This is a genomic window from Allopseudospirillum japonicum (assembly GCF_900108915.1).
GTDB classification, from domain to species: Bacteria; Pseudomonadota; Gammaproteobacteria; order Pseudomonadales; family Halomonadaceae; genus Pseudospirillum; species Pseudospirillum japonicum.
In genome coordinates this window covers 1-115,343 of sequence record NZ_FNYH01000005.1, presented here as the reverse complement: position 1 = coordinate 115,343, position 115,343 = coordinate 1, and the positions used below count along the sequence as shown (strand labels likewise).

Sequence of the window (115,343 nt, the reverse complement as noted above, 5' to 3'; positions counted from 1 at the left end):
TTCGCTTTTAACTCAGTCTGCAAAGCTAAAAGTGCCGGGCGTGATTTGGCCAACAGCAAACAGCCTGAAGTCCCTTTATCTAATCGGTGAACTAATTCTAAAAATTCCAGTTCAGGCCGTGTTTGTCTCAGTGCCTCAATTACACCTTGATGCACCCCAGTGCCCCCATGCACTGCCAGACCTGCCGGTTTATTTAACACTAAACAAGCTGCAGATTCATACAAGACACTGGCTTGCAAACGTTGTTTCAGATTTTTACTGACAGGAACCTGTGCAGCACTTGCTGCTAAACGTACTGGTGGGATACGAATTTCGTCCCCCACTTGTAGTCGATAATCCGCCTTGATACGCTTTTTATTTACCCTGACTTCCCCTTTACGAATAATCCGGTAAATCAAGGTTTTAGGTACACCTTTTAACTGGGTGCGCAAAAAATTATCTAAACGCTGACCTTGTGCATGCGCATTGACTGTGAGCCACTGCACTTGTGACTGTACTTGTGTAGACACACTTCAACCTCATATAGACCTGATCAAGGCCACCAATCAAAAATAAAGCGCTAGCATAACAAAGCTTGTGCTGTAGAGATATTTTGTTAACACAGGCAAAATTTGCATCCCTGCCTTAGATTGATGCCCGCTAGCTTTACTGTTATATTCACGCTGACTATCCCAGTAAAAGTTATCTTGGTAAGCGCCCATCCTAAAAAGACTTATCAGCCAATATCTTGTCAATATTACGTTTGATGCATTTATGGGTATCTTTTGGACATTTTATCTTGATATTACAGGAAAAGGGTGGGCACGTATTACCAACAGAATTTTTCGTGACCTGTGAACTCACAGGTGACAAGTTTGTAAGCAGATGGCCTCTGCTTATAGGAAGTAAACCTGAAAGTAAAGTACTCAATATGTACTTCAGATGGCCTCTTATCACTTGTTTGAGTGTTAGGATGTAAAATAACTTGGCGTACCTGACTTTAACAGCACCCAGACCAACTTATGCCCTGTGTCAGGTGAAATGTGCAGCGCGTCGCCATGGTGCTCAATCCGACCTACCTTGCAGACGCAGTTAATTTGATATATGGCGCTGCACCTAAATAGTGATACTGATGCACCCTGCGACCCCTGCTTTCTTCACCACTATGTTGCCCTGCGCTAATGAGAAGGTGCTTCAGGGCAAAGTCTCTTAGTATGCATCTTGGCATTACAGCATACGGCGACATAATGCACGCATAAACATCTTGGTGGGCACTGTGTCTTTGTCGATGTACGCCCATACAATATCAATTGGAATCACATGAAAAGAATGCTAATTAATGCGACTCAGCCTGAAGAGCTTAGAGTTGCGCTGGTCGATGGGCAACGCTTGTACGATTTAGATATCGAATCTGGCACACGCGAACAACGCAAAGCCAATATTTACCGAGGGCGTATTACCCGGATTGAGCCTAGCCTAGAGGCGGCTTTTGTTGATTTTGGTGCTGATCGCCACGGCTTTTTACCCTTAAAAGAAATCGCACGCGAATATTTTATTCGTGAGCCTCAAGGCCGCGTCAATATCAAGGAAGTCCTTAAGGAAGGTATCGAGGTTATCGTTCAAGTTGATAAAGAAGAGCGAGGCAATAAAGGGGCTGCCTTAACTACTTTTGTCAGCTTAGCTGGGCGCTATTTAGTTTTGATGCCTAACAACCCACGCGCTGGTGGTATTTCACGCCGCATTGAAGGCGATGAACGTGCTGCACTACGCGAGGCCATGAACCAACTGCAACTCCCTGAAAATATGGGTGTGATTGTGCGTACTGCAGGCGTGGGCCGTACAGCGGAAGAATTACAGTGGGATCTTGACTATCTAGTGAAGGTTTGGGAAACCATTACCCAAGAAGCACAGCAACATCCTGCACCTTTTCTAATTTACCGTGAATCTAACGTGATTATTCGCGCTATGCGTGATTATTTGCGCCAAGATATTGGTGAAGTCCTCGTTGATAATCAAGGTGTTTATGAAGAAGCCCTTGGTTTTATCCGTCAAGTGATGCCCTCTTACCATCATAAAATTAAACTTTATCAAGATGATGTTCCTTTATTCTCACGTTTTCAAATCGAGTCACAAATTGAAACTGCGTTTCAGCGTGAAGTTAAATTGCCATCTGGCGGTTCCATCGTCATAGACCATACAGAAGCTTTAGTTTCCGTTGATATCAACTCTGCACGCGCTACCCGCGGTGGTGATATCGAAGAAACCGCCTTACAAACCAATCTAGAAGCAGCAGATGAGATCGCCCGTCAACTCCGTTTGCGCGATATTGGTGGTTTAATCGTTATCGACTTTATTGATATGTCACCGGTAAAAAACCAGCGTGAAGTCGAAAGCCGTATGCGTGATGCACTCAAATTAGATCGTGCACGCGTACAAATCGGCCGTATTTCTCGCTTTGGTTTGATGGAGATGTCACGCCAGCGTTTGCGTCCTTCTTTAGGTGAAACAAGTGGTGTGGTATGCCCGCGTTGCGATGGTCAAGGCACCATCCGCGATGTCAAATCCTTAGCTTTATCCGTCTTGCGTTTAATTGAAGAAGAAGCCTTAAAAGACAGATCTGCACAAGTTCGTGCCATCTTGCCAGTTGATGTAGCCACCTATCTCCTCAATGAAAAACGCGCTGCGATTAGTGAAGTCGAGAAGCGCCAAGAAGTGCATGTACTCATTCTGCCAAACCCAGAAATGCACACCCCTCATTACCAAGTCACTCGGTTGCGTGATGACCATTTAGAAGGTGACGAACGCTTACCAAGTTATGAGATTGAGCTGGCGGTGCCCACCAAAGAAGCACCCACACCTCATTTAAGCAATTATGCTACTGCAACCACAACGGAAACACGCACAGAAGCAGCGGTCAAAGCCTTAGTGCCACAAAATCCTGCCCCTGTAGAGCCGCCCAGCTTGGAGGCTTTAACCCAATCACATGCAGCTTTATCACATCAGCAAACACCCAATATTCTGCATCGTTTAATGCGCAGCTTGGGCAGCCTATTTAATCAGTTTAATCAACGTCCTGCAGAAGGTGCTCCCGCTTCACGTCCTCAGCAGCCACATCCTATGATGAAAGCTGCAGCAAGCACAACAGCGCCTAATGATCAAGCCGCTACGCCAACACAGGCAACAGAAAGTACACGCAAGGAACAACGTCCAAGCCAAGAAAAACCACGGGACGACAAACGTAACGAGCGTCAAGAAAGGCCTCAACGTACACGCCGTCGCGAGGAACTGGTAGCGCCCCCTGAACAGGAAGAAAAAAAGGAATCACACACACCAGCGGAATCAACGACAGAGATACCTGAACCAACCCAAAGCAAGCCGGATACACGTAAGCGCACACGTAATAATCCGCGTCGTCGTAAGCGCAATGAGCGCTTAACAGGACAGGCAGATGTTCCACCTGCGTTTGCGGATGAGAATGAAGAAGCGGCATCCACAAGTGTGCAAGCAAATGCAGACACAAGTACGCAAATTGCAGCGGATTCACAACCTCTTGTCATCCCAGAACCACAGGTCGTCGAAACTTCTGTAGTGCTTGTATCGGATGAACAAAACCCTGTTTCTACATCGTCTGCAACCCCTTCCCAAAAAGGGCCTACAGAAGTTGTTTTAGAGACGGTGCCTACCGAACAGCAAGCAGCTACTACCAGTGGTGAGCCTCCTAATCAAAAGATGCCCACACTAAACACGGCAGACACTGCACAAGAAATAGCACCAACAGCAAAACCGCAACAAGAAGAAGCACTAGCTTCTCAAGCCCCTTCGATCTTAGCGAATGGCCGTGCTTATAATGATCCACGTGAGGTACGTCGCCGCCAGCGTGAAGAAGCTGCCGCTGCCCTTGTTGCTGTCAGTCCAGTTCAAGCTGAACAAGCTGAACAAGCTGAACAAGCTGAACAAGCTGAACAAGCTGAACAAGCTGAACAAGCTGAACAAGCTGAACAAGCTGAACAAGCTGAACAAGCTGAACAAGCTGAACAAGCTGAACAAGCTGAACAGTCAGCCTATTTGCAGAGTTCGGAAAAGCAAGTAGATTCAGTGCAAATACAAGTCACTAAGCCCTAAGCAGGCTACACCCTAGACGCATCAGGGAAGATGCTCTTTGATGTAAATCAATAACCCAATATGCAAACTTGCATACCTAAATATATCGGCTATTTTAACCAAGGTCTTTTAAGACTCGTACTTTAGCAAAACTGCTGTAAACCCTCGCCCATTCGGGCGAGGAATGTCATACACAAGAAACAACATAATAATGATGCAACAAACTTAAAAGGAATTTAAGGAGGCTTTAAGTATGCCAGTTCGTGTACTTATTTTTGCTTGCTGTCTTTTGCTTGGCGTGAATTATCAAGCCCATGCAAACCCCGTCACTCCCTCAGCATCTCAGGTGTCTACCACCAGTGCTTTATCAACACAGTCTCAGGCTGAATCTAGCTTAAAATTGGATCTTAACCAAGTTACGCTTGCAGAGTTAGAACAACTCAAAGGGATCGGCCCTAAGAAGGCACAAGCTATCTTAGAATACCGCCAACAAATTGGCGGCTTTCAGCGCGTGGAAGATCTCATTCAAGTGAAAGGAATAGGTCCAGCTTTGTTGGAGACACACAAAGCAAGCTTTTATGTCAAACCGATGAAAGCAAATCCCTCTACTTCTCAAACCACTCCAACCAGTCAGCAAAAATAAAATATAAAAAAAGCCCTGAGGCAAAGCTTCAGGGCCTTCTGTCTGCTGGTGCAAACGCTTAGATACGTAGACCGCCATCACATTCGATAACACGACCTGTGAAGTAGTCGTTTTCGAGGATGTAACGTACAGAGTGTGCAATCTCAGCAGGGACGCCTAGACGGCGCATAGGAATGCCTGCACATACCTTTTCAAGTGCTTCAGGCTTCATACCAGCAGTCATTGCAGTTTCAATAAAGCCAGGCGCAACAGCAGCAACGCGAATGCCATAACGAGACAATTCTTTTGCCCAAGTGACAGCCATTGCCGCTACACCGGATTTTGCCGCTGTGTAGTTGGTTTGACCCATGTTGCCTGAGCGTGAGATTGAAGAAATATTAATAATCACGCCTTTGCTACCTAACTCAATCATTTGTGCAGCCGCTTCACGCGCACACAAAAAGACACCTGTTAAGTTAACATCAATCACTTGTTGCCATTGTTGCAAGGTCATCTTCGCAAGGACTTGACCATCTTTCGCTTTAATGAACAGGCCGTCACGAGTAATCCCTGCGTTATTCACTAAACCGTCGAGTGCATTAAAGTCACTTACGATCTGCTTAAAAACGCCTTCTACAGCTTCTTCTACGGCAACATTCGCCATGTAGTAGCGAGCTTGGCTGCCAGCTTCTTCAATCAGCTTGACCGTCTCTTGCAGTTGCTCTTCATTAAGATCAATCAAAGCGAGTTTAGCGCCTTTAGCTGCCAAATCTAGGGCCATAGCACGTCCTAAACCTTGACCACCGCCTGTGATTGCAATGACTTTACCTTGTAAATCCATAATAAAATACCTCATGGTTAGGTGTTGGAGGGGGAACATTCACTTATTCGCGTGCACGAACCTAGTAAAAATTCGGTATATTGTGCAGTGCAATATAGCGCATTTTTGCGCAGATGCGAACAAAGATTTACTCTTATAACCTTAATTTTTGCATTGCATCAATAGGCTGAAAGTCGTATACACAGATTTACACCCCGTGACTTATGCGTCACATTATTGCTGAATTAATCCTAGCACTTTGACATGACACCTAGATAACTTTTAGGCTAAAACACTATGAATCCTTTAGATAAAGTACATATTGTTCTAGTAGAAACTTTTCACTCTGGCAATATCGGCTCTGTTGCTAGAGTAATGAAAACCATGGAGTTACGACATTTAGCCCTCGTCAATCCCAAAAATTATTCAGACCTACAAGCCATATCTATGGCTGCAAGTGGCGTAGATATTTTGGAAAATGCATGTATTTATCCCCATCTTGCAAGTGCAATTGCAGAGACTCCATCTGTGCTAGGTGCTAGTGTACGTTTACGCACTTTCCCCTTACCAGAGGTGACACTAGAGTAAGGGGCAAAGCTTGCAATCACACGGGCACAACAGGGCCACCACATTGCTTGGGTGTTTGGACGTGAACGTTCTGGGCTGACTCAAGAAGAAATTGCTTTATGTACACATCAGACACGCATTTTTGCTCATCCTGAATTTGATCTACTTAACTTGGCGCAGGCAGTGCAGATTTTTTGTTACTTTCTCTATCAAGAAGCGAGTTTGTATCAAGAAACAAGTCAATCAACAAAGGGGCTTCCTGCCAAAGTGGTGAAATACCCAACAAATGCACCATTTATATGCACGCATTCATGCTTCGTTAGATCAAAGCGGTTTTTTAGCGCACAAACCTGAGGCCCAAACTTTAGCCAAATTAGTGTCAATCGTGCAACGCGCTGAGTTACAAAAAAAGGAAGTAAACTTGTTACATGCCATTTTGTCTACACTTGAGCAACATAAAACACCTACTCCGTAACCTAGGGTATCGCGAAAGCACTAGAGACTAGGAGACAACACCTTATAATGCATACAAATTACCTTGATACATATCAAGCTTTCTTCTAGCCAACTGAGCACTACTCAGAAAAACATTCTCAATAGATGCTACTTTAAGCAACACTTGCCAAAGTGCTAACAAATAAAAGTGACTTAGGTGCTTCTATTTAAAGATGTTTTAAAAATATGGCATAAGCTTTGCGATAGTTTACCTGTGCTCAGTCAAAAAGGCGTCACCTCGATGACCCTAGGCTGTCACAGATACGCTTCTTAATACTGGGTGTTTTTCTAATTTTTGTGCAGCGACGGAGTATGACATCATGATCAATTCAAACACGGATAAAGACAAACAACATTTGGTTAGCTATTTGGATGACCTAGAAAATAACTTGAGCCGTCAATTACACCAGCTCAATAATGTCACACAGAAAATGCAAGGGGTCTTAAGTGCCCTTGAAAAGGTGAGTGAACGTCGTCAACAACAGCAAAAAAATCTTTAACTGGGTGTATGCGCGCACAATAAGAATAATAATTCCGTACTGATACTCCTAATACCCCAGTGAATCTCCTTATAAAAAAACCACCTTACAGGTGGTTTTTTAGTATTTGTAGTCGAAGCACACATAAAAAAACCCGAGTCATAAAGACTCGGGTTTTTTAAGCTTTTGGTCGGAGCGACTGGATTCGAACCAGCGACCCCTACAACCCCATTGTAGTGCGCTACCAGGCTGCGCCACGCTCCGAAAACTTGCGGCAAATTATACAGATAAAAGACATAAAGTCAAGTGAGTTTATTGCGTATCTCCTTTAAACTTCTCAACTTTCTGCTTTAACTTTTGCCCTGGTTTGAAAGTCACTACACGCCGCGCCGAAATCGGAATTTCTTCGCCGGTTTTCGGATTACGCCCAGGGCGCTCTCCTTTATCACGTAAATCAAAATTACCAAAGCCAGATAATTTAACTTGTTCATTGCAGCGTAAACACTCGCGAATTTCTGCAAAGAAAGTCTCTACCAATAGCTTGGCATCACGTTTAGGCAAATACAGATCTTGATGCAAACGCTCTGCGAGCTCAGCTTTTGTGAGTGACCCCATACCTTAGCTCCTTAAATACGCCCCAAATTTAGCTTTTAACCCTGCTAAGACTTCAGCAAGTTGCTGATTCACTTCCTCTTCGTTAAGAGTGCGTGAGCTATCTTGTAAGGTCAAGCCTAAAGCGAGACTCTTCACCTCTTTTTCAATGCCAGGACCTTGATATACATCAAAAAGTACGACTTCTTGTAGATAGGTACCGCCTAAACGCCTCACTTCATCCAATACCTCACCAGTTGCTATCTCGGTAGGTACCAAAACAGCAAGATCACGGCGCACTTCAGGAAAACGTGAAACACCTTGAAAACGTGCCACTTGACCTTGTCTTAGGCAGTTTAAATCCAGCTCAAAGACAAAAATAGGCCCTTTTACATCCAGTGTTTGCATTAACTGCGGATGTAAAGCCCCTAACCAACCTAGGGCTTGTTGACCTGCTGCTGTGCGTTTATAAATACGCGCACTTTGTCCTGGGTGCAACGCAGGATGTACTTCAGCTTTAAAGCTAAAATCTTGCAAAGGCCCACTAAGTTGCAGCAAGGCCTCTACATCACCTTTTACATCATAGAAATCAATAGGCTGTGTTGGATGTGTCCAATTTTCGGGCGCTTTACTTCCCGCCACGGCACCAGCTAACTGAGGCGTTTGTAATAAATCTTGTACCTGACCTGTAGCAGTGACAAAACTCAGCCCAGTTTCAAACAGACGCACCCGAGTTTGTTGACGTTTTTGGTTGTAAGCCAAGGCTTTTACCAAACCCGCCATCAAGGTAGGACGCATCACGCTTAAATCCGCAGAGATAGGATTAGCTAAGGTTAATTTAGCTTGCTCAGGTGCGAAAGCCTGCGCCCATTTGGGGTCAATAAAACTAAAACTAATGGCTTCTTGATACCCTAAAGTCACCAAGACATCACGTAAACGCGCCAGCTTCACTTGGCTTTCCGGCAGTGCCTGAATACCTAAACGTGCTTGCGGTGTTTTTACCGGTAAACGATCATACCCATACACACGGGCGATCTCTTCGATAAGATCTGCTTCGATACTAAGATCAAAACGGTAACTAGGTACTTTTGCCAGCCAACCTTCTGCAGTTGAAGTTAGCTCTAACCCTAAACGAGTTAAAATATCTTCCACTTCTGTATCTGCTAGCTCAGTTGCCAAAACTTGCGCTAAACGCTGACGACGCAAACGAATAGGCGCAACTTGCGGCAAGTATTCAGGATACACAGCCTCTGTAACAGGACCTGCTTCACCACCTGCAATAGCAAGCACTAACTCAGTTGCACGCTCTAAAGCTTGTGCTTGTAATGCAAAATCCACACCACGTTCAAAGCGATGAGAGGAATCTGTATGCAAACCATATTGACGCGCGCGTCCAGCAATCGCCAATGGATCAAAGTATGCACATTCAAGGAAGATATCCTGCGTTTGTGCATCAACACTGGAACTTAAACCACCCATAATACCTGCAACGGCTAAAGCTTGCTGGGCATCTGCAATCACTAAAGTATTGGCTTGTAGACTATGTTCACTTTGATCTAATAAGGTGATTTTTTCACCTTCGTTTGCCATCCGTACTTGGATTTCCCCATGCACTTTAGCCAAATCAAAGGCATGCATAGGTTGTCCTAACTCTAAAAGCACATAATTGGTAATATCTACCACAGGGTGCAGGCAGCGCAAACCGCTACGGCGTAGACGCTCACTCATCCATAAAGGTGTACGTGCTTGTGGATTAATTTTACGAATCACTCGGCCCAAGTATTTGGGGCAGGCTTCCGGTGCTTGAAGTTTTACCTGTACTTGCTGTTGGTGCTTGATCTCTTGTATTTGTACAGTTACAGGCGTTACAGGGACTCGATTGAGTACGCCCACTTCACGCGCCATACCAGCAATACTTAAGCAATCACTACGATTTGGGGTTAGATCCACATCTAAAATCGTATCTTCTAATCCTAAATAATCACGTAGCGGCATGCCTAAAGGGGCTTCTGCGGGCAATTCCATAATGCCATCGTGACTATCAGAGATACCCAGCTCATCTTCCGCACATAGCATGCCCTGAGACTCGACTTGGCGCAGCTTAGCTTTTTTAATTTTAAAATTATTTGGTAAAACAGCACCAATACGCGCTAATGCAGTGGTTAGACCTGCACGTGCATTGGCAGCACCACATACCACTTGCCATTCTTGAATACCATCATTCACACGACACACTTGCAATTTATCAGCATTAGGATGTGGCTCAGCCGCTTCAATGCGCGCCACAACAACATCCGTAAAATCGCCAGCAGCAGGCGTGAGGTCATCTACTTCAAGGCCGGATAAAGATAATTGATCTGCCAAAGCTTGACTATCAAGCTGCGGCTGCACCCATTCACGCAGCCAATGTTCACTAAATTTCATAATGTTATCATCAAGGTTAATTACATAAATGCCAAAGGCAAATCAGCCTAACTGGCGTAAGAATTTACTGTCATTATCAAAGAATAAGCGCAAATCTTGTACGCCATATCTCAGCATCGCCAAACGCTCAACCCCCATCCCAAACGCAAATCCTGTATAGACTTCAGGATCAATATTGGAGTAAGCAAAAACCTTAGGATGCACCATGCCACACCCTAAGACTTCCAACCATTGACCATCGCCTCGGTCAATGTCGACTTCAATGGAAGGCTCAGTGAAGGGAAAGTAAGAAGGACGAAAACGCACTTTGACATCCTGTTCGAAGAAATGACGTAAAAAATCCTGCAAAATGCCCTTAAGATCAGCAAAACTCACATCTTGATCGACCAGCAAACCTTCAACTTGGTGAAACATAGGCGAATGTGTCATATCAGAGTCGCAACGATAGACACGCCCAGGGCAAATAATGCGGATGGGTGGCTGCTGATTTTCCATCGTGCGCACCTGTACAGGAGAGGTGTGTGTACGCAACAACGTATTAGCATCAAAATAAAAAGTGTCATGCATCGCACGTGCGGGATGATGCGCGGGAATATTCAAGGCTTCAAAGTTGTGATAGTCATCTTCCACTTCTGGGCCTTCTGCAACGACAAAGCCAATAGATGCGAAGAAGTCTTGAATGCGGTTAATTGTTTGAGTGACAGGATGCAAGCTACCTAATTTGTGCGTACGCCCTGGCAAACTGACATCTAACGACTCGGCAGCCAATTTTTCTGCCAGCTGCGCCGTTTGCAAGGCTTGGCGCTTATTATTAAGCGCTATTTGCACACTTTGCTTCGCTTGATTAATGGCTTCCCCTGCACGTGGGCGTTCTTCTGCACTGAGTTTGCCAAGATTTTTTAGTTCCTGCGTCAGCAAACCCTTCTTACCGAGATAGTCGACGCGCACCTGATCCAGTTCGGCTAAACTTGGTGCTTGATCAATCGCAGTCTGCGCTTGCTGCACAAAAGAAGTAAGATGTTCCATAGTCATTGACAACCAAATGTAAAAATTAGCCAAAAAAATAGGGGAAGGCGCTGCGCCTTCCCCTAAGGTTTTTCAAGAGCTTAAGCCGCAAAGCTTGCTGTATTCGCAAACTTTATGACCCAAAATGGCTTATACCAGCGCTGCTTTTGCTTTCTCCGCGACAGCAGCAAAGGCGGCTTGTTCATGTACAGCCAAATCTGCTAGCACCTTACGATCGATTTCAATGTTCGCTTTTTTCAAGCCAGCAATGAAACGGCTATAAGAAATACCATTAATACGCGCAGCTGCATTGATACGCGCAATCCACAGAGCGCGGAATTGACGCTTACGCTGACGGCGGTCACGGTATGCATATTGACCTGCTTTAATAACCGCTTGCTTAGCAACGCGGAATACACGGCTACGGGCACCATAGTAACCTTTAGCCAACTTTAAAATTTTCTTGTGACGACGACGTGCCACTACACCACGTTTTACGCGAGGCATATGATTAACTCCTAACTAACTAGAATAAATTTGATCAGAACAGAACCTATAAACCCTAGGCCTACAGATTCGGTAACATACGTTCGATCAAAGGCACATCACAGGCAGCAACTTGATGCATGCAACGCAATTGGCGCTTACGCTTGCTGCTCTTTTTAGTCAGGATGTGGCTACGGAAAGACTGTTTATGCTTAAAGCCATTACCAGTCTTACGGAAACGTTTTGCCGCTCCGCTATTCGATTTGATTTTGGGCATCTGAGATACTCCGCATTCTTTATTGAAGGAGCCTGAATACCGACAAGAAGGCACCCCAATTAAAAACTAGGATGCCTTTTTGCAAGTGACTTTAGGCAGTTACTTTCTTTTTTTCGGGGCTAGAACCATCACCATTTGACGACCTTCCAAACGTGGACGGGCTTCAACAAGGGCATGTTCTTCTAGATCTTTTTCAAGGCGTTCAAACAAACGCATACCGACATCTTGGTGAGCCATTTCACGGCCACGGAAGCGCATGCTAATTTTTGCCTTGTCCCCATCTTCTAGGAAACGTATCAGGTTGCGTAGTTTGACCTGATAATCCCCATCTTCCGTTCCAGGACGGAATTTGATTTCCTTAACCTGCACCTGCTTTTGCTTCTTTTTCTGCGAAGCTTTCGCTTTTTTCTGCTCAAACAGGTACTTACCATAGTCCATCACTTTACATACGATGGGATCAGCATCTGCAATTTGCACTAAGTCAAGCCCAGCTGCAACAGCTGATGCAAGAGCTTCTTGCAAGGTGACTACACCTACCTGCTGACCTTCGCTGTCAATCAGACGGACTTCTTTTGCTCGGATATTATCATTAATGGGCGCGCGCGGCTTTGTGTCGCGGGTGCCTCTTGTTGTTGTGCGCTTGATCGTTCAATCTCCAGTGTAAGTGAGTTTTTTTGGCCATCCGTAGGCATTTTACTTAGTGCTTAACTTGCTGACTAAAACGTCATAAGTCAAGCTACCTAAATCATCCCCTGCACGTGTACGGACAGCGACACTTTCGGATTCAACTTCCTTATCTCCAACCACAAGAAGATAAGGGACTTTAGCTAAAGTATGTTCACGGATTTTAAAGCCGATTTTCTCGTTTCTCAAGTCCGTATGCACACGAAATCCTTGTGCCGTTAATTTTTTTGCTACTTGCTGACAATAATCACTTTGGCGATCTGTGATATTCATGATGACAGCTTGTACAGGTGCTAACCAAGTGGGTAAATCCCCTGCATAATGCTCAATGAGAATACCAATAAAGCGCTCAAATGAGCCTAAAATGGCTCTGTGCAGCATTACAGGCGCTTTACGGCTACCATCTTCAGCAACATAATGCGCCCCTAAACGCTCAGGTAGCATAAAATCAAGTTGTAGTGTACCGCATTGCCAGATACGTCCCAAGCAATCTTTTAATGAAAATTCAATTTTAGGTCCATAAAAGGCACCTTCACCTGGCTGTAAGTCCCAAGGCAGGCCAATATCATTTAGCGCTTGTTCTAGAGCGTGCTCAGCTTTATCCCACAGCGCATCTTCTCCCATACGGTCTTCTGGTCGCGTGGAGAGCTTAAGTTCAATATCATTGAAACCAAAGTCTTTATAAACTTGCAAGGTCAGTTTGATAAAGTCTTCCGCTTCTTGACGCATTTGGCCTTCAGTACAAAAAATATGCGCATCATCTTGTGTAAAGCCACGCACACGCATTAAGCCGTGCAAAGAACCAGAAGGCTCATTACGGTGGCAGGCCCCAAATTCCGCCATACGTAACGGTAGATCACGGTAGCTTTTTAGGCCTTGATTAAAAATTTGAATGTGGCATGGGCAGTTCATCGGTTTCACTGCATAATCACGATGTTCTGAGACTGTGGTAAACATGTTTGCCGCATAGTGATCCCAGTGACCCGAGCGCTCCCACAAGACGCGATCAACAACCTGAGGGGTTTTCACCTCTTGATAACCATGCTGACGCAAAACATCACGCATATATTGTTCTAGTGTTTGGTACAACATCCAGCCGTTTGCATGCCAAAATACCATGCCTGGGGCTTCTTCTTGAATGTGAAACAGATCCAAACGTTTAGCCAATTTACGATGGTCACGTTTTTCAGCTTCTTCCAAACGGTGTAAGTAGGCTTTTAGATCTTTTTTATCTGCCCAACAGGTGCCATAGACCCGTTGCAGCATTTTATTTTTAGAATCGCCACGCCAGTAAGCTCCTGAGACTTTCATGAGCTTAAAGGCTTTAATTTTGCCCGTCGATGGTACGTGCGGCCCACGACATAGATCAGTGAACTCACCTTGTTGGTAAAACGACAACATCTCGTGCTGAGGAATATCACGGATAATTTCCGCTTTATACACTTCCCCTTGACGCTCGAAAAACTCGATGGCGTCTTCACGTGACATCAAAAAGCGACGCACTTGCAAATCTGCCTTTGCCAACTCGTGCATGCGTTTTTCTATGGCCTGCAAATCTTCCGGTGTAAAACCACGTTCGAAATCAAAGTCATAGTAAAAGCCATCTTCGATGACAGGACCTATGGTCACCTGAGCTTCTGGGAATAACTCCTTTACCGCCATAGCCAGTAGATGCGCACAAGAATGGCGTAAAATATCAACGCCTTCGGCATCGCGCGCAGTAATAATTGCAAGGCTCACATCTTCTTCAATAAGGTGAGAGGCATCGACTAACGTTTGATTTACACGTCCGGCAAGCGTGGCTTTGGCTAATCCGCTACCAATAGATTCAGCAACTTGCATCACAGTCACAGGATGCTCAAATTCACGCTGGCTTGCATCGGGTAAAGTAATAACCGGCATTGGGTGGTTTCCTTAAAAAGTCGTTTCAGTGGTGGCCACTACGAAAGGCCACTTGTGGGTTTGGGTCAACTGCCTTAATTTTGCCCTGAAAATGAAAGGCTTAGGTTCTAATTTTTTACTTTAGAACACTAAGATGACAATCTTATGAGGATTGGTTTGAATTTAGAGTGAACAAAATTAGGGGCATAATTATACAGAAGTTTATTTCTAGATACAAAGCTAATAAAATATACTTTCCACAGACCTCGTCAGTGCTTTTAGTCAAAAGGATGCAAAGTAAAACCTTGCTTATATCAAAAAAGATACCGAAAATTTACTTATTAATGCTAAACTTAATCAATTTTTGTACGCTAACAAGCTAAGCATTGCCGCTATTTTTCTTGCCTTATATTTTTGTATCTGGCCACCTTTATATGCATAGGATGCACACACGCAATACAGGTAATCACATGACGTCTCAGCTTTTTTTACGATTAAATATCCCTTGGATACTTATTTGGAGTGTGCTGGGTGCTTTAGCTTGGTTAGACCTTCTTTCTTGGCCATTGGCGTTTTTATTATGTGCGCTTTTACTCCCTTTGGGCTATGGGATACTCACACAAAAATTACAGTCTCCTGCTGAAAAACCAGCGACTTATCCGGATCATCATCCTCAACTATCTAATCAATGGCCGCAAGAAGTTGCGCAAGTTTCACAGACCTTACACCAGCAATTCCAAGATTCACGTGCGGATTTACAACAAACGCGCCATTTGACAGAAGACGCGATCAATCAGTTAATTAACAATTTTACTGAGATGGTCACCGCACTCGGTGAGCAACAAACGCTTGCCAATGAAGTGACAGACTCTTTTATGAAAGGTGATCACTATCAGAATTTTGGCGCTTTTATTCAAGATACCAACAACACTTTCGATATTTTCATGGATAATGCCGTCCAGTCTAGCAAGTTCGCCATGGGGCTGGTCGATATTATGGATGATGTTTCCAAGAAAATAGAAAATATTCTTGGCTTACTTGAACAGATTTATGGCATTTCTAGCCAAACTAATTTGCTTGCTCTCAATGCTTCTATTGAAGCTGCTCGAGCTGGTGAAGCTGGGCGTGGTTTTGCAGTGGTTGCTGATGAGGTGCGTACACTTTCACAAAAAACCTCTAGCTTTAGCGATGATATTCGCACTTTGGTGACAGATTTAAGATCTTCTTTTGATCGCGCAGACGCCTCGATCCAAAAAATTTCTTCTGTGGATATGAGCTTTGCAACTGATGCAATGCAACGTGTCACTGATTTCATGCAGTTACTCCAGCAACACCAAGAAAATACGGATGAAGTTGTTCGTAGACAAAGTGAACTTTCAAACCAAGTACAAACTCGTGTCAACCAAGCGATGACTTTGTTACAGTTCCAAGATATGAACTCACAGCTCATTAGCCATGTTGATCAGCGTTTACAAGCACTTAATCAAATATTTGAGCGCCTTGCGCACGCCAAACAACCGCTGGATCATCAAGATTTATATCAGGTACTACAAGATTGTCACCAAGCAACACAAGATGCAGAACAGCACATTCAAAGTATGCGTCACAAGCCAGTCAATCAAACCAATATGGACGAAGGCGAAATAGAGCTATTTTAAGGCAAGAAGGTTTTTTATCTTCGAAAGCTCTGGTATACATGGCTAGCTTCTAAGTGCTCAGCTACTTCTGGTCCTTGAGTGTTGTGGATGCGGTTAAATTCAGTCTTTTTGGTAATAAGTTTTTTAAGGAGCCATTACATCTTATGAGCAAGAAAATTTTAGCCGTTGATGATTCAGCTTCTATCCGGCAACTAGTTGCTTTTACGTTGAGGGGTGCAGGCTACCAAGTCACTGAAGCTGTTGATGGACAAGATGGTCTACAAAAAGCAAAAAGCGAACGTTTTGATTTAATTTTTACTGATCAAAATATGCCGCGTATGGATGGCCTAACCTTAATACGTTCTTTACGTACCCTGCCCCAGTACGCTAGTACTCCGATTCTTATGCTCACAACAGAATCTAGTGCAGAGATGAAAGCACAAGGTAAAGCAGTAAGAGCCACCGGCTGGTTAGTCAAACCTTTCGACCCTCCCAAGTTGATTGAAGTCGTGCGCAAGGTTATTGGCTAATGGCGGTTTTTCCCTGTCTCTGTTAGTCTATTTCAGGTTTTACAGTGTGCAGGGAGGTCAAGCTTATCCTTGTTGTGATCACTTGCATCCACCACTATCTATCGAGTTTAAGCCTGCCCTGCTTAGACAAAATACCTTTATTGCGTAAGATAGCATCATGAGTATAGATCTTAGCCAGTTTCATCAACTGTTTTTTGAAGAGTCTGCAGAACACCTGGCTAGCATGGAAGATCTGCTGCTTTCCCTTGATTTAGATGCCCCTGATATTGACCAGCTCAATGCGATTTTTCGCGCGGCTCACTCGATCAAAGGCAGTAGTGGTACTTTTGGTTTTCATGACATGATCCAAGTCACGCATGAGCTAGAAACCCTGCTTGATCTTTTACGTAAAGGTAGCGTACAACCGACAGCCGATATGGTGGATTTGATGCTGGAAGCACGCGATGTGATCCAGCAACAACTTGCCAGCCATCAACATGGGCATACTTTTGATGAAGCTCAAGCCGAAAGCATTATTCAAAAATTGCAAGCAATGCTTGTCAGCAGCCGTCAACAAGCACAAGGTGAAGCGCCTGCAACGCCCGCACTTTCTGCAGCAAACAAACTTAATCCTTTATTGCCTACAACTTGGTTACTTGAATTTCCGACACCTGCAGGTGTCGATGATTTAATTGAAGGCCTGAGCAATGAAGGTGAAGTTAAAGTCCTTTATAAAGGCAGCATGTTAGGGGAACCCTGCCAACTGTTATTTACTGGAATCTACAAGGAACAGGACCTGCGCAATTTGCTTGGCTTCGTCGTTGATCCAGATGCACTTATTATTTGTGCCTATCAAGATGAGGACCCAGCACAAGCCGATTTTGGTCTCTTTGACGATCTAGAAAAAACAGAAGATGATAGCTTTGGCTTTTTTGAATTCGAAGCCATTGACCCACCACAGGAACTGGAAGATTCTACACTCACACCATTAACGCAAGCTAATCCAATCGCTGAAGAAGATGAAGGTTTTGGTTTATTTTATTTCGATGATGATGAGCCAGCCATCGAACAACCAACCTCTGACCTGAGTACACAAGATGTAACCCCAGATCAAACCAGCGAACAGCAAGATCACTTAGAACGTCAACGCGGCTATGGTTTTTTTCAAAAACTGCCCCCTATCGATGCACCGCCACCGACTGAGCAAACGCTTAACAAAGCCACACCTGCAACCACCACAAAAACGCCAACATCAAATAAAGCCGTCACTACAGGTACTGCGGAGACCTCGATTCGTGTCAGCGTCGATAAAGTCGATCAGCTCATTAACCAAGTGGGTGAACTTGTCATCACTCAATCTATGATTTTACAGGCGGCGATTGAACTAGAAGCCATTACAGGTAAAGAAAAATTATTAGACGCTTTGGCGCAACTAGAACGTAATACGCGTGATATGCAAGAATCTGTGATGGCTGTGCGCATGTTACCTATTAGTGTCGTTTTCAGCCGCTTTCCACGTGTGGTCCGCGATTTAGCACGTAAGCTCAATAAAAAAATAGATCTAAAAATGGTCGGTGAAAATACTGAGCTAGATCGAAGCTTAATTGAAAAAATCTCTGATCCTCTCACGCACTTAATCAGAAATAGCCTTGATCATGGCATCGAATTACCAGAAGAACGCTTAGCTAAAGGTAAACAAGCCACAGGCACCATCGTATTACGCGCAGCACATAAAGGCGGTAATATTTTAATTGAGATTCAAGACGATGGTGCAGGTTTAAACCGAGAACGTATTTTAGCCAAAGCACGCGAGCGCAATATTCCCGTAAGTGATCATGCCAGTGACCAAGAGGTTTGGCAGCTGATTTTTGCACCCGGATTTTCTACAGCGGCAGAAGTCACAGATGTCTCAGGCCGTGGGGTTGGCATGGATGTTGTGCGCAGAAACATCACCAACTTAGGTGGTGGCATAGAAATTGATTCTATCGCCAATGCAGGCACCAGAATTAGTATCCGTCTACCTTTAACGCTAGCAATTTTGGATGGTCTTTCTGTCGCCGTTGGGGAAGAAGTCTACATCTTACCCTTGACAAGTATTATTGCCTCTATTCAGCCAACAGGCACCGAGTTAAAACAAGTCAGTGGACGTGGTGTGATGATTTATGCCTATGATCAATATATTCCATTGGTTCGAGTTTACGAACTCTTTAATTTACAGCCTCTTGCCCGTGAAATTTATGAAGGCATTGTCGTGATTGTCGAAGCTGGCGAACAAAAAGCTGCTTTATTGGTAGATGACTTATTAGGACAACATCAGGTCGTGATTAAAAGCTTAGAAACGAATTATCGTAAAGTAGAAGGGGTTTCTGGGGCGACTATTTTAGGAGATGGACGCGTTGCTTTAATTTTAGATGCAGCAGAAATTATTCAGATGCGTAAGCCGCGTATGCACTGAAGCTATTAGGGGAGGCAAGGTCACACATGTTTGAACAAGATCATGAAGAACATCCCAGTCAAGAACCCGGTCGCCGCGGACAAGAGTTTCTTACTTTTTGTCTAGGTGGTGAAGAATATGGCATTGATATTTTAAAAGTTCAAGAAATCCGCGGTTATGGTGCAGTCACTCGTATTGTAAATGCCCCTAAATTTATTAAGGGTGTGATTAACTTACGTGGCGTGATTGTCCCTATTGTTGATTTGCGCATTAAATTTGGGGTTGGTGACATTAAATATGACGAATTCACTGTCGTTATTATTTTACATTTACTCGATCGCACTGTCGGCATTGTGATTGATAGTGTTTCAGATGTCGTGACTTTGCATGAAGACCAAATTAAGGCTGCACCTGATTTTCATGCCAATTTTGATTCAGCTTATATTCGCGGATTAGCTACCTTAGAAGAACAAATGCTCATCCTAGTTGATATCGAAAAACTTATGAATAGTGATGAAATCAAGTTGGTTGATCAAGCTGTGACCGATTATCCGCAAAGCACACATTGAGTTTCTCTATAATTTTTGAATATTGAAAAGGGCAAGACCATGAGTACGACTTCCCGCATCAAGGCAGCGATGCTCTTTCAGCTGCTATTAATTGCCTTGTTAGCTCTAGTCATTACTGGCGAGACAGGTGTAAGTGAAGGAGATTTCTGGCTCCTTGCAGCGGCAGGCCTGCTTGCGTTAGCCACCTTGCCCATCTTGTTATATGCACAAAATGAAGTGCTTGCACACAACGAAGAGGATATCAATCTTGATATTCCTATTCATACACCACCTAGCATCAACCCAGAAGCAGAAAAAGAAGCGATTATTCAGCAAATTACCAAAGATTTAGGCTATAGCTTCCAAAATATTGTTGATGCCTTAGTCAAAGGCGAAACAGAGCAAGCCAAACGCTTAGCACAGCCTCAGGTTTTCGCTGCAGGTGTTGACCAGTTGGCTGCTTTAGTACAACAGCTACAAGATAGGCGCCGTCAGGATCAAAAGCATTTAGGTCTTATGCATTTTATGACACGTGCGTTAGATAAAATTGATGCTAAGGTTATGATTGCTGATCATGATTTAAATATTCTCTATACCAACCAAGCAGTACGCCAATTATTACAAGATAGAGAAGCTAATATTCGCCAACAACTACCTAATTTTAATGCACGTAAGCTCGTGGGCACTAATATTGATGTCTTTCATGCTAATCCACAACATCAGCGCCAATTATTGGCACAATTACAAGATAGACATCAAGCAAAAATCAATGTTGGCGGCTGTACTTTCTCATTTTGCGTCAATGCACTTTATAATAAGCAAGATGAACGCATGGGGTTTGTAGTAGAATGGCATGACTTAACAGATCAGCTAGCCAGCCAAGAACGTGAACAAGCCCAACAAAAAGCATTAGAAAAAGTCACTCAAGAAAATACAAGAATCCGTTTTGCATTGGATAAAGTCAGCACTAATATTATGATTGCTGATGAGCAATACGATATTATTTATATCAATCAAGCAGTGCAAAATATGTTTGCTAAATGCGCTGACCAATTACGTCAAGTCATACCGCATTTTGATGCCCATCATTTACTTGGTGTCAATATTGATAGTTTCCATAAGCATCCACAGCATCAAAGACAGATGCTTGCGGCCCTGAGAGATACTTATAAAACACAAATTCAGTTAGCTGGGCGCAGCTTCCGTTTAATTGCTAACCCAATTATTAATAGCGAACAACAAAGATGTGGCACCGTGGTAGAGTGGGCGGATGTTACAAATGAAGTCGCGGCAGAACAAGAAATTGCCGATATTGTCATCCAAGCAGCTGCTGGTGATTTCAGTGGACGTATTCAACTAGAAGGTAAAGAAGGCTTTTTCTTACAACTAGGCCAAAGTTTAAACCGTTTACTAGAAATTACTTCTGAAGGTTTAGAAGATGTTGCTGAAGTCCTTAGTGCCATTGCAGAAGGGGATTTAACGCATCGTATTGATAAAGAATATCAAGGGACTTTTTTACGACTCAAAGAAGATACCAACCAGACTGTAGAACAGTTATGCCGAATTGTAGGGCAAATTAAAGAATCCACTGATGCCATTAATACAGCAGCAAGTGAAATTGCTGCAGGTAATAATGATTTATCCCAACGCACAGAAGAACAAGCTTCTAGTCTGCAAGAAACTGCTGCAAGCATGGAGCAAATTACTTCCACAGTGCAACAAAACGCGGATAATGCGCGCCAAGCTAACCAACTCGCCATTGGCGCAAGTGATGTTGCTGAGCGCGGGGGACAAGTTGTTAATGACGTGGTCAAAACCATGCAGATGATTACTTCAAGCTCGCGCCAGATTGAAGAAATTATCACAGTGATTGACAGTATTGCATTCCAAACCAATATCTTAGCTCTGAACGCTGCTGTAGAAGCCGCACGGGCAGGCGAACAAGGACGCGGGTTTGCTGTCGTCGCAACGGAAGTACGCAACCTCGCACGACGTAGCGCAGATGCCGCGAAAGAAATTAAAGCGCTTATCAACAAGTCTGTAGAGACCGTTGAATCTAGCTCTCATTTGGTGACAGATGCAGGCCACACCATGAGTGAAATTGTGACTGCTGTCAAACGAGTGACAGACATTATGGCGGAAATTTCTGCTGCCTCTGATGAACAACGTTCTGGTATTGAGCAAATTAATCTTGCAATTACCCAATTAGATGAAGTCACCCAACAAAATGCTGCTTTAGTTGAAGAAGCGGCCGCCGCTTCTGAAGCGGCAGAGGAACAAGCACGCAATCTTTCTGAGGCAATCGCATTTTTTAGAGTCGATGAGAATGCGCAAGTCCGTGCACCTTTGGCATTACAAGCACCTCCAGGACATCAGCCTCATAAAACACATGCAGCCGTACCAAGCACACCAGTGAAAACACCACCTTTGCCGGCGCCACGTAAAGAAATGGATGCCGATGAGGGATGGGAAGAATTTTAAGCTTTCTATCATCTAGCCCCCAGTGTGGGGCTTTTGTTATTTAAAATTTTCCTTCTTTTTCAAAGATCCTTCTTTTTCTATCTTTTTATAAGAAAATTAGGTATTTTGTCAGCTTATCTTGTGTTGAATGGATTATTAAATGAGCACAGCATCTAAATCGCGTGAATTTCATTTCACCCTTAAGGATTTTCACTATGTACGTGATCTGATTTATCGCGAAGCAGGTATAGTGCTAGTAGATGCTAAAGCAGATTTAGTGTATACACGCTTATCACGTCGTTTGCGCGTCTTAAATATTCATACGTTTAGCCAATACATTGAGTTCTTAAATAAAAACCCCCAAGAATTGGAAACTTTTATTAATGCTTTAACAACTAATCTTACTTCTTTTTTTCGTGAAGCTCATCATTTTGAGCTATTAAAAAATTATTTTACTCAATGGAAATCGCCTATTCGCATCTGGTGTACTGCAAGCTCTACTGGTGAAGAAGCTTACAGTTTAGCCATGACCGCAATGGAATATTTTGGTACTTATCAACCTCCCGTAGAAATTCTTGCTTCAGATATAGATACAGATGTATTGCGCAAGGCTGCTGCAGGTATTTATGCTTTTGATCGAATTAGTGATTTAGATGAAGCACGTCGTAAACGTTTCTTCCTAAAAGGTTGTGACAAAAATCTAGGTAAAGTAAAAGTTAGGCGCGCTCTTAAAGATTTAGTCAAGTTTCAAAAAATTAATTTACTGGCACCACAATGGCCAATCCAAGGTCCTTTTCATGCTATTTTTTGTCGTAATGTAATGATTTATTTTGATAAGCCAACACAGTATAAAATACTCGCTGGCTTTCATCCTCTATTAACTCATGATGGTGTGCTATTTGCAGGACACTCGGAGAGTTTTCACCATGCAACGGATTTGTTTCAGTTAGTCAGTCGCACTGTCTACCGCCCTATTTTAGGGAGAATTCATGTCTGATTTTATTCATTCTGCGCCAACCCATAAACGTTTTCGTGAACCTCACTTACAAATGGATATGATTAAAATTCATCCAGGCGAATATTGCGCTACTGCCGAAACTGAACTTGCTCTAGGTACCATTTTAGGCTCTTGCGTTTCCGCTTGTATTTGGGATCCTAAATTAGGTGTTGGCGGCATGAACCATTTTATGCTGCCAGAATGCGGCCAAGTAAATAGCCCACTGAGCACTGCTGCACGTTATGGCACACATGCGATGGAAATGTTGGTGAACTCTCTACTAAAGCTTGGCGCTCACAAAGAAAACTTACAAGTTAAAGTCTTTGGTGGTGGTCGTGTATTAGACTCTCTAAAACAAGCAGATATCGGAACACGTAATGCAAATTTTGTTTTGCATTATATTAAAATGGAAGGTTTAAAGTTAGTTGCTAAAGATTTGCTTGATATTTACCCTCGCAAGGTTTTTTTTATTCCTCAAACAGGACAAGCTTTTGTGCGTAAATTGAAGAATTATCGAGGATAACCATGCACTTATTGAGCGTGAAGTGGCATATTCAGATCAACTTAAAACCACGCCTACAGGTAATGATATTGAGCTATTTAGCTAGCTTTTTATTTTGAAGGAGTCTCCCATGATTAAGGTAGTCATCGTTGATGATTCTGCTTTAGTACGTCAGGTTTTACAGGAAATTATTAACTCACAACCTGATATGTGCGTTGTAGGTAGCGCTAGCAATCCACTCGATGCACGCACCTTAATTCGGGAACAACATCCAGATGTTATTACATTAGATGTCGAAATGCCAAAAATGAACGGCCTTGATTTTCTCGAAAAAATCATGCGCCTTAAGCCAACGCCTGTCATCATGATTTCGAGCTTAACTGAGGCGGGCTCAGCTATTTCATTACAAGCACTTGAGCTAGGTGCCGTGGATATTATCACCAAACCAAAATTAAATATTAAACGTGGCTTACAAGCCTATACCGATGAACTCGCAGATAAAGTACGTGCTGCTGCACAAGCTAAATTAAAAGTGCTAAAACATAGATTTTGTACCACTCAGCCACCAATACAAAATACCCCTTCTGCTTATGTAGAAAAAAAGGTTTCTTGGTACCCACCAGAACGTATTTTATTAGTTGGTGCATCTACAGGTGGTACAGAAGCTTTAAAAGCTTTATTAAGCGCTTTACCTGCAGATATGCCACCTATTTTAATTGTGCAACATATGCCAGCAGCTTTTACTGGCCCTTTTGCACAACGCTTAGACAAACACAGCCAGCTCACTGTCAAAGAAGCGCAAGATAATGAGTTGATTCGTGCAGGCCATGCTTATGTTGCCCCAGGCCATTCTCATTTACGTTTGCGTCGTCATGGGCAACAGTTTTATACCCAACTAGAGCAAAGCGAACCTGTGAACAGACATCGCCCTTCAGTGGATGTTCTTTTTCACTCTGGTGCTGAACTTCTAGGCAAAAAATCCGCGGCTATTTTAATGACAGGTATGGGCAAAGATGGTGCTAAAGGTATGCTAGCCTTGCGTGAAGCAGGTGCTTTTACCTTAGCTGAGGATGAAAGCACTTGTGTTGTATTTGGTATGCCTAAAGAAGCCATTGCATTAGGTGGTGCTTGTTTGATCAAACCCCTGCCTGAACTCGCACCTAGCCTGACTTCTTGGTATAAAGAGGGGAAAACCTCCTAACACTCTTAGAGGAATCTATTGATGTCCGTAAGTATTCATACACAAACTCAAGGTCAAATCGCTAAAATCAAGCTAAAAGGTCGGTTTAATTTTTCTGCACATAGAGAATTTCGTGATGCTTATACTTCTGCCTTAACTGATGCTCAAGTGAAATCTTTTGAAATCGATATGCAAGACGTCGACTACATTGATAGTTCTGCTTTAGGTATGTTGTTATTACTCAAAGAGCGTGCTGATGCAGAACGCAAAGAAATTCAAATCGTACGTTGTTCGCCTGTAGTTTTGGATGTGTTCAAAGTGGCTAACTTCAAAAATCTTTTTAAAATCAGCTAACTTGATTCCCCATTTAAGGTGCGTCCATGCAAAATATCACCCAGTTAAAAGTCCTTCTTGTTGATGATGATGCTTTTTTACAACTCTTTGCACGCCGTATGTTGGAAGGATTTGGACATGAGGTCATCACAGCAAATAATGGATGTCACTGCCTAGAAATTTTGCAAGCAAGTGAAGAATTACCGGATGTTATTTTAATGGACGTGGCCATGCCTGAAATGGATGGCATCCAAGCAACACAGCAAATTCGAGCACTTTATCCAGCTTGGCTACCTGTCATTTTTTTATCTGCTTTAGAAGATACAGAAAGTATTGTACGCGGATTTGAAGCAGGAGGGGATGATTATATGTTCAAGCCCCTGAATAAAGTGATATTGGAATGTAAGCTTAAATCTGTTGCACGTCAACTGATCACCCAACGTACCTTAGAACAAAAAAATGCACAATTAGAAACTTTCTTAGAACAAGAAGAAGAGCTACGTATTAGTAGTCATATTATGCAGCACGTCCTTAAGGAAGGCTTATTGGAAGATCCTTGGGTAAGCTACCACTTACAACCAAACCGCCATTTTAGTGGTGATTTATTATTAGTTGCCCGTACACCGACAGGGGCACTCAATTTAATGCTAGCAGATGCTGTTGGGCATGGCCTTTCAGCTGCCATTAATGGTTTACCCTTGGTACAAATCTTTTCTGCAATGAGCCAAAAAGGATTTGCCTTAGAAAGTATTATTACGGAAATGAACTTAAGGTTAAGATCTTTAATGCCTATTGATCGCTTTGTCGCGGCGGCCTTAATTAATATTGATCCTAACTATAAACGTATTAGTGTTTGGAATGGTGGTATTCCTGGCGTCGTCATGTTAACGCCGCAAGGAGAAACTCATCATTTCACCTCCAATCACCTTCCTCTCGGCTTGGCTGGACCTAAGCTATTTAACCCAAATACGCAAAGTGTTCGCTATCAAGCACCTTGCCAGCTCTTTTTATGCTCAGATGGCTTACCTGACGCTGAAAATGCACATGGGGAAGCCTTCGGAGAAGAGCGCGTTTTTAATTATTTAACACAACATGCACCTTATGAGCGCATGTCGGTTTTACAAAGTGAGCTCAAAACCTTTGTTGGTTACACTGCACCACATGATGATGTGACTTTTGTGCTTGTTTCTATTCCTGAAGATGACCAGCAAGTAATTCAATCAGTTGAAGAACATCTCCTTCCTTCAGGCAAACCAGAATTAATTTACTCTGATTCTAGTGATAATCAGCATGAGCTTTGGAGCTTCTCTCTACTTTTCACGGCAAAAGAAATCAAGCGTTTAGATCTTACCCCTTTAGTGCTTAATTTAGTCAGTGAATATGCAGGGCGACCTATTAACAAATCACTTTTTGTTGTTTTATCTGAACTCATTAATAACTCTGTTGACCATGGTATTTTAGGTATTGACTCTCGCTTAAAGACCTCGCTAGACTCTTTTGATACTTATTTAAATACACGTGAGCAAGCCTTAGAACAATTGACAGATGCTAAAATTGATGTCAATTGTACTTGCTTCATGCAGAACCAAACAACTTGGCTAAAAATTCGTGTGCAAGATTCTGGCAAGGGTTTTAATTATCAGCAATTAATTAATACATCTGTTCAAGATAACTTAAAGCTTTATGGTCGTGGCATCCCCTTGATTTGTGAAATGGCAGAAGAAGTCCGTTATTTAGGCTGTGGCAATGAGGTTGAGGTTGTTTTTTCACTGGATACCACAGACAAAGCATAACCCTTATATGAGGTTTCCCCCGTATGCCTAAAAGCTCACCTAAATACCTAATCGAAACATCAGACCAAGAACGTCAAGGTATTCAGTCAGTTGCTTATATTCTTTTAGGCTTGGCACTTTTATTAACGCTTGCTTTTGGTGTACGCTTATTTCATGACCCCTACCAAGAAAATCACCAACAAATCCAAGCACTTGTTAGCCACTTATTGGTCAATGAAGCCCATACTTTATCTTTAATTAACCGAGTACACTATCAAAATCAAAACATACATTCTGATGAAGATGGATTACAATCTCTCCTTAGACAACAAAGCGACTTTATTGAATCTCTGGCACCTTTAATTAATTACTCAGAAAGTGAGGATTTGCGCTTAGCGTGGCAGCAGTTTTATTATTATAGTCGTCAAATGCGTCATACACTCCCCACTTTATTTGAGGGTTCATATCAAATTCACAAACAATTCACTGCACTAGAAAACCTTATTCTACAAATTTATCTCCAAATTGATACATTTACTCCTGAGCAAGTCACTAAGCATCAAATACGTTTATCGATTCAAGCGTTACAGATTGAATTCAATAAAATCAACAGTCAACACCAAAAAAACCATGAATCCAAGAAAATTGAAAAGCATTTAGAAGATATTTTTAGTTTGTACCAAACCCTTGAGGGGCCTGTTAAAAAATTATTCTTTCAGTTACATCAACAAGCATCTGCCTTATATGACCTTATCCAATATATCAACAAGTCCTTGTACCAGCTTAAAGATCAACAAGAAAGAGCTAAAGATTCTCTTATCAAAATATCAAGTATTCAAAATATTATCTTCGAGCAGCAAAAAGTTAAACATCACTTTTTTATGTTTGCAGCACTGAGTTTAACGCTCATCACTTTAGTTATTTTGGGCTATATTTTTTACCGTATGCTCATCATCAAACAAGCGCTCAATAAAGAATTACAACAAAGCTCCTTTATCCACAAAGCACTTGACGAGCATGCCATTGTCAGCATTACAGATGCCAAAGGCAAAATATTATACACTAACCCAAAATTTGAAGTTATTAGCGGCTATCTAAGCAAAGAGTTACTAGGGCAAACCCACCGTGTCGTTTGCTCCGGAATACATGATAGCCAATTTTTCCAGTCTATGTGGCGACGCATTGCACGCGGCCAAGTCTGGCATGGTGATGTATGCAACCGTAATAAAAATGGGGATCTATATTGGGTAAGCTCTACAATTGTACCTTTTTTAAATCAAGAAGGTAAACCGACTCATTATATTTCTATTCGTACAGATATCACCAAACAAAAGCAAGTAGAGCATGAATTACAGCAGGCACGGCGCCAAGCAGAACTTGCGAATCGAATTAAAGGTGAATTCCTCGCGAATATGAGCCATGAAATTCGCACACCACTCAATGCAATTATTGGTTTAACACAACTTGCTGAGCGGGAAGCAAGAGGCACGTCTTGGCACCATTATTTACAAAAAATCCAAGGTGCATCCAAGTCTTTACTTTCTATTATTAATGATATTCTCGATTTATCTAAGATTGAAGCCAAGCGCTTACAATTAGAAAGTATTCCTTTTGATCTGGATGAAGTGCTGACACATGTTAGTGATGTCATCGGTTTTAAAGCGGCTGAAAAAGGTATCGAGTTTATTTTTGATTTCCCTAAATGCTTACCTAACAAATTTATTGGCGATCCGCTGCGTTTAGGCCAAATCCTTGTCAACCTCACTAGCAATGCTGTCAAATTTACAGATCAAGGTGAAGTTATTATTCGCATTCAAGTATTGGCACAAAATGCAGAAACCGCCCGTATACGCTTTAGTGTGATAGATACGGGCATTGGCATGAGCCCCGAACAGCAAGGCGACTTATTCCAAGCTTTTACGCAAGCAGATACCTCAACGACAAGGCGCTATGGTGGTACAGGGTTGGGGTTGGCTATCAGCAAAGAACTTATTGAGCTGATGCAAGGAGAGATCCAAGTTAAAAGTATTCTAGGTGAAGGTAGTGAATTTAGTTTCAGTATTCCGCTCAGCTATAGTCAGGATCAGGCTGAAGATCCCCTAATTCCTGCAAATACCCTAGTGCGCGTTTTAGTCATTGAAGATCATCCACTTGCATTAGAGGTTGCCACCCACCAGCTTGAGTACCTTGGCTTACTTGCTGAGGGTGCTGCCAATGGTCAGCAAGGTTTGCATCTTTTCCAAAGTGCGCAAGCTGCTGGGCAACCTTATCATTTAGTCTTGATTGATTGGCGTATGCCGCATCTCGATGGGTTTGAAGTCGCGCGCCAACTACGCCAACTAGCACCGAAAACACCTTTGGTACTTTGCACAGCAATGGATACCCAAGCCCTTGAAAATAAAGATAAAAGTTTGATTGATGCGATTTTATATAAACCCTATAGCCCCAATCGTTTATTGCAGCAAATCTATAATTTACTTTCTCAGCCTTGTGAACTTGAGCCTCAACCTTTATACCAATATGCATCTATTAACCAAAATGCGCGCATTTTAATCGCTGAGGATAATCTGCTTAATCGTGAAGCCTTGGCAAAAATGCTAACACCTTATGCAGCTCAAGTGCGCCTTGCTTCTCAAGGTGCTGCCGCTTTGCAAATCTGTACTGAGTGGCATCCGCATCTTGTACTGATGGATCTGGATATGCCTATTATGGATGGTTACGAGGCAACAACTCATATTTTGCATGCTTTACCAAAACACCCCCCCATTTTAATTGGTTTAACTAACTCTCACCAAGAGGCTACTTTGGAGCGTGCGCATGCTATTGGTATGCAAACTGTACTTAAAAAGCCGCTAGATGCACTCGCGCTAGACCGCTTACTAGCACAATATTTGAGCACAGAGCTGCCAACACCAAGCAAAACACCTGCTCTTGTGCAAGCACCTATCTTTCCACCTAAAACTCACTCAGTTGAAGATGCCAAATTGGCTGAATTAGCACTTAACGGCATGCAAGTGCTTTTAGTAGAAGATGACCCTATCAATCGCCAAGTTGCACGATTAATGCTCAAAACACTCGGAGTCAGTGTGACAGAAGCCATTAATGGTGAAGAAGCGGTACGTTTATATCAACAGAAAAATATTGACTTTGATATCGTACTAATGGACTGGCATATGCCAGTGATGGATGGCCCCACAGCAACTGCTTTGATTCGTCAATATCAGCAGGAAAATGCCTCATATTGCCCCATCCTTGCTTTAAGCGCCAATGTAATGGCGAATGACAAACAGACTTTAATTCAAGTTCAGATGGATGCCTGTATTAGTAAACCCATAGAATTAGAGACCTTAGGTTTTGCCTTAAAAACTTGGTGGCAACCGCATTCTGCTCCGGAACAAGCCGAACAAGCCGAACAAGCCGAACAAGCCGAACAAGCCGAACAAGCCGAACAAGCCGAACAAGCCGAACAAGCCGAACAAGCCCTTGATAAACCAGACTGGCATAAATTGGAAGCCACTTTTGCAGATGCGTTACCTGAATTAGTTGGGTTATTTATCGAAACCAACAACCAACTCATGCAAGAGCTAGAAACTTATGCAAATCAGCAAGAGGCTTTATTAACAAACTCAGAAGGACTGGAAGCAGTTAGAGGTATTGCACATCGTTTGAAGTCAAGTAGCGCTAGTTTACAACTCCATGCGTTTTCAGCACTTGCCAAACAAATTGAACATGGGATCCGTGATCAAGAGCTTGATCATCTCATATTAGAACTAACGAATTTAATACAGGATTACCCTAAAGTTCGTGACCAACTCAACCACTGGCTGGAAGCCCATACTTAGGGATTGATTTGCAAGACCCATCCCCAAAGACAGGTGAGTCTTGCGTGTACGAGAGATTTATCTTTTAATGCCAACCAATAAATTTTCTGCCCACTCAGTAGCTTCAATGTAGCGCTCTACAAAAATTTCTGTTGTTAAGGGTAATTTGATCAGCATTTCCCAGTCTGCTTTTTCATAAGCAATTACCCAAGATAACACTTCACCACGTGGCCCAGAATGTTCTAATAAAGCTTGTTTAATAGGTTTTGCTAAAGGTAAGGATTCTAGCAAATCAACTAAAGGTCGCTCTAATAAAGCATCTAATAAAGAAAGTAAACCAACAGTGAAGTAAGATTCACTGTCTGGCACTTTTAAAGATTCTGCAATTAACTCACACATTTTAGCACGTGATAAAGCGAGAGGTAACAGCACACCAGATAAACGCGAGTGCTGAGATAATACCAAGGTAGACACTAATAACTTGAGTGCATCCGTACCTAAATAGATTAAAGCTTGACGAATACTAGTCACTTCACGTGGCAGGGAATAATAAGCTGAGTTAATACGCCTCAGAATGAGATAGTACAAACTGGGATCTTGTAGTATGTAACTTTCCAGCTCAGCCAAATCAGGTTCAGCTTGATGCAAAACAGCAAGAATACGCATTAATGCAGTACGGTTTTCTTGAATCTGTCCACTGCCCATCGTCTCAGGACGTGCGAAGAAGTATCCCTGAAATAAATGAAAACCGAGCGCTTTGCAGGCTTCAAATTCTTGCCAAGTTTCTACTTTCTCTGCCAATAGCTTCAATGGCAAACCTTGAAATTTTCGTACCCGCGCGCCTAATTCTTCCATTGAACACGCACGCACATCCAGCTTGATATAATCCACCAAGGCTACAAATGCCATATTTTCCGCTGTTGGTTCGAAATCATCGAGTGCCAGCTTATAGCCCATTTTGCGAATGACTTTTAATGAATCTAGCAATACAGGCGTGGGTTTAATATCTTCCAGAATTTCGATCACAACCTGATGCTGCGGGCGCGGCAATAGGTCCGGCGATAGCAGCCATTCGGGTGTCATATTGATAAACACAGGTAAAGCACCTGCAAGCTGATCTAGTCCTATCTGGAAAAATGCGGCAGAGCACACACGTGCTGTTGCCTGAACTGGGTTGTCAATCTGTGCGTACTCATCTAAAGGCGCATTACGGTACAAAATCTCGTATGCGCATAGTCTAAGATCACGATCACAAATCGGCTGTCGGGCTACAGTATAGCCCCCATTTTGAGTAACAGGTAAGGTTTCCATATAATCCAAGTCAAAAATCCCTATGCCCATAATGCAGACTTCCTGTGGCTAGAGAAGACAAATAATGTCGTCAAAACTAACTTAGCTTTAAAAAAATATCAATAAGATATCTTTTGAAAAACTTGATAGTCGTCACTAGCATACTGCAAAAATACTCGTACTTCTTGTGATATTTAGCAAACTAGGCGTTAGCAAATTGATTTATATCAAGTTCTGCTTCTTCCAGGTTGATAAGTATCCCCCTTATAAACTAACCCGCGCACCCTTGGTGGATGTAAAGGTGTTAATTGGATAATAGCAGTTTCTAAACGTGCCCGCCTAAGTTGGGTCGCCATGTCTAAGCCTTTCCAAGTATCCCTTGGTAAAGGTGGCAATTGTAATTCGCGTCTATCTTGCTCAATAAAAGTACTTTTTTCTAGCAAAATCCTTAATAACTTGGGTTTACCTAAACGAATTTCTGCTAATAAAGTTAAGCCAACCAGGCTTTTTACACGATTTTCTTTGGCTTCTGGTGTTAATGGCATAAAGCGTTTCCTAAGCTTATTAATTGATACAAATTAAAAATATCATGTTTTTGCCACCCAGTTGTCACTTGCTTGCGAAATGATGTGCTAAACCCTTGGAGGAGCCTAGTATGCTACGTCTTGGTTTAGTCACAGAGACTTTCGCACCCGACATCAACGGAGTAAGCCACACCCTACAACATTTGGTCAAGGGCTTGCTACATCAGGGATGGCACCTCGATTTGGTGCGTCCTAAACCGCGCCAGTCTTACTTACGTGCCTTAGATCCTAGCGGGCGTTTATGCGACTGGCATGCTAAAGGTATTGGTTTACCAGGGTATCAAGATTTACAACTAGGGTTAGGCTTGCCCACTGATTTACGCCGCCATTGGTCTTTACATCCACCTCATGTTTTATATATCGCTACAGAAGGCCCTTTGGGATTCGCCGCCCTTAAATACGCACAGAGCCAAGGGATTCCTGTGGTTAGTGGTTTTCATACGAACTTTCAACTATACACAGAGCATTACGGACGCCTAGCAAGTTACTTACATAAACCCACGTTAGCGTATTTACGCTGGTTTCATAACGCAACTCACACCACCTTGGTCCCCAATCAACAACAAGCTTTAGAATTGGGTGCCCAAGGACTTGATAACGTACACTGCTTATATCGTGGTGTTGATACTCAAAGGTTCAATCCTCAACGCCGCTGTCAAGATTTGCGCCGACAATGGCAAGCTAATTCAGAAACGCTCGTTGTGACCTGTGTTGGTCGCTTGGCTGCGGAAAAGAATCTTGACCAAGTGATCGAAACCTTTCAACTCATTAAGGCACAACATCCAGATGCACGCTTGGTGCTAACAGGAGATGGTCCCTTACATTCCCATCTCATGCGTAAAACGCAAGACATTATTCTACCTGGTACACGTACAGGAATAGATCTTGCACGTCATTACGCAAGTTGTGATCTCTTTTTATTCCCCAGCACAACAGAAACTTTTGGTAATGTGATTTTAGAAGCTATGGCATCTGGTTTGCCTGTTTTAAGCTACGACTATGCAGGCGCCCAGCTGTTAATTGAACAGGGTGTCAGTGGCTATAAAGTCCCTTTAAAAGACCAGACAGCCTTCAATCAAGCAGCGCTTGAGTTGGCTGCCCAACCTGTATTGAGAACAGCATTAGCCACAGGTGCCTGCAAACGCATTCAAGCCTTTAGCTGGGATACCATAGTGCAAAATTTCATTCAGTACCTGATGCAAGCAAGAGCGCAAGGGGTAAGCTGCCATGAACACACGCTCGACCACTCTCTTTCATAAAATTGATTTATGGGAATGGCGAATTTGCCAAGTCTTTAACCAATATGCGCGGATTCAGCCTTTTCTTTATAGTATGCGTCTTGTCAGTCGCTTAGGCGATGGGCTTTTCTGGTATGGACTTATGCTGGCTATGCCTTTGCTTTACGGTTGGCATGGATTTTCGATTACACTCAAAATGGCATTGATCGGTTTAGGCTGTACACTGATTTACAAAGGTTTAAAACAGACTCTGGGCCGGCAGCGCCCTTATCTAAGCTGTCAACAGATTAACTGCCAAATGCCCCCTTTAGATTATTATAGTTTTCCTTCTGGTCACACCTTGCACGCTGTCGCTTTTTGTACACTAGTTGCCACTTATGCACCCGAACTTTGGCTATTAACCAGCATTTTTACTTGTTTAGTCGCCTTATCGCGTGTTGTATTAGGCTTACATTATCCTTCAGATGTATTGGCAGGTGCTGTGATTGGCTATAGCTTAGCTTCTGCAAGCCTTGTCATTTTTCCCTTACAATAAATTCCCTCATAATTAACAAAAAAGCCCAGCTTCTGCTGGGCTTCATCCCCTGAATACCCTTCTCTAAAAACGTTGTACAGGTGTCACTTGCAGATAATGATTTTGTTGCAACTGCATCCAGCGTCTTTGTGCCTGTTGCTGCAAAACATTTTGTGCATTGATAGCCTCATCACCCGTACTGATTTCACCATCAGTCACCGTATCCAAAGCTAACAATAGCACATTCCCCTCAGCATCTGTGTAAATGCCATAGCTGACTTGAGCTGGCTGTGGCATTTTAAAGATGTAAGTGACCAGATCTTGCTCAGTTTGTGCGCCAAAACGGCTTATCGTCTGGGTTTCACTCCAGCTTAAAGATGCAGGCAAGGATTCTCCCGCTTGTAATTGGCGCAGATAAGTTTGTGCCTGCGTTTGCAAGCGACTTTGTGCTTGCGTCCGCGCCCAAGCCTGTTGCACTTGATCTTGTACTTGTGCAAAATCCTGAATGCTTTGTGCTTGATACGCTTGATGCTGAATCACCAACAAGCGTTCATCATCTAACTTAATCACATCTGAAGGCAGTTGATCTTCACGCATTTGCGGATCGAATAAGACTTTTTGTACTTGAGTTTGCTGCCAAAAATCTTCGGCTTGCCCTGCACTAATCCATGCAGACGTTTGCACTTCCAAGGTGATTTGTTCCTGTAACGCCTCTGCAACTGCTTGCAAACTGTCTTTAGAGAAGCTTAGATTACGCAAGTCTTCGCTCAAGCTGGCCATACGTTCACGCAAAGGTTGTGCTTGCAGATCTTGTATTAACTGTGCACGCATTTCTGCCAAGGGCTTGATTTCAGGCGCACGCTGATCCAATAACTGAATCAAGTGCAAGCCAAAAGGCGTTTCCACTGGCATAGAAATATCGCTATTTTCTTGTAAGGCAAATAGGGCCTGCTCAAAAGCTGGATCAAGCGTATCAGGCAAAATCCACCCTAAATCACCACCTTGACGTGCACTTGCCGGATCTTGCGAATGTTCACGTGCTAACTGTGCAAAATCTGCTTCCCCTGCCAGTACAGCATCACGCCATGCGAGCAAGTCTGCTTGCGCTTGCTGTTTTTCTTTTTCATTTGTAAAGTTCAATAAAATGTGTGCGGCTTGGCGTTGTTGTGGCTGTTGCTGCACATAAGCTTGATAAGCCGCATCAATTTGCGCTTGGTCAATTTGAATGCTTTGTGCGACCTGCTGCGGATCTAACAGTAAATACGCCACTTGCACACGTTCAGGCATGGCATAAGCTTCTTGATGTTCTTGGTAGTAAGTACGCAATGCTTCTTCGGTTGGTGTCAAATCCTGCGCATACTCGTCTAAGGATAAGCGCACACTACGATAGGTACGCTTTTGATCTAGAAGTGCCTCCAAAGCTTGGCGTTCTTTAGGTAATACAAAGGCACTTAAGCTAACGCCCCCAAGCAAATGCTCATTCAAAATTTCTTCACTTAGCTGAGCCCGAAATCCAGTCGGTGTTAGGCCGGCACGCGCTAAGACATCTTTATAAATTTCTTGCTGAAAACGTCCCTCTGCATCGGCAAATTGTGGTGTGCGTACAATTTCACGTTCAACTGCTTGGCGGCTAATACGTATATCTTGCACTTGTGCTTGATAATTTAATACGCCCTGCATAATGAGGCGGTTCAGTGCCATACCCCGTAATAAATTTTGATCTAGGGTTTCAGGGTCTATATTTGGATTGGTCTGTAACAAACGGCGTAATTCCTGCTGTGCAAGATTATCCACCTGAGTACGACTAATTTCTTGATCCCCAACTTGGGCAAGCGTATCCCGACTTTGGGTAAAGGCTCCGATAATGCTCTCGACCCCCCAAAGCGAGAAGGTCAATACAATCAGTCCCACAATGACTTTAGCAATCCAACCTTGGGAGTGGTTGCGGATGAAATCTAACATAGGCAATCCTAAACTTGATGACGAATAAATAAAAAAGGCGTACGCCAAGAGGGTACGCCTTTATTTAAATCGATACGACTGGAGGCAAAGTTTATTTGCTGGTCGCGTTTACTGCATCTTTTAAAGTTTTACCCGGGCGGAAGCTAGGCACTTTAGAAGCTTCAATTTTAATTTCAGCACCTGTCTGCGGATTGCGCCCTGTACGTGCGGCGCGTTCTTTCACTGCAAAAGTACCAAAACCTACCAGTGCCACTGAGTCACCCTTTTTCAGTGAATCAGTCACTGATTGGATCACCGCATCTAAGGCACGACCTGCTGTCGCTTTTGAAATATCTGCAGAGGTTGCAATCGCATCAATCAGCTCAGACTTGTTCACACTTCACCCCTTATATAGGTCGCTATCATAAAAATAATGGTGTTCTCTTGAATCGTACGCAATACAACTAAAGTTTGTAAGAGGTCATACCCATCTTGCAACCCCAGAACCTAAAGGGCACACAAGTACGATCGAGGGCAGTTTATACCAAGGGCTTGAAATCAGTGTCAAGCTTTGTACTGCCTGACACCCTGTTTCCCTCTTTTTAGTGCATTCTAATGCGTACTTACGCCGCGTGCACTTACCTCTTCTGGATCTTCAGTCGCGGGCACTTCGTCCAAACTTAAAGGTGTTGGCGCATAGGTCAAGGCGATTTCTAACACCTGATCAATCCACTTCACTGGGCGAATGTCCAAAGATTCTTTGATCTTATCGGGGATTTCTTGCAGATCTTTACTATTCTCATGCGGGATAACCACGGTTTTAATACCACCTCGACGTGCTGCCAGAAGTTTTTCCTTCAAGCCACCAATCGCCAAAACCTCACCGCGCAGATTAATTTCACCTGTCATAGCCACATCTGCACGCACAGGAATCTCAGTTAATGCTGAGACTAATGCCGTACACATGGTAATCCCTGCACTTGGTCCATCTTTTGGTGTTGCACCTTCAGGCACGTGAATATGGATATCCGTGCGCTCAAAAGTTTGTGCAGAGATCCCTAGCATTTTGCTACGGCTACGCACAACCGTCAGCGCTGCTTGGATGGATTCTTGCATCACATCACCTAGCGACCCTGTACGGGTTAGACGCGCCTTACCTGGCATCACAGCAGCTTCGATGTTGAGTAACTCTCCACCCACGCTAGTCCATGCCAGTCCAGTGACACAACCAATTTGATCTTGTTCATCTGCAAGGCCATACGCGTATTTACGCACGCCCGCAAACTCAGCGACCTTGGTTGCTTCTAACTCTAGAGGTTCTTTTGCTTTTAAACTCAGTTGACGAACCACTTTACGACAGACTTTCGCAATTTGGCGCTCTAACTCACGCACCCCAGCTTCACGCGTGAAATAGCGAATTAGCTCTAACAAGGCCGCTTCAGTCCAAATAAGCTCACGTTCACTTAGGCCATTGAGTTTTAGCTGTTTGGGCACCAAATGCTGTTGAGCAATGTTTAGCTTTTCATCTTCTGTGTAGCCAGGTAAACGAATGACTTCCATACGATCAAGTAAAGGCGCTGGGATATTCATCGAGTTTGCCGTGCACACAAACATCACATCGGATAAATCATAATCTACTTCAAGGTAGTGGTCGCTAAACTTATGATTTTGCTCAGGATCTAGCACTTCTAGCAAGGCGGATGCTGGATCACCTCTGTGATCCATGCCTATTTTGTCAATTTCATCAAGCAAGAATAAGGGGTTACGTACACCCACTTTGCTCATACGTTGAATGAGTTTGCCTGGCATGGAACCAATGTAAGTACGTCGATGACCACGAATTTCAGCTTCATCACGCACGCCACCCAATGCCAAGCGTACGTATTCGCGGTTAGTCGCTTTCGCAATCGATTGCCCTAAAGAAGTTTTACCTACCCCAGGTGGGCCTACTAAGCAAAGTACAGGCCCTTTAACCTTCTTCACTCGCTTTTGTACCGCAAGATACTCTAGGATACGCTCTTTTACTTCTTCTAGACCGTAATGGTCCTGACTTAAAACTTCTTCGGCACGTGTTAGATCATGGCGTACACGAGAACGTTTTCTCCAAGGAAGACCTAGCATCCAGTCTAAATAGGTACGCACAACTGTCGCTTCTGCAGACATGGGCGACATCATTTTTAACTTGTTCAGTTCTGCGGTCGCTTTTTCATGTGCATCTTTAGGCATCCCCGCAGCTTCAATACGGCGGGCAAACTCTTCATGTTCATTTGGCGAGTTTTCTAGTTCACCCATTTCCTTTTGAATGGCTTTCATTTGCTCATTCAAATAGTACTCGCGCTGATTTTTCTCCATTTGTTGCTTAACACGCGCACGAACTCGCTTTTCCACCTGCAACAAATCAAGTTCTGTTTCTATTAAGGTCATTAAGTGCTCGAGCCGATCACGTGCTTTATCAAGCTCAAGTAATTTTTGCTTTTCAGGCACACTTAACGACATGTGCGATGAAATCGTATCCACCAAACGAATAGGTTCAGCGATACTTTGCAATGAATTTAAAACCTCATTAGGGATTTTTTTTGCTTGTTTAACATAGGCTTCAAACTGCTCTAACAAAATACGCATCAGGGTATCTTGTTCACGCTCACCTAAAGGCGTCGACGGGGCAAGTTGGACTTGCGCCTGCACATAATCCTGATCTGTGATCGTCTCACAATGCAGTAAACGAGCGCGCTCTTTGCCTTCTACCAAAAGCTTGACTGTGCCATCTGGCAACTTCAGCATTTGTAATACTTGCGCTACTGTGCCTAAAGAATAAAGCGCGTCCATTTCTGGATCGTCTTTATTCGCCTCTTGTTGCGCAACCACAAAAATTCGCTTGTCCCCTTGCATGGCCACATCAAGCGCATGGATTGATTTATCGCGCCCCACAAATAAGGGAACTACCATTTGCGGATACACGACTACGTCACGCAAAGGTAACAAAGGAAGGCTGAGAGTCTCTGTAGGGTAGTCGTTAATCTGCTCCATCACAGGGCATCCTCGTCGCTGTAACCTAGCTTATATCGTATTTCAGACACTCGCTGATTACGGATTCAATAAAACGACTCGACCAGTCGTACGCTGTTATGCTTACTTATCTTCTTGCAGGCAAAGAATCAAGGACAAAGAAATCTTTATCTGAATGAGCACCTAGGTAGCTTGTCTCTTTTAGCTACCTAAGTCACAAAGATAGGTCTTTAGCTCGCTGCTGATTGTTTGGTATCTGGGCTATAAATAAGTTCGGGTTTTGCTTGGCCGGCAACAACATCCGCACTGACTTGTACACGCTCAACACCTTGTAACGAAGGCAGCTCGTACATGGTTTCTAGCAAAATGGATTCTAAAATAGAACGCAAACCACGCGCACCTGTCTTACGCTCCATAGCTTTACCTGCAATCGCAAGCAAAGCATCTGTGTGGAAATCAAGATCTGCACCTTCCATTTCAAACAAACGTGCATACTGCTTGGTCAGTGCATTTTTGGGTTCAGTCAAAATGCGCACTAAGGCTTCTTCATCAAGTTCAGCTAAAGTGGCAACGACAGGCAAACGGCCGACAAACTCAGGAATTAAACCAAATTTAACCAGATCTTCTGGTTCTACATCGGTTAATACCTCAGTCACACTGCGTCCTTCTTTACTTTTAACTTCGGCCGCAAAACCAATACCACTTTGCGTAGAACGATCACGAATGACTTTTTCCAAACCTGCAAAAGCGCCACCACAAATAAAGAGAATATTCGAGGTGTCCACTTGCAAGAATTCTTGCTGCGGGTGCTTACGCCCACCTTGTGGTGGTACAGAAGCCACTGTCCCTTCGATCAGCTTCAATAAAGCTTGTTGTACACCTTCACCAGATACATCACGTGTGATTGAGGGATTATCAGACTTGCGCGAAATCTTATCGATTTCATCAATGTATACAATGCCACGTTCAGCACGTTCTACATCGTAATCACACTTTTGTAACAGCTTTTGGATAATATTTTCTACGTCTTCACCCACATAACCAGCTTCAGTGAGTGTCGTTGCATCTGCAATGGTGAAAGGTACATTAAGCAGGCGCGCCATAGTTTCTGCCAATAAGGTTTTACCACTACCTGTTGGCCCAATCAGCAAAATATTACTTTTGCCCAACTCGACTTCACTACCCTGACCACCATGCTGCAAGCGCTTGTAATGGTTATAAACAGCCACCGAAAGGACCATTTTGGCCTTATCTTGACCGATAACATAAGCATCTAGTGTGTCCCGAATTGCCTTGGGCACTGGCAAACGTTCATCACTACTTTCTTCAATGTCATCATCAAGATTTTCTTCCCGTATGATGTCATTACACAAGTCAATACACTTGTTGCAGATATAGACCGAGGGACCTGCAATTAGCTTTTTAACTTCATTTTGACTGGCACCACAAAACGAGCAATACAGCATTTTGCTGTTATCGTCCCCTTTTTTTCCGTCGGCCATTCTTATACCCCATTCTTACAAGCCATACGCATACGGCAGGCTTTTACTTGTGATCGTTTGCAATATGCAGATTAACTTGATCGTTGATCTGTGGACGCTATCTAACATACTCACCAAGCTAATTTAGCCTGTAGGACGTTTTTCAAGTACGGCATCAATCAGACCATACTCTACTGCAGTTGCGCCATCCATAAAATTGTCTCTATCTGTATCTTTGGCGATACGCTCAATGTCTTGACCTGTATGCTGCGCAAGAATTTGATTGAGCTTTTCACGAATTTTTAAAATTTCGCGGGTATGAATTTCAATATCGCTCGCTTGCCCTTGGTAACCACCTAAAGGCTGGTGAATCATCATACGCGAATTAGACAGGCAATAACGTTTACCCGCTGCACCGCCTGCAAGTAGCAAGGCTCCCATACTTGCAGCTTGGCCAATACACAAGGTACTGACATCCGGTTTAATGAACTGCATGGTGTCATAAATGGACATGCCTGCAGTGACTGAACCACCCGGAGAGTTAATGTAGAGATGGATATCTTTGTCAGGATTTTCAGATTCTAAAAATAAAAGTTGTGCCACTACAAGATTCGCCATGTAATCTTCTACTGGGCCCACTAAAAAAATAACGCGCTCTTTTAATAAGCGAGAATAAATATCGTAAGCACGCTCTCCACGAGCCGATTGCTCGACCACCATGGGTACTAGACTACCCGCATTTAGGATCTCATCTTTGATCTGCATAGCCTGCTCACTTTCTCTTTATCAACTGGACTTGTAATAAGACGAGCTGAATCACTTAGGTTTTTGACCAGAGGCCACTTTAGACCAAGGGCGTGCTAACGCTTAGAGGTTAGGGTTTAGCCTCTTGTTGATGTCATTTTAAGTGAATATAACATAGGGCAGTGCTCACTTTCAGCACTGCCCTAGACTTTCAATTAAATCAGCGTTTCATCAAGACGACAGATGATTATGCATCAACCTCTTGCTGGTCTTCAGCCTCATCTGCTTCTTCTTTTGGCTGCATAACCTCTTTGTAGCTCATATTTTTATCAGTGACTTCAAGCTGTTGCAAGAGAGTTTCGACTACTTGCTCTTCCAAAGCAGCTGCCTCTACTTGGCGCAGCAAGTTTTCATCTTGATAATAATACTCCACGACCTTTTCAGGTTCTTGATAAGCTTGTGCCTGTTCTTCAACTAACGCACGTACTGTCTCTTTATCTGCTTTCAGTTCACTAGAAGCAACAACTTCAGCGATCAGCAAGCCCAGTTGTACACGTTTTTTCGCTTGATCTGCAAACAATTCTGCTGGTAATTGCGCAGGATCAAATTCTTGTCCGAAGTTAAATTGCTGTACTGCTTGGCGACGCAGAACATCTACTTCGCCATCTACCAGAGCTTTAGGCACTTCGATAGGATTTTTTGCTAACAAGCGGTCAAGTACAGACTCTTTCACACGGTTTTTGACGGCTTTTTGTAATTCACGTTCCATGTTTTTACGCACTTCTTCGCGAAAAGCAGTCTCACCACCTTCTTGTACACCAAAAATCGTAAAGAATTCTTCATTTAACTCAGGAAGTTCACGTGCCTTCACTGCATTCACTTTTACCTTAAATACAGCTGCTTTACCTGCTAATTGCTCTGCTTGATACTGCTCAGGGAAAGTCACTTCAACGTCTTTTTCATCACCAGCTTGTGTACCCACTAACTGGTCTTCAAAACCTGGGATAAAACTGTTAGAACCTAACACTAGGTCATAACGCTCACCCTTACCGCCTTCAAAAGCTTCACCATCGATAAAGCCTTCAAAATCAATGTTAACTTGATCTTCTAATGCCGCAGCACGTTCAACCGTACTCCAGCTCATACGTTGCTTGCGCAGCTCTTCGATTAATTCAAGTACATCAGCATCTGTGACTTCTGCTTGAGGACGCTCAATGCTTTCGCCTTCCAATGAATTTAGGGCTACTTCTGGATATACTTCAAATACGGCTACAAATTCTAATGGTTGTCCTTCTACTACAGATTTTGGCTCAATAGAAGGGGTACCAGCAGGATTGAGTTTTTCTTGAGTCACTGCTTCCACGAAGTGATTACGCATCAGTTCAGAAGCCACTTCCTGACGAACACTGACCCCATAACGTGACTTCACTACCTTCATAGGCACTTTACCAGGACGGAAGCCATCAATACGTACTTGGCGTGCCGTCTCTTTCAGACGACTGTCTACAGCAGTGTCAACCAGCTCAGCAGGAATTTGGATGGTTAAGCGGCGCTCTAAACCTGAAGTCGTTTCAACAGAGACTTGCATGGATAATCCTCATACAAACAAAAATTGCGCGTCTACAGCCTACAAAAATGTAGCTGCAAAGAACTAGCGAGTGTGAATAAAGGCGTAAATTTTAAGAGTTATAAGCAAGGCAAGCAAGTGCTCTAACTGAGATAGGGCGAGAAAAGCGTAAAACTTGCGTAATCATACGCAAAAATTGACTTTTGTAGAGGCAAGATAAGAAGTAATCGAACAAAAACAAAAAAAGACCTTGTACTAAGTACAGGCCTTGATATTTTCTCGTTCCTTAAATGGGGTGGACGATGGGGCTCGAACCCACGACCGCTGGAATCACAATCCAGAGCTCTACCAACTGAGCTACGCCCACCATATATAAGGAACCTATTTTGCTTGACGCTGGCGCGCCCAGCAGGACTCGAACCTGCAACCCACGGCTTAGAAGGCCGTTGCTCTGTCCGGTTGAGCTATGGGCGCTCACCTTGTCCGAGTCATCAAGCATTTGGTTTATTGGTCGGGGTAGAGGGATTCGAACCCCCGACATCCTGCTCCCAAAGCAGGCGCGCTACCAGACTGCGCTATACCCCGATAAACCATCAAGCTAACTTTTTGATTTCTCTCAAGTTTTGCTTGCTTCGCTTAACTTGTGGCGCTCATTATAACGAGCTTTTAAACCTTGTCAAGCATTATTTTCAACTTTTTTTGGTGGAGCTAAGCGGGATCGAACCGCTGACCTCTACAATGCCATTGTAGCGCTCTCCCAGCTGAGCTATAGCCCCATCAAGAAGTTGACCTTCACAAAAAATAAGTGCATTGCTTAAATTTCACTTATTTTCTTGTTGAAAGCGGGGCGTAGTTTACTCGTTATTTTTCACTTGGCAAGTATTTTTTGTATTTTTTTACTAAATCTAGTTTTCATACCGCGTTTAACGCAAACTCCTTTCTAGTCAAGTAGTCTTAATGTATCTGTAAAGGAGACTTTCTACATGCCCATTTTGCTGATTTTCATTGCTGTACCCTTTATCGAGATGTTTCTTCTTATCAAGGTAGGGCAGCAAATCGGTGCGATTAACACCTTATTACTTGTGGTCGCCACAGCCGTCATCGGGGTTGCCTTACTGAAACGTCAAGGCAGCTTATTACTCAATCGTGCGGCTTGGCGTCTAGATCAAGGCCAACTTCCTGCAACGGAAATGGCTGAAGGCCTTGCCCTAGCCTTTGCTGGTGCTCTATTACTCACTCCAGGTTTTGCCACGGATGCTTTGGGGTTTTTACTTTTGCTTCCAGGCACACGTCAAGCTTTGCTGAAATCTTTAATGCGCCATGTTAAATTTGGTGCGTTGCACACCCACCAAACTCATTATACTCAGCGCACGTATGAAGGTGAGTTTCAGCATACATCGTCCACATCTGATTCATCTTCCCATGATGCCAAGGTGTTGGAAGGTGAAGTCGTCTCTCCGACTCAAAAAACACACAAAAAAAATTAATTTTTTTGTATGGGGATGCCTTGAAATTTTTTTAGCCTCCCCCATTAACACACACAGCAGGCGATCATGGCCTCTTGCGAAATATTGAAAAAAGCAAGATGCAAAGACACGCACTCGCTGATCCTAGGGTGATACCCTTTTTTTAGCTGACACTTGAACTAACCTAGCAGCGACCCTATATCTAGGTCGATGTTTGTACTTGATCACAATGGGAGAAACTTAACGATGAAAATCCGTCCTCTACACGATCGCGTCGTTGTGCGTCGTATGGAAGAAGAAACCACTACCCCGGGCGGTATCGTTCTGCCAGGTAATGCTAAAGAAAAGCCTCAACAAGGTGAAGTTATCGCTGTAGGCGAAGGCCGCTATGTAGATGGTCAACTGCGTGCACTAGCAGTGAAAGAAGGCGATAAAGTCGTTTTCGGTAGCTACGCAGGTAACACTGTGAAAATCGACGGTGAAGAACTGTTGATCATGAATGAAAGCGAAATCTTTGGTGTCATCGAAGGCTAATCTCTAGCTTACTCACCACCTGATTTATATCGTTTTAAGTTCAATCACAATTTTCTGAAAAAAATAGGAACACTATCATGGCAGCAAAAGACGTACGTTTCGGTGATGATGCCCGTAAACGCATGGTAAAAGGTGTAAATACTCTCGCCGATGCAGTGAAAACCACTTTAGGCCCTAAAGGTCGTAATGTCGTACTGGAGAAATCCTTCGGCTCGCCTACTGTCACTAAAGATGGTGTGTCTGTTGCTAAAGAAATCGAACTCAAAGACAAGTTCGAAAATATGGGCGCACAAATGGTGAAAGAAGTGGCGTCCAAGACTTCTGATGTTGCTGGTGACGGTACCACAACAGCCACTGTACTAGCACAAGCCATCGTTAATGAAGGCATCAAGGGCGTCACTGCCGGCATGAATCCTATGGATCTCAAGCGTGGTATTGATCGTGCTGTCATTGCCGCTGTAAGCGAGATTAAAGCCCTAGCTAAGCCTTGCACAGATACAAAGTCTATCGCTCAAGTCGGGACTATCTCTGCTAATGGTGATACACGTATCGGTGAAATCATTGCAGAAGCAATGGAAAAAGTAGGTAAAGAAGGCGTCATCACAGTTGACGAAGGTCGTGGTTTCGAAGACGAGCTGGAAGTGGTTGAAGGCATGCAGTTCGACCGCGGCTACATCTCTCCTTACTTCGTTAACAATCAGGACAATATGTCTGCTGAGTTAGAAGACCCTTACATCCTTTTGGTTGATAAGAAAATCTCTAACATCCGTGACTTGCTACCTGTGTTAGAAGGCGTTGCTAAAGCCAGCAAGCCTTTATTGATCATTGCTGAAGACATCGAAGGCGAAGCGCTTGCAACGCTTGTTGTTAACAGCATGCGTGGTATCGTTAAAGTTGCTGCGACTAAAGCACCTGGTTTTGGTGATCGTCGTAAAGCCATGATGCAAGATATCGCTATCCTGACCAAAGGTACCGTGATTTCTGAAGAAGTTGGCCTGACCTTAGAGCAAACCACGCTAGAGCACCTAGGTACCGCAAAACGTGTTGTGTTGACTAAAGAAAACACCACGATTATCGACGGTAGCGGCAGCCAAGACGATATCGAAGCTCGTGTGAAGCAAATCCGCGCGCAAATCGAAGACACTTCTTCTGATTACGACCGTGAAAAACTGCAAGAGCGTCTGGCTAAATTAGCTGGCGGTGTTGCTGTCATCAAGGTCGGTGCCGCAACTGAAGTAGAAATGAAAGAGAAGAAAGCACGTGTTGAAGATGCCCTGCACTCAACGCGCGCTGCCGTAGAAGAAGGCGTAGTTGCCGGTGGTGGTACTGCCTTAATTCGTGTTCTTGGTAAACTCCAGAATCTACAAGGCGAAAACGAAGATCAAAACCATGGTATCGCGATTGCATTGCGTGCGATGGAAGCACCTTTGCGTCAAATCGTAACTAACGCAGGCGAAGAAGCTTCCGTTATCGTTGCACGCATCAAAGAAGGCGAAGGTAACTATGGTTACAACGCAGCCACTGGTGAGTTCGGTGACCTCGTTGATATGGGTGTACTAGATCCAGCAAAAGTCACTCGTACAGCGCTGCAATCCGCGGCTTCCGTTGGTGCTCTGATGATCACCACTGAGTGTATGGTTGCGGAAATCCCAGAAGAGAAGCCTGCAGCACCTGATATGGGTGGCATGGGCGGTATGGGTGGCATGGGCGGCATGATGTAAGCAGCCCCATTTCCTAGGTGCCATCTTAACCACTAAGATACGGTTGAGCTGGCCATAGGTAGGCCATTCCGATAAGACCCTCCTTTTTAAGGAGGGTTTTTTATTGGTTTTATAAAGCCGCTTGCAAAATGGCTCGACTCTTTGGTAAATCAATATTTCTTTGCTCACCTAAAGCCGTCATACCATGTTTTTCTAGTGCCTCTACCATAGCATCAATCGCATCTGCGCTAATCCCATAATCACTTAAACGCGTTGCAACCCCTAAAGATTCAAAAAACGCACGTGTTTTTGCAATACTTTGGTCGATCCGAGTTTGCTCATCCCCAGTCTGGATTCCCCAAACCCGCTCTCCATATTGCAATAATTTTTGTGCCTTTTGTTCACGCATCACTTGCCATTCTGCTGGTAAGACCACCGCCAAGGTTTGCCCATGATCCAAACCATGTAAAGCAGTTAGCTCGTGCCCTATCATATGCGTGGCCCAATCTTGTGGCACCCCACAACCGATTAAGCCATTCAATGCCATAGTAGCGGCCCACATCACATTGGCACGAACTTGATAATCTTGTGGATTGTGCAGCGCTTTGGGGCCTTCTTGTATCAAGGTCCGCAAAATGCCTTCCGCCATAGCATCTTGAATCTGTGCACCATGTGCACAGGTGACATACTGTTCGACCGTATGGACAAAAGCATCCACAATACCGTTAGCCACCTGCTTTTGTGGTAGAGAATAAGTTGTGGTGGGATCTAAAATCGCAAACTGTGGATAAAGGGCTGCACTAAAGAAGGATAATTTATCTTGCGTCTGATAATTGGTGATTACCCCATTCGGGTTAGATTCAGATCCAGTCGCAGGTAAAGTTAACACCACCCCTAAAGGTAAAGCCTGCTGAATTTTCGCCCTGTGCGCCAAAATATCCCAAGGGTCCCCTTCAAAGCAGGCTGCAGCAGCAACAAACTTAGTACCATCGGCAACCGAGCCACCCCCCACAGCGAGCAAGAAATCAATCTGTTCCTGCTTCACCATGTCCACCGCTTGACATAAAGTGTGGAAACTTGGATTTGGCTCAATGCCGGCAAACTCAAACCAAGTGTGTTCCGCTAAAGCTTGGCTTACTTGCTGATACACACCATTTTTTTTGATGCTACCGCCGCCATATAACACAAGCACTCGCGCATCGGCAGGAATTGCTTGCGTGAGTTTGGCAATTTGGCCTTCACCAAAAAAAATACGTGTTGGGTTATAAAAACTAAAATTGTTCACTCGATATGACTCCTTATCCGTTAGGTGCCCCAGTATTCGGGTTCAGGTTGCAATTCAATGGCAAATTTTTGCTTCACTTGTTGCTGAATCAAACCAGCAAGCGTAAGTAACTCCTGCACTCGGCCGTGCCCATAGTGGACCAAAACCAAAGCCTGTTGTGGGCTAACACCCACATGCCCTTGCCGCCAACCTTTCAGGCCGCAAGTTTCAATCAGCCAAGCTGCCGCTACTTTGACCTTGTCCGGTTCAGGCGTTGCGTATAAAGGGATCTGCGGATACTGAGCTTGCAAGCTTTGTGCTTGCGCTCGACAAATCACAGGATTTTGGAAAAAACTGCCCACATTGGGCAAAATCTTAGGATCAGGTAACTTAGCTGCACGAATAGCGCGGATGCGTGCGGCCATCTGTGCGGGTGTCTTTGGCGCATCTGGGCCTTGCGCTAAATCTGCATAACTAAAATTCAACTGTCCTTGCTTTGCTAAACGGATACGCACTGCCACAATAAAAGTGTGCCCCCGCAAGCCGCCTTGTACAGCTGCCACCTTGAAACGCGAATGCCGGTAAGCAAACTCACAAGCGCTTGCCTCTAGCCAAAATAATTCGCCTTTTTGTGCATCAAAAATTTGTACCCCTTGCACCACAGAGGCAAATTCCACACCATAAGCACCAATATTTTGTACCGGCGCTGCCCCGACAGTTCCAGGAATAGCGGCCAGATTCTCTAGGCCATACCAAGTTTTTTGTACACTAAAATTCACCAAGTCATCCCAGACACACCCTGCATCAACCTCCAACTCGACATAGTCAGAAGTTTGCGCACAACAACGAATATGCTTTGGCATCCATTGCACTACAAAAGCATTAACAAACTCAGGTAGAATCAAGTTGCTCCCGTGTCCTAAAGGATACAAGGGAATCTTATCTGTCTGTGCTTTTTGATATGCTTGAGCGAGTTGCTGCACATTTTGCACACGCGCGAAATAACGTGCCTGTGCTGCAAAAGCCAAAGTGTGTAAAGGTTGCAAGTTGGCGTTTTGTTCTAACACAAGTGACATAGCTGCATCCTTAAGGCGATGATGTGACTTTGGGCAAGGTCCAACCATAAATCACCCAAGTCGCGCTTAAAGGTCGCTGTTGATGTGTAAGTCGTACTTTGCGTGGCAATCTGTATTCAGCATTGACTTGTGTATAGGTAGGCCATTCCAGCAACCAATCCCCTTGTTGTGCTTGCTTAAGATCACCTTGCGGGTGATAGGTTAGATGGGCTTGCGGTAAATTTGGGGTTAATAAACCACGTATCCACCAATGCAAAGCTGGTAGAGGTAAATCCCAACCCAACTCTTGTTTTAACAAGGCTTGTGCGGAAGTGGCCTGCGCACGATAGCCTTGCGAATCTTGCCACCGTACCCAAGCAGGTCCCGCAGTAAGTTGTGCTTGCCCTTGCCCTAAAGGGGCAATAAACGTCAATTGATAGGTGTCTTTCGTCTCTTGCTGCCATAACACTTGCATACTTAAGCGTTCTTGATCCGCGACCAGGCCTAATTTGGCTTGCAGCGTCCACGCATTAAGCTCAGTGACAACAGCCTGATTTGCTGGCAAATGTGCTACTTCTGGTAAATTTTGACTTTGATGCGCACACCCTGTTAATCCCAGCAGAGCAAGCGCTACACACATCACAACCTGTTTGCGCACCTATTCTTCCCCCAACTCAGGTAATTGTTGATACAAATCTTGCATCAGCTGAGGCCAAGGGCGGCTATATTCTTTTTGTAGTTGACGCCAGAGCACACGCGCTTTGGCTTTTTCGCCAGAAAACCAAAGTGCCTGAATCAAATGGCTAGCAATTTCAACATCTTCTGCTAACTGATAAGCTTTTTGTAAGTATTCGACTGCACTTTGGTACTCGCCTAAATTAAACTTCACCCAACCCATACTATCAATAATGGCAGCTTCTCTAGGATTGAGGGCATAGGCTTTTTCGATCAAGACCGAAGCTTCTTGATGGCGATTTGTACGTTCAGTCAAGCTATAACCTAAGGCATTTAAAACCGTGGCATTATCTGGTTCTTTCTCCAGCAAAAGACGGAAATCTTTTTCTGCCGCCGCCAGCTGATCTAAAGCAAGATACGCCATCGCACGCGCATATAAAAAACGTGCATGTTGATGATATTCTGGCCGGCTTTGCATAGCCTCACTGAGCACATCCACCAAAGTTTGATACTGCTCATGCTTATATAGAAGATCTGTCATCAACATCAACAGGACTTCATCTTGTTGACTAAAATCTTGGCGCTGTTGTTGCAAAGCTTCAATCGCTTCAGGTAGGGCGCTCTCTTCTTCCAAAATCTGTAAGGCACGTAGTTTAGCATCGACAAACACACTGCTTGGGCCGACTTGCCAGTAATAATCTAATGCTTGTATCGGGTCGGCTTCTTCTTGCGCAATACGCCCTAAATAATACAAGGCTTGGTATAAGGTTTCCGGGCTCGATAAATCAATACTTGCTTCATCACGTTCTAGTAAACTTTCTAATTCTTGGCGGGCTGCTTGCAATTCCCCTTGCTCAACATACAAACGTGCCAAAGCCAGCACTACTTGGCTATCGCCGGGATGATAACGGCGAATTTGTGCAAAGGTCTGGCTTGCGCCTTGTAGATCATTAGCTGCCAATTGTAAACGCGCATATTCTAATAATAAACGTAAGCTTTCCGGCTGACGCTTTAATCCCGCTTTAAGCAAATTTAAAGCTTCCTGCAACTTGTCTTGCTCACGTAAGATTTGTGCTTTCAGCAAGAGGGCGCGTTCGTTATTAGGTGCTTGCGCCAAGACTTGATTCAGGTGCGCTTGTGCTGTAATTGGGTGATCTAGAGCCACCTCGAAAATCGCTAATGCGTTGAGATAATCTAAGGAAGCCTGTGTTCTTGTGTGATAGACACGCAATTGTTGATAAATTGCTTGCAAGTTAGAAGTATCTTGTCTGTTTTGCTCAACAGCACGATTTGCTAATAAGGTGTAGTAACTGCTTCCTGTCAACTCATATAACCGATGCAAATGCGTCAGTGCCTGCGTATAGGCATGAGCTTTCATGAGTAACATCACGAGGATACGCTGCGCATCGACACTTTCAGGCTCAGCTTGCGCCCAAATGCGAGCAGCTTCTAACGCTAACTGGTCTTTTTCTTCGTATTGGGCGATATAAGCAGCACGTTCGGCAATACGCGGATGCTGGGAAGCGCGGGCTAACTTGATATACTCTTGCAAAGCAAGATCCACCTGATTACGTTGCCCGGCAATTTCTGCTAATAATAGGGGATATAGAGTATGGCGATTTAGCCCTTGGATAGGTGCTAATTGCGCTTCTTGCGGCCACTGATAAGCGACTTGCGCAGGCGTTGTTTTATTCCAAGGCCCACTAGTGCAGGCGCTGACCCCTAAGGCACTTACCAAGGTTAGGGCAAGTCGAATCGAGTTAGGCTTCATAGCGCTCATTGCTCTCAACAGTTAAATTCCAACAGTTTAATCAGGTAAGGCTTGCATGATAGCCCTTCAAGCCAACTTGATGCAAAGCTTGTACAGGCGTTTCTCGCCAAGCTGCTTGGCAGGCATACATTTTCACTCAAGCTTTATGCTATGATGCGCACCCTAAATACGCAAAGTGTGGGGGGTAGAAAATTGCACCAAACCAGCGTATACCAAAAGCAAAGCTCACTGGCTGCGCCCACACCTGTGCAGGCATTGCCATCGAACCCCTGATTAAAATCCTCGTGTTTTTCCTTTGATTATCGAGGTGACACGCACCCAAGGTACCAGCGAAGTAAGCCTGTATGACATTTCTCGCGCTAGGCATTAATCACAAAACAGCGCCCGTTGACATCCGCGAGCGTGTGGCTTTTACTCCTGAGGAGCTTGCAAAAGCCTTTCAACACCTTAAGCAGCAAACTTGGCTGCGTGAGGTGGCTATCTTATCCACTTGTAACCGTACTGAGTTATATTTGTATTCCAACGAGGCCAGTAGCACGCCAGCTTTAGAATGGTTATGTGATTATCATCAGCTTGGTCTTGAGGAGCTTGTCCCTTGCTGCTACCGCTTCCAAGATGTACAGGCAGCAAGGCATTTGATGCGTGTTGCCTGTGGTTTAGATTCTATGGTGCTAGGTGAGCCGCAAATTTTAGGCCAGCTTAAAGATGCTTATACGCAAGCACACAGCTATCAAACCCTAGGTTCAGGCTTACAGCATTTATTCCAGCAAGCTTTTGCGATTGCTAAACAAGTACGCACCCAAACCGCTATCGGTGAAAACCCTGTTTCGGTGGCTTATGCTGCGGTTAATTTAGCTCAGCATATTTTTAGTGATCTTTCCGAAAGTCGTGCGCTTTTAGTCGGTGCAGGAGAAACCATTGAACTGGTCGCACGCCATTTACATCAGGCTGGGGTAGATCAACTGGTGGTTGCCAACCGCACATTTGAACGCGCCCAAGCCCTAGCAGAGCATTTCACCGGTGCCCAAGCGACTTTATTATCAGATTTGCCACATCAGTTAGAAAAAGCCGATATTGTGATTACTTCCACTGCCAGCCAATTACCTATCTTAGGGAAAGGCATGGTCGAGCGGGCGCTTAAAGTCAGGCGTCATCGTCCTATTTTTATGGTGGATATTGCGGTTCCTCGTGATATTGAGCCACAAGTAGGCGAACTTGATGACGTCTATTTATACAGTGTCGATGATTTACAAAGTGTCATTGAGGAAAACCGGCGTTCACGTCAGCAGGCGGCACAAGAAGCAGAAAATTTGATTGAGCAAGCCCTAGCCAAATTAGAAGCTCAAAATAGGATTCGTGATGTCGGCCACTTGATCCGCGCCTATCGTCAACAAGCGCAAGACCTTTGCCAACAAGAAGTCGCCCAAGCACTGGCAGCCTTACAACAAGGAGCCGATCCTCATACGCTCTTACCCAAGCTCGCGCATTCTTTAACCAATAAATTATTGCATACACCGACAGTCCGTCTACGTCAGGCCTCTGCCGACAATCAGCAAGAAGTTCTTGCCGCTGCGCCTTTTTTACTTGGGCTGCAAGACCCTCCTGCATCCTAGCCATAGCATTTATGCCTTTTTGCCTAGAAGATCAATTTTTATGAAAACCTCGATTTTAAATCGTTTACGCCAACTTAGTGAGCGCTTTGAAGAAGTTTCCGCTCTGTTATCCGATGCGGATATTCTTGCCGATCAAAATAAGTTTCGTGCTTATTCACGGGAATATGCCGAGCTTGAGCCTTTAGTTAACGCTTTTCGTCGTTACTTGAGTGTCCAAGAAGATATAGAAGCCGCCGAGTTGCTGCAACAGGATGCGGATCCTGAAATGCGTGCGCTTGCCTATGATGAATTACAAGAAGCCCAAGCGCAAAGCCAAAGCCTTGCAGAAGAATTACAACTGCTGCTGTTACCACAAGATCCTAACGATGGCCGCAATGTCTATTTAGAAGTTCGTGCCGGCACAGGTGGTGACGAAGCCGCCATATTTGCGGGTGATCTTTTCCGTATGTACTCACGTTACGCAGAAACCCAAGGCTGGCGGGTGGAAATTATCAGCCAAAGTTTGGGGGAACACGGGGGTTATAAAGAAGTGATTTCGCGGATCATCGGCGAGGGCGTATATTCGAAACTAAAATTTGAATCCGGTGCCCACCGAGTGCAAAGGGTACCCGCCACCGAGTCCCAAGGGCGCATCCATACTTCTGCTTGCACTGTCGCCATCATGCCAGAGGCGGATGAAGTCGGCGAAATCAATATTAATCCTGCTGATTTACGTGTGGATACTTTCCGCTCTTCAGGTGCTGGTGGTCAGCACGTCAACACCACAGATTCGGCGATTCGTATTACCCACTTGCCTTCTGGTGTGGTAGTGGAATGCCAAGACGAGCGTTCACAGCACAAAAACCGCGCAAAAGCCATGAGCTTATTAGCTGCACGCTTAAAGCAGCAAGCCCATGATAGCGCTGCAAAAGAACGTTCTGATACACGTAAATCCTTGGTCGGTAGTGGTGATCGTTCCGAACGTATCCGCACCTATAATTACCCGCAAGGTCGAGTCACAGATCACAGAATCAACCTCACCTTGTATCGTCTTGATGAAACGATGCAGGGGGATTTGAACGCAGTCATTATGCCTTTGATTCAAGAACATCAGGCAGATTTACTTGCCCAGATGAATGCGGAACTCTAACCCTTATTTGGCCCAGTTTTTGCCGCTGGGCCTTGTTATTTTCTCGTTTCGGTGGTAACTGTGACACCTTCCACTGCACCTATTTTCACCCAAACACCGACTTGCATCGAGCAGGCTTTAACCTGGGCGAGCCAAGCTTTAGCCCCTATCAGCCCTAGCGCGCATTTAGATGCCAGCTTGCTGTTAGCCCACTTGTTAAACAAGCCCTCAGTATGGCTGTACACTTGGCCGGAAAAGCCCGTACCACAAGTGGTATTACAGCCCCTGCGTCTTTTATTAGCACGACGTCTACAAGGGGAACCTCTGGCTTATTTACTTGGCTATCAGGAATTTTGGGGCTTACGCTTATCGGTTTCTCCAGCCACCTTGATTCCTCGTCCAGATACAGAAACCTTGGTCGAAGCCGCTTTAAGCCTGCCACTACCGTCACAAGCCCGCGTGTTAGATTTAGGCACAGGCACAGGCGCCATTGCTTTAGCTTTAGCCAGTGAACGACCCCATTGGCAGATTCACGGAGTGGATCAAGCAGCTGATGCGGTTGCTTTAGCGCGCCATAATGCGCAAAGCTTGCAACTTGCAGTCACCTTTACACAATCCGATTGGTTTACTCAATTAGATGGCCAAGCCCCTTGGGATCTCATCGTCAGCAACCCGCCTTATATTGATGCACAAGACCCGCACCTACATGGGTTAGGCGTGAAATACGAGCCGGCTTCTGCCTTAATTGCTGCCAATCACGGATTGGCTGATTTGCAACATCTGGTGAACACCGCCGCAGATCATTTACCAACCGGCGGCTATTTATTGCTTGAACATGGCCATCAACAAGCGCAAGCCGTTGCTGCTTTATTTACACAAGCTAAGCTATGGCAAAACATTCAACATTGGCAAGATCTTGCAGGGCATGTACGTATCACTGGCGCACAAAAACAGTAATTTACACTAAAAAAATGCTGTAGATATTTTGAAAGCTCTAAAAATCTAGTATATTGGCAGTAAATCTTTGTTAAACTTGCCTGCTGGCTCATCTTTTTGATAAAGATAAATGCTGGAAAATAATAATAACGCTTTACATGGATTCTGCTGATGAAAACCTCTAAACCTCGTGCGCTTGATCGTATTGATCTAAAAATTCTACACGCTTTGCAAGACAATGCCCGTATCTCTTATGTGGATTTAGCCAGCAAAGTGGGTTTATCGACCACACCTTGCCTAGAAAGAGTCAAACGCCTTGAACGTAATGGCGTGATTAAAGGATACAAAGCGATTTTAAATCCCAAATATTTACGCGCCAACTTACTGGTGTTTGTGGAAATTAGCCTAGAAACACAATCCCCCACTGTCTTTGACGAATTCCGCCGCGCTGTTGCTAAATTACCGCAAATTCAAGAATGTCACCTGGTCTCTGGGCAATTTGATTATATTCTTAAATGCCGTATTCCTGAAATGAGTGCTTATCGCCAATTACTCGGTGATGTGGTTCTCACACTCCCAGGTGTCAAAGAATCAAAAAGCTATGTGGTGATGGAAGAGGTGAAAGAAGACACCGCCTTGTATATCCCAGACATTAATGAGTTTGAGGATAACCGCTTAAGATAAACCTGATCCTTAGGATACCAAGTATGCAGGACGAACAACTGCTGCGTTATGGTCGTCATCTGGTGTTACCTGAAATCGATTTTGCTGGCCAGCAAGCCTTATTAGCCAGTCGTGTACTTGTGCTTGGTGTAGGTGGCTTGGGGAGTGCTGCGGCTTATTACCTAACAGCTGCCGGTGTCGGCCACTTGCACTTAGTAGACCCTGATGAGGTCGACCTTTCGAACTTACAGCGGCAAATTGCGCATCAGTACTCACGCCTTGGTCAACCCAAGGTAGAATCCGCTTATCAACAACTAAGCGCCCTCAATCCAGAGACCCAATTTACTTTAGATACACACACATTAGACGATGTACAACTCACACATGCAATCCAAGCGGCTGATTTAGTCCTTGATTGTACAGACAATTTTGCTACGCGCTTTCAACTTAACCGTTTATGTTATGCACAAAAAACGCCTTGGATTAGCGGCGCAGCTATTCGTTGGGTTGGGCAAATTATGTACTTTAATCCACAAGACAAGACAAGCCCCTGCTATGCCTGCTTGTATGATGAACAACAAGCCGATGATGCGGAAAACTGCCACCAAAATGGTATTGCTGCCCCTATCGTTGGCGTGATTGGTAGTTTACAAGCACTCGAAGCCATCAAACAGCTCGCACAGATTTCACCAGCAACACCGCCAGGATTTTGGCAACACTGGGACGCACTTGCTGGTCAATGGCACACCCGTTTACTCCCTCTTGACCCTGAATGCCCAGTATGTGCTTCTCTTTCTTCTGTTAACCTAGAGCCTAAATTATGACCATGCAACGCCTTGATCGCTTATTGGTCGAGCAAGGGCTTGCCGAATCACGTACCCAAGCACAAAACTGGATTGCTCAAGGGCGTGTGTTTGTTGCAGGCCAAGCGCAAGCACTCACTAAAAACAGCCTTAAACTTGCCTTAGAAACCCCTTTGCACCTCCAAACAGATCCTACCCAAGAGCAATATGTTTCCCGTGCAGGACACAAGCTTGCGGCTCTTCTTGAGGCCCAAGCTTTATCCCTTACAGGCCATTATGTACTCGATATAGGGCAATCGACCGGTGGATTCACTGATTGTGCCCTGCAAGCAGGTGCAGCCTTTGTTGTTGGGGTAGAAGTCGGTCACAGCCAACTCGCTAAAAAGCTGCAAGGCCATGCCCAGCTCACTACCTTTGAAGGCATGAACGCACGTTATCTTAGTCAAGATGCTCGCAAGATTTTAGGCTGTATTCCTGTTGATGCTTTTGATGATGTGGTGATGGATGTTTCCTTCATTTCACAAAGCCTGATTTTTCCTGAACTTCACTCAGTCACACGTTCTGGTTCACGCTTGCTTTCTCTTATCAAACCCCAATTTGAAGTCGGGAAGGCGGCATTAGGCAAAAAAGGCATCGTGAAAGATAGGGTAGCAGCACAAAATGCTTGCCAACGCCTCATTTTGCATTTGCAGCACTTAGGCTGGCAAGTGCTACATTTTATGCCTAGTCCAATTCAAGGTGGTGATGGCAATCAAGAATTTCTTATCTATGCACAGCGCCAATAAACATTTCTAACCTAGATGCCAAACCTTGTATAATTTTTGTCTACTTACTGCCCTTATCTTGTACAAGGGCTCAAGGAGTGCACTATGACCTTAGCACAACGCTTATATCTAGGTTTCGGCCTGATTGTCGCTTTTATGATCGCAGTCACCAGTGTTGGAGTGGTGAAAGTTAGTTTTATTGACAACACCTTGACCCAAGTGAATGATGAAAATACGGTTAAACAAAGATTTGCAATTAACTTTCGTGGCAGTGTGCATGATCGTGCCATCGCAATTCGTGATGCTGTCTTAGTGACTTCAACACAAAAACGCCAAGTCTTCCTGCAAGATATTCAACAACTTGATGATTTCTACCAAGAAGCGGCACAAGGTATGGCACGGGTGTTTGCACAGCCTAAAGGCGCTAGCACGCAGGAAAAAAACCTGCTGCAACAGATCCAAAAAATTGAACAACAAACCCTCAAGCTCACCGAGCAAACCTTGGCTTTACTCGCACAAGAACAACACCAACAAGCACAAAGTTTGCTGATGGAACAAGTTTCCCCCGCTTATACTGCTTGGTTAAATGCAATTAATACCTTTATTGACCATCAAGAAGCACAAATCCAACAACAAGTCACCCAAGTACACGAGGAAACCAGTGGTTTTCAAAACCTCATGCTGATTGTGACCGCTTTGGCTATTTTAGTGAGTGTGTTGGTGAGTTATCAGTTAGTTTCTAGCCTCACACGTACCATAGGTGGCGAACCAGAAGAAGCTGCCGATTTGATTCGTCGCGTTGCGGCTGGTGATTTAAGTACACAAGTACAAACGCCTTATCCAGATAGCATTATGGGTGCTGTGGCGACCACGACTCAGTATTTAGCGCAAATGATTCGAGAAGTCACCACCAGTGCCCATACTTTGGCAGAATCTGCAGCCAATATGAAAGCCACGGCAGAACGCAACCAAGCCCTAGTGATAGGTCAGCGCGAGCAGACGGAAATGGGCGCCACCGCGATGAACCAAATGTCTGCCACGGTACAAGAAGTCGCCGGCCATACCGTAGAAGCGGCCAATGTGGCACGCGCTGCAGATGAGGAAACTTTAAAAGGTGACCAAGAAGTCAAACGCACGATAGCCTCGATTCAATCTTTAGCACAAGAGCTTGAATCTGCTGCCAAAGTTATTGATGCCTTATCACAAGACAGTACCCAAATTGGTACCGTGTTAGAAGTGATCGAAACCATTGCCGAGCAAACCAACTTACTCGCCCTGAACGCAGCTATTGAAGCTGCACGTGCAGGCGAACACGGACGCGGTTTTGCGGTTGTGGCTGATGAAGTCCGCGGGCTTGCCAGTCGCACACAAGAGTCCACGCGCGATATTCAACAACGTATTGAAAAAATGCAAACCAGCGCCCAAGGTGCAGTCAAAGTGATGGAACTCAGCCGTAATCAAGCTGCCGCGAGCGTTGAGCAAGCACAGCGTGCCGGTGACTCCTTACAACTGATTAATACCTCGGTGGCCTCAATTAACAACATGAATACACAAATTGCCAGTGCAGCAGAAGAACAGTCAGCAGTTGCTGAAGAGATTAACCGAAACTTTGCACAAATTACTCAAGCGGCGGAACAAGCGGCTGCAGGCGTTCAACAAAACGTCGCCGCCAGTCAGGAGCTCTCTCAACTTGCCAATCGCCTACTACAAAGCGTGCAAAAATTTAGAGTCTAACCGCTTGGTTTCAGTGGCTAGGGCTTGCATTCTACAGGTAAAATGTGCCAAAAAGGAGCAGGCCCAATTTATATCGATTAGCGGATGGAGCAAGCACTTATGGCACCACGAGTGGAGTTTTACTACGACATCGTTAGCCCTTACAGTTATCTTGCAGCAACACAGGTAGAGACACTTGCACAGGAAGTCGCTTGCGAGTTTGTCTGGCGACCTATTTTACTTGGCGGTCTGTTTAAGCTGATTGAAGCTAGCCCACCTGTCACCCAAGAAGCCAAACGCCGCTATATTTTTGAGCAAGATTTGCCTCGCATGGCCCACGAATTTCAAGTGCCTTTAGTATTGCCAAACCGTTTTCCTATTAACACCATTCAAGCGTTGCGCGCGATTGTGAGTTTTCCCGAAGCCTTATGGGCAGAAAAAAGCCTCGCTTTATTTGAGGCCTACTGGGGTGAAGGCTTGGATATTACCCAAGTAGAGGTGCTTAACGAGGTTTTAGGCACAGATATTCGTGCAGCGATTGCACAGGAAGCCATCAAAGCACGCGTGAGCCAATTTACCCAAGAAGCTGCAGATAAAGGTGTGTTTGGTGCGCCCAGCTTCTTATGTGATGATGGGCAACTCTTTTTTGGCTGTGATCGTCTTGCACAGCTCAAACATTATTTAACCGCGCAGCCCACCTAGGAGAAGCCTTTATGTTTACCGGTATTGTGCAAGGTGTTGGTGAGATCCTTGCCATTGAGGAAAAAGAGCAGTTACGTACCCATCGTGTGCGTTTACCTGCATCTATGCTCGCTGGGCTGACTTTAGGTGCCTCTGTAGCCCACAACGGCTGTTGTTTAACCGTTACCCATATTGAAAGTGATCAGGTTGACTTTGATCTGATGCAAGAAACCCTGAAGGTCACTAACTTAGGGGCTTTGCAAGTGGGGGACCAAGTGAACTTGGAGCGTGCCGCACGTTTTGGTGAAGATATTGGCGGACATGCGATGTCTGGGCATATTCAAGTATGCGCCCCTGTCGTTGAAATTTTGCATAGCCCAAATAACTGCCAAGTTTGGATGCAGGTTCCTGCGCCTTGGCATGAGTATATTTTTACCAAAGGCTATATTGGTGTTGATGGCATTAGTTTGACTGTGGGGGCTTTACGTGCTCAAAGCCCGACTGGGGTAGAGTTTTGCGTTAATCTAATTCCAGAAACCCTAGAGCGTACTTTAATTGGCCAAAGACAGGTACAAGATTTAGTCAATATTGAGGTAGACCCACAAACACAGGCGATTGTCGATACAGTAAAACGCTTTTTGCAGCAGCAGGCGTCTTTAACAACTTGATTGATAGATTCCTGCCCGCTTAACGCCTCTTAAAGAGGCGTTTTTTGTAAGACCATAAAAAAACAATACCCTTCGGATTAAGCGCGCTTACTAAATACGTATCGACGAATAACTCCAAAAATTGCCTTCCTGACTTTATCTGCGTAGGAATATGACTCGCTAAAAGTGAAACACATGGCATTTCTAAAAGGCTTGAGTCATTCTCGATTCAATTTAAGGCCGGAGGGCGATTTTTTAAATGCTTTGTTAGTCGTTTATCTCACACTTGCATGATGAGACACGCTCTCCAACCTTTCTGCCAACCAGATTTTAATGATTGATTGACGTGTTACACCAATGCGACTCGCTTCTCTGTCCAAGGACTCAAGCATCCATACTGGAAAATCTACATTGACTCGTTTTTGCTTATGCATCGGTCTTTTGGCTTGCGATAAATCCAAGTCCATTACGATATCATCGTCGTCACTTTCAAACTTGGCATCAAATTCATGCGCTTTCATAAAGACTTACCTCCGCTTTCCGTGAACGCCGAACCGAGATGATTCTGATATTCGCGCCTCGGTAGGTAATTACTCCTGACCAATGCTTGCCGTTTAGTAAGCCGACAACTAAATATCTTGGTTCATCACTCGTGTTAGCAGGGATCTCGATAAGATCTGAATCATTCCACAGCCCTTGAGCTGTATGAAAATCAATGCCGTGCTTTTCGAGATTACTTCTGCTTTTGTTTTCATCAAACTCAAATTTAATCATGAGTAAAAATTATACCCTTTTTACTCGTTAGGCAAACTTTGTTTATTGATGACAGCTAACATTTTATTCATTAGTTAATCAGCTTTGTATAGATTTGGCACAATCTGGCGCAAGCAACAAAAATATTCCACTGCCTCTTTCATCGAAGATGAGCTTATGATCAGAATCGTGAGTAAGCTCATCTCTTCTATTGGTGAGCTTCTTCAATGTATCAAGGACAGTTTCTTCGACTCGACCTTCCCAAGCACCACACCTTTTTTTGTTATAAGGACCATCAAATGTTATTAAAAACTCTTTAAACAACTCAAACTGTTCGATTATCGCCAACTTTGATATAACTGGTTCAACCCTAGACTCATTCAGATTTTTGGACGGGAGTGGTATTTTAACCCTAATATTTTCAGACCGCTCAGGATTCGGCCCCATAACAATTCCAGCAACAACTCTAAACTCAAGACTTGTTTTAAAGCAATAAGGATGGCTTCGATCAATAGGTCTTTCTTGGCTTTGAGTTTCAGGCCGTGGCGTTTGTATTGTGAGCTGATGATATGCAGCGCCTTGTTGTACACGAACCGCGTCGCACCGAACTGGCGGCTGAGAAATTCCGCCTGTTCAGGTGTTGGGTAGATACGTACTTTTGTGGCTTTGATCATGCTGTAAATAATGCCCGTCTTTTCCATGAACAACAACCCATGACGGCTTCGCAGTCATCCGCTGATATCCCCGCCCGATTGGGCGAGGGTTTACGCGGTTTTTGCTAACTTACTCCATTCCTTTTGCGCGATCGGCAGAAACTTTAGCTTATAAGTCATCAATATTAACTTCTACAGCTTGTGATAGCTCAGCGCGGCGGCTATCAACAATTTGGGCAAGCTCATAATCATCAAGCATATCGATGAGATATTCGCACGTTTCTGCTGGCACAAGGTAAGCCGCTGGCTTGTTGTGGTTTAAAATTGCAATTGCAGCGCCATTAGCCTCATTCAATAAAGCTGTTGGGTTCTTCTTTAGCTCTGAAATACTTGCAGAGCAATTCGCTAAAATTTGTCTCATAAAACACCCCATAAGTATTAAAATCAGACCTAATTTTAGGAGCTTAATTTAAATATTTTTGCAACAAAGGAAAGTCCATTTTCTTATTTAGCTGCTTCTTTACCCCGCCCTGCCCTAAAAAGACGGGGTTTCTCGCATTAGTAATGATAGCGACACGAAATAACCGTTATCGCATTATCATCAACAATATAAATCAGTCTATTGGTATCATCGATCCGTCGAGACCAAAAACCAGACAGACTTTCCTTTAGAGGTTCTGGTTTACCAATGCCTTCAAACGGTGAACGCTTGACATCCTTGATGATTTTATTGATACGCTTAAGTGTTTTTTTATCTTGTGTGTGCCAGTACAAATAGTCATCCCAAGACTCATCTGTCCATGATAGTAAAGAACTACGCATCAATTAGATCTCTTTGGGTAACTTTTCCCGCTTTAAACTGGGCAATTGAACGGCTGAGATGTTCAGCGTTCGCTGGAGAGCGAAGCAAATGCACGGTTTCCATTAGACTATTGTAATAATCCAGCGACATAACCACGGCATCTTCCGCATCACGTCGCGTGATGACAGTTGTGTCTGCGTCATTCACAACGCCATCCAAGACGGCTTTTAAACTATTTCTAGCTTCTGTAAAAGATACAATTCTCATAGGAGCCTCTACATGTACGTTAAATAGAACAAGTATAAGCTCACCACATCAACTTGTACAGTTAAAGGAACATATTCACCATACTGGCAAACCTTATGCTCACTCAGACCAAATCTCTCCCAAGGTAGCTTGTGTAGATCCTTCCTTTTAGGCACTTTTTTTGCTTATTTGTTGACACCAAAGACTCGCATCCGGCAAGGCTTTTCGCTAGCATAAGCACCTTTTCTGACCTTGCCCAAAGCAAGCGGCCTTAATGTGCGTTATCTTGCTTTACCCAAGCAAGCCAACCTATCCAACGGCAGCCTTATGCTGGCTTAACTGATGACTGGAGACACCCTCCTATGTTGGAATCCTTATTTAAACTCAAAGCCCATCAAACCGATGTGCGCACAGAAGTCATTGCTGGTATTACGACCTTTTTAACGATGGCGTATATCATCTTTGTCAATCCGTCCATTCTAGAAGCCACTGGGATGGATAAAGGCGCTGTGTTTGTAGCCACTTGTTTAGCCGCCGCCATTGGCTCTTTAATTATGGGGCTTTGGGCAAACTACCCCATCGCACTCGCACCTGGTATGGGTTTAAATGCCTTTTTTACTTATACGGTCGTGCTACAAATGGGCCATACTTGGCAAACCGCTTTAGGCGCCGTCTTCCTCTCTGGTTTTATCTTTTTCCTACTGAGTATTTTTAAAATTCGTGAGTGGATTATTAACAGCATCCCACTTTCTTTACGTCTAGGGATTGCGGCAGGTATCGGCCTGTTTATGGCCCTTATTGCGCTCAAAAATGCCGGCATTGTTGTCGATAATCCAGCTACTTTAGTCACTCTAGGCGATTTAACCCAACCTTCTGCGCTTTATACTTTATTAGGTTTTTTCACCATTGCCGCCTTAGCTTATCGCCAAGTGATCGGTGCAGTTATGATAGGTATTTTGGGTGTCAGCTTGCTCGCTATCCTGTTTGGCCATCAAGAATTTAACGGGATTATTTCCGCCCCCCCGAGTTTGATGCCAACACTTTTGCAGCTTGATTTTAGCGGCCTTTTTGATGTGGGCATGATTAGCGTCGTGTTTGCCTTTTTATTCGTAGATTTGTTTGATACCTCAGGCACCCTGGTGGGCGTAGCCCAGCGCGGACGCCTACTCGATAAAGAAGGCAAATTGCCTAATCTAGGCCGTGCCTTAATGGCTGATAGTGGCGCAACGATGGCTGGTGCTTTACTTGGTACCTCGACCACCACCAGTTATATTGAAAGCGCCTCAGGGATTGCCAGTGGTGGACGTACCGGCCTGACCGCGGTTGTCGTTGCAGGTTTATTTTTGATCAGCTTATTTTTCGCGCCTTTGGCAGGTTCTGTACCAGCTTACGCAACTGCCGGCGCGCTTTTATATGTCGCTGTGTTAATGGCAGGCAGTCTAGCGCATATTGAATGGGAAGATATTACCGAAGCAGCACCAGTCCTTGTGGCTGCACTGGCAATGCCGCTTACTTTTTCGATTGCCAATGGGATTGCGCTAGGCTTTATCACCTATGCCGTGATTAAACTACTGAGTGGACGTCGCGAAGAAGTCAGCCTGAGCGTTCTTTTTCTAGCCTTATTATTTGTAGCTAAGTTTGTCCTTATGCAAGGAGAGTAACCTCAGATGCATCCTTACAGTCAAGACTTAAAACAGCAAATCCGTACTGTACGTGATTGGCCCAAAACAGGGGTGAATTTCCGTGATATTACCCCACTTTTACAAAACCCTAGCCAATTTCGCAAACTGATTGATTTGCTCGTACACCGTTATCAGAGTATGCACTTGGATGCTGTTGCTGCTGTAGATGCACGTGGATTTATTATCGGTGCCCCCCTCGCCTATGCTTTAGGGGTCAGCTTTGTGCCTGTACGCAAAAGCGGCAAATTACCTTTTAGCACAGTGAAATCAGCGTACAACCTAGAGTATGGCCAAGCAGAAGTTGAGTTGCACACAGATGCTTTTGCTGCAGGGGCCAAAGTCCTGTTAATTGATGATCTGTTAGCAACAGGGGGGACTTTGCTTGCAGGGATTGAATTAATTCAAGCACTTGGTGCACAAGTTGTGGAAGCTGCCGTCTTAGTTGAGCTAAGCGAATTAGGGGGTCGGGAAAAATTAGCCGCGGCAAAAGTGCCTGTTTTTGGTGTGTGCGCTTTTAACGAAAGCGAATAAAGCAGGTTCATTGGGGTAGCTAGGCTACCCCTTGATGCAGATTATAAGCCCTTGGGTGCGTAAATCCCTGGCAGATTACGCAAGTAACCTTTGTAATCCATTCCGCAACCAAACAAATATCTATCTTCTACTTGTAGACCAACAAAATCCGCCTGCAAATCAGGACGCGCTTTGCGATTATGCTGCTTATCTACTAGGACTGCGGTATAAACTGCTTGCGCCCCTTCCTGCACACAATAGTCTTTAATGGCAGCCAAAGTAGCGCCTTCATCCAGAATATCGTCCACAATCAGCAAAGTCCGTCCTTGCATGGAGACTTCTGGTGCGACACGCCAATGTAACTCGCCGCCACTGACAGCACGACGATAACGCGTTGCATGGATATAATCCACTTCCAATGGGAAGTCTAAACGCGTAAGTAATTGCGCTGTCGTGATCAGGCCACCATTCATGACACAATACACCAGAGGCAAGGTATCCCCTAGACGCTCACTAATTGCCGCAGCCATACGGTCATACGCGGCATTAACTTCTTCAGGTGTACATAAGCAATCTGCTTCTTGCATGACCTGCTTCATGCTCTGTACTGTCTCTTGCAAAGTGGCTTCAGACATAGAGGAATATCCTATCAAGAATGAGTCTTATCATGCTCAAGCAAATGAGCTGCCCACACGCGGGCTCGGGTTAACTTTTCACGATCAAAATGCTGATCTAACTGGGCTTGCCAAGTCAAAGAGGTGCGTACAGGTACACTCGCACGCATTTTCGCTAAAGCCAAACGCGAAGCACACTGACGCGCAAACGTAAGTTCTGTTAGCAAAGTAGGTAAATCTGCAAGTACCTGTTGCGCCTGCTCTGGTTGATTACACACCAATACCATATCACAACCGGCTTGTAACGCTGCACGCGCTGCTTGTGAATAATCACCTGCCTCTCGCGCGCCTTCCATACTCAAATCATCACTAAAAATTGCCCCTCGGAAACCCAGTTGCTGACGCAGTACTTGCTGCAGCCAAAAAGCAGAAAATCCTGCTGGGTGCTGATCTAATTGGGTGTATTTCACATGCGCTGGCATGATCCCACCTAAACGCGCACTTAAAGCCGCAAAAGGCGCTAAACAAGCACTTATTTGTACCCAACTGCGATTATCTTCTGGTAAATCTGTATGAGAGTCAGCCTCTACATAACCATGTCCAGGAAAATGCTTACCAGTGGCTTGCATCCCTGCGGCTTGCATCCCTTGAATAAAGGCATCTGCTAAGGCGATTAATACCCAAGGATGATTTGCAAAAGCACGATTACCAATGACTTGACTGCGTTGATAGTCTCTATCTAACACGGGTGCAAAACTGATATCAATACCTAACACCAAAAGCTCCGCAGCCATCAAATAACCGAGCAAATGCGCCGCTTGGATAGCTTCTAGAGGGGATTTTTGATAATAAGCGCCTAAAGTGGCCATCGGCGGAAGCGCCGTCAAGCCTTGGCGTAATCTTTGTACGCGCCCTCCTTCTTGATCAATTGCAATCAAAAGATCTGGACGTAGATTTTTAATCTGCTGACATAAAGCCGCCGTCTGTTCTGGGTCGACTAAATTACGTGCAAACAAGATCACCCCCCCAACACAGGGATGTTCTAATATCGCTTGTTCCACTGCTGAGATTTGCGTACTACCAAGATCCAGCATTAAAGGCGCATACATAAAGACAAAATCCGTATTGAAGCACTAAAGCAAGTGAACCGCGAAATGTAGCAGATCAGCACTAGGATGCAAGTGCTTTTATACACGCTGGATTTTACATCAGCAACTAGATAGGCTGTGTGCTGGGTATCCAGTAATATAAATTATTTCTGTATTCAGCAGATTTTTATTATTGATTTGCCTTACAGTCTTTTATTTTTTCAATCTTGCTAAAAATAATAATAAGGACTCCCATGCGCACACATCACCTTGAATTCCCAGACCTTAAACATCTTATCGAGACGCTAGAATTTAAGCCCGAGGAAGGAAAAATTTGGTTAGCTGAACAAAGAACTGTGCTTATGGGATTAGGCGCCCTTTCTAGTTTTAGAAAAGAAATTATTACCACCCTAGGTATGGCCAGAGCCAAAGGGTTTTTTATGCGTCTTGGATATTATTCTGGGATGCGCGACGCTGATCTTGCCAAAAAAATCAATCCTCATGCAAGCCCAGAACAAGCTTTTTTAACTGGACCCCAACTTCATTCTTTGCGTGGCATGGTCAAAGTGATTCCTAAAGCTTTAGAGTATGATTTACAAAACAAACATTTCTATGCGGAATTTGAGTGGATTGACTCATTCGAAGTAGAAATTTGCCGCACCACACTTGGGCAATTAAAAGAACCGGCTTGCTGGATGTTATTAGGTTATGCCTGTGCATACTCTAGTTATTATTCTGGTTTAGATATTCAATTTCGAGAACTCACCTGCAAAGGCCAAGGCGACCCAGCTTGTACGATTGTTGGCAAGCTTGCCAATGAGTGGCCAGATCATGAAGAATTTAGCCGCTTTTTCCGTGAAGCGCCTTTAATTGATGAGCTCTACGAATTACAAGCACGTATTGCCGATTTAGAACAAAGTTTAGAGTATCCAGATAATCTGCCTAAAACCTTAGGTGAAGCACCACCTTTTACCAGTGCATTAGCTATGATAGATAAGGGCGCAAATTCAGATGTCACCATGCTATTAATTGGCGAAACAGGCACAGGTAAAGAGGTTTTAGCGCGCCGCGTTCATAGCATGAGCCAGCGAAAAGAGGGCCCTTTTGTGGCTGTCAATTGCGCGGCTATTCCAAGCGAGTTAATCGAATCAGAACTGTTTGGTGTCGAAAAAGGCGCTTATACAGGTGCCATCAAAACGCGTTTGGGACGCTTTGAACGTGCACATGGTGGCACTTTATTTCTAGATGAAGTGATAGAATTATCACCACGCGCGCAAGCGGCTTTATTACGTGTGATTCAAGAAGGTGAGTTAGAACGTGTTGGCGACGAGAAAACCCGTCATATTGATGTCCGTATTGTCACTGCAACCAATGAAAATCTTGCCGAAGCGGTAAAACAAGGTAAATTCCGTTCAGATTTATTCTATCGCATTAATGCCTATATGGTGGTCATTCCACCTTTGCGTGAGCGGCAAAATGATATTTCCTTATTAGCAGAACATTTTAGAAATAAATATGAAAAACGGTATAAATCGCCGACTCTAGGTTTTACTGATCGTGCTTTAGCTGCATTGCAAGACTATGAATGGCCAGGCAATATTCGTGAGTTAGAAAACTGTGTTGAACGCGGTGTCATTATTACCGAAGCAGGTCATTTTATCACTGAGCAGAACTTATTTAGTACTAAATTTGGTATTTACCAAGGCGAGTCTTCTCCCTCACAACGTCTCAATCAGGATTCAGGACAATTAGAAACTCCGGTACAAGATACGGATTTTTTATCTTCTATTGCGGATCAATTAATTGAGCAAGCCATTGATTTAGAAATCCTTGAAAAGGTCTTAATCGAGAAAGCCATGCAAAAATCATCCAATAACATTGCCGCTGCTGCACGTTTATTAGGTTTAACACGCCCTGCTTTATCTTATCGTTTAAAACGTAGCCTCCAAACCTCTCAATAAAAAATAAGCCCGAAAGTTTCGGGCTTAGATTCTTAGGGCACCTTAACGCCCTAATTTTTTTGCTGATTCACCTGCAATGCCAAAATGCTGTTTTGGCATTTCCGTAATCATCACACGCACATTTCCTAAAGGCGCTTGTAACGCCTTGGCCATGGCCGCACTGACTTCAGCAATCAGGTGTTCTTTTTGCTCGTCTGTGCGCCCTTCTAGGATGTAAATTTGCGCAATCGGCATGCGGTTTTCTCCTCACCACAGATTAAAGTACCTTAGTCAAAGCAATCCGGAATTTTTCACCTTCAAAGCCTTGTTTGACTTCATATTCTTGATAAGCTGCCGCATCAATCCCTAACATCAGCTGCGGCCAGAAATAGCCTACAGAGACACCCAGTGCATGGGTTTCTGCTTGGCCCTCGCCCAGCTCCCAACGACTGTATCCCACCAAGCCCAAATCCAATAAACCTCGGTGATGGCCTAGCCCCCACTCAGCGACAAGTTCGTCTTCGGCTTGGCTAGAATCCTTGATTTCATAACGCGATAATAAAGAAGCAGACCAAGCTTTATCGGCTGTTAAATACGCAGTACCACCTAATGTCAACATAATTTCTGCATAGCCAGCACCAGCATCCGCTGGCTGGTTACTTGATCCGGTGGCACTCCACACACCGGCAGCCGCTACACTATGCCAACGTTCGCCATGCCAACCAATCAAGGAACCAACGAAAAAATCAGCAAAACTGGTTTGTTCATCTTTCACCGTTTGCCCTATTTGCAGGTCAGTATTGACCAAAGGCAAAATGGCCTCAAACCCTAAATGCCCTCCAAGTACCTCTTGCTCAGTGATCCAAATAAAACGGCTAGCTAATGCATCCACAGTCACTTGGCTTTCTGCTGGCAACGCATCGCTTTTATCCGCATCATAATGCACTAAATAACCGCGATAATAGACACCAGGTGGGGGAGCAATAGCAGATTTCACCCCCTCAATTCCAGGGACATATTGGCCTGCAAAGGCTGCCTCTAAGGAGGTAATGCCGAGTAAACCGGTCAATAGATAGGCAGGTATAGACTTCATAAGATCCCCTTTGAAATGCTCATTGTTATTGTTCGAAACGCAGGGTACATAAAATTCTACGGAGATCCCTATACAAATTTACCGCTAATACTTCCTAATCCCTGATAACGTACGCTAAAGGTATCTCCCTTATTCACCTGCACTGCTGCTGTGATCGCACCTATCATAATAAAGCTGCCAGCGGCAAGATGCTCGCCACGTTCTGCTAACATATTGGCCAACATAGCAACCGATGCCGCTGGATGACCAAGTACCGCAGCCCCTGCACCGGTTTGCACCACTTCACCATTAATTTCCATCACCACGCCGATATGTTTTAAATCCACATCAGCAACCTCTGCCATACGGCCACCTGTGATAAAGCGGCTGGAAGAAGAGTTATCCGCTATGACACTTTTTAAATCAAATTTGAAATCTTTATAGCGGGAATCAATGACTTCCACCGCAGGCATTACAAAATCGGTCGCACTTAACACATCGCCAATATGCACCCCAGGACCTTTCAGTTCTTTTTTAAGGACAAAGGCCAACTCAGCTTCAATCTTGGGATGAATCAAGGCATCATGTCGAATCTCGCCCCCGTCTGGCACACTAAAGTAATCTGCCAAAAAGCCATAACAGGGATGCTCCACTCCCATTTGTGCCATTTTAGCCCAAGAAGTCAGCCCCATTTTCATGCCCACGATTTTATGACCACGGGAGACTTTACGACGACGCATTTCCCACTGGATATCGAAAGCATCCTTGTAGCTCATCTGCGGGAAGTCATCGGTAATTTTAGTAATTTCATAGGCTTCTAATTCAGCTTGTTCACAGTGCGCCGCCAGCTCGGCAATCTGTGTTTGAGTCAGCTGATTTTCGTATGCTTCTACCATCAGATAAGCCCCCGTTGTTTTGCCATGGTTAAAGCCAAATCCTCAATCATATCTTCTTGCCCGCCGACCGTACCACGACGCCCAAGCTCCACTAAAATATCGCGTGCGGCCACCCCGTATTTTTGCTGGGCACGCTGTGCAAAAAGTAGAAAAGAAGAGTACACACCTGCATATCCCAAGGTGAGCGCATCCCTATCGATACGAATAGGCTGATCCATCATGGGGGTGATTAAATCTTCGGCAACGTCCATCATCTTGTATAGATCAATCCCAGTGTCACAATCCATACGTTTTAACACAGCACACAAAACTTCCAACGGCGTATTTCCTGCCCCTGCACCCAAACCGGCCACAGAGCCATCAATGCGCGCACAACCGGCTTCGATCGCAGCTAAGGAATTCGCTACCCCCATCGCCATATTATGGTGACCATGAAAGCCCAACTCGATTTCTGTCGGCAGTGCTTGACGCAAAGCGCCTATTTTCTCTGTCACCTCATCAGGCAGCATATAGCCAGCGGAGTCGGTGCAATAAATACAGTTGGCACCATAGCTCACCATCAAACGCGCTTGTTCGACTAATTTTTCCGCGGTGGCCATATGTGCCATCATCAAAAAGCCCACAGTATCCATATCCATCTGGCGCGCCAAGCGAATATGCTGTTCGGAAACATCTGCTTCCGTGCAATGCGTCGCTACCCGAATGGTGGCAACGCCTAAATCTTTGGCCATTTTCAGATGATCTACTGTACCTATGCCAGGCAAAAGCAAAGCAGAAATTTTCGCCTGCTTCATTTTAGGGATCACAGCCCCTAAATATTCTTCATCCGTATGCGCCGGAAAACCGTAATTGACAGAGGCACCGCCTAAACCATCACCATGGGTTACCTCAATTAAGGGGATACCCGCCGCATCCAGAGCACAGGCAATAGTCACCATTTCATCAAGGCTGATTTGATGGCGTTTAGCATGCATCCCGTCACGCAAGGACATATCATGGAGTTTGACGTATTGACCTTGTAAGTTCATCGATGGCTACTCCCTAGTGCTGACGCGCCGGCAGGCTAATAACGCCTTGGGCAATTTCTTCGGCAAACATTTCTGCGGTACGCAAACTTGCCGCCGTCATAATATCGAGATTACCCGCGTATTTGGGCAGGAAATCCCCTAAGCCTTCCACTTGCATAAAGCAGGAAACACGCTTGCCATCAAAGATAGGACCATTCACCAAACGATAACCGGGCACATATTTTTGTACCTCGGCTACCATCTGATGCACAGATTCAGTAATTGCTTGTTGATCTGGGATTTCTTCCGTGAGGCAGTGAATCGTATCGCGCATCATTAAAGGTGGTTCTGCAGGATTAATAATAATGATGGCTTTGCCTTGTTTGGCCCCACCCACTTTTTCCACCGCACCGGCAGTCGTTCGGGTAAACTCATCAATATTCTGGCGCGTACCTGGTCCCACCGAACGTGAAGACACCGTAGCCACAATTTCACCATAGGCTACCGCTTGCACTCGGGAGACTGCAGCCACCATAGGGATGGTCGCCTGCCCACCACAGGTCACCATATTAACGTTCATTTCCAGATTTTTAGCATGATCGGCTAAATTCACCGGCGGTACGCAATACGGGCCAATCGCCGCTGGGGTCAAATCTATCATAATGACCCCTAACGCATTGAGTTTGCGGCTATTTTCTGCATGAACATAAGCAGAAGTTGCATCAAAAGCGACGCGAATATCATCTTGAATCACATGCGGTAAAAGACCGTCTACCCCAGTTGCGCAAGTTTTTATACCCATTTGTGCTGCGCGCTGCAGCCCTTCCGATGCGGGATCAATACCCACCATCCATACAGGCTCAATCCATTCAGAGCGCTGCATTTTCATTAGCAAATCCGTGCCTATATTCCCTGGGCCAATAATGGCCGCTTTTAATTTCTTACTCATATGGGGATTCCTGTGGCCAAACTGATCAGACAAAACGCACTGAGGCACAACCTATACCGCCAATGGTCACACTCATAAAGTCACCCGCTTGCACAGGCTCTAAAGGCACCAAAGAACCGGATAAAATGACTTCACCTGCTTTTAAAGGAATCCCAAATTGGCCCAAAGTATTGGCCAGCCAAGTCACACAATTCACTGGACTCCCTAAAGCCGCTGCACCCGCACCTGTACTGATGATGGCACCATTTTTTTCTACCACCATGCCACACGTTGCCAAATCCAGCCTCCGTGGATTCACTGCCTTATCACCCAGCACAAACAAGCCACAAGAGGCATTATCTGCAACTGTATCTTGAATTTTGATTTGCCAGTTTTCGATACGGGAATCTACGACTTCAAAACAGGGCAACACCGCCTCTGTTGCCGCTAAAATATCCGCATTGGTTAACCCTGGGCCTAAAAGATCTTTTTTGAGGATGAAAGCAATCTCCCCTTCTGCTTTTGGCTGGATCAGCTGCTCTGAGATAGGCATTTGCTGACCCTGGCTATATGCCATTTTGTCGGTCAAAAAACCAAAATCAGGCTGATGCACCTTGAGCATGTTTTGCACCGCTTTTGAGGTCACACCAATTTTTTTACCAATAATTTTTTCACCTGCGGCCACCCGACGCTCTATCATGCGCAGAGAAATATGATAAGCATCCTCCACAGTGATCTCGGGAAAACGCTCGCTAAAAGGCTTTAACGTGATGCGCTTTTGCATCGCATCAAATAATTCGTCGCCACATTGTTGAATAAGTTGTTGATCCATAAACAAAAGCCTCAGAGTTTGATGCAGATATTTTTGAGTTCAGTATAAAACTCCAAACCATGTACACCGCCTTCACGACCAATGCCCGATTGTTTGGCACCCCCGAAGGCGGTACGTAAATCACGCAAGAACCAAGAATTCACCCACACCAAACCTGCTTCAATACGTTGCGCTACTCGTAATGCACGCGAGGTATTTTCAGTCCAGATGGCTGCTGCGAGGCCATAATTTGTCGCATTCGCAAGAGCAATCACCTCCTCTTCCGTATCGAAAGGTGCGATATGGCAACAAGGACCAAAAATCTCTTCTTTAATAACGCGTGCTGTCTCTGGTAAACCAGTCCAAATGGTTGGCTCAATCCAAGCGCCACGATTTAATTCAGGGTCGCCCATGTCTGGAATCCCGCCCCCAATCTCCACTTTTGCCCCTTCTTTTTGCGCGAGTTGATAGTAGTGCGCCACCTTGTCTCTGTGCTCCAAACTCACCAAAGGGCCAAAATTAGCTTGTGGATCTTCAGGACGCCCCAGCTTCAGCTTGGCAACCTCTTCTTTCATCCGAGCAAGAAATTTTTCAAAGAGAGGACGTTGCACATAAACCCGCTCCGTCCCTAGACACACTTGGCCACAGTTGACAAAAGCAGAACGCATAGTGCCTTCCACTGCTTTTTCAATATCTGCATCTGCGAAGATTAGGCTCGGATTTTTACCACCACATTCCAAAGAAATATTGCGCAAGCCACAAGCCGCCGCTTTCATAATGATTTCGCCGGTCCGAGTTTCCCCAGTAAAGGTGATAGCATCGACTTGCGGATGCTCAGTGAGAAAGGCACCGGCAGAGTCTGGACCGAAACCATGGACCACATTAAAAACACCTGCGGGCACACCACATTCATTCATCACCTCACCTAAAAGGGTGGTGGTTGCAGGGGTTTCCTCCGAGGGTTTAACTACCACGGTATTACCACAAGCCAAAGCGGGCCCGACTTTCCAAGTCATTAATAATAAAGGTAAATTCCAAGGTGCAATCACAGCGATTACCCCTTTGGGGGTACGCTGACCAAGGTTCAGCGCGCCTAAGGTATCCGGGGTATCCAAACGAAAACTTTCTGTTGGATGATTGGCTAAAGTCTCAGAAAAAGCCTTAAAGTTGGCTGCACCACGTGGAATATCAATATGCGCTGCAAGATGCCGAGGCTTACCTGTATCCAAGCATTCCGCCGTTAGAAACTCTTCAAAGCGCTCATTAATCCGCTCCGCTACCTTGTTCAACAGGGTGATACGTTGCGCTTGTGTCAGTTGACCCCAAGGCCCTTGTAATGCCTGTTTGGCCGCTTGTACTGCCGCATTGACTTGTTCACGTCCTGCTTCGTGTACCATACCAATCAGGCTGTAATCGACAGGGCTACGGTTTTCAAATTGTTTCTCTGTCGCGACAAATTCACCCTGAATAAAGTTTTTAAATTCTTTCATAAGCATATCCATAAATTTTGATGGATTAAATTCTGCCCCAGCCTTTTGCTGGGGCGGTGCTGCCTTAGGTTAATACGGTTAAAAAGCGCTCATTAAGTTGGCGATCATGATAAAAAATCGCTTTACCGAGCTGTTCTACATCCCAAGTCACGGGGGCATGATCTGGATAGTGATAGTCACCGCCAGCAAAGACTTCGTTGCGATTACCAGAAGGATCAAAGAAATAAATGGTTTGTCCGTGCGTTAATCCGTGACGCGTTGGCCCAATATCTAAAGAGGTGTCTGTCATCGAGATCAAATCGGCGGCTTTCAGAACATCATTCCAAGTTTCTAAGAAAAAGGAGGCATGATGCAATTTGCCAGGCTCTGGGTGTTCAATAAACGCCACATCATGGGCTTTCATGCTGACAGTTACAAAACCTGCTAATTGTTTACCTTCAGGATCAAGGACTTGCTCCGCCAAATCCATCCCTAGAACTTGCGTTAATAATTGCACGCTTGCCGCTACATTCGGCCCATATAACAAACAATGATCAAAACGAGTCGCTTTCATTCCTTTTAACTCGCGTGGCCAAGCTTCTGGATTGCGCGGATTAATGCCCCATTTACCCGTTTGTTTTTTGGTCGCAAATAGCTCAAAACTGTGGCCGGTGGGAATCGTAAAGCGAATACGACGACCACAATCTTTTAAATCTTCTGCTGGAATTTCTTGTGTACTCACCCCTGCGGCTTGTAGATCGGCTTGCAAATTGTCTAAAGTCACCTCATCCACACATTTAAAACCAACAAAGTCCATTCCCGGTTGGTCAGCTTCACGTAAGACCAGAGAAAACTTATCTACCTCGGTCCAACCTTTTAGATACACACGACCTTGGGCATCACGATCCATCTCGATCATGCCTAATAAATCCACATAGTGTTTTAGGGCTTCATCCATATCTAACACACGGATTTGAATGTGACCTGGACGCATTACACCTTTTTTCATCAGATGTCCCTCATTAATTATTATACTTATTGGTTGGTAAACGCTTGGTTTAGCCTGCCTGTGCTAGGCAAGCTGTGGCAATTTCAGGCGAATCTACCTGAATGTTTAAATCAGTACGCGCATAAACACGGCAGGCTAATACTTTGCCTTGGGCTTCTTGCTCAGCAGAAATCCAAGCCCGGCTCATCCGCTTACTGAAATACTGGCCTTGTACAATCTGAATCCGGCATTTTCCACAACCACCACCCCGACACCCCACAGGGATGCTTTCTTGTCCGGCTGCTTCCATGGCTGCTAGCACACTTTGTTGTGGGTCGGCAAAAAACCCCTGCTTTGGTGCAAGCACTTGAATCCAGTATTTTGCTGGCTGACTTTTAAGCACAACATCCGCCATAGCCCACCTCATTTAAGATTTTCTGGATAAGCAGATTATTTAATATGAGAACCTAAATACCGCCGTCAAAAATCCTATTCAGAAACTTAGATACGCTTAAATAAGGCGGAGCGAGTACCCGTCTGTGCACCATCAGCGGCAGTGACAAAACGTTCCATATGGATATCACGCTCAAACAAGCGCCCTTGCATTAAGGCGGTAATAGCCGCATCAATCATCACAGGCGGACCACATAAATAAGCTTTATGACCACTAAATTGGTGGGCAAAGTAATCCTGTGCGGCTTCATGGACAAAGCCCTTGAATCCTTCCCAGTGGTCTTCTTCCAGCGGCTCGTTAAGTGCAGGAATATAATGAAAATTAGGATACTGATCCGCTAAAGCTTGCAAAAATTCCCTTTGATATAACTCGGCTAAATGACGCGCGCCTTGGAATAAATAAATTTGCCGCGTATCTCCAGCTTGGAGTAAATCAAGAATCATGGATTGCGGACTCGATAACCCAGAACCTCCAGCAATAAAAATCACATCTTGAGGATCAGATTTGCGCACAAAAAACTGTCCATAAGGCCCAGAAATTGGCAATACATCCCCCACTTGTAGATGCTCATGCAACCAAGTGGTCCCTGCACCTTCAGGAACTAAACTGACATGTAGCTCTAGCTTTTGGTTATCTGAAGGCGGATTCGCAATTGAGAAAGCGCGCGTGCCGGTAATCCCCGGTAGTTGCAGGTTCACATATTGACCGGCTTGAAAATCCATCGCCTGATTTAGCTGAAAATAAATGCCTTTAATCCGTGGCGACAGGGTGCGGATTTCTGTAACCGTCGCTAAAAAATCTTGTACTGGATACCCTTGAAAATCTGCGTCCACATCAATATCGGCTTCAATCACCAAATCAGACTCTGGGATCGCACAACAGGCTAATACTTTGCCTTCGTCCCGCTCCATATCCATCAAGGCAAAAGGAGAAGCCGCACCAACGTCCACATCCCCTTCTAATACCTGTACTTTGCAGGTTGCGCACGTTCCATGACCACAAGCAAAAGGCAACCACACACCCTGACGCAAGGCGGCATCCAAGATGGTTTGCCCCTCGTCGACTTGAATCAGATCCCCTGTCGGCTCCACTCTCACTTCATAACTCATCGGATTTTCCTCTTGGTTTTCTCTGCCTGCTAGCCACTAAACGCCAGCATTTTGATAGCCTTTGAGTTCAGGGGTTTGAAAGCGCAATAAGGATTTATGACCTATGCCCTGCGCTTGTAATCCAGTATCCAATTGAGGTACGAAAGGCGCACCATCGAGTAACCAAGTCGTTTGTTCCCAGTCGATACTTTCCCATTGCGGATGCAAGGAGAAAGCCTCCGGCATCACCTGATCCCGCAACACACGAAAAGGCGTTTCTGGGGGAAGCGGATAAGCAAAAGCCGCACAAAACATTAAATGATGATCCCAGCCGACATACACAATTTGGTTACCATGAAAATTCTCTACCTTATCTTTCATCTCACCACAATAATCGGGCGTTATTGCACGTACTGGCATACTGGTATTCCTTCATGCTTGTTATTTTTATACTGGCATTTAAAAGATCTAAGCCACACCTTTCCACAGCTTCCAGCGTGCCTCATCTGGAGAACCTTTCATATCTAGGTTATCTGCGCCTACATTCATGCGGTAATAATCGCGCAGGATGTCTTCAACCTCAGGGCCGCCACATTGGCCTTGGAAAATTTGATGCACAGGTAACCAAGAGTGAATGTATTTTTCCGGCTCTTCATCGAAGATGTCCTTACAACCATCTGAGCAAAAGTGGTAACGCTCTCCCTGGTATAAGGATTCACGGTAAGCAATCTGGGTCGGATCATCCATTTCAGTAAACAACATAGGAATTTGGCAGGTTGTGCAAAGTTGCGGTAACGCCTTGGTATAAAAGCGTTCGCCTTTGGCTTCCATGGCTTTGGCCAATTCCCAGCGTGGACGGTAATATTGATCAAAGGTATGCGGGTATTTCTCACTCAACCAATCCAATTCCTCATCCGTTGGAATCCAAGTGTGGAAACCAGCAGCATGACCATGGGTATAGAAGGTCCACCATGCTTGGTGGGAAATGTGTTCTTTTTCTTGCTCAATGAGATCCGCATATTTCGGCATACGAATTCCATAACGTGCCAGATCTTTAAATAAGGCGCCGCCGGCTTCTTCGAAATAGACTTCCCATGCTTCCTTCCAGCTCATCACTTTATTAGGCAACATGTAATCCATCATCATAGCGACGATCGTCAGCAAGCGCGTGCCTCGCCAAAACCACTTATCTATCCACTTTTGTACGATGGGGATATTATCTTCATGCTGCTCTAGCAGGAATTTAATCACCTCTAAACCCAAGGTCATATGGCGTGCTTCATCCGATTGTGCAGAAAACCCAAAGGTCACTGTTGCCATATCCCCGTTATAAGCCGCCCCTGACATAAAAGGCACAAATAACAAGTTGGTGAGTACGTATTCAAAACTAAACCCAATCGCAACCATAAATTCGAAAGGGCCTGCGGCGCGTGCATCATTAAAGAAGGATTTGGGTACCGACAAGTACCATACCCGATCATGCATATGTGACCAGTCTTGCAAGCCATCAAAGAATTTGTTGTAGTGGCTCATAGCATGGATCTGGGTTTGCACATGGCGTAACTCGTCAATCGCTTGCATCTGGCATGCAACACGCGCACCCACACCACTAAATTGACGCCCTGTATGTGCAAAGCCTTGAAAAGCTTGATATTCTAGCGGAGAAACGCCTGTTAAAAAGATTTTTAACGCATTGACATAACGCGGATCAGAAATATTTAACTGACCATTATTTTGTGCAAAGGCATCAAAAATCGCATACAGCTTGCGCTCTTTTTCGGCTTGATATTTCCAATAAGCATCCATAGTTAAGCGGAAAGGGTCTTCCCACTGGGACCAGTCGGTAATTTTGATACCTTCAAATTCCTCAAATGGAAATGCTTGTTTACGATCTTGATAAGAGAATTCCCAATCAAGATCCCGCGTTAGTAAGCGATATTTATCTTTAATATTAAGTTTTTTCGCGGCCATAACCTTCACCTTCTATTTATTGTTATTGATTCCAAGTGAGTGTGAGCTGCTCGTCATCTTCGTCGACATTACCGCCTAGGGTGATCAGATTGAGGTGAATCTCCTGTACATCCCAATCCCGCCCCATCACCTCTTCTACACTAGCGCGTTTCACCACTAGAAAATTTTGCGCCTCAATACGAATCATCGCCGGCATATAAAGGATTTCTGCTGTTGGATTATCAGCTTGAATCGCCTCGACCAAGTAGCGAGACTCATCATTATCTTGCAACGCAATATAGACTTTAGACATGCTTGTGTTTCTCCAGTCAGCCGGTTTTAAATTCCTGATTTTGCAAGGCGCTTATCGAGATCGGCTAAAGCCTGCGCAAGGGCATTTTCATCAAGCATGGCCTCTGCTAAAGGCTGCAAGGCTTGTATGGCTAAAGCGCGCCATTTTTGCACCCACTGTGTCAGTAAGGTTTGATTCGCTGCCGACTCACTGGCGGTTGTTTTCAGCACAGCATCCATCCAACGTTGTGCTTCCTTATTCCATAGCTGCATAAATTCCAGCAACATACCCACATCTTGCGCCCCAGATTCACTCAGTTTGTGATCTAACTGGCGATAGACTAAATCTGTCATCAGGGTATCCATCACCAAATTCTGCGCGACCATCACTTCAAACCAGTCTTCAGTGACTAGCGTTTGTTCACAAAGCGCACGCAAACCTTGCCAAATATCTGCCTCTAGCCATTGATGTTTTGCCTGAATTAATGACTCCCCTGTATTAGCGTCCAGAATTAGGCCGATACGTGATAAGTACTGCGCCATGCCTAAACGATCCATACCATTAAATAGCAAGGCTTGAGTGATTGCGGTGCCATAGCCATAGGCTGCACCATACATATTGTTTAAATTGGCGGTGTGCTCAAAGTGGCGCAAAGGCACCAGATAAGTCATCACTTGTGCTTTCGCACTCTCAGAGAGGAAACGTGCTAAATCACGTTTTTCAAAAAAGGCATAATTGCTTTCAGCAACTTCCTGCATTTTGGCACGCTGTTGCACATAAGCGCCGTAATAGAACTGGCGTGGATCTTTCAACGCGTACCAGTCCTGCATCACAATCTGGGTACGTCTTGGGTCATTCAGCTCTAAATCCGGCTGCCATAAAGGACGATAATGAAAGTTAGTTTCTGATTGCACATCATAGGTCGCTTCTTGGTAGCGCGAAGCTGGCTTGTTACCAAAACGACGCTCAATATGTGCATACGTTTGGCGCACAGGTTCCAAGGTAGCGGTCTTAATTTCAATCGACATAATTTATCCTTTCCATATTATTGTTATCAGTGAGGATTTTTATGATTCGCTAGGTACGCTCAGTGTTACGCGCCATCAGGGTATTTTCCCCGTAACGCCATTTTTCTGTATCTGCATCAAGATTTGCGACCTGCTCAGGACTCATAGGAACGACTTGGTTATGTGCACAAAAAGCAGCAAAAGCAGACGGCGGCATAATCAATTCCACCATCAAAGCTGGATCACCAATGGCAAAGTAAAACTCTACAAAACGTGCATTTTCTGGACTCAATACATGTACATATTTCGTCAGGTGTTGCAGATCTTGTATCGAATCTTGAGATTGCAGTGCAGACATGGGAAAACCTCTGACTTGATTATTCGTTACGTCAAGATTTCCCTTACTAGCGCAAAGCCTGTGCCAACTCGCAGCACAGGCGCAGAAAAAAAATTTAACCTATTGTTTTTGAAAAGTTTTATTGGATGAGTTTATGAGAGGGATAAAATTTCTCAGCAACATTTTTCTAGCAATATCAAGAGAAATTTCATCAAATCATCACCTTGATCAAGGCCAGTGGAGGATTTGGTGAACTGGTGACTGCGGGGCGGCGCTTGAACCTTGATTCAACAGGTGGCACAAGCGCACAAAGAAAAGAAAAGCCAATTAGCTTCTATTGACGCTAGATAACAAAGCACCTGCAGTAATAAAAACACTCGCGGTCAGTCGATTAAATAATTTCGCGCGTCCTTTAGCAAAAATCCAACTTGATGATTTAACTCCTAAATACGCATAAGTCATCAACCAAGCGAGCTCTAACACCACAAAAGTGATGACAAAAATCAGATATTGTGTCCACAGTGATGTTTGCGGATCAATAAACTGCGGAAAAAGGGCTGTAAAAAACAAAATCGCTTTAGGATTACTTACGCCAACGAGAAAACCGCTAAAAAAATTGGCTAAATCACGTTTTTGTGGGCCATCAGTCTTTTTTTCCAACGTATAGTCTTCCTGCTTGGCTAATAATAATTTCAAACCAAGGTAAATAAGGTAAACCGCTCCAACCCACTTGATAAGATGGAATATTGCATCTGAACTTACAATCACTGCACCCAACCCAGCAAAGGATAAGGTTAAAATCCCTGTAGTTGCCAATAAGCTACCTAAAGCCGCAAAAAAAGCCTGCTGTAATCCTCGAGTTACCCCAGTAGAAAGGCAAAGCAGCACGCTTGGGCCTGGCGAAGCGGTAAGTATTAAGATGGCTAGCAGATAATAACTCCATATTTCTAGCGTCATACCCTTTCCTTTAATAGTGAAGTAAAAGCGCAGTTAGATAACATATTTTCAACAAAAAAAGATCAATTTTGCGGGGGTGTTGCAAGCTATTTATAAGCGATCAGGCTTCTACCCTTGCTGCAAAGAAAGCTGCCTCCCCCTGCTAAGGGAGAGGAGAGGTGAGGTGGCGTTTGCGCGCAGTTTTACTAAATCAACCCGATCATTTCACGTTTTTAGTTTGCAGACCAATCCACTGGGGAATCTCTTTTAAGCTTGCGACAGTCTCAACAGCACCACGCCGAATAGCTTCTTTAGGCATCCCAAAGACCACACAAGAAGCCTCATCTTGTGCCAAAGTTTTCGCACCGGCACGCTTCATCTCTAGCAGACCAGCTGCACCATCATCTCCCATCCCTGTCATGATAATCCCTAAGGCATTGGCACCTGCTGCCTGCGCCGCTGAACGAAAGAGCACATCCACTGATGGCCGGTGCCGACTGACCAAAGGGCCATCTTTAATTTCCACTCGGTATTGTGCCCCTTGGCGTCTGAGCAACAAATGACGCCCACCAGGCGCAATCAAGACTTGGCCCACCAAGACCCGGTCCCCATCTTGGGCTTCTTTCACTTGCATGGCTGATAAAGTATCTAGGCGTTGTGCAAACGCATGGGTGAAATGCTCAGGCATGTGCTGCACCACAAGAATCCCAGGCGTATTGGCTGGCAAGGCTGTGAGGACAGATTCTAAAGCTTGGGTCCCACCGGTAGAAGTCCCAATGGCAATCACCTTGTCTGTCGTTTCTGCTAGGGGTGATAAATTTCTCGCCGGCAAGACCGCATCTGCACTGAGTTTCGGCTGTACAGGTAATATCTTCGTCTTCGTGCGTATTGGTTGCACACGCGCCCGTGCTGCAGCGCGTACAGCATCAATCACTTGTGTGCGCGCCTCACTCAGAAAGGATTTCACCCCAATTTTAGGCTTGGTAATAATCTCCACCGCACCTGCGGCAATCGCCTGTAAACTCGTCGTTGCACCGGTTTCTGTCAAGCTAGAACAAATCACCACAGGCGTAGGGCGTTCTTGCATGAGTTTACGCAAAAAGGTGATGCCATCCATACGTGGCATTTCAATATCCAAAATAATCACATCTGGCCATTGCTTTTGCATTAACTGCAACGCGAATAAGGGATCGCGTGCAGCCCCTATGACTTCAATGCCTGCTGTTTGACTAAGGAATTCCGTCAGCACCTGACGCACCACTGCGGAATCATCCACTAATAACACCTTAATTGCATTTGCCATGCGTAGTCCCTAGGCTAGTTGCCCCCATTGATAACCAGCTCCTCTGCCTCTGGCAGGCGCCACTTGATCGGCGTTTGTTGTTGTGCTTGTAAATAGGCATTGGTTTGTGAGAAGTGACGACAACCAAAAAAACCACGGTGCGCTGCCAAAGGAGAAGGATGAGGGGCTTTTAATACCAAATGACGGCTCGTATCTACCTGAGCCGCTTTACGTTGCGCATACGCACCCCAAAGTAAGAAAACCAGATGTGACTTTTCTTGATTGAGCACTTGTATCACTTTATCTGTAAAGATTTCCCACCCTTGCTTTTGATGAGAAGCCGCCTGATTTTTTTCTACAGTTAACACACTATTTAATAAGAGTACGCCTTGTTGTGCCCAAGGTACAAGACATCCATGACTGACCGCAGGAATTCCTAAATCTGTGTACAACTCTTTGTAAATATTGACCAGAGAAGGGGGAGCAGGTAGATGAGGCGGTACAGAAAAACACAAACCGTGCGCTTGCCCAGGATTATGGTAAGGATCTTGCCCTAAAATCACCACTTTCACTTGTTGGAAGGGAGTAAAACGAAACGCATTAAACCAGTCTTTTGAATGCGGATAAATCACTTTATGTGCATCTTTTTGCTCACGCAAAAAAGCCTTCAAACGAAGCATATAATCTTGTTGAAACTCAGTGTTAAGATACTGTCCCCAATCAGCAGGTAACGGAGAGGATACTTGTGTCATCAGTCAGCACGCCTTCACAGGATAAAATGAGCAAGTTATATTAGCGGAAATTTCTACCAACACCTATTTTCAACCTAAGGAGTCACCTATGTTTGCAGTGATTGGGGGTACGGGCCTCACGCAAATGCAAGGCTTAGTCATTGAGAAAAGCCATACCCTGACAACCCCTTTCGGTGAGCCTTCCGCTCCTGTGCAACAGGGCACTTTAGGCACACAAAAAGTATTGTTTTTGGCACGTCATGGTCATCCACACCAAATTCCACCACATCAGATTAATTACCGTGCTAACTTATGGGCCTTACAAGCCTTAGGTGCGACCCAAATTATCGCCGTTAATGCCGTCGGTGGGATTAATCCCAATACACCTGCTGCAGGGATTATGATCCCCAATCAATTGATTGATTATACTTGGGGACGGCCGGCGACCTTTTTTGAACAGGGGGCACGCACTGATGGGGTAGGTTTTGAGGTCACCCATGTTGATTTCAGCTGGCCCTATGATGAAGATTTACGCCAGCATCTACTTGCTAGTGCCCATGCGCTTAATCTCTCGGTGACCGCTCAAGGTGTCTACGCTTGTACTCAAGGTCCACGTTTAGAAACTGCAGCAGAAATCCGCCGTTTAGCCCAAGATGGCTGCGATATTGTCGGCATGACAGGCATGCCTGAGGCCGCTTTAGCGCGTGAACTTAAGCTGCCTTACGCGTGCATTGCTTTAGTCGTGAATATGGCCGCTGGGCTCACGGATGAAGAAATCACCATGGCGGAGATAGAAGCCGCATTGCAACAAGGGATGGGTAAGGTACTCAAACTCCTCACCCACACTTTAAGCGCTTAAGTTTGCCCAAGCGGCAAGGCTTTTTGAGGCGTAACGGAATGCGCCTTTTTACCTTCTAGCATCACCAAAACCGCAGGCACAACAAGTAAAATCAATAAGGTGCCATATGCCAAACCAAAGACAATAGACGTGGCCATAGGAATTAAAAAGCGCGCTTGCAGTGAGGTCTCTAACATAATAGGCGCTAAGCCGGCAATTGTGGTTAAGGAGGTCAATAAAACGGCACGAAACCTTTGCACTGCAGCTTCTTCAATCGCTTCATAAACAGGCACGCCCGCTTCACGCAATTGCTTGTAAAAGCTGATCAAGACGATGGAATCATTAATCACTATCCCAGAAAGCCCAAAAAGACCAAATAAGGATAAAATGGTCAGATCCAGCCCCATCAATAAATGGCCAAAAATCGCCCCCGCCAGCCCAAAAGGAATTGCTGCCATCACAGCAAAAGGCCAAGTATAGGAGGCAAACACCCAAGCGAGAATCAGCCAAATCAGGCTGAGACCCAACAAAAGCCCAGTTTTCATATCTTGGGCAGTTTTTTGTTGGTCAGCACTACGCCCTTCATAGCCAATATCCACTGGATAAGAAGCACGCAAGCGTGCAAGTAAACCTTGCTCTAATTGCTCAATCACAGCATTCGCATTGGTGACCGCTTCATCCACATCTGCAGAAACCACAATGGCTAATTCACCATCAATCCGCCGCAATAAGTCTAAACCACGTCTTGGCGTAAAGTGCACGACATTGGCCAAAGGCACACTCGTACCATCCGCTAAACGAATCGGCAAGGCGGCCAAATTCGCTAAATAATCACTTTCTTGTTCACGCAAACGGATGCGAACTTCTATCTCTTGGGTACCCTGATAAAAAATTTGTACTCTTTGGCCTTCTAGGGCATACCTTAATTGTCGACCGACTTGCGCTGCATCTAAACCAAGGGCTTTGCCCATAGGGGTGAGCTCATACACCCATTGCTGCTTTCCCCAGGGTAAATCATCATCAATATTGGAAACTCCTGCATAATCGGCTAATGCTTGCTGAATTTCTAACGATAGAGCTTTGAGCTGTTCAACCTCTTGCCCACTGAGTTTAATTTCTATAGCTTTGCCCGCAGGACCTGTACGCTGTTGTTCAATTGCTAATTTTTCTAATCCAGGGGCCAGTTGCATCTGTTCACGCCATCGCCGAATGAGTTCCGCATTACTGATAGTGCGTTGTTCGCTACCGATCAGAGCAAGGCTCATACTGGCGACTTCGTCGCCACGTGTTAACCCACTACCGCCCATAAAGTTTGCTTGACGTAAATAGGTCACCACTTGATCTACCACCTGGGTCGGCTGATCTGCTTGATGCAAACTTTGCTGCAAATGCTGCATAAAATTTTGCACATCTTCCAAGGCCGTCCCCGCCATAAATTGCACGTTTACATCAATACGATCCCCTTCCACTGTGGGGAAAAAGGTAAATTTCACATGTCGACCCGCCACAAGGGCAATGGCAATCAGCAAAGAACACACTGCAAGGGTTAAAGTCAGGTGGCGTTTCGCAATTGCCCAACGGACTAGAGGACGAAAGTGCACCTCACGCAAACGCGCAAAGCCGGTCTCAAATTTTTGTCGCCACGGACTTGCGACCCTATGCTTACCACGCTCGAAACTGTGATAAAGATGTCCTGGTAAAATGAGAAAGCATTCCACCAGAGAAGCAATCAGCACACAAACGACAATCGTGGGGATATCTACCAGAATATTTCCTATCGTCCCCCCCACTAAGAATAAGGGCAAAAAGGCGGCAATCGTGGTTAAGGAAGAAGAAACGACAGGTACCAGCATGCGCTGAGCACCACCTAAAGCAGCTTGACCTGCACTTTCGCCTTGTTGTAGGTGCGCCATCGTATCTTCACCCACCACAATGGCATCATCCACAATAATCCCCAGGGCCATAATCAGGCCAAAAAGGCTAATCATATTGATGCTGCCACCGATGACCCAAAGCACCACTAAAGTTGCCAGCAAGGACACAGGAATGCCCACGGCAACCCACCAAGCCACACGCACATTCAAAAATAAAAAAAGTACCAAGATCACTAGAATCAAGCCGCCTAAGCCGTTATTCACAAGGAGGCGAATCCGATCTTGCAGAAATTGCCAGCGCTCGTTATAAACCAAAAGCTCTAGACTGGGTGGCAAGGTTGGCCGTGTTTGTGCGACCCAAGTTTGCATGATTTCAGCCATCGCCAAAGTATCATCCGCACTCGTACGCTCTAAAATGAGTTCAACGGCGGCTCTGCCTTGATGCTGAATTAAGAGGGCATCTTCTTGCGCTTGCTGCTTGATGGTGGCGATATCACCAAGCAATAACAAACGCCCTTGCGCATCTTGCAGCAAGGGGATTTGCATAAATTCGCGCGCACTTTTTTGTTGATTTAAACCACGAATTTCAATCGCACCATCTTTACGTGCAGCAATCCCTGCAGGCAAATCCTGGCTACGCGCACGAATCAACTGGGTCAGTTGTTCCAAGGTCAAACCGAGGCGGTGCAGTTGCGCTATCGAGACTTCAATTAAGATTTCTTCTTCCGGCAATCCTCGCACTGTGACACGCCGAATACCCGCTTGTAATAAACTTTGTTCCATCTGATCCACCCAAGGGCGTAACTCACTGAGAGGACCACTGGAAGTCAGTAACAAGGTAGCAATATCTTCATAGCGGGTAATTTGGCTAACGCTAGGACGTTCAGCTTCTGCCGGCAAGGTACGCACATTATCAACCGCTTGTTGTACCTCGTCTAACACACGCCCTAACGATGCGCCTTCTTCTACTTCTAAACGTAGCTGAGCGGTGCCACGGCGTGCATCGCTAAAGATTTGCTCTATCGCATTGACGCTTTGTAAGGCTTCTTCCAGAGGGCGACTAATGGCTTGCTCAACATCTTCCGCACTTGCACCTGGCCAGTCGACCTGCACAAGTACAATATCTAGCTCAAAATCAGGAAAAAACTGGGTATTGAGGCGATCAAGTGCCAAACCTCCTAACAAAATCAACAAAAACATCAAAAGGTTTGCTGCGATTTTGTGGGTGGCAAACAACACCAAAAGACTACGCAAAAACCCAGGATTTTGCTGAATACGCACTTGCATAGCTTCTATGTCCATGCTTTGGCGATGATGAGTTGGCGTTTGCTCCAGTTCCTTACTCATAAGCCGCCTCCGCAGGTGCTGCCAGACTCTGTTCAGCAATCACTTCCACTTTTAAGCCTTCAATCGCATTAGGCAATTGGGTTGTCACCAAGTCAGCGCCTGAAGGCAACTGACTTGCATCAATCAAAATATACGCCTGCTGCTGACCTTGTACTTGCCATTGGCCAATGGGCGTCACCGGATACCCACGTAAGCGACCAGACTCAACGACATAAACACGCTGGTTATCATAAAGAGCCGTACCTGGAATCGGTAAACTTTGAGGGACAGGTGGTAAAACCAAGGTTAAAGTCACAGGGCGGTTAAGCTCAGGTCGTCCCCAATCAGCGTCTGGCCTCGCTTGTGTGTGTTCTTCCTTTATATTTGTAAGTTCTGTGTTGGCAAACGGGGCCGGTTGGAAAAAAGCACTCACCCCACCCTGACCTTTTTCAATTTGCGCCGCCAGCCGTGCCAAACGCCAACGGCTAGGTTGACCATCTTCCAAAGTCATATAGGCGTATAAATCTTGCTTTTGCGCTAACGCTTGGCGTAATTGTGGTAAATATTGATGGGAAACTTGGGCGGTAATTTCAAGACTATCAGGATTATATAAGGTGATCAGAGGGGTACCGGGTGTGACTCTATCACCTGGAGCCACTTGGACTTGGGTCACTTCCCCAGCAAAAGGTGCACGCACTTGGGTACGTTCGAGGTTTAGCTCAGCTAAGGCTGCCTGCGCTTGTGCTTTTTGCAGACGTGCTTGCAATTTTGCCAACTCACTTGGGTAAGTCTCTAGAGTTTGCCGACGCTGTACTAGGCTGACTTTTTGTTTTAGTAAAGCCTGTTGGGCGTCATCGACATTCGCTTGCGAGGCGGATCTTTGCTGTCTTAGCTCTTGGTAACGTGTCCAACTTTGCTCTGTCAAGGTGACAAGTTCTTGTTCTAGTCGATAAGCAGCCAAGTCAGCTTGATGTTTGATTTTAGCTGCAGCAATCTGCGCTTGTAGATCCTCAACTTCCGCTTGGCGTTGTTGTGCCTCCCATTGCGCCTCACGCGGATCTAACTGCAAAAGCATTTGTCCTGCAGACACGCTTTCACCCGCATTTTGGTACACTTCCTGCACATCTGCGATCACAGCAGATTTCAGTTGAGCTTGTTCTCTGGCTTCCACAACCCCAAACAAAATCATTTGTGGTGCATACGCCTGTGCCCAGATTGGCAGACTTGCCACTCGCCAACTTTGTTCACTTTGCACATTTTTACTCGGCGCTTGCCGCCAAGCCAATAATAAAAAGATCAAGGCACCTGTGATCGCCAATACCAATAGAATGACCAGCCATTGTGGCCAAGCTTTTTTACTTTTTACTTGCGTACTTGGAAGAGAAGCAGACATAAAGAGGGCGCCTTAACAATATCGATTAAGTCATTTAGAAAGCCACACATTTTAAAATTAGCTTAAACTGATATTATACAAAAGATATACAGCATACAAGACAACTTGAGATTCAGCCGCTCCCATAAGAGAGGGTAGAGGCGAACCGCTTGTCAGTTAACGCATAGATATCTCGCCTTCTTTCAAAAAGAAGGTGATTTTACCTAGGGTATTGCGTGGCTTAATGTCTTGTCCGGCAATTTCAATCTGTACACCTGCAAAACAGGTTTTACGTGCATGAATCCGACCGCTTTGACGCGCTTTAATTTCTGTCTCGCAAGCAGTTTGCTGTGTTAATAATTCCTGTGCTTGTAGTTGCAGGGTGTGTTTTGCTTTTAAAATTTGTTCTTTTTTGGCCTCTGGTATGGGTTTTTGACTGAGTTTCAGCTTAGCAACCAAAGCCTTAAGCTGTTGCATGCGTTCATGATTGGCTTGTAAGGCTTCATCAAGGTGTATTAATTGCGCTTTTTGCTCATCACATAAACCAACCTGCAGGCGTGTGCTCACAGAAGAGTTAGAACCTAAAATACCTGCTTCTATATAGTGTACCGCTTGAACTTGTGATCCCACGATACGCCCTTCCCCTAAAACACTAACATAGGTTTGGGCTTGGACACTTGAGTTAAGAATTTGCCGCTGCACAATCACATGTGCCCCTGCTTGTACCCAAGCTTCTTGAATAAAGCGCGCTTGAATATGCCCTTGGGCTTGTAACACTGCATCTCCTGGATTAGGTGCTAGGAGGCTAGGCTTACTTTCTTCGATAGGACGCGCCAACCCCAGCACCCCCCCACCAATCTCGATATTACCGCCAGCTTCTAAATAAGCTTTTTCTACCAACCCTTTAACAAAAATATCACCTGTTACTTTTACCCGCATATCTGCATCAATATTGCCTTTCACTAAGACACTACCGCGAAAATCGATATGGCCGGTTTGCAGATTGACTTCCTCGACTTTCAGCACATCATCCACCAAGGCACCATCACTTAAAATCACTGGCAAACCTGGTTTAGCGGCTAGAATCAGATTTTCATCTTCTGGATCGAGCATGACACTATCATCACGCAAGCGCAGACGAATATCTCGCCCACGATAACAACGAATTTTACGCCCATGCACCCCCATGCCATCCTTGCCTTCAAACGCAGGAATTTTACGCACGAGTGGGGTTTCTGGTTCCACAAAAGGGAATTCTCCCATATCACGATAATTGATATGGCCTTTATCATCTTTCACAGGACGTCGATCACTGACTTGATCGACCAAAATGTCTAAACGCGCATTGATACCTTCTTGCGCTGGTTCACCAAAAGCGACCAAAAAACATAAAGGCGTTTGTGCCTGACGCACTTGTGGATCACTAGCCTCGCGCACGATCGTTTCTAGAGTTTGTTCACACACACCATACACCACGCGCGCACTTTTAAGACTCGCTTGGAGGTTCTCTAGCGTTAGATCCTGTCCTTGTCCTAATGCAGGATGCACTTGTACACCTGCAAGTAAACTATCGCGGCTCGCAAACACTTCCAAATGCGCATCACGCGCACCGCCCAAGCACACATCCCCTGCTTGTTTACGCTGCAAGCCCAACAAAAGCGCCGCCACCCCTTCCCTGAAAAACGGATATTGCTCACGTGGATAACCTGCCTCGTCCGCCAAAACGCTAATTTCTTGTTCTGTAAGGGGGCGGGTATTTAGATTCGGCGCTAGATGCGCATACACTTGGCCCTGTTCATTAAGCGAGAAACTCAGCCCTAACTCTTCAGCACAGGGCAGTTCTTCCGCATTCGTTGCCTGTTCGGCGGCGACTTGAGCGTCTTCTTGCATTCTCACATCCTCAAGCAGTGGCTTGGTATACACCTTGCACAGAGCGCTTAATCTTCTAGACTAGAGCGTCTTTATTTTGCGAAGGAGTTATCAGTGTCTGTTTCAGTTACTGAGTTATCCACTTGGGCACGCCTAGGTGCCTTATGGCAAACCACCTGGCCGATGGCGATGGGCGTGACCGCTATGCTCAGTTTTCATCTAGCGGATAGTATCTTTGTGAGTTACTTAGGGGTAGAGCCTCTGGCGGCCTTAAGTTTTACGCTCCCTTTAAGCTTTTTAATCATAGGCGTACAAGTCGGCATTGGCATTGCATTAACCGCTTTAGTCTCGCGCGCATTGGGTGCACAAGAACCAGCACGTGCGCAACGTTTAGGGAACTGCGCCTTAGTTAGCGGCACTGTAATCATTAGCCTACTGGTAGTATGCCTTTGGGGGTTAGAGATTCCTCTATTTCGTATATTGGGCGCATCAGATACTGTATTACCCTGGATTCAATCTTATTGGATTTGGGCTTTAATCAGTAGTGCTTTTGCGGCGATTTTGTATTTTGGATACAGTTTGTTACGTGCACACGGGGATACACGGACTCCAGGAACTTGGATGCTACTGACGGCTTTAATCAATATCGCTTTAGATCCCTTATTTATTTTTGGTTATGGCGATTTTGCTGGCTGGGGTTTAGTGGGTGCCGCTTGGGCTTCTTGCTGCGGTTGGCTGGTGGGCATCTTGGCGATTTATTGGCTTCTTTACCGCAGAAAAATCCTCCGTCTTAGCTCAGCTTTTGTAGAGGCGTATACTTCCTTACAAGCTTTAGCACAACTGGCACTACCTGCCATGCTGTCGCAAATGCTGCCCCCATTAGCTGCGTTTTTTGCGACCTTGATTGTCGCCCAGCAAGGTGAATTAGCAGTGGCTTTATGGGGATTAGCAACCCGAGTGGAATTTTTCAGCCTAGTGCTTGTGCTGGCTTTAACCATGTCACTACCACCTATTTTAGGACGAGCTTATGGCGCACAAGACTGGTCTAGCGTGGCCGCTTGGATCAGTAGCGCCTTGCTATTAATTATTGGTTGGCAAGGCATTTGGGCACTCACTTTAAGCTTAGGCGCTGGTTGGATTGCCCCTTGGTTAACCCAAGATCCTGCATTAACCCAACCTTTCATTCACTGGTTAATTTGGGTGCCTTGGGGTTTTCCTGCTTTAGGGATTTGTATGTTGTTAGTCTCTGCTGCTAATGCATTGGGCTGGCCCAAACGCGCTTTATTAATCGCTGGATTACGTTTATTTGCTTGTTACTTACCTGCCCTTGCCCTAGGCGGTGCTTGGGCAGGTCTAGAGGGTTTATTTTATGGCGCGCTCATCGGCCATCTAGGTGCAGGCGCACAAGCTTGGTTTTTGTACCATCGAGCGTACCGCCAGCAAGTGTCACTCAATACATCCACCCTATAACCCCCAAGAAGCTGATTGTTGTAGTTGCTCGTACAAGGCACTGGTTTTTGCCGCCATGATAAAATCATTGGTATGCAAACCCCGTACCTTGTGCGTGTACCAATTGACAGTGACCCGTCCCCATTCAATATGCAAACTGGGATGATGTTGCTCTTGCTCTGCTAAAGCGCCCAAATTATCGGCAAAAGCTAATGCGCTCACAAAATCGGCAAATAAAAAACTCTTCTCTAGCTGCAAAACGCCTTCGGCTTCCTCTAAAGTCCAATCGGCAACCTGTGTATGCAAATGCCCCAATTCACGAGCACTCAGCAAGTTCGCTGGACAGGTTTCTAACTGACAATGTTGACGTGCAAGTGCGTCCATAAAGTATCCCCTTTACATCAAACGAGTTATTTTTATTGTGTACCAAGCGACTGCTTTTGCCAGCACAAGATAGGACTCGTGCTTGATTTTAAACAAACGTTTGTCTATACCCTTGATCTAGTGTTAAATGCTTATTGAATGACATGGCTTAATGCCCACACAATAACAACAATGGAGTTCCCCATGTCGATATTCCCCAGTATGCCATCAGCGCGTATGCGTATTTGGCTTGCGTGCTTGCTACTGGCTTGCATCCTCACCCCACAGTTACAAGCCAGCACAACATCTAAGTATCAATACCCAGATACCTATGTTTTACAGACTTCGCCTATCAATCGGCAAGCAACCTCCTCCTTATTATTGGATTTAATTCGCGTTGGCTCACGTTTACTTGCGCTTGGTCAAGGAGGGCATATTTTATATTCCGATGACCAAGGTCAGTCGTGGCAACAAGCACAAGTCCCAACGACAAGCTTACTCACCAGTATCACGTTTAGCGATGCACGCACAGGTTGGGCTGTTGGTCACCAAGGGCTGATTCTCACCACACAAGATGCTGGGGCCTCTTGGCAAATCGCTTACCGCCATGCTGAATATCTCGCGCAAGCTGCACAAATTCATCTTCCTGCTTTACGTACCCAAGTTGATCAACTCAGCCAAGCTGTGCAAAATGCACCAGCACATCAGCGCGCCGATATGGAAGCCGAGCTTGAACAAGCCCGCTGGGATTTAGAAGATGCACGTTTTCTTTATCAACCAGAAGCTTTACCTCCTTTATTGGACATTCATTTTAGCTCGGCACAAGAAGGCTGGGCTGTAGGCGCCTACAATACCTTAATTCACACCCAAGACGGCGGCCAAACTTGGCAACCTATTTCTCAGCGTATTCCCAACCCAGATGGTATGCATTTATATGCTGTCACCCACCTAAAAGACGCTCTCTTTATTGCCGGAGAAGGCGGTTTTTTGGCTTATTCCACCGATCAAGGCCAGCATTGGTCCACCCTAGATAGCCCTTATCAAGGTTCTTGGTTTCACATTCAAGCTGATCCACAACAAGGGCACTTATATTTACTTGGCTTGCGTGGTCACGCTTTTGTGAGTCAGGATCAAGGTCATAGCTGGCAATCACTTTTTACATCCGATACTCAAACCACTCCCAAAGTCAGTTTTAATGCTTTGCGCATTCTTGCAGATGGGGCACTGGTATTGTGGGGACAGGCTGGGGAATACTGGTATCAACCCCACAATCAAGCACCTTGGCAAGCCTATCAAGCGCCTCAAGGCACCAGTCTGATGACAGGTTTAGCGCTCAATCACAACACTTTGCTTGCTGTTGGCCAAGGTGGATTACATAAAATCAAGCACCCACAGGTGGTCACTCCGTCAACGCCTTCCCCTTCTACGCAGGAGCCTTAAATCATGCACCTTTCTGATTCTATTTCTGCTAGCGAGTCGTGGTTTGAGAATATTTTATTTAAACACCGCCCCTTTTGGTTATTTATTTTAACCTTTATCAGTCTGATGTTAGCCGCACAAGCAATACAAATTCGCCCACAAGCGAGTTTTGAGAAGCTTATTCCCTTACAGCATCCTTATATTGAAAACCTCATGCAACATAAGGATGATTTACAAGGTTTAGGGAATAGCTTACGCATTGTTTTAAGCATTAAAGATCAGAATAAAGATATTTTCGATGCAGATTATTTAGAACACTTGCGCCAGCTGCAAGACGAAATTATTTTTCTTGCGGCAACAGATCCCGCACAGGTGAAATCTTTATGGTCACCTAGCGTGCGCTGGACTGAAGTAACAGAAGAAGGCTTTGCTGGTGGTAGTCTTATTCCAAATACTTATGATGCTTCTCTCGCTAGCTTACAACAAGTGCGCGAAAATATTTTAAAATCTGGCCAAGTCGGTATTTTAGTCGCTAATGATTTTCGCTCTGCGTTAATCCAAGCTCCCTTACTACCAGTAGAACTAGATTATCAAGCGCTGGGCGAGCAACTAGAACTTTTACGTGATAAGTACTCTAACCAAACCTATCAAGTTCATATTATTGGTTTTGCCAAATTAGTTGGTGATTTGATTGAAGGCGCAACCCAAGTTGGAACCTTTTTTATTGTCGCTTTTATCATCACAGGGTTATTACTTTACGCCTACTCTCGTTGTATTCGTAGTGCTTTAATTCCACTATTTTGTTCTTTTGTTGCTGTTATTTGGCAACTTGGTTTATTACATTTATTAGGCTTTGGTTTAGATCCTTATTCTATGCTAGTGCCTTTTTTAGTTTTTGCCATTGGAGTTAGTCACGGCGTGCAAATGGTCAATGCGATGGTCATTGAGGCTTCACATGGTGCAAGCACATTACAAGCTGCACGCCAAGCTTTCAGAAGCCTTTATCTTGCTGGCATGTTAGCACTCATTTCAGACGCCATAGGTTTTATGACTTTATTCTTTATTGAAATTCAAGTCATTAAAGAACTGGCTCTTGCAGCAAGTTTGGGGGTTGCTATTATTATCATTAGTAATTTAATTATGCTGCCTCTGATTATGTCTTATGCAGGTATTGGTAAAAAAAGTTGCCTACATGCGCAACGTCAACGACAAATACATTCCCCAACGTGGCAACTCCTTGCACAAGCCAGCCATGCAAAAATTGCACCTATTTCTTTAGCATTAGCGCTACTTATAGGGATAATGGGTTTATATGGTAGTAGCTTCTTGAAAATTGGTGATTTAGACAAGGGTGCTCCAGAACTTAGACCTCACTCTGTTTATAATCTAGATAATGCTTATATTACAGACAAGTATGCAACTTCTGCAGATATTATGGTCGTTATGGTAAAAAGTGCTCCCCAAGCTTGTGTTACTTATCCGGTATTAGCAGGAATAGAAGCACTGCAAGCAGCCATGCAAAATGTCCCTAGTGTCCAAAGTAGTGTCTCACCTGTTAATATTGCCAAGCGTGTCATTTCTGGATTTAACGAGGGCAACTTAAAATGGCAAGCTTTATCGAGCAATCAATTTATCTTAAATAATGCTATGAGCCAGCTACCTACAGGTATGATGAATAACCAATGTGATTTACTACCTGTTATCTTATATTTACAGGATCACAAAGCACAAACCCTCACCCAAGTCACGCAAGCGGTAGAAGCTTTTGCTAACCAATATCCAAGTGATGAAGTCGAGTTTTTATTAGCTGCTGGTAGTGCAGGTATTGAGGCCGCTACCAATGCCGAAATAGAACATGCACAGTCTTTTATGCTTATTTTTGTTTATATTGTAGTCTCTTTATTAGTCTGGTTTAGCTTTCGCGATTGGCGCGCTGTTATTTGTATTATTTTACCTTTAGGCTTAACCTCAGTTCTTTGCCAAGCTTTAATGGCAGCTTTAGGTATCGGTGTAAAAGTAGCTACCTTACCTGTCATTGCTTTAGGTGTTGGTATCGGTGTAGATTACGGAATTTATATTTATGCTCGCTTAATACAATATCAAAAAGAAGGCGAGTCTCTTACACAAGCCTACTATCACACATTAAGATCGACGGGAAAAGCCGTCAGTTTTACTGGTTTTACACTCGCTTTGGGTGTTTTTACTTGGATCTTCTCACCTATTAAATTCCAAGCAGATATGGGTATTTTGTTAACCTTTATGTTTTTATGGAATATGTTAGGCGCACTTTGGTTATTACCTGCCTTTGCACATTATCTATTAACAGACAAAATCCAAGGATCAACTCACTAGATTTCTTGTTGACTTTAGCATAATCCATTACACTCAGGTGCATTTCATTCCTTCTGAATCGCTGGTACTAGGATAGCCTGATATGAAAATGCGCCTGCTCATTTGCTTAGGCTTGATGCTGGTAACCTGTGTACCTCGTGCTTGCTTTGCTTTGGAATACCAAGTCATTCAGCCTGACGCTAGCACCTTAAATATTCAAAGTTGGTATTTTTGGACGCCCTCGCCAAGCAACGCGAACATTCAACAAGCTTTGACCACTTGGCAAACTCAAGGATTCCACCATAAGCAAGCGTCCTATCTTAACCTAGGCTTAAATATACCAAGCACCTGGGTAAGCATTCCCTTGATTAACTTAAATCATCAACAGAGTATCTTCTACTTAACCTTAAAAGAAGCTTATTTAGAGCATATCAAAGTATTTCTTTACTATCCAGATGTTGAAAAAATACACCTTATTGAACAAGGCAACTTTCTTGCTTACCAGCAAGATAGAAACTATAAATTGCCTATTTTTAAAATCAAGCTTCCGCAATATCAGAAAGTCTTTATTTTTATCTATGCAGAATCAAACTATGGTTTAGTTCTAGATGCATACCTTGATACAGAACCCTACTTACTCAGTGGAATCAATACCACAACCAAATATCTAGGATTTTTTATTGGCTTACTCGTACTGGCTATTGCATATACTTTTGCTTACTGGGCTATTCAGCGCCAATCCATTTATTTGATTTTTTATTCTTTATACCTATTGACATTCACCTTGGCCAATTTGTCTTTAGCTGGCTGGATCAGCTATTTATTTTCCGAAAAATCTTTTGGATTTACTTTAGGGCACATCCTAACCCATATTAGTTTAATCCTTATGCTGGAGGCACTGATTTGGTTTCATCAACTGGAGAAACGTTGGCCTAAACTGTATTTTATAAACTTAATTAGCAACTTAAGTTTTGCCGCTTATTTTTACTTTTCTTTAATTTATGTAAATTATTTAGAAATTGCCCACCTAATACAATACTTTATTTTATGGAACACCTTGCTTGGAAGCTTTATCAATCTTTACCAATACATGCAAACTGGATCAAGAACGAACTTACTTGTGCTTTGCTCCTTTGCAATGATTCATAGCATTTATATACTTCATGCTTTTAGCCTACTTAACTGGATACAGCTAGAATTTTTATTTGATGAGACTCTCTACTTTTCTGCTGCAAGTGTCCATATCATACTATCTACCTTAGCTATTATTTATCATGCACATTCTTTAATCAGAGCCCATGAACAAGAAAAGGAATGTTTAATTACAGAGACTCAAGAGCTTAGAATCAAGTTAGAGCAAGAGGCTGCTAGACGGACTTATCATCTTACCTTAGAAGTACAAGAAAGAAAAAATTTACATACTTCTTTGCAAAAGGCTTTAACTGCTGAACGTCTAGCCTATCACCAGCAAAGCCAGTTAATTTTGGCCATTGCTGCACAAATGCGTTCCCCTTTAACTCATCTTGATTTAGGTATTAACCAATTAAAATGTGATACCCAATTGGCTCATAAAGAGGACCAGCGTTTACAACGATTACAATCCAACGTTGCACGCATTAAAGAGTCAATTAACCAATTCTCTTTTGGCGACAAAATTTCATACCTTTTTCAAGACACTCAAGAAATTTTACTGCCTGAACTTATTCAACAAGAAATTGCAGATTTTGAGCCCTCAGTCATTGCCCGCCTTGATATTCATTTACCGCCTTGCGCTCCAATACAAGGTAATCCATTTCTAATCGGTACAGTGATTCGCAATCTTGTAGAAAATGCGGTCAAATATTCACAGAAAAATACAAGAGTCCATATTTTAGGAAGCTGCAAAAACCATCATTACGACTTAAAAATTCAAGATCAAGGCATAGGTATCCCAAAAGAATCACTTGCTTTTTTATTTGAGCCTTATTACCGTGCTTTAGGTAGCAACCAACAAAAAGGCACTGGTTTAGGCCTTGCTATTGTAAAACGTATTACGGACGCTTATCATATTGATATTCAAGTAACATCTGTAGTTAAAAAAGGCACCTGTTTTCGTTTATCTTTTCCAACCAAATAAAAAGCTTATTATGCATAAGTCCAGTGACCGTTTTATAATTTTCATCCTATTTTTTTTGTATTCTAGCAGTATACAAGCCAGCGCAGATTTTAACGATATCACATCTAAAGTCACTAATCTTGATACTATCTTTTATTATAAAGAAGATGCGAAAGAACCGCTGAGTGCGGCAGATGCTTATCAACTATGGCAACAAGGTTCATTTAAGCAGAGTGAGGTTAAACCTAAAATTAGTCTTGGCTTTCATCGTCCTCCTATTTGGATCGCTTTACCCCTAAATCCTAAACAGGATTTACAACAACCTTGGGAAACCTATTACTTAGAAATAGGTGAACCTTTTTTACGTCATCTTACTATTTACCAGCTCACTTCACCCAACTCCTTAGAAAAGCTAAAGCAAGGTGAATTTATTGCTTACCAACAAAATTATAAGCACCCTAACCCTTTAATTAAAGTGCGCTTCAATCCTAAGTACCAGAGTTTATTTTTAATTCGTGTGCACACAGAAAGTGCTTTTTTGTTTCTCGCACGCTTGTACACAGAAAACACTTTAAAAAAAATATCCATTATTGAAAATTTTAGCCTAGGGATTTATGCAGGTATAATTTTTATCGCCAGTATTATCAGCTTGATTTTTTGGCTAGTACTTTATCCTAGGCAGCATCTTTTTATTTACTATTCCATCTATTTAATTTCCAGCTTATTAGTCACTTTATTTTTAAAGGGGTGGTTACCTTATTTTTTAGATAACCCAAATCTTAGTTTACACTTAGGACGCCTAAGCATCCTCGTTGCCGTCATTGCAAGCTCACAGACTATTGCTCATTTCTATCATTTACCTGAAAAGTATCCGACATTCTACAAGCTTTATATAAAAAGCTTACTCATAATTTCCTTTTCACTAACTCCATTAATTATCTCTGATTTTTTTCTAGCTGGTAATTTATCAAACACCTTTGTTTTAACATCCACTTTAATTGACTTAGCCATTATACTCTTTTTTATTTTCAAACAAAAAGAAATCCGTAGCTTCTTTTTGCTTGCCTCATTCACTTCGATTAATGCTTATGGTTATCTGCAAGTTCTATCCATAATGAATATCATCCAAGTTCCAGAAATATTACTGGGATATTTTTATCAATCATTACATTTACCCAGTTTATTTTTACATATTATTTTTAGCGCGCTTGCTATCTATATTTATTTAAGAAAAATCCAAAGTAGTCGCATCGAACAAAGTAAACAATATCTTAATAATGAAATTTATGCTAAACAGGAAGCACACAAAATTATTCACCAGCGCCAAGCTAGTTTAAATCAAGAAATTCAACAATCCATCCGCATACGCCAACAGCTACAAGAAGCACTTCAGAATGAAAAAGAAACACGCCAACAGCAAAGAAACTTTATTGCTATGTTATCACATGAAATACGCTCGCCTCTTGCTAGCTTGCAGTTTGGCTTACAGGGTTTACAACGAAAAACACCACAACATCAGGCCAACATCCAGAACTTAGTCAGCTATATTGATAGTATTGAAAAAGCCGTGGACACTTTCACTTTTAATGACCGCCTACAGAATCTAAAAGAACATATACAGTTTCCGATTGATGAAAAGGAGTTTCATACACGCCTATACACTTTAAAGAGTGTATATCCTCAAACGCAAATTGCTTACCAACTTGACAGCCAAACCCAACCTATTTATGGAGATATGGGTTTACTGGTAGAAGCTTTGGCAATCAGCTTACAATATTTGCATGAAGCTTATGCTTGCCAAAGCTTTTATCTTTACCAACATATCACAGATCAGAATCATCAGCTTGGTATTACCAGCGTGAGCTCTAAGAAAAACCCTCCGTTTTCTTTATCCACATGCCTAGACAAAGTTTTATTAATTGTGCAAGCACACCAAGGGCGTTTGCAAAAAACGACCCTACCTTGCCCACAAGGCCAACAAATTAATATTCATTTTAGTTTGCCGATTCATCCTGATTTTCAACCCAGCGAATTGTCACTTGACGTACTCCCCAAGTCTTAGCTGCTTGGGTATTTTCTCCCATGTAAATATCAATTTTGTTTTTCCAGCGTTTATTCATTTTATCTAGCACTAAATATTCGCCATCCAAACCTTCAATCGTTACTGGTGTTTGATAAGTTAAACCTTGTGCGAGTAAATCTCGCGAAACAGCTATCGCTTTCATACCAGGGCGTAACTCATCTCCCCAAGCCGCTAGGGCCGGATGCTCATCTGTTTGTTCACCAATGGAATTGTAAGCGGAAGCGGTCACAGTCAATGTTTGGATATTTTGTGGTGCAGAAGAGGAAGTTTGGCTATCACAACCAAGCATCAAAGCAAAACAGCTAGCCAAAACAAATATTCTAGGCTGATAATGCATATTTTTTCTCCTATTGATTTATAACCTATATCAGCCTATCGATTTTTAATATTAAAAACAAATCAGAAGATAGCTACAAAGGTGGTAATTCTGTTAATGGCCAGCGTGGACGCAAAGGTGTTTCTAGATCATCACTTTGACCCGCTTGCAAACGACATGCGCCCGCATAAGCTATCATGGCGCCATTATCTGTACAAAATTCAGGACGTGCATATTTCACTTGGGCACCCATGCCTGCAAGACTGGCTTGCAACCGAGTGCGTAAGCTTTGATTGGCTGAAACCCCGCCTGCAATGACCAAAGATTTCAATCCTGTAGCTTTTAAAGCACGTTTGCACTTAGCAACCAAGGTATCAACAACCGCTTGTTGAAAGCCTGCCGCAATATCGGCAATGTCTTGTGGTTGCAAGGCACGCTCGGCGGCCAGTTGGCGCGTGAGCGTCAAGGTGTGCGTTTTTAAACCACTAAAGCTAAAATCTAGCCCTGGACGATCTAACATAGGACGCGGGAAACGAAAGCGATCTGCATTGCCTTCTGCAGCGCATGCAGCAATTTTAGGTCCACCAGGATAGCCTAGACCCAGCATCTTGGCCGTTTTATCAAAAGCTTCGCCAGCTGCGTCATCCAAAGACTCACCCAAAAGCTGATATTTGCCAATCCCTCGCACTTCAATTAATTGGGTGTGGCCGCCGGAAACCAATAAGGCAACAAAAGGAAAAGCTGGGGGATTAACTTCTAATTGGGGAGCCAGCAAATGTCCTTCCATATGATGCACGCCTAACACAGGCACTTGTAGCGCAAAAGCTAACGTTCGTGCGCACATAGCGCCTACCATTAACGCTCCAATCAATCCAGGTCCTGCGGTATAAGCTATGCCATCGATGGCTTGCGGTTTTAGCTTAGCTTGTGCTAATACCTGATCGATCAAGGGCAAGATGCGCTGAATATGATCGCGTGAAGCTAACTCAGGCACGACACCACCATAAGTTGCATGGAGCTTAATTTGTGAATATAACGCATGTGCTAATAAACCTTGCTTTGTATCATATAACGCAATGCCGGTTTCATCACATGAGGTTTCAATACCAAGTACGCGCATAGCTTATGCCTTTATTGCAGTGCCCAACATCAAATATTAAACAGCAAAGATAACATATTCTCCTAAGTTAGATGGCTAGATCAGCCGTCTTGAGAGCAAACTTTAACAAAGCCCACAGAATGTTAAGAGTATTTGCAACTTCTAGGGCCTAAGGGTAGAATGCTCGACTCTTAACCTTTTGCGAGATTTGGGCTTTGGTAGCAAGACCCTCAACCACAAAAGCGTATCTGAGAAAAAAAGATTTAAAATCAAGCTGATGCGTCGGGAAACCACGCCTGTATAAAGAGTTCCTCGGTAACTTTACTTGTCAGCGCAAGTGTTATCTTCCAAGGTAAGCTTGGTGCTTATTTGAGGTCGCAGAAAGTAACTTGCTCCTGTATTTGAGCATTTTGTTGAGACATAGGACGCAAGTGTTTCCATTATGAGGTAGCACTCCCGCAACCTCGATTCATGCTAGTGACGGGCGTGCTGGGTATTCGATTTTCAATTAACTTTATAAGGCAGGTGATTTCTTAATGCCCTCCGTCAAAGTAAAAGACAACGAGCCATTTGACGTTGCATTACGTCGTTTCAAGCGTTCATGTGAAAAAGCAGGCATTCTTGCTGAAGTGCGTCGTCGTGAGTTCTACGAAAAGCCGACTTCTGTACGTAAGCGCAAAGCTGCAGCTGCGGTTAAACGCCACTTGAAAAAGCTACAACGTGAGCAGCGTCGCTTCGAGCGTCTTTACTAAGCTCAACCAATCAACTCGAGTCACTTCGGGTATGGGCCTAGGTTTTTGTTCGAAATTTAGTGCCTGAAGTAAGCGAGTTATTTTTAACTCGCTTACTATCAATCTTCCAATAACATACAACAGATGTATTTTCCTTTCCTATCTTGGTAGGCATCCCGCGCTGGTAAGCACTTCGGTGTCGTTAATTAAGCACTCTTGGTGTGAGTAGGCACTATGGCAGGCCGCATTCCTCAGTCCTTTATCGAAGACCTACTTGAACGCACGGACATCCTAGAGGTTATCGGCAAACGTATTCGCCTTAAAAAAACAGGGCGTAATTACAGTGCTTTATGTCCTTTTCATCAAGAGAAAACACCGTCTTTTAGCGTGAGTCCAGATAAACACCTGTATCACTGTTTTGGCTGTGGTGCTTCCGGTGATGCGATTAATTTTGTCATGGACTATGACAAACTGGATTTTCCCGAAGCGGTTGAAAGCCTCGCCCATGATTTAGGATTATCCTTACCGCAAACGCAAGCTCCTCAAATATCGACTGCCCAGCTGACCCAACGCCAACGTGGACACCAGCTTTTAACTCGGGCAACAGATTTTTATCGCCAACAACTCACGCACGCAACACAAGCGCAAGCTTATTTAGGGACACGTGCGCTTTCTGCAGAGATACAAGCACGCTTTGCACTGGGCTATGCGCCGCCAGCTTGGGATGCCCTCAAAACGCACTTATTACAAGCCGGCTTTAGTGAACAAGAACAAATTCATGCAGGGACGCTTGTACAGCATGAGCAAGGGCGCACCTATGACCGTATGCGCCATCGGTTAATTTTTCCTATTCGCGACCGTAAAGGCCAAGTGATAGGTTTTGGTGGCCGAGTCTTAGATGAAAGTAAACCTAAATATCTTAACTCTCCAGAAACTGATTTTTTCCACAAAAGCCAAGCCTTGTATGGCCTATATGAGGTGCGCCAATCCGCAACCCAACTGAAACGTTTAGTCTTGGTTGAAGGTTATATGGATGTGCTTGCCCTTGCAGATGCAGGCATTCCCTATGCGCTGGCCACTTTAGGCACCGCAGTAACAGCAGAGCATTTGCAACAAGTATTTCGTCTTGTGACAGAGGTTGTCTTTTGCTTTGATGGCGATGCTGCAGGATTACAAGCCGCTGAACGTACTTTGGCACAAGTGCTACCTTTATTGTACGACGGACGCCAAGCACGCTTTTTATTTTTGCCTCAAGGGGAAGATCCAGATTCGCTAGTGCATAAAGAAGGTGCACAAGGCTTCGAACAACGCCTAGTCCATGCGATGCCTCTAGCGGAGTTTTTAATTCGTCACCTGAGCCAAAACCTTAATTTACACACCCTGGATGGCGGCGCTCAGCTCGTCCATAACGCTCTACCTTTTGTCAACAAGTTACCAGAAGGTATTTTGCGCCATGTCATTATCAGCCGCCTATCCCAACTAAGCCAACTCGACCAACAGGTGATTCAACAATGGCTGGTGGCACATGCCAATAAAGCTAATCCAGTGCCTGCAACACCCACACAATCTTCAAGCAAGTCCTTGGGCACTCAAGCACCTGTTCCCCAAGCATTTCGCAAAACACCTTTACCCTTACTCACCTTAGGACAACGTGTTTTAAAAAGTTTATTAGAATGTCCACAACTTGCTTTACAGCAAGCTGAAAAACAAGAAAAAATCTTCCGTGCCTCTCATGAATTTACTTTTGAAGAACAACAACTTGCCTTTGATATGTTAGCGTTTATTCGTAGTTTCCCACAGGCCAGTTATGTGACTTTATTAGCCCATTGGCAAGGTACCACCGAAGGCCAAATTTTAACGTATTTGGCACAAGCTTTGCGTAAACTCTCTTTGGAGCAAGCACAGTTAGAATATCAAGATCTCTTACATCAATTGGAACAAAAACTGCATGCCCCACAACGTGCACAACGCTTACAATTTTTGCTCACGCAAGCCCAAAGTGGCCACCTAGCGGCAGACGAAAAACAAGAGATGTATCAGTTGCTCAGACAAAAAAATACAAAAAAAGCAACAAAATGTTGATTTTATAAAATTTACGACTATTTATATAGGGCGCTTTAACTCAACCTCTGGGTTTAATCCCTAACATCAACACCTTCTTGGGTGTTATCCACTACCTCACTTCGGTAGTTCCTAGAACTAAGGCCTAGGATAATCATGCCTTACACTAAACCAAGACTAAGCAAGCTTCGTGGAGTGAAAATTGGCTCATGTATTTTCTCGCTTTGTCATACACCTCCAAGGTGTATTATTTGACTTTTGTTAAACAAAGCTGATAGGATTTTGAGCTTGTCACTTTTTTCTCTCCCCGATATCACATCCACATTCTGCAACAATTTGAGATAGGGTTTCTATGGCCGGAAATGAGCAGCAGTCCCGCTTAAAGGAGTTGATCGCCCGCGGAAAAGAACAGGGGTACCTGACCTACGCGGAAGTCAATGATCACCTACCCGAGGACATTTCCGATCCCGACCAAGTCGAAGACATCATACGTATGATTAAAGACATGGGGATCAATGTGTCTGAAGAAGCCCCTGATGTCGAAGATTTATTGATGACAGACGGTGATTCTACGGATGATTCTGCAGCTGAGGAAGCTGTGGCCGCACTTGCTGCGGTGGAATCGGATGCAGGACGCACCACAGACCCTGTACGTATGTATATGCGTGAAATGGGTACGGTTGAGCTTCTCACCCGTGAGGGCGAAATCTCCATCGCCAAACGCATCGAAGAAGGGATTCGTGAAGTGATGGCTTCTTTGGCCTATCTTCCAGGCACAGTACGCACGATTGTTGATGCTTACGAGGATGCCCAAGGCGAAAATGGCCGCTTAAGCGATGTATTCACTGGCTTTATCGATCCAATTGAAGTCGATTTAAATGCCGCCGCTGAGGTGGAAATTAATCCTGCAGACTTACGCGATGATGAAGTCGAGGAAGAAAAAGAAGACGAGGACGAAGAAGACGAACTCAGTAGTAAAGATGCGGAAGCAAGCAGTGATGATGAAGATGAAGGCACACAAGAAAGTGGCCCAGACCCTGAAGAAGCTCGCCTACGCTTTGGCGAATTAGCCCATCAGTTAGCTTTAGTGGAAACAGCGATTGCGCAACATGGCTATGCAAGTTCACAAGCAGAACAAGCGATGCAGCGCCTTGCCGAACTATTTGCACCTATCAAATTAACGCCCCGCTATTATGAACGTCTGGTCGACACAGTACGTGATAGTGTGGAATTGATTCGTAGCCAAGAAAAGCTGATTATGCAACTTTGCGTACGCAAAGCACGTATGCAACGCAAACTCTTTATTCAAAGCTTCCCAGGTCACGAGACTGATGCGCACTGGGTCGATCAGTTTATTAATAAAGGGGATGCCGTTGCTGCCAAGCTTGCTGTATTCAAACCTGACATTTTACGTGCACAAAAGCGGATTCGTGAGCAAGAAGAAGGTCTACAGCTTAACGTTGACCAAATCAAAGAAATCAACCGACGTATGTCGATTGGTGAGGCCAAAAGTCGCCGAGCCAAAAAAGAGATGGTTGAAGCCAATTTACGTTTGGTGATTTCGATTGCGAAAAAATATACCAACCGTGGTTTGCAATTTCTAGATTTAATTCAAGAAGGCAATATCGGCTTGATGAAAGCGGTAGATAAGTTCGAGTTCCGCCGTGGTTACAAGTTCTCAACTTATGCCACTTGGTGGATACGGCAAGCGATTACTCGCTCGATTGCCGACCAAGCACGTACCATACGTATCCCAGTGCACATGATAGAAACGATCAATAAAATCAATCGTGTACAGCGGCAAATGCTCCAAGAAATGGGGCGTGAACCGACACCAGAAGAACTAGGCCTACGCCTGGATATGCCGGAAGATAAAGTACGTAAGGTGCTGAAAATTTCCAAAGAGCCTATTTCCATGGAAACGCCTGTGGGTGATGATGATGATACTCATCTTGGCGATTTTATCGAAGATTCTACGATGGAATCCCCCGTTGATGCGGCGACGGTCGAAGGTCTAACCCAAGCCACACGCGATGTTTTAGGCAGCCTGACCCCACGTGAAGCCAAAGTCTTACGCATGCGCTTTGGGATTGATATGAACACAGACCATACCTTAGAAGAGGTAGGTAAACAGTTTGATGTCACCCGTGAGCGTATCCGTCAAATCGAGGCCAAAGCTTTGCGTAAATTGCGTCATCCATCACGCTCTGAGCCTTTGCGTTCGTTTTTAGAATATAACGAATAATTTTTAGTTTTCTACTTGACAGCGGCACAAATTTCATTATAATTTGTCGCCGTTGTTGGCTATGTAGCTCAGTTGGTTAGAGCACATCACTCATAATGATGGGGTCGCAGGTTCGAATCCCGCCATAGCCACCATTGCAAATCAAGTTGAATTAAACTTGACAAGCAAAAAAAAAGCGCTATAATACGCGCCATCTTGAAAGCTAAGATGTTCCTCGATAGCTCAGTCGGTAGAGCAGTTGACTGTTAATCAATTGGTCGCAGGTTCGAGTCCTGCTCGAGGAGCCAATAAGCCTACAAGAGATTTAAGCATATAAAGTTCCTCGATAGCTCAGTCGGTAGAGCAGTTGACTGTTAATCAATTGGTCGCAGGTTCGAGTCCTGCTCGAGGAGCCAGCTTAAACAAATACCACCTTCAAGGTGGTTTTTTTGTTTTTAGGGTACTGATCTGCCTAAGCCCCTAGTAGATCGATAACTAGGAGCTCACCGTGATTAACTTTCTACCTTTTGCTGATGCAAAGACACTAAAGCCTGATACAAATAATAAGCATCATCTGCTCCCATAGTTTCACGAATTGAGTGCATCCCCCATTGAGGCACCCCGACATCTAAGGTGTTCACACCAATCTCACTTGCACTAATCGGGCCTAAAGTGCTACCACAAGCCAAATCACTACGCATACTAAAAACTTGCACTGGAACTTGCGCTTGCTGACAAGCCCAACGAAATACAGCACTGGTTTCGCTATTGGTAGCATACCTTTGATTCGCATTAAACTTAATCACTGGCCCTTGATTGAGCTGTGGTGCATGCAAAAGATCATGGCGATCAGCAAAATTTGGGTGCTGTGCATGCGCATTATCACAGGAAATAAATAAGGATGCGGCTAGCATTTGCTGATAATCCCTTTCTTCTGGTGCAAGCTTGCGCAATACATGTGCCAAAAACGGCCCGTGAGCACCAGCACAAGAGGCGCTGCCCACTTCTTCATGATCCATACATACCAGCATTAATGTCTTATGGCTTTCAGGTGCTGCTGTGAGCAAGGTTTGTAAGCCAACATAACAGGAGACAAGGTTATCCAAACGCGCGCTGGCAATAAACTCTTGATTCCATCCCCAATAACTCGCTTTTTGCGTATCATATAAAGACAGCTCATAATCTAGAATTTGTTGAATATCTTCTCGTGCAAGGGCGTGTTGTAAAAAGTCTTTAAAATCTAAGCTCTCATCCTCAGCTTGCATACAAACCGCTGGCAGATGTAATTGTGCATTCACTTCACGCCCTTTATTGGCTTCTCGGTCTAAATGGATTGCCAAACTTGGAATACAAGCGATAGGTGCTTGTGCATCCCACAGGCACGAAGTGATTTGACCTGCAGAATTTAGATAAGTAATACGTCCAGCAAGCGAAAGTTCGCGATCAAACCAAGGATTCAGTAAAGCTCCCCCATAAACCTCAACCCCAAGTTGTACACAACCTTGGCTATAAATCAGCGGATTAGGTTTTAATTTGAGACAAGGACTATCTGTATGCGCCCCCACAAAACTTATACCTGCTTGATGCAATGTATCACCTTGATACACAAAGGCGATAAGTGCTGAATCATTACGCGTAATATAATAGCCTTGACCTGAGACCAAAGACCAAGGGTCCTCTAGTTTAAGCTCTTGAAAACCTTTTGTTTTCAATGCCAATTTTAATTGGGCAACGGCATGAAAAGGCGTTGGCGCTTGATCTAAAAATTCCAGCAAATTTGCATTAAATACTTGTTTATCGATATGCATATTGGCAGACACTGAAACCTTCTCCTAGCAAATTAGTAGCTACATCTGATACTTGAGGTATTGCGACATTTTGTGTCGCATAACATACAAATCGTACCTAACGCCGCCTAGAATATTAAAAATTCATCCATATAGGCAGGCAACCTCAGTCAAGGCGAGTATACTCCCTGAAGCTATCGCTTGTCGCAGATTGATAAGGAATCCTTATATGCTTCGTTCGTCCTTTATCTCACGCACTCAGTCTAATTTTTGGACCCGTGCTTGTTTACTACTTCTTTTTGCATTGTCATCCACCGCAAACCAAGCGGCTACCACACCCTTGCAGCCAACGGAAGAACACGCACAAACAGCACGAGAAATTACTCGTCAATTAATGGACGAGCATTACGAGCGCTTAACGTTAACTTCATCCTTACAACAGCAAGTTTTTGAACGTTATCTAAGTGCGCTAGATAATAATAAAGCTTTTTTCTTAGCAAAAGACGTTGATGAGTTTTCAAGCCAACTACCACAAATCAGCGCCGCTATTCGTGGTGGTGAGCTTGAGCTGCCTTTTAAGATGTATCAGCGCTTGCAAACACGGATGACACAAAGACTAGAACAAGTGCTCAAGCATCTTGCTCAACCGCATAAATACTATCGTTTCGATCAAGATGAGTTTTTACAGCTTGATCGTGAACAAGCCCCTTGGGCAACCTCCTCGAAAGCCTTAGATACCTATTGGCGTCAACGCGTGACCCATTCTTTGATTGGACTTAAACTTGCGGGCAAATCCTTGGAAGAAGCGGCCGAGCTTTTAAGTAAACGCTTCCGCAACCAACTCAATCGCATTCATCAAACCAATAGTGAGGATGTCTTCCAAAGCTTCATCAATGCCTACACTGGGGTGTTGGACCCACATACCCAGTATCTCTCTCCACAACGGAGTGAATCCTTTAATATTCAAATGAAGCTCTCTTTAGACGGCATCGGTGCGATTTTAAAGTCTGAGGATGAATACACCAAGATTGTTAGTTTAGTTCCAGGTGGCCCTGCGGAAAAATCTGGTTTACTCAAACCGACAGATAAAATTATCGGTGTAGGCCAAGGGGTAGATGGTGAAATTGTCAATGTGATTGGTTGGCGCTTAGATGAAGTCGTTGAGCTGATTCGCGGGCCAAGAGATACCCTAGTGCGTTTAGAAATTTTACCCGCCAAAAGCTTAGATACGAGTGTTTCCAAGATCATTAATATTCGTCGCAATACGGTGAAACTCGAAGATCAAGCGGCACAAAAAAGTATGCTAGAAATTATGCGTGATGGTCAAACTTATCACGTTGGCATTATTGAAATTCCTGCGTTTTATGTAGATTTTGAAGCTTGGCGTCAAGGAAAAAGTGATTACCGCAGTACCACACGCGATGTATTAAATCTGATTCGTGAATTACAACAAGAGGGAATGGACGCTTTAGTTATTGATTTGCGTAATAATGGTGGCGGTGCATTGCAAGAAGCTAACTCCTTGATTGGCCTATTTATTAATCGCGGACCAACAGTGCAAGTCAGAGATGCACAAGGACGTGTTTCTGTCATGGGCGATCCAGATCCACAAGTGGCTTATGAAGGCCCCTTGGCTGTACTTGTCAACCGTTTAGCAGCTTCCGCCTCAGAAATTTTTGCCGGTGCCATTCAAGATTATGGCCGTGGTCTTGTCTTAGGCAATCGCACCTATGGTAAAGGCACGGTACAGGTTCTGAATGATTTGCAGCATGGTCAACTGAAACTCACGCGCGCTAAGTTTTATCGCATTTCTGGTGATAGTACACAAAAGCATGGTGTTGAACCCGACTTAAGCTTCCCGAATCTTTTTGATGAAAATGAAATTGGCGAAAGCGCACTAAAACAAGCTTTAGAATGGGATCAAATTCCTAAAGTAAGACATGCTTTTTATCAAGATTACCGCCCCTTATTAACTGAATTACGCCAACGACACCAGAAACGCAGTCAAGAAGATGCCAACTTCCGCTATTTAGTACAACAAGTTGCTTTCATGCAAGCACAGCGCCAACAAACTCAGGTTTCTTTAAATGAAACCGTTCGACGCCTGCAAAGAGAAGAACGTCAGCAACATTTACTCGATATTGAAAACCAAAGACGTGTCAGCTTGGGTTTAGATGCTTTGACACAACTTGAGCATCAGGAGGAAGAAGATGCACTATTAGCAGAAGATGCACAGCAGGAAAGCGCAGAAATCCTCGTCGATATGATTTTATTGAGCACACGCCAATAAATCAAAAAGCAGGTACAAGCCCCCTCTTCTTTAGAGGGGGCCTTAACAAACGTTATTTCTTACGTTTATCCTCAACTAACCAAGCTTCACCATTCCATAACGCCCGCCATCCAGTGGCTTTACCTTCCACTTCACTCATCACATACTGAGTTTTTGTTTTACGGCTAAAGCGGATCACTGCGGGATTCCCGTCTGGATCCTGCGTTGGTGCAGAGAGTAAATATTGATATTTGCTATCTAATGCCCGTTCATGTGCAAGGATTTCCAATACCTTAGGTGGACGTGTTTCGCGATTACGCGGAAACTGACTAGCTGCTAAAAAGAGGCCACTGGCTCCATCACGCAATACATAATGATCTTTCACCTTTTCACACGCCAACTCAGGCATGGGAATTGGATCCATTTTAGGTGGTGCCGCTTCACCATTTTTAAGTAATTTACGTGTGTTTGTACAGGCTGAGTTAGTACAGGCAAAGTATTTGCCAAAACGCCCGCTCTTTAATTGCATATCTTGGCCACATTTATCACATTCGATCACAGGGCCGTCATATCCTTTAATACGAAAACGCCCTTTTTCTACAGTATGGCCATGACAATCCGGATTATTACCGCAAACATGTAGCTTGCGTGTTTCATCAATGAGGTAGGTATCCATTGCCGTGCCACACACATCGCAACGACGTTTGGCGCGTAATGCATTCACCTCTGCGTTTTCATCTGCATCTGCAGCAATGGCTTCCTCACCAGGAAGTAAATTAATTGTGGTTTTACATCTTTCTTTCGGTGGTAATGCATAGCCAGAACAACCAAGGAACACACCCGTCGAGGCTGTTCTAATTTGCATATGACGGCCACATGTTGGACACTGGATCTGGGTATCTACAGGCATATTAGGGCGCATGCCTTGTTCCGCCTGCTGTAACTGTTGGCGAAAATCTGCATAGAATCTATCTAACAAATCTTTCCAAACCTGCTGACCGACTGCCACCTCATCCAGTGCATCTTCCATACGTGCAGTAAAACCATAATCCATCAAATCCGTAAAGGATTCATGCAAGCGATCAGTCACAATATCGCCCATTTTTTCCGCATAGAAACGCTTGCTTTCTAAACGCACATAGCCGCGTTCTTGGATGGTGGAAATAATTGCCGCATAGGTTGAAGGGCGACCAATCCCACGTTTTTCCAACTCTTTTACCAAACTGGCCTCGTTATAACGTGCAGGTGGCTTGGTAAAGTGCTGCTGAGGTAATAAGTCTTTTAATGCTAACGCATCCCCTACTTGTAAATCTGGCAAGCTTTGGTCTTCTTCCTTGCGCTGTGAACTCGGTAAAACACGCATAAAACCGTCAAATACTAAAACACGACCACGCACTTTTAACTCATAATCGCCCGCATCAATTTGGATGCTAGTGCTGATAAAATCAGCTGCCGGCATTTGACAGGCGACAAATTGACGCCAGATAAGCTCATACAAACGCAAAGCATCCGCTTCCATCCCTTGTAAATCGGCTGCTTGCCAATGGACATCTGAAGGACGAATTGCCTCGTGTGCTTCTTGTGCCCCTGTTTTACTCGTATAGACTTGCGCTTGTTGCGGCAGGTAAGTTTGCCCCCAAGTTTGCTCAATAAAGTCACGACACATTTGTAATGCTTCTTGCGACAGATTTGTTGAATCTGTACGCATATACGTAATATAGCCTGCTTCATACAAACGCTGGGCTAACGTCATGGTTTTTTTCACAGAAAAACCTAAACGAGTACTCGCCGCTTGCTGCAAAGTCGAAGTAATAAAGGGGGCACTTGGACGTGTTTGGGTTGGCTTATCTTCTCGCTTAGCAACGACAAAATGCGCACTTTGTAAAGCATCCACAGCCACTTGGGTTTCTTGCTGTGTTTTAGGCTTGAACGCTTTTCCTTGATACTTAACCACCTGACTTAAGATGGGTTCTACATCTGCATGTGTTTGTAAGCGGGCCTTTAAATCCCAGTACTCTTCAGGAATAAAAGCACGAATTTCTCGCTCACGTTCTACGATCAAACGCACTGCCACAGATTGCACTCGGCCTGCCGATAAACCACGCGCCACCTTGCTCCACAACAAAGGTGACACCATATAGCCAACGACACGATCAAGAAACCTGCGTGCTTGTTGTGCCTGCACCCTATGCATATCTAAGCTGCCAAAATGACTAAAAGCCGATTGGATTGCTTTTTTGGTAATCTCATTAAAGACTACACGTCGATAGCGCTGTGGATCCCCACCTATCGTTTCCCGCAAGTGCCAAGCAATCGCTTCTCCCTCACGGTCTAAGTCGGTCGCCAGATAAATATAATCCGCCTCTTGTGCCAGCTTGCTTAATTCGGCAACCACTTTTTCCTTACCCGGCAAAATCTCATAATGTGCTTGCCAGCCTTGCTCTGGATCTATCCCCATACGTCCAATCAAGTGTTCATGTGCCTTTTGGCGCTTATATTCTGCCTTTTGTTCAGGCGTCATTTTACGCGTTGCTGCCGCCGCACGTGCTCTTTCACTGGGATCGCTTTTTGCCTTGGCGCTGCCACTGGTGGGTAAGTCACGGATATGGCCAACGCTCGACTTGACGATATATTCACTGCCCAAATATTTGTTAATCGTTTTCGCCTTCGCGGGTGACTCAACAATAACTAGTGATTTTCCCATACCCCTTCAAAACCCCAATTCGTGCTAAAAAATACCTGAGAGAAAATACGGCTGCGCATTCACTGAGCTTTAGGATTAGAGCAGCATCCCCTAGGTTCCCTTGTTGATGCAGTTTAAGACCTGAATGACTAAGCGATTAGCCGCGCACTACAAAAGAGAGATACCCTACCTTAGGCGCTCTATAACTTCCAGTCTTGTCTCTACTTGTAGGCCTATTTTGTGGCGGAAATTTTTAAATTTTGTCACATAAATCACAAAAATAACTTTATTTGAAAATATTTAACAGTTACCACAAGCTGCAATATTAATTTTTTCTAGATCAAAGAGTTAGCAACTGGCTTTACAGACTAAATTTTGTTGATACCTGATCTAAATCAAGTTTTTTCTAGCAAACAAAAAAGTTACTACATATACTCAAACTAGGTGACACAAGAGTTAACAGGGGGTTAAGGAGACGAAAAATGAAAACTAAAAATGTGGGCCTTGCTCTGTATTATATTTTCCTTGCCATTTGTCTCGTTAGTATGGCGGGTGTGCAGATTCTATTTTTTGACTACACTTGGTCTGTGACTGTCATGGTGATTGCAATTGAGTTTATCCTTGTAAGTTTACTGGCTTATTTACCTGAATTGTGGCGTTTTCACTGGAAAAAGGCACCTCTCGTCTCCATAGCTAAGTTGTAACAACATATATTTATTAGGGAGTAAATACTTGTATGGCACAAGATAAAGAAACTCTGATTGACGTTTGGCACAAGCAGTTTCAGACAAGTTATCAACCTTTTAATGAGCTACAGGCTTTGTGGCTACGTAATTTAGAAGAGATGATAGAGTTTGAGATTAATGCAATGCATACTTATACCACAGCTTGGTTAGCCTTATGCAAAACTTGTGTGAGCCCGCAAGATGTACAAGATTTACCCCAAATGGGTGAATCTTACATGACTGCTTGGTGCCAGATGAATAAAGCCTTGCTTGAACACGCACAAGAACGTCAACGTCGTGTTATTAGCTTCCGTGAAAAGATTAATCAAGTCTTGTAAAAGTATCTGGTTGGATTGTCCTTGCAACTTGGTTTTTTAATTAGCATGCAAACGCAAAAAACCCCCAAGCAGATGCTTGAGGGTTTTTCTGTTAGGTACTTGACGATAACCTACTTTCACATGGGGAGACCCCACACTATCATCGGCGCGACGCGGTTTCACTGCTGAGTTCGGCATGGATTCAGGTGGTTCA

Annotated in this window: 98 protein-coding genes, 8 tRNA genes, 1 rRNA gene and 1 pseudogene (1 of these 108 running past the window's edge); 47 read left to right on the top strand and 61 right to left on the bottom strand. The window is 44.4% G+C overall.

The genetic code is table 11. The features are described from left to right. Positions 1-509: the 5' portion of an RluA family pseudouridine synthase gene (locus tag BMX05_RS06555; protein ID WP_093309206.1), read on the bottom strand. Its footprint begins 448 nt before the window's first position; 509 of the gene's 957 nt are visible here — the first part of the coding sequence; the start codon lies at positions 507-509; its stop codon lies off the left edge, out of view. A 790-nt stretch (positions 510-1,299) separates the two neighbouring features. Here BMX05_RS06555 and rne point away from each other — a divergent pair. After that, positions 1,300-4,101, top strand: a complete 2,802-nt coding sequence (rne, locus tag BMX05_RS12730; protein ID WP_317622220.1) for a ribonuclease E — start codon at positions 1,300-1,302, stop codon at positions 4,099-4,101. 232 nt (positions 4,102-4,333) lie between these two features. Continuing rightward, entirely contained in the window at positions 4,334-4,723 is a 390-nt protein-coding gene (locus BMX05_RS06545; RefSeq protein ID WP_093309203.1) for a ComEA family DNA-binding protein, read from the top strand. A gap of 58 nt (positions 4,724-4,781) precedes the next feature. On the opposite strand, the gene BMX05_RS06540 is transcribed toward BMX05_RS06545, so the two are convergent. Further along, the gene (locus BMX05_RS06540; RefSeq protein ID WP_093309201.1) at positions 4,782-5,543 is read right to left on the bottom strand and encodes an SDR family oxidoreductase; all 762 of its coding nucleotides are present in this window, start codon (positions 5,541-5,543) and stop codon (positions 4,782-4,784) included. 276 nt (positions 5,544-5,819) lie between these two features. On the opposite strand from BMX05_RS06540, the pseudogene BMX05_RS12725 reads away from it, so the two are divergent. Continuing rightward, a pseudogene (locus BMX05_RS12725) lies at positions 5,820-6,443 on the top strand (RNA methyltransferase). Between the two features lie 461 nt (positions 6,444-6,904). Further along, positions 6,905-7,084, top strand: a complete 180-nt coding sequence (locus BMX05_RS06525) for a hypothetical protein (RefSeq protein ID WP_093309196.1) — start codon at positions 6,905-6,907, stop codon at positions 7,082-7,084. A 166-nt stretch (positions 7,085-7,250) separates the two neighbouring features. Here BMX05_RS06525 and BMX05_RS06520 read toward each other — a convergent pair. From BMX05_RS06520 to thrS, 8 genes are all read right to left on the bottom strand, one after another. Further along, a tRNA-Pro gene (locus tag BMX05_RS06520) sits at positions 7,251-7,327 on the bottom strand. A gap of 48 nt (positions 7,328-7,375) precedes the next feature. Continuing rightward, positions 7,376-7,678: an integration host factor subunit alpha gene (ihfA, locus tag BMX05_RS06515; RefSeq protein WP_093309195.1), complete on the bottom strand. Its 303-nt coding sequence runs from the start codon at positions 7,676-7,678 to the stop codon at positions 7,376-7,378. A 3-nt stretch (positions 7,679-7,681) separates the two neighbouring features. Then, positions 7,682-10,078, bottom strand: a complete 2,397-nt coding sequence (pheT, locus tag BMX05_RS06510) for a phenylalanine--tRNA ligase subunit beta (RefSeq protein ID WP_093309192.1) — start codon at positions 10,076-10,078, stop codon at positions 7,682-7,684. Between the two features lie 42 nt (positions 10,079-10,120). Further along, on the bottom strand, positions 10,121-11,104 hold the full coding sequence (gene pheS / locus BMX05_RS06505; RefSeq protein ID WP_093309191.1) for a phenylalanine--tRNA ligase subunit alpha: 984 nt from the start codon (positions 11,102-11,104) through the stop codon (positions 10,121-10,123). 129 nt (positions 11,105-11,233) lie between these two features. After that, positions 11,234-11,590, bottom strand: a complete 357-nt coding sequence (rplT, locus tag BMX05_RS06500; RefSeq protein ID WP_093309188.1) for a 50S ribosomal protein L20 — start codon at positions 11,588-11,590, stop codon at positions 11,234-11,236. 61 nt (positions 11,591-11,651) lie between these two features. Beyond that, positions 11,652-11,846, bottom strand: coding sequence for a 50S ribosomal protein L35 (gene rpmI / locus BMX05_RS06495; RefSeq protein WP_093309187.1), 195 nt, complete (start codon positions 11,844-11,846; stop codon positions 11,652-11,654). Positions 11,847-11,945: 99 nt separating this feature from the next. After that, on the bottom strand, positions 11,946-12,440 hold the full coding sequence (gene infC / locus BMX05_RS06490; RefSeq protein ID WP_245710527.1) for a translation initiation factor IF-3: 495 nt from the start codon (positions 12,438-12,440) through the stop codon (positions 11,946-11,948). A 99-nt stretch (positions 12,441-12,539) separates the two neighbouring features. Continuing rightward, positions 12,540-14,432, bottom strand: a complete 1,893-nt coding sequence (thrS, locus tag BMX05_RS06485; protein WP_093309184.1) for a threonine--tRNA ligase — start codon at positions 14,430-14,432, stop codon at positions 12,540-12,542. 449 nt (positions 14,433-14,881) lie between these two features. Here thrS and BMX05_RS12885 point away from each other — a divergent pair, with 449 nt between their 5' ends. The 11 genes from BMX05_RS12885 (at position 14,882) to BMX05_RS06430 (ending at position 30,625) form a co-directional block, all read left to right on the top strand. Then, positions 14,882-16,069 (top strand): methyl-accepting chemotaxis protein, encoded by a 1,188-nt coding sequence (locus BMX05_RS12885; RefSeq protein WP_177166814.1) that lies wholly within the window; start codon positions 14,882-14,884, stop codon positions 16,067-16,069. Positions 16,070-16,212: 143 nt separating this feature from the next. Further along, positions 16,213-16,578 (top strand): response regulator, encoded by a 366-nt coding sequence (locus BMX05_RS06475; RefSeq protein WP_093309180.1) that lies wholly within the window; start codon positions 16,213-16,215, stop codon positions 16,576-16,578. A gap of 157 nt (positions 16,579-16,735) precedes the next feature. Further along, complete coding sequence (locus BMX05_RS06470) at positions 16,736-19,012, top strand: chemotaxis protein CheW (RefSeq protein WP_093309178.1); 2,277 nt, start codon at positions 16,736-16,738, stop codon at positions 19,010-19,012. A gap of 26 nt (positions 19,013-19,038) precedes the next feature. Next, positions 19,039-19,560: a chemotaxis protein CheW gene (locus tag BMX05_RS06465; protein ID WP_093309176.1), complete on the top strand. Its 522-nt coding sequence runs from the start codon at positions 19,039-19,041 to the stop codon at positions 19,558-19,560. A 39-nt stretch (positions 19,561-19,599) separates the two neighbouring features. Then, a complete protein-coding gene (locus BMX05_RS12880; protein WP_093309174.1) occupies positions 19,600-22,020 on the top strand; it encodes a methyl-accepting chemotaxis protein in 2,421 nt (806 codons plus the stop codon). Positions 22,021-22,159: 139 nt separating this feature from the next. After that, positions 22,160-22,996, top strand: coding sequence for a CheR family methyltransferase (locus BMX05_RS06455; protein ID WP_093309172.1), 837 nt, complete (start codon positions 22,160-22,162; stop codon positions 22,994-22,996). Beyond that, positions 22,989-23,519, top strand: a complete 531-nt coding sequence (cheD, locus tag BMX05_RS06450; RefSeq protein ID WP_218138997.1) for a chemoreceptor glutamine deamidase CheD — start codon at positions 22,989-22,991, stop codon at positions 23,517-23,519. The genes BMX05_RS06455 and cheD overlap by 8 nt, the downstream gene beginning before the upstream one ends. Positions 23,520-23,628: 109 nt before the next feature. Next, complete coding sequence (locus tag BMX05_RS06445; RefSeq protein ID WP_093309171.1) at positions 23,629-24,699, top strand: protein-glutamate methylesterase/protein-glutamine glutaminase; 1,071 nt, start codon at positions 23,629-23,631, stop codon at positions 24,697-24,699. A 21-nt stretch (positions 24,700-24,720) separates the two neighbouring features. Then, positions 24,721-25,032, top strand: coding sequence for an STAS domain-containing protein (locus tag BMX05_RS06440; protein ID WP_093309169.1), 312 nt, complete (start codon positions 24,721-24,723; stop codon positions 25,030-25,032). 26 nt (positions 25,033-25,058) lie between these two features. Further along, entirely contained in the window at positions 25,059-26,804 is a 1,746-nt protein-coding gene (locus BMX05_RS06435; RefSeq protein ID WP_093309168.1) for a fused response regulator/phosphatase, read from the top strand. Positions 26,805-26,827: 23 nt separating this feature from the next. Continuing rightward, positions 26,828-30,625 carry a response regulator gene (locus BMX05_RS06430; RefSeq protein ID WP_093309166.1) on the top strand — a complete coding sequence of 1,266 codons (3,798 nt, stop codon included), beginning with the start codon at positions 26,828-26,830 and terminating at the stop codon, positions 30,623-30,625. A 57-nt stretch (positions 30,626-30,682) separates the two neighbouring features. Here BMX05_RS06430 and BMX05_RS06425 read toward each other — a convergent pair whose 3' ends face one another. Together BMX05_RS06425 and BMX05_RS06420 are read right to left on the bottom strand one after the other, a co-directional pair. Continuing rightward, complete coding sequence (locus BMX05_RS06425; protein WP_093309165.1) at positions 30,683-31,945, bottom strand: EAL and HDOD domain-containing protein; 1,263 nt, start codon at positions 31,943-31,945, stop codon at positions 30,683-30,685. A 176-nt stretch (positions 31,946-32,121) separates the two neighbouring features. After that, positions 32,122-32,439, bottom strand: coding sequence for a hypothetical protein (locus BMX05_RS06420; protein ID WP_093309163.1), 318 nt, complete (start codon positions 32,437-32,439; stop codon positions 32,122-32,124). A 110-nt stretch (positions 32,440-32,549) separates the two neighbouring features. Between BMX05_RS06420 and BMX05_RS06415 the strand changes: the two genes are divergently transcribed. Together BMX05_RS06415 and BMX05_RS06410 are read left to right on the top strand one after the other, a co-directional pair. Next, positions 32,550-33,737: a glycosyltransferase family 4 protein gene (locus BMX05_RS06415; RefSeq protein ID WP_093309162.1), complete on the top strand. Its 1,188-nt coding sequence runs from the start codon at positions 32,550-32,552 to the stop codon at positions 33,735-33,737. Continuing rightward, complete coding sequence (locus BMX05_RS06410) at positions 33,706-34,251, top strand: phosphatase PAP2 family protein (protein WP_093309161.1); 546 nt, start codon at positions 33,706-33,708, stop codon at positions 34,249-34,251. Before BMX05_RS06415 ends, BMX05_RS06410 begins: the two co-directional genes overlap by 32 nt. A 63-nt stretch (positions 34,252-34,314) precedes the next feature. On the opposite strand, the gene BMX05_RS06405 is transcribed toward BMX05_RS06410, so the two are convergent. From BMX05_RS06405 to BMX05_RS06360, 10 genes are all read right to left on the bottom strand, one after another. Then, positions 34,315-36,192, bottom strand: coding sequence for a SurA N-terminal domain-containing protein (locus tag BMX05_RS06405; protein WP_093309159.1), 1,878 nt, complete (start codon positions 36,190-36,192; stop codon positions 34,315-34,317). A gap of 91 nt (positions 36,193-36,283) precedes the next feature. Continuing rightward, on the bottom strand, positions 36,284-36,568 hold the full coding sequence (gene hupB, locus BMX05_RS06400; protein ID WP_093309158.1) for a nucleoid-associated protein HU-beta: 285 nt from the start codon (positions 36,566-36,568) through the stop codon (positions 36,284-36,286). Positions 36,569-36,783: 215 nt separating this feature from the next. After that, positions 36,784-39,198: an endopeptidase La gene (gene lon, locus BMX05_RS06395; RefSeq protein ID WP_093309156.1), complete on the bottom strand. Its 2,415-nt coding sequence runs from the start codon at positions 39,196-39,198 to the stop codon at positions 36,784-36,786. Between the two features lie 209 nt (positions 39,199-39,407). Continuing rightward, a complete protein-coding gene (clpX, locus tag BMX05_RS06390) occupies positions 39,408-40,679 on the bottom strand; it encodes an ATP-dependent Clp protease ATP-binding subunit ClpX (protein ID WP_093309155.1) in 1,272 nt (423 codons plus the stop codon). A 123-nt stretch (positions 40,680-40,802) separates the two neighbouring features. After that, a complete protein-coding gene (gene clpP, locus BMX05_RS06385) occupies positions 40,803-41,423 on the bottom strand; it encodes an ATP-dependent Clp endopeptidase proteolytic subunit ClpP (protein ID WP_093309153.1) in 621 nt (206 codons plus the stop codon). Positions 41,424-41,649: 226 nt separating this feature from the next. Beyond that, on the bottom strand, positions 41,650-42,990 hold the full coding sequence (gene tig / locus BMX05_RS06380; RefSeq protein ID WP_093309151.1) for a trigger factor: 1,341 nt from the start codon (positions 42,988-42,990) through the stop codon (positions 41,650-41,652). 270 nt (positions 42,991-43,260) lie between these two features. After that, positions 43,261-43,336 (bottom strand) — tRNA-His (locus tag BMX05_RS06375). 30 nt (positions 43,337-43,366) lie between these two features. Further along, a tRNA-Arg gene (locus BMX05_RS06370) sits at positions 43,367-43,443 on the bottom strand. A gap of 34 nt (positions 43,444-43,477) precedes the next feature. Further along, positions 43,478-43,554: transfer RNA gene (locus tag BMX05_RS06365), tRNA-Pro, on the bottom strand. A gap of 115 nt (positions 43,555-43,669) precedes the next feature. Further along, positions 43,670-43,745: transfer RNA gene (locus BMX05_RS06360), tRNA-Ala, on the bottom strand. A 207-nt stretch (positions 43,746-43,952) separates the two neighbouring features. Between BMX05_RS06360 and BMX05_RS06355 the strand changes: the two genes are divergently transcribed. The 3 genes from BMX05_RS06355 to groL all read left to right on the top strand — a co-directional run bounded on the left by BMX05_RS06355 (position 43,953) and on the right by groL (position 46,690). Next, complete coding sequence (locus BMX05_RS06355; protein WP_093309147.1) at positions 43,953-44,456, top strand: FxsA family protein; 504 nt, start codon at positions 43,953-43,955, stop codon at positions 44,454-44,456. Positions 44,457-44,681: 225 nt separating this feature from the next. Beyond that, a complete protein-coding gene (locus BMX05_RS06350; RefSeq protein WP_093309144.1) occupies positions 44,682-44,969 on the top strand; it encodes a co-chaperone GroES in 288 nt (95 codons plus the stop codon). A gap of 77 nt (positions 44,970-45,046) precedes the next feature. After that, positions 45,047-46,690 carry a chaperonin GroEL gene (gene groL, locus BMX05_RS06345; protein WP_093309141.1) on the top strand — a complete coding sequence of 548 codons (1,644 nt, stop codon included), beginning with the start codon at positions 45,047-45,049 and terminating at the stop codon, positions 46,688-46,690. Positions 46,691-46,799: 109 nt separating this feature from the next. Here the strand turns inward: groL and BMX05_RS06340 are convergent, their stop codons facing one another. Genes BMX05_RS06340 through BMX05_RS06325 form a run of 4 tightly spaced genes read right to left on the bottom strand, consistent with a single transcriptional unit; the run spans position 46,800 to position 51,434 of the window. Beyond that, complete coding sequence (locus BMX05_RS06340) at positions 46,800-47,954, bottom strand: iron-containing alcohol dehydrogenase (RefSeq protein WP_093309140.1); 1,155 nt, start codon at positions 47,952-47,954, stop codon at positions 46,800-46,802. A gap of 20 nt (positions 47,955-47,974) precedes the next feature. Next, positions 47,975-49,009 (bottom strand): UDP-N-acetylmuramate dehydrogenase, encoded by a 1,035-nt coding sequence (gene murB / locus BMX05_RS06335; RefSeq protein ID WP_177166813.1) that lies wholly within the window; start codon positions 49,007-49,009, stop codon positions 47,975-47,977. A 10-nt stretch (positions 49,010-49,019) separates the two neighbouring features. Then, a complete protein-coding gene (gene lolB / locus BMX05_RS06330) occupies positions 49,020-49,646 on the bottom strand; it encodes a lipoprotein insertase outer membrane protein LolB (RefSeq protein ID WP_093309135.1) in 627 nt (208 codons plus the stop codon). After that, positions 49,647-51,434 carry a tetratricopeptide repeat protein gene (locus BMX05_RS06325; protein ID WP_177166812.1) on the bottom strand — a complete coding sequence of 596 codons (1,788 nt, stop codon included), beginning with the start codon at positions 51,432-51,434 and terminating at the stop codon, positions 49,647-49,649. 344 nt (positions 51,435-51,778) lie between these two features. Here BMX05_RS06325 and hemA point away from each other — a divergent pair, with 344 nt between their 5' ends. The 9 genes from hemA to BMX05_RS06280 all read left to right on the top strand — a co-directional run bounded on the left by hemA (position 51,779) and on the right by BMX05_RS06280 (position 60,383). After that, positions 51,779-53,047, top strand: a complete 1,269-nt coding sequence (hemA, locus tag BMX05_RS06320; RefSeq protein WP_093309129.1) for a glutamyl-tRNA reductase — start codon at positions 51,779-51,781, stop codon at positions 53,045-53,047. A gap of 40 nt (positions 53,048-53,087) precedes the next feature. Further along, a complete protein-coding gene (gene prfA, locus BMX05_RS06315; RefSeq protein ID WP_093309126.1) occupies positions 53,088-54,176 on the top strand; it encodes a peptide chain release factor 1 in 1,089 nt (362 codons plus the stop codon). Positions 54,177-54,236: 60 nt separating this feature from the next. Further along, entirely contained in the window at positions 54,237-55,112 is an 876-nt protein-coding gene (gene prmC, locus BMX05_RS06310) for a peptide chain release factor N(5)-glutamine methyltransferase (protein ID WP_245710505.1), read from the top strand. A 150-nt stretch (positions 55,113-55,262) separates the two neighbouring features. Continuing rightward, entirely contained in the window at positions 55,263-55,775 is a 513-nt protein-coding gene (gene lrp / locus BMX05_RS06305) for a leucine-responsive transcriptional regulator Lrp (protein ID WP_093309124.1), read from the top strand. Positions 55,776-55,798: 23 nt separating this feature from the next. Then, positions 55,799-56,578, top strand: a complete 780-nt coding sequence (locus BMX05_RS06300; protein ID WP_093309123.1) for a HesA/MoeB/ThiF family protein — start codon at positions 55,799-55,801, stop codon at positions 56,576-56,578. Then, positions 56,575-57,342, top strand: coding sequence for a TlyA family RNA methyltransferase (locus tag BMX05_RS06295; RefSeq protein WP_245710503.1), 768 nt, complete (start codon positions 56,575-56,577; stop codon positions 57,340-57,342). Before BMX05_RS06300 ends, BMX05_RS06295 begins: the two co-directional genes overlap by 4 nt. Positions 57,343-57,426: 84 nt before the next feature. Further along, positions 57,427-59,055, top strand: coding sequence for a methyl-accepting chemotaxis protein (locus BMX05_RS06290; RefSeq protein WP_093309121.1), 1,629 nt, complete (start codon positions 57,427-57,429; stop codon positions 59,053-59,055). A gap of 99 nt (positions 59,056-59,154) precedes the next feature. After that, complete coding sequence (locus BMX05_RS06285; RefSeq protein WP_177166811.1) at positions 59,155-59,736, top strand: 2-hydroxychromene-2-carboxylate isomerase; 582 nt, start codon at positions 59,155-59,157, stop codon at positions 59,734-59,736. A gap of 11 nt (positions 59,737-59,747) precedes the next feature. After that, entirely contained in the window at positions 59,748-60,383 is a 636-nt protein-coding gene (locus BMX05_RS06280) for a riboflavin synthase subunit alpha (RefSeq protein ID WP_093309118.1), read from the top strand. A 254-nt stretch (positions 60,384-60,637) separates the two neighbouring features. Here the strand turns inward: BMX05_RS06280 and brnA are convergent, their stop codons facing one another. The 6 genes from brnA to BMX05_RS06245 all read right to left on the bottom strand — a co-directional run bounded on the left by brnA (position 60,638) and on the right by BMX05_RS06245 (position 62,837). Continuing rightward, positions 60,638-60,883: a type II toxin-antitoxin system BrnA family antitoxin gene (gene brnA / locus BMX05_RS06275; protein WP_093309117.1), complete on the bottom strand. Its 246-nt coding sequence runs from the start codon at positions 60,881-60,883 to the stop codon at positions 60,638-60,640. Next, positions 60,870-61,136 (bottom strand): BrnT family toxin, encoded by a 267-nt coding sequence (locus BMX05_RS06270; RefSeq protein ID WP_000589153.1) that lies wholly within the window; start codon positions 61,134-61,136, stop codon positions 60,870-60,872. The genes brnA and BMX05_RS06270 overlap by 14 nt, the downstream gene beginning before the upstream one ends. A 359-nt stretch (positions 61,137-61,495) precedes the next feature. Beyond that, the gene (locus tag BMX05_RS12940; RefSeq protein ID WP_317622219.1) at positions 61,496-61,816 is read right to left on the bottom strand and encodes a helix-turn-helix domain-containing protein; all 321 of its coding nucleotides are present in this window, start codon (positions 61,814-61,816) and stop codon (positions 61,496-61,498) included. Between the two features lie 121 nt (positions 61,817-61,937). Further along, a complete protein-coding gene (locus BMX05_RS06255; RefSeq protein ID WP_093309114.1) occupies positions 61,938-62,189 on the bottom strand; it encodes a type II toxin-antitoxin system Phd/YefM family antitoxin in 252 nt (83 codons plus the stop codon). Between the two features lie 137 nt (positions 62,190-62,326). Next, entirely contained in the window at positions 62,327-62,590 is a 264-nt protein-coding gene (locus BMX05_RS06250; protein WP_093309112.1) for a Txe/YoeB family addiction module toxin, read from the bottom strand. Beyond that, positions 62,583-62,837 carry a type II toxin-antitoxin system Phd/YefM family antitoxin gene (locus BMX05_RS06245; RefSeq protein WP_093309111.1) on the bottom strand — a complete coding sequence of 85 codons (255 nt, stop codon included), beginning with the start codon at positions 62,835-62,837 and terminating at the stop codon, positions 62,583-62,585. Before BMX05_RS06245 ends, BMX05_RS06250 begins: the two co-directional genes overlap by 8 nt. Before the next feature lie 341 nt (positions 62,838-63,178). On the opposite strand from BMX05_RS06245, the gene BMX05_RS06240 reads away from it, so the two are divergent. Beyond that, positions 63,179-64,477 (top strand): NCS2 family permease, encoded by a 1,299-nt coding sequence (locus BMX05_RS06240; protein WP_093309110.1) that lies wholly within the window; start codon positions 63,179-63,181, stop codon positions 64,475-64,477. A 6-nt stretch (positions 64,478-64,483) separates the two neighbouring features. Further along, a complete protein-coding gene (locus BMX05_RS06235) occupies positions 64,484-65,029 on the top strand; it encodes an adenine phosphoribosyltransferase (protein ID WP_093309109.1) in 546 nt (181 codons plus the stop codon). A gap of 41 nt (positions 65,030-65,070) precedes the next feature. Here BMX05_RS06235 and BMX05_RS06230 read toward each other — a convergent pair whose 3' ends face one another. Together BMX05_RS06230 and nagZ are read right to left on the bottom strand one after the other, a co-directional pair. After that, entirely contained in the window at positions 65,071-65,643 is a 573-nt protein-coding gene (locus BMX05_RS06230) for a hypoxanthine-guanine phosphoribosyltransferase (protein ID WP_093309108.1), read from the bottom strand. Positions 65,644-65,657: 14 nt separating this feature from the next. After that, positions 65,658-66,731: a beta-N-acetylhexosaminidase gene (nagZ, locus tag BMX05_RS06225; protein ID WP_245710502.1), complete on the bottom strand. Its 1,074-nt coding sequence runs from the start codon at positions 66,729-66,731 to the stop codon at positions 65,658-65,660. 233 nt (positions 66,732-66,964) lie between these two features. On the opposite strand from nagZ, the gene BMX05_RS06220 reads away from it, so the two are divergent. Then, positions 66,965-68,671, top strand: a complete 1,707-nt coding sequence (locus BMX05_RS06220) for a sigma-54-dependent Fis family transcriptional regulator (protein ID WP_093309107.1) — start codon at positions 66,965-66,967, stop codon at positions 68,669-68,671. Positions 68,672-68,713: 42 nt separating this feature from the next. On the opposite strand, the gene BMX05_RS06215 is transcribed toward BMX05_RS06220, so the two are convergent. The 18 genes from BMX05_RS06215 to ung form a co-directional block, all read right to left on the bottom strand. Further along, complete coding sequence (locus BMX05_RS06215) at positions 68,714-68,905, bottom strand: 2-hydroxymuconate tautomerase (RefSeq protein WP_093309106.1); 192 nt, start codon at positions 68,903-68,905, stop codon at positions 68,714-68,716. Positions 68,906-68,927: 22 nt separating this feature from the next. Next, complete coding sequence (locus BMX05_RS06210; protein ID WP_093309105.1) at positions 68,928-69,743, bottom strand: SphA family protein; 816 nt, start codon at positions 69,741-69,743, stop codon at positions 68,928-68,930. Positions 69,744-69,811: 68 nt separating this feature from the next. Then, complete coding sequence (gene dmpH / locus BMX05_RS06205) at positions 69,812-70,618, bottom strand: 2-oxo-3-hexenedioate decarboxylase (RefSeq protein WP_093309104.1); 807 nt, start codon at positions 70,616-70,618, stop codon at positions 69,812-69,814. Then, positions 70,618-71,646 carry a 4-hydroxy-2-oxovalerate aldolase gene (gene dmpG / locus BMX05_RS06200; protein ID WP_093309103.1) on the bottom strand — a complete coding sequence of 343 codons (1,029 nt, stop codon included), beginning with the start codon at positions 71,644-71,646 and terminating at the stop codon, positions 70,618-70,620. Before dmpG ends, dmpH begins: the two co-directional genes overlap by 1 nt. Before the next feature lie 13 nt (positions 71,647-71,659). Then, on the bottom strand, positions 71,660-72,574 hold the full coding sequence (locus tag BMX05_RS06195; protein ID WP_093309102.1) for an acetaldehyde dehydrogenase (acetylating): 915 nt from the start codon (positions 72,572-72,574) through the stop codon (positions 71,660-71,662). A gap of 25 nt (positions 72,575-72,599) precedes the next feature. Continuing rightward, the gene (gene dmpE, locus BMX05_RS06190; RefSeq protein WP_093309101.1) at positions 72,600-73,385 is read right to left on the bottom strand and encodes a 2-oxopent-4-enoate hydratase; all 786 of its coding nucleotides are present in this window, start codon (positions 73,383-73,385) and stop codon (positions 72,600-72,602) included. 11 nt (positions 73,386-73,396) lie between these two features. Continuing rightward, positions 73,397-74,854, bottom strand: coding sequence for a 2-hydroxymuconic semialdehyde dehydrogenase (locus BMX05_RS06185; RefSeq protein WP_093309100.1), 1,458 nt, complete (start codon positions 74,852-74,854; stop codon positions 73,397-73,399). A 64-nt stretch (positions 74,855-74,918) separates the two neighbouring features. Then, positions 74,919-75,842: a catechol 2,3-dioxygenase gene (locus tag BMX05_RS06180; protein ID WP_093309099.1), complete on the bottom strand. Its 924-nt coding sequence runs from the start codon at positions 75,840-75,842 to the stop codon at positions 74,919-74,921. 49 nt (positions 75,843-75,891) lie between these two features. After that, positions 75,892-76,236, bottom strand: a complete 345-nt coding sequence (locus BMX05_RS06175; protein ID WP_093309098.1) for a 2Fe-2S iron-sulfur cluster binding domain-containing protein — start codon at positions 76,234-76,236, stop codon at positions 75,892-75,894. 86 nt (positions 76,237-76,322) lie between these two features. Then, the gene (locus tag BMX05_RS06170) at positions 76,323-77,384 is read right to left on the bottom strand and encodes an NADH:ubiquinone reductase (Na(+)-transporting) subunit F (RefSeq protein WP_093309097.1); all 1,062 of its coding nucleotides are present in this window, start codon (positions 77,382-77,384) and stop codon (positions 76,323-76,325) included. Between the two features lie 36 nt (positions 77,385-77,420). Then, positions 77,421-77,783 (bottom strand): phenol hydroxylase subunit P4, encoded by a 363-nt coding sequence (locus tag BMX05_RS06165; RefSeq protein ID WP_093309096.1) that lies wholly within the window; start codon positions 77,781-77,783, stop codon positions 77,421-77,423. A gap of 48 nt (positions 77,784-77,831) precedes the next feature. Further along, positions 77,832-79,334: an aromatic/alkene/methane monooxygenase hydroxylase/oxygenase subunit alpha gene (locus BMX05_RS06160; RefSeq protein ID WP_093309095.1), complete on the bottom strand. Its 1,503-nt coding sequence runs from the start codon at positions 79,332-79,334 to the stop codon at positions 77,832-77,834. Positions 79,335-79,356: 22 nt separating this feature from the next. Beyond that, positions 79,357-79,626: an MmoB/DmpM family protein gene (locus tag BMX05_RS06155; RefSeq protein WP_093309094.1), complete on the bottom strand. Its 270-nt coding sequence runs from the start codon at positions 79,624-79,626 to the stop codon at positions 79,357-79,359. A 26-nt stretch (positions 79,627-79,652) separates the two neighbouring features. Then, on the bottom strand, positions 79,653-80,633 hold the full coding sequence (locus BMX05_RS06150) for an aromatic/alkene monooxygenase hydroxylase subunit beta (RefSeq protein WP_093309093.1): 981 nt from the start codon (positions 80,631-80,633) through the stop codon (positions 79,653-79,655). A 49-nt stretch (positions 80,634-80,682) separates the two neighbouring features. Then, positions 80,683-80,970: a phenol hydroxylase subunit gene (locus BMX05_RS06145; protein ID WP_093309092.1), complete on the bottom strand. Its 288-nt coding sequence runs from the start codon at positions 80,968-80,970 to the stop codon at positions 80,683-80,685. A gap of 306 nt (positions 80,971-81,276) precedes the next feature. Next, a complete protein-coding gene (locus BMX05_RS06140) occupies positions 81,277-81,906 on the bottom strand; it encodes a LysE family translocator (protein WP_093309091.1) in 630 nt (209 codons plus the stop codon). Between the two features lie 199 nt (positions 81,907-82,105). Next, a complete protein-coding gene (locus BMX05_RS06135) occupies positions 82,106-83,188 on the bottom strand; it encodes a protein-glutamate methylesterase/protein-glutamine glutaminase (protein WP_093309090.1) in 1,083 nt (360 codons plus the stop codon). Between the two features lie 14 nt (positions 83,189-83,202). Beyond that, the gene (ung, locus tag BMX05_RS06130) at positions 83,203-83,919 is read right to left on the bottom strand and encodes a uracil-DNA glycosylase (RefSeq protein ID WP_093309089.1); all 717 of its coding nucleotides are present in this window, start codon (positions 83,917-83,919) and stop codon (positions 83,203-83,205) included. Between the two features lie 88 nt (positions 83,920-84,007). Between ung and BMX05_RS06125 the strand changes: the two genes are divergently transcribed. Beyond that, positions 84,008-84,757 (top strand): S-methyl-5'-thioinosine phosphorylase, encoded by a 750-nt coding sequence (locus tag BMX05_RS06125; RefSeq protein WP_093309088.1) that lies wholly within the window; start codon positions 84,008-84,010, stop codon positions 84,755-84,757. Here BMX05_RS06125 and BMX05_RS06120 read toward each other — a convergent pair. From BMX05_RS06120 to BMX05_RS06110, 3 genes are all read right to left on the bottom strand, one after another. Continuing rightward, complete coding sequence (locus BMX05_RS06120; RefSeq protein WP_245710500.1) at positions 84,754-87,957, bottom strand: efflux RND transporter permease subunit; 3,204 nt, start codon at positions 87,955-87,957, stop codon at positions 84,754-84,756. The two genes, BMX05_RS06125 and BMX05_RS06120, sit on opposite strands and share 4 nt — an antisense overlap. Beyond that, a complete protein-coding gene (locus BMX05_RS06115) occupies positions 87,950-89,329 on the bottom strand; it encodes an efflux RND transporter periplasmic adaptor subunit (protein ID WP_093309087.1) in 1,380 nt (459 codons plus the stop codon). The genes BMX05_RS06120 and BMX05_RS06115 overlap by 8 nt, the downstream gene beginning before the upstream one ends. 156 nt (positions 89,330-89,485) lie before the next feature. Continuing rightward, positions 89,486-91,198: a DUF342 domain-containing protein gene (locus BMX05_RS06110; RefSeq protein ID WP_093309086.1), complete on the bottom strand. Its 1,713-nt coding sequence runs from the start codon at positions 91,196-91,198 to the stop codon at positions 89,486-89,488. A gap of 93 nt (positions 91,199-91,291) precedes the next feature. Here BMX05_RS06110 and BMX05_RS06105 point away from each other — a divergent pair, with 93 nt between their 5' ends. Then, the gene (locus BMX05_RS06105; protein WP_245710498.1) at positions 91,292-92,647 is read left to right on the top strand and encodes an MATE family efflux transporter; all 1,356 of its coding nucleotides are present in this window, start codon (positions 91,292-91,294) and stop codon (positions 92,645-92,647) included. Here BMX05_RS06105 and BMX05_RS06100 read toward each other — a convergent pair. After that, positions 92,642-93,010, bottom strand: a complete 369-nt coding sequence (locus tag BMX05_RS06100; RefSeq protein ID WP_093309085.1) for a 4a-hydroxytetrahydrobiopterin dehydratase — start codon at positions 93,008-93,010, stop codon at positions 92,642-92,644. The two genes, BMX05_RS06105 and BMX05_RS06100, sit on opposite strands and share 6 nt — an antisense overlap. 183 nt (positions 93,011-93,193) lie before the next feature. Here BMX05_RS06100 and BMX05_RS06095 point away from each other — a divergent pair, with 183 nt between their 5' ends. From BMX05_RS06095 to BMX05_RS06080, 4 genes are all read left to right on the top strand, one after another. Then, positions 93,194-94,429, top strand: a complete 1,236-nt coding sequence (locus BMX05_RS06095; protein ID WP_177166810.1) for a WD40/YVTN/BNR-like repeat-containing protein — start codon at positions 93,194-93,196, stop codon at positions 94,427-94,429. A 3-nt stretch (positions 94,430-94,432) separates the two neighbouring features. Continuing rightward, positions 94,433-96,760, top strand: coding sequence for an efflux RND transporter permease subunit (locus tag BMX05_RS06090; protein ID WP_093309083.1), 2,328 nt, complete (start codon positions 94,433-94,435; stop codon positions 96,758-96,760). 82 nt (positions 96,761-96,842) lie between these two features. Continuing rightward, a complete protein-coding gene (locus BMX05_RS06085) occupies positions 96,843-98,855 on the top strand; it encodes a sensor histidine kinase (RefSeq protein ID WP_093309082.1) in 2,013 nt (670 codons plus the stop codon). A gap of 10 nt (positions 98,856-98,865) precedes the next feature. Continuing rightward, complete coding sequence (locus tag BMX05_RS06080) at positions 98,866-100,896, top strand: 7TM-DISM domain-containing protein (protein WP_093309081.1); 2,031 nt, start codon at positions 98,866-98,868, stop codon at positions 100,894-100,896. On the opposite strand, the gene BMX05_RS06075 is transcribed toward BMX05_RS06080, so the two are convergent. After that, positions 100,829-101,254 (bottom strand): 3D domain-containing protein, encoded by a 426-nt coding sequence (locus BMX05_RS06075; protein ID WP_245710496.1) that lies wholly within the window; start codon positions 101,252-101,254, stop codon positions 100,829-100,831. The two genes, BMX05_RS06080 and BMX05_RS06075, sit on opposite strands and share 68 nt — an antisense overlap. Positions 101,255-101,327: 73 nt before the next feature. Further along, entirely contained in the window at positions 101,328-102,353 is a 1,026-nt protein-coding gene (gene tsaD / locus BMX05_RS06070) for a tRNA (adenosine(37)-N6)-threonylcarbamoyltransferase complex transferase subunit TsaD (protein WP_093309080.1), read from the bottom strand. 515 nt (positions 102,354-102,868) lie between these two features. On the opposite strand from tsaD, the gene rpsU reads away from it, so the two are divergent. The 6 genes from rpsU to BMX05_RS06040 all read left to right on the top strand — a co-directional run bounded on the left by rpsU (position 102,869) and on the right by BMX05_RS06040 (position 107,764). Next, positions 102,869-103,084 (top strand): 30S ribosomal protein S21, encoded by a 216-nt coding sequence (gene rpsU / locus BMX05_RS06065; protein WP_093309079.1) that lies wholly within the window; start codon positions 102,869-102,871, stop codon positions 103,082-103,084. Positions 103,085-103,297: 213 nt separating this feature from the next. Further along, positions 103,298-105,145 (top strand): DNA primase, encoded by a 1,848-nt coding sequence (gene dnaG, locus BMX05_RS06060; protein WP_093309078.1) that lies wholly within the window; start codon positions 103,298-103,300, stop codon positions 105,143-105,145. 331 nt (positions 105,146-105,476) lie between these two features. After that, positions 105,477-107,369, top strand: a complete 1,893-nt coding sequence (rpoD, locus tag BMX05_RS06055; RefSeq protein ID WP_093309077.1) for an RNA polymerase sigma factor RpoD — start codon at positions 105,477-105,479, stop codon at positions 107,367-107,369. 57 nt (positions 107,370-107,426) lie between these two features. Continuing rightward, positions 107,427-107,503: transfer RNA gene (locus tag BMX05_RS06050), tRNA-Met, on the top strand. 77 nt (positions 107,504-107,580) lie between these two features. Beyond that, positions 107,581-107,656 (top strand) — tRNA-Asn (locus tag BMX05_RS06045). A gap of 32 nt (positions 107,657-107,688) precedes the next feature. After that, a tRNA-Asn gene (locus BMX05_RS06040) sits at positions 107,689-107,764 on the top strand. Between the two features lie 96 nt (positions 107,765-107,860). On the opposite strand, the gene BMX05_RS06035 is transcribed toward BMX05_RS06040, so the two are convergent. Next, a complete protein-coding gene (locus BMX05_RS06035) occupies positions 107,861-109,168 on the bottom strand; it encodes a M18 family aminopeptidase (protein WP_245710493.1) in 1,308 nt (435 codons plus the stop codon). A gap of 196 nt (positions 109,169-109,364) precedes the next feature. Here BMX05_RS06035 and BMX05_RS06030 point away from each other — a divergent pair, with 196 nt between their 5' ends. After that, positions 109,365-111,425 (top strand): carboxy terminal-processing peptidase, encoded by a 2,061-nt coding sequence (locus BMX05_RS06030; RefSeq protein ID WP_093309076.1) that lies wholly within the window; start codon positions 109,365-109,367, stop codon positions 111,423-111,425. Positions 111,426-111,477: 52 nt separating this feature from the next. Here BMX05_RS06030 and topA read toward each other — a convergent pair whose 3' ends face one another. Next, the gene (gene topA / locus BMX05_RS06025; protein WP_093309075.1) at positions 111,478-114,108 is read right to left on the bottom strand and encodes a type I DNA topoisomerase; all 2,631 of its coding nucleotides are present in this window, start codon (positions 114,106-114,108) and stop codon (positions 111,478-111,480) included. 461 nt (positions 114,109-114,569) lie between these two features. On the opposite strand from topA, the gene BMX05_RS06020 reads away from it, so the two are divergent. Next, on the top strand, positions 114,570-114,791 hold the full coding sequence (locus BMX05_RS06020; protein WP_093309074.1) for a hypothetical protein: 222 nt from the start codon (positions 114,570-114,572) through the stop codon (positions 114,789-114,791). Positions 114,792-114,823: 32 nt separating this feature from the next. Beyond that, a complete protein-coding gene (locus tag BMX05_RS06015) occupies positions 114,824-115,150 on the top strand; it encodes a hypothetical protein (protein ID WP_093309073.1) in 327 nt (108 codons plus the stop codon). 97 nt (positions 115,151-115,247) lie between these two features. Here BMX05_RS06015 and rrf read toward each other — a convergent pair. Beyond that, positions 115,248-115,343, bottom strand: a 5S ribosomal RNA gene (gene rrf / locus BMX05_RS06010); the annotation flags it as partial.

Coding starts and splice junctions, on each gene's coding strand:
- BMX05_RS06405 (WP_093309159.1), bottom strand. CDS start 36,192: ATGTTAGATTTCATCCGCAACCACTCCCAAGGTTGGATTGCTAAAGTC.
- BMX05_RS06170 (WP_093309097.1), bottom strand. CDS start 77,384: ATGAGTTATGAAGTGAGAGTGGAGCCGACAGGGGATCTGATTCAAGTC.
- topA (WP_093309075.1), bottom strand. CDS start 114,108: ATGGGAAAATCACTAGTTATTGTTGAGTCACCCGCGAAGGCGAAAACG.
- pheT (WP_093309192.1), bottom strand. CDS start 10,078: ATGAAATTTAGTGAACATTGGCTGCGTGAATGGGTGCAGCCGCAGCTT.
- BMX05_RS06425 (WP_093309165.1), bottom strand. CDS start 31,945: ATGGGCATAGGGATTTTTGACTTGGATTATATGGAAACCTTACCTGTT.
- BMX05_RS06420 (WP_093309163.1), bottom strand. CDS start 32,439: ATGCCATTAACACCAGAAGCCAAAGAAAATCGTGTAAAAAGCCTGGTT.
- lrp (WP_093309124.1), top strand. CDS start 55,263: ATGAAAACCTCTAAACCTCGTGCGCTTGATCGTATTGATCTAAAAATT.
- BMX05_RS06110 (WP_093309086.1), bottom strand. CDS start 91,198: ATGCAAGAAGACGCTCAAGTCGCCGCCGAACAGGCAACGAATGCGGAA.
- BMX05_RS06020 (WP_093309074.1), top strand. CDS start 114,570: ATGAAAACTAAAAATGTGGGCCTTGCTCTGTATTATATTTTCCTTGCC.
- BMX05_RS06120 (WP_245710500.1), bottom strand. CDS start 87,957: ATGAGTAAGGAACTGGAGCAAACGCCAACTCATCATCGCCAAAGCATG.
- cheD (WP_218138997.1), top strand. CDS start 22,989: ATGTCTGATTTTATTCATTCTGCGCCAACCCATAAACGTTTTCGTGAA.
- BMX05_RS06210 (WP_093309105.1), bottom strand. CDS start 69,743: ATGAAGTCTATACCTGCCTATCTATTGACCGGTTTACTCGGCATTACC.
- BMX05_RS06100 (WP_093309085.1), bottom strand. CDS start 93,010: ATGGACGCACTTGCACGTCAACATTGTCAGTTAGAAACCTGTCCAGCG.
- rne (WP_317622220.1), top strand. CDS start 1,300: ATGAAAAGAATGCTAATTAATGCGACTCAGCCTGAAGAGCTTAGAGTT.
- BMX05_RS06015 (WP_093309073.1), top strand. CDS start 114,824: ATGGCACAAGATAAAGAAACTCTGATTGACGTTTGGCACAAGCAGTTT.
- BMX05_RS06135 (WP_093309090.1), bottom strand. CDS start 83,188: ATGGCAAATGCAATTAAGGTGTTATTAGTGGATGATTCCGCAGTGGTG.
- BMX05_RS06235 (WP_093309109.1), top strand. CDS start 64,484: ATGCATCCTTACAGTCAAGACTTAAAACAGCAAATCCGTACTGTACGT.
- groL (WP_093309141.1), top strand. CDS start 45,047: ATGGCAGCAAAAGACGTACGTTTCGGTGATGATGCCCGTAAACGCATG.
- BMX05_RS06165 (WP_093309096.1), bottom strand. CDS start 77,783: ATGCCAGTACGTGCAATAACGCCCGATTATTGTGGTGAGATGAAAGAT.
- BMX05_RS06145 (WP_093309092.1), bottom strand. CDS start 80,970: ATGTCTGCACTGCAATCTCAAGATTCGATACAAGATCTGCAACACCTG.
- BMX05_RS06095 (WP_177166810.1), top strand. CDS start 93,194: ATGTCGATATTCCCCAGTATGCCATCAGCGCGTATGCGTATTTGGCTT.
- brnA (WP_093309117.1), bottom strand. CDS start 60,883: ATGAAAGCGCATGAATTTGATGCCAAGTTTGAAAGTGACGACGATGAT.
- BMX05_RS06545 (WP_093309203.1), top strand. CDS start 4,334: ATGCCAGTTCGTGTACTTATTTTTGCTTGCTGTCTTTTGCTTGGCGTG.
- BMX05_RS06140 (WP_093309091.1), bottom strand. CDS start 81,906: ATGACGCTAGAAATATGGAGTTATTATCTGCTAGCCATCTTAATACTT.
- BMX05_RS06540 (WP_093309201.1), bottom strand. CDS start 5,543: ATGGATTTACAAGGTAAAGTCATTGCAATCACAGGCGGTGGTCAAGGT.
- BMX05_RS06350 (WP_093309144.1), top strand. CDS start 44,682: ATGAAAATCCGTCCTCTACACGATCGCGTCGTTGTGCGTCGTATGGAA.
- BMX05_RS06435 (WP_093309168.1), top strand. CDS start 25,059: ATGCAAAATATCACCCAGTTAAAAGTCCTTCTTGTTGATGATGATGCT.
- rpsU (WP_093309079.1), top strand. CDS start 102,869: ATGCCCTCCGTCAAAGTAAAAGACAACGAGCCATTTGACGTTGCATTA.
- dmpE (WP_093309101.1), bottom strand. CDS start 73,385: ATGGATCAACAACTTATTCAACAATGTGGCGACGAATTATTTGATGCG.
- BMX05_RS06455 (WP_093309172.1), top strand. CDS start 22,160: ATGAGCACAGCATCTAAATCGCGTGAATTTCATTTCACCCTTAAGGAT.
- BMX05_RS06230 (WP_093309108.1), bottom strand. CDS start 65,643: ATGTCTGAAGCCACTTTGCAAGAGACAGTACAGAGCATGAAGCAGGTC.
- pheS (WP_093309191.1), bottom strand. CDS start 11,104: ATGGAACATCTTACTTCTTTTGTGCAGCAAGCGCAGACTGCGATTGAT.
- BMX05_RS06300 (WP_093309123.1), top strand. CDS start 55,799: ATGCAGGACGAACAACTGCTGCGTTATGGTCGTCATCTGGTGTTACCT.
- BMX05_RS06280 (WP_093309118.1), top strand. CDS start 59,748: ATGTTTACCGGTATTGTGCAAGGTGTTGGTGAGATCCTTGCCATTGAG.
- BMX05_RS06430 (WP_093309166.1), top strand. CDS start 26,828: ATGCCTAAAAGCTCACCTAAATACCTAATCGAAACATCAGACCAAGAA.
- prfA (WP_093309126.1), top strand. CDS start 53,088: ATGAAAACCTCGATTTTAAATCGTTTACGCCAACTTAGTGAGCGCTTT.
- tsaD (WP_093309080.1), bottom strand. CDS start 102,353: ATGCGCGTACTTGGTATTGAAACCTCATGTGATGAAACCGGCATTGCG.
- BMX05_RS06240 (WP_093309110.1), top strand. CDS start 63,179: ATGTTGGAATCCTTATTTAAACTCAAAGCCCATCAAACCGATGTGCGC.
- BMX05_RS06525 (WP_093309196.1), top strand. CDS start 6,905: ATGATCAATTCAAACACGGATAAAGACAAACAACATTTGGTTAGCTAT.
- BMX05_RS06465 (WP_093309176.1), top strand. CDS start 19,039: ATGTTTGAACAAGATCATGAAGAACATCCCAGTCAAGAACCCGGTCGC.
- BMX05_RS06115 (WP_093309087.1), bottom strand. CDS start 89,329: ATGTCTGCTTCTCTTCCAAGTACGCAAGTAAAAAGTAAAAAAGCTTGG.
- BMX05_RS06160 (WP_093309095.1), bottom strand. CDS start 79,334: ATGGCCGCGAAAAAACTTAATATTAAAGATAAATATCGCTTACTAACG.
- BMX05_RS06325 (WP_177166812.1), bottom strand. CDS start 51,434: ATGAAGCCTAACTCGATTCGACTTGCCCTAACCTTGGTAAGTGCCTTA.
- BMX05_RS06255 (WP_093309114.1), bottom strand. CDS start 62,189: ATGAGACAAATTTTAGCGAATTGCTCTGCAAGTATTTCAGAGCTAAAG.
- rpmI (WP_093309187.1), bottom strand. CDS start 11,846: ATGCCCAAAATCAAATCGAATAGCGGAGCGGCAAAACGTTTCCGTAAG.
- BMX05_RS06285 (WP_177166811.1), top strand. CDS start 59,155: ATGGCACCACGAGTGGAGTTTTACTACGACATCGTTAGCCCTTACAGT.
- BMX05_RS06030 (WP_093309076.1), top strand. CDS start 109,365: ATGCTTCGTTCGTCCTTTATCTCACGCACTCAGTCTAATTTTTGGACC.
- thrS (WP_093309184.1), bottom strand. CDS start 14,432: ATGCCGGTTATTACTTTACCCGATGCAAGCCAGCGTGAATTTGAGCAT.
- BMX05_RS12880 (WP_093309174.1), top strand. CDS start 19,600: ATGAGTACGACTTCCCGCATCAAGGCAGCGATGCTCTTTCAGCTGCTA.
- rpoD (WP_093309077.1), top strand. CDS start 105,477: ATGGCCGGAAATGAGCAGCAGTCCCGCTTAAAGGAGTTGATCGCCCGC.
- BMX05_RS06220 (WP_093309107.1), top strand. CDS start 66,965: ATGCGCACACATCACCTTGAATTCCCAGACCTTAAACATCTTATCGAG.
- rplT (WP_093309188.1), bottom strand. CDS start 11,590: ATGCCTCGCGTAAAACGTGGTGTAGTGGCACGTCGTCGTCACAAGAAA.
- BMX05_RS06175 (WP_093309098.1), bottom strand. CDS start 76,236: ATGGCGGATGTTGTGCTTAAAAGTCAGCCAGCAAAATACTGGATTCAA.
- BMX05_RS06290 (WP_093309121.1), top strand. CDS start 57,427: ATGACCTTAGCACAACGCTTATATCTAGGTTTCGGCCTGATTGTCGCT.
- BMX05_RS06155 (WP_093309094.1), bottom strand. CDS start 79,626: ATGTCTAAAGTCTATATTGCGTTGCAAGATAATGATGAGTCTCGCTAC.
- tig (WP_093309151.1), bottom strand. CDS start 42,990: ATGCAAGTCTCTGTTGAAACGACTTCAGGTTTAGAGCGCCGCTTAACC.
- nagZ (WP_245710502.1), bottom strand. CDS start 66,731: ATGTATGCGCCTTTAATGCTGGATCTTGGTAGTACGCAAATCTCAGCA.
- BMX05_RS06475 (WP_093309180.1), top strand. CDS start 16,213: ATGAGCAAGAAAATTTTAGCCGTTGATGATTCAGCTTCTATCCGGCAA.
- dnaG (WP_093309078.1), top strand. CDS start 103,298: ATGGCAGGCCGCATTCCTCAGTCCTTTATCGAAGACCTACTTGAACGC.
- BMX05_RS06085 (WP_093309082.1), top strand. CDS start 96,843: ATGAAAATGCGCCTGCTCATTTGCTTAGGCTTGATGCTGGTAACCTGT.
- BMX05_RS06295 (WP_245710503.1), top strand. CDS start 56,575: ATGACCATGCAACGCCTTGATCGCTTATTGGTCGAGCAAGGGCTTGCC.
- ihfA (WP_093309195.1), bottom strand. CDS start 7,678: ATGGGGTCACTCACAAAAGCTGAGCTCGCAGAGCGTTTGCATCAAGAT.
- BMX05_RS06245 (WP_093309111.1), bottom strand. CDS start 62,837: ATGAGAATTGTATCTTTTACAGAAGCTAGAAATAGTTTAAAAGCCGTC.
- lon (WP_093309156.1), bottom strand. CDS start 39,198: ATGGAGCAGATTAACGACTACCCTACAGAGACTCTCAGCCTTCCTTTG.
- murB (WP_177166813.1), bottom strand. CDS start 49,009: ATGTCACTTGTGTTAGAACAAAACGCCAACTTGCAACCTTTACACACT.
- BMX05_RS06125 (WP_093309088.1), top strand. CDS start 84,008: ATGTTTGCAGTGATTGGGGGTACGGGCCTCACGCAAATGCAAGGCTTA.
- BMX05_RS06410 (WP_093309161.1), top strand. CDS start 33,706: ATGAACACACGCTCGACCACTCTCTTTCATAAAATTGATTTATGGGAA.
- dmpH (WP_093309104.1), bottom strand. CDS start 70,618: ATGGTAGAAGCATACGAAAATCAGCTGACTCAAACACAGATTGCCGAG.
- ung (WP_093309089.1), bottom strand. CDS start 83,919: ATGACACAAGTATCCTCTCCGTTACCTGCTGATTGGGGACAGTATCTT.
- clpP (WP_093309153.1), bottom strand. CDS start 41,423: ATGCAGATCAAAGATGAGATCCTAAATGCGGGTAGTCTAGTACCCATG.
- BMX05_RS06090 (WP_093309083.1), top strand. CDS start 94,433: ATGCACCTTTCTGATTCTATTTCTGCTAGCGAGTCGTGGTTTGAGAAT.
- BMX05_RS06080 (WP_093309081.1), top strand. CDS start 98,866: ATGCATAAGTCCAGTGACCGTTTTATAATTTTCATCCTATTTTTTTTG.
- BMX05_RS06445 (WP_093309171.1), top strand. CDS start 23,629: ATGATTAAGGTAGTCATCGTTGATGATTCTGCTTTAGTACGTCAGGTT.
- BMX05_RS06415 (WP_093309162.1), top strand. CDS start 32,550: ATGCTACGTCTTGGTTTAGTCACAGAGACTTTCGCACCCGACATCAAC.
- BMX05_RS06215 (WP_093309106.1), bottom strand. CDS start 68,905: ATGCCGATTGCGCAAATTTACATCCTAGAAGGGCGCACAGACGAGCAA.
- BMX05_RS12885 (WP_177166814.1), top strand. CDS start 14,882: ATGACGTCTCAGCTTTTTTTACGATTAAATATCCCTTGGATACTTATT.
- dmpG (WP_093309103.1), bottom strand. CDS start 71,646: ATGAACTTACAAGGTCAATACGTCAAACTCCATGATATGTCCTTGCGT.
- BMX05_RS12940 (WP_317622219.1), bottom strand. CDS start 61,816: ATGGAAAAGACGGGCATTATTTACAGCATGATCAAAGCCACAAAAGTA.
- BMX05_RS06440 (WP_093309169.1), top strand. CDS start 24,721: ATGTCCGTAAGTATTCATACACAAACTCAAGGTCAAATCGCTAAAATC.
- BMX05_RS06185 (WP_093309100.1), bottom strand. CDS start 74,854: ATGAAAGAATTTAAAAACTTTATTCAGGGTGAATTTGTCGCGACAGAG.
- BMX05_RS06355 (WP_093309147.1), top strand. CDS start 43,953: ATGCCCATTTTGCTGATTTTCATTGCTGTACCCTTTATCGAGATGTTT.
- BMX05_RS06150 (WP_093309093.1), bottom strand. CDS start 80,633: ATGTCGATTGAAATTAAGACCGCTACCTTGGAACCTGTGCGCCAAACG.
- BMX05_RS06075 (WP_245710496.1), bottom strand. CDS start 101,254: ATGCATTATCAGCCTAGAATATTTGTTTTGGCTAGCTGTTTTGCTTTG.
- hemA (WP_093309129.1), top strand. CDS start 51,779: ATGACATTTCTCGCGCTAGGCATTAATCACAAAACAGCGCCCGTTGAC.
- BMX05_RS06180 (WP_093309099.1), bottom strand. CDS start 75,842: ATGAAAAAAGGTGTAATGCGTCCAGGTCACATTCAAATCCGTGTGTTA.
- BMX05_RS06470 (WP_093309178.1), top strand. CDS start 16,736: ATGAGTATAGATCTTAGCCAGTTTCATCAACTGTTTTTTGAAGAGTCT.
- BMX05_RS06270 (WP_000589153.1), bottom strand. CDS start 61,136: ATGATTAAATTTGAGTTTGATGAAAACAAAAGCAGAAGTAATCTCGAA.
- BMX05_RS06250 (WP_093309112.1), bottom strand. CDS start 62,590: ATGCGTAGTTCTTTACTATCATGGACAGATGAGTCTTGGGATGACTAT.
- BMX05_RS06195 (WP_093309102.1), bottom strand. CDS start 72,574: ATGAGTAAGAAATTAAAAGCGGCCATTATTGGCCCAGGGAATATAGGC.
- clpX (WP_093309155.1), bottom strand. CDS start 40,679: ATGGCCGACGGAAAAAAAGGGGACGATAACAGCAAAATGCTGTATTGC.